General features: G+C 55.4%; 90 protein-coding genes and 1 pseudogene (1 of these 91 cut by a window edge). 60 read left to right on the top strand and 31 right to left on the bottom strand.

What is annotated here, in order from left to right:
- The first annotated feature begins 257 nt into the window (after positions 1-257).
- Positions 258-1,553: an MFS transporter gene (locus M2433_RS13135; protein WP_429053823.1), complete on the top strand. Its 1,296-nt coding sequence runs from the start codon at positions 258-260 to the stop codon at positions 1,551-1,553.
- Here the strand turns inward: M2433_RS13135 and M2433_RS13130 are convergent.
- The 5 genes from M2433_RS13130 to trxC form a co-directional block, all read right to left on the bottom strand.
- Positions 1,550-1,873, bottom strand: a complete 324-nt coding sequence (locus M2433_RS13130; RefSeq protein WP_134347624.1) for a YfiM family lipoprotein — start codon at positions 1,871-1,873, stop codon at positions 1,550-1,552. The two genes, M2433_RS13135 and M2433_RS13130, sit on opposite strands and share 4 nt — an antisense overlap.
- Positions 1,874-1,918: 45 nt before the next feature.
- Positions 1,919-3,274, bottom strand: coding sequence for a CDP-diacylglycerol--serine O-phosphatidyltransferase (gene pssA / locus M2433_RS13125; protein ID WP_429054659.1), 1,356 nt, complete (start codon positions 3,272-3,274; stop codon positions 1,919-1,921).
- A gap of 110 nt (positions 3,275-3,384) precedes the next feature.
- Complete coding sequence (locus M2433_RS13120; RefSeq protein WP_429053826.1) at positions 3,385-6,048, bottom strand: bifunctional acetate--CoA ligase family protein/GNAT family N-acetyltransferase; 2,664 nt, start codon at positions 6,046-6,048, stop codon at positions 3,385-3,387.
- Positions 6,049-6,083: 35 nt separating this feature from the next.
- Positions 6,084-6,782 (bottom strand): tRNA-uridine aminocarboxypropyltransferase, encoded by a 699-nt coding sequence (gene tapT, locus M2433_RS13115; RefSeq protein ID WP_429053829.1) that lies wholly within the window; start codon positions 6,780-6,782, stop codon positions 6,084-6,086.
- Positions 6,783-6,852: 70 nt separating this feature from the next.
- Positions 6,853-7,272, bottom strand: coding sequence for a thioredoxin TrxC (gene trxC, locus M2433_RS13110; RefSeq protein ID WP_047346793.1), 420 nt, complete (start codon positions 7,270-7,272; stop codon positions 6,853-6,855).
- A gap of 204 nt (positions 7,273-7,476) precedes the next feature.
- Here trxC and M2433_RS13105 point away from each other — a divergent pair, with 204 nt between their 5' ends.
- A complete protein-coding gene (locus M2433_RS13105) occupies positions 7,477-8,607 on the top strand; it encodes a tRNA/rRNA methyltransferase (protein WP_429053832.1) in 1,131 nt (376 codons plus the stop codon).
- 47 nt (positions 8,608-8,654) lie between these two features.
- Here the strand turns inward: M2433_RS13105 and ung are convergent, their stop codons facing one another.
- Positions 8,655-9,344, bottom strand: a complete 690-nt coding sequence (ung, locus tag M2433_RS13100) for a uracil-DNA glycosylase (RefSeq protein WP_047346791.1) — start codon at positions 9,342-9,344, stop codon at positions 8,655-8,657.
- Between the two features lie 314 nt (positions 9,345-9,658).
- Between ung and grcA the strand changes: the two genes are divergently transcribed.
- Complete coding sequence (grcA, locus tag M2433_RS13095; protein ID WP_008502190.1) at positions 9,659-10,042, top strand: autonomous glycyl radical cofactor GrcA; 384 nt, start codon at positions 9,659-9,661, stop codon at positions 10,040-10,042.
- A 49-nt stretch (positions 10,043-10,091) separates the two neighbouring features.
- Here grcA and srmB read toward each other — a convergent pair whose 3' ends face one another.
- Positions 10,092-11,420, bottom strand: coding sequence for an ATP-dependent RNA helicase SrmB (srmB, locus tag M2433_RS13090; RefSeq protein WP_047346790.1), 1,329 nt, complete (start codon positions 11,418-11,420; stop codon positions 10,092-10,094).
- Positions 11,421-11,552: 132 nt separating this feature from the next.
- Between srmB and trmN the strand changes: the two genes are divergently transcribed.
- Positions 11,553-12,290 (top strand): tRNA(1)(Val) (adenine(37)-N(6))-methyltransferase TrmN, encoded by a 738-nt coding sequence (trmN, locus tag M2433_RS13085; RefSeq protein ID WP_429053835.1) that lies wholly within the window; start codon positions 11,553-11,555, stop codon positions 12,288-12,290.
- Here trmN and nadB read toward each other — a convergent pair.
- Positions 12,275-13,894, bottom strand: coding sequence for an L-aspartate oxidase (nadB, locus tag M2433_RS13080; protein ID WP_429053837.1), 1,620 nt, complete (start codon positions 13,892-13,894; stop codon positions 12,275-12,277). The genes trmN and nadB overlap by 16 nt on opposite strands.
- Before the next feature lie 347 nt (positions 13,895-14,241).
- Between nadB and rseD the strand changes: the two genes are divergently transcribed.
- The 12 genes from rseD (at position 14,242) to acpS (ending at position 23,649) form a co-directional block, all read left to right on the top strand.
- The gene (gene rseD / locus M2433_RS13075) at positions 14,242-14,319 is read left to right on the top strand and encodes a rpoE leader peptide RseD (protein WP_429054660.1); all 78 of its coding nucleotides are present in this window, start codon (positions 14,242-14,244) and stop codon (positions 14,317-14,319) included.
- The gene (gene rpoE / locus M2433_RS13070) at positions 14,316-14,891 is read left to right on the top strand and encodes an RNA polymerase sigma factor RpoE (RefSeq protein WP_006176728.1); all 576 of its coding nucleotides are present in this window, start codon (positions 14,316-14,318) and stop codon (positions 14,889-14,891) included. The genes rseD and rpoE overlap by 4 nt, the downstream gene beginning before the upstream one ends.
- A 31-nt stretch (positions 14,892-14,922) precedes the next feature.
- Entirely contained in the window at positions 14,923-15,573 is a 651-nt protein-coding gene (gene rseA / locus M2433_RS13065) for an anti-sigma-E factor RseA (protein ID WP_047346787.1), read from the top strand.
- The gene (rseB, locus tag M2433_RS13060) at positions 15,573-16,526 is read left to right on the top strand and encodes a sigma-E factor regulatory protein RseB (RefSeq protein WP_429053843.1); all 954 of its coding nucleotides are present in this window, start codon (positions 15,573-15,575) and stop codon (positions 16,524-16,526) included. The genes rseA and rseB overlap by 1 nt, the downstream gene beginning before the upstream one ends.
- Positions 16,523-16,999: a SoxR-reducing system protein RseC gene (gene rseC, locus M2433_RS13055; protein WP_429053844.1), complete on the top strand. Its 477-nt coding sequence runs from the start codon at positions 16,523-16,525 to the stop codon at positions 16,997-16,999. Before rseB ends, rseC begins: the two co-directional genes overlap by 4 nt.
- Positions 17,000-17,184: 185 nt before the next feature.
- Positions 17,185-18,984, top strand: a complete 1,800-nt coding sequence (gene lepA / locus M2433_RS13050) for a translation elongation factor 4 (protein WP_023308849.1) — start codon at positions 17,185-17,187, stop codon at positions 18,982-18,984.
- 15 nt (positions 18,985-18,999) lie between these two features.
- Positions 19,000-19,974, top strand: a complete 975-nt coding sequence (lepB, locus tag M2433_RS13045) for a signal peptidase I (RefSeq protein ID WP_047346783.1) — start codon at positions 19,000-19,002, stop codon at positions 19,972-19,974.
- Positions 19,975-20,196: 222 nt separating this feature from the next.
- Positions 20,197-20,877, top strand: a complete 681-nt coding sequence (rnc, locus tag M2433_RS13040) for a ribonuclease III (RefSeq protein ID WP_003860711.1) — start codon at positions 20,197-20,199, stop codon at positions 20,875-20,877.
- Positions 20,874-21,779: a GTPase Era gene (gene era / locus M2433_RS13035; protein ID WP_042715851.1), complete on the top strand. Its 906-nt coding sequence runs from the start codon at positions 20,874-20,876 to the stop codon at positions 21,777-21,779. The genes rnc and era overlap by 4 nt, the downstream gene beginning before the upstream one ends.
- A gap of 17 nt (positions 21,780-21,796) precedes the next feature.
- Positions 21,797-22,504: a DNA repair protein RecO gene (gene recO / locus M2433_RS13030; protein WP_429053848.1), complete on the top strand. Its 708-nt coding sequence runs from the start codon at positions 21,797-21,799 to the stop codon at positions 22,502-22,504.
- Between the two features lie 33 nt (positions 22,505-22,537).
- Positions 22,538-23,269, top strand: a complete 732-nt coding sequence (pdxJ, locus tag M2433_RS13025; RefSeq protein WP_429053849.1) for a pyridoxine 5'-phosphate synthase — start codon at positions 22,538-22,540, stop codon at positions 23,267-23,269.
- Entirely contained in the window at positions 23,269-23,649 is a 381-nt protein-coding gene (gene acpS, locus M2433_RS13020; protein WP_047346780.1) for a holo-ACP synthase, read from the top strand. Before pdxJ ends, acpS begins: the two co-directional genes overlap by 1 nt.
- On the opposite strand, the gene M2433_RS13015 is transcribed toward acpS, so the two are convergent.
- Positions 23,646-23,906, bottom strand: coding sequence for a YfhL family 4Fe-4S dicluster ferredoxin (locus tag M2433_RS13015; protein ID WP_429053851.1), 261 nt, complete (start codon positions 23,904-23,906; stop codon positions 23,646-23,648). The two genes, acpS and M2433_RS13015, sit on opposite strands and share 4 nt — an antisense overlap.
- A 62-nt stretch (positions 23,907-23,968) precedes the next feature.
- Positions 23,969-24,817, bottom strand: a complete 849-nt coding sequence (locus M2433_RS13010) for a MurR/RpiR family transcriptional regulator (protein WP_429053853.1) — start codon at positions 24,815-24,817, stop codon at positions 23,969-23,971.
- Between the two features lie 119 nt (positions 24,818-24,936).
- On the opposite strand from M2433_RS13010, the gene murQ reads away from it, so the two are divergent.
- Genes murQ through tadA form a run of 4 tightly spaced genes read left to right on the top strand, consistent with a single transcriptional unit; the run spans position 24,937 to position 28,406 of the window.
- A complete protein-coding gene (gene murQ, locus M2433_RS13005; protein ID WP_429053855.1) occupies positions 24,937-25,830 on the top strand; it encodes an N-acetylmuramic acid 6-phosphate etherase in 894 nt (297 codons plus the stop codon).
- Positions 25,831-25,841: 11 nt separating this feature from the next.
- Positions 25,842-27,203 carry a PTS transporter subunit EIIC gene (locus M2433_RS13000; protein WP_429053856.1) on the top strand — a complete coding sequence of 454 codons (1,362 nt, stop codon included), beginning with the start codon at positions 25,842-25,844 and terminating at the stop codon, positions 27,201-27,203.
- Between the two features lie 3 nt (positions 27,204-27,206).
- Complete coding sequence (yfhb, locus tag M2433_RS12995; RefSeq protein WP_429053858.1) at positions 27,207-27,842, top strand: phosphatidylglycerophosphatase C; 636 nt, start codon at positions 27,207-27,209, stop codon at positions 27,840-27,842.
- Positions 27,843-27,866: 24 nt separating this feature from the next.
- Positions 27,867-28,406, top strand: a complete 540-nt coding sequence (gene tadA / locus M2433_RS12990) for a tRNA adenosine(34) deaminase TadA (RefSeq protein WP_429053860.1) — start codon at positions 27,867-27,869, stop codon at positions 28,404-28,406.
- Here the strand turns inward: tadA and mltF are convergent.
- Positions 28,294-29,844: a membrane-bound lytic murein transglycosylase MltF gene (mltF, locus tag M2433_RS12985; protein ID WP_429053862.1), complete on the bottom strand. Its 1,551-nt coding sequence runs from the start codon at positions 29,842-29,844 to the stop codon at positions 28,294-28,296. The two genes, tadA and mltF, sit on opposite strands and share 113 nt — an antisense overlap.
- A gap of 267 nt (positions 29,845-30,111) precedes the next feature.
- Between mltF and purL the strand changes: the two genes are divergently transcribed.
- The 5 genes from purL to glnB all read left to right on the top strand — a co-directional run bounded on the left by purL (position 30,112) and on the right by glnB (position 38,443).
- Complete coding sequence (gene purL, locus M2433_RS12980; RefSeq protein WP_059312342.1) at positions 30,112-33,999, top strand: phosphoribosylformylglycinamidine synthase; 3,888 nt, start codon at positions 30,112-30,114, stop codon at positions 33,997-33,999.
- Positions 34,000-34,533: 534 nt separating this feature from the next.
- On the top strand, positions 34,534-35,961 hold the full coding sequence (gene qseE / locus M2433_RS12975) for a two component system sensor histidine kinase QseE/GlrK (protein WP_429053864.1): 1,428 nt from the start codon (positions 34,534-34,536) through the stop codon (positions 35,959-35,961).
- Position 35,962: 1 nt separating this feature from the next.
- Positions 35,963-36,700, top strand: coding sequence for a two-component system QseEF-associated lipoprotein QseG (gene qseG, locus M2433_RS12970; RefSeq protein WP_429053866.1), 738 nt, complete (start codon positions 35,963-35,965; stop codon positions 36,698-36,700).
- Positions 36,687-38,024: a two-component system response regulator GlrR gene (gene glrR, locus M2433_RS12965; RefSeq protein WP_047346771.1), complete on the top strand. Its 1,338-nt coding sequence runs from the start codon at positions 36,687-36,689 to the stop codon at positions 38,022-38,024. Before qseG ends, glrR begins: the two co-directional genes overlap by 14 nt.
- 80 nt (positions 38,025-38,104) lie before the next feature.
- A complete protein-coding gene (gene glnB / locus M2433_RS12960) occupies positions 38,105-38,443 on the top strand; it encodes a nitrogen regulatory protein P-II (protein WP_003860685.1) in 339 nt (112 codons plus the stop codon).
- 83 nt (positions 38,444-38,526) lie between these two features.
- On the opposite strand, the gene hmpA is transcribed toward glnB, so the two are convergent.
- The gene (gene hmpA / locus M2433_RS12955; protein ID WP_429053870.1) at positions 38,527-39,717 is read right to left on the bottom strand and encodes an NO-inducible flavohemoprotein; all 1,191 of its coding nucleotides are present in this window, start codon (positions 39,715-39,717) and stop codon (positions 38,527-38,529) included.
- Positions 39,718-40,021: 304 nt separating this feature from the next.
- Between hmpA and glyA the strand changes: the two genes are divergently transcribed.
- Entirely contained in the window at positions 40,022-41,275 is a 1,254-nt protein-coding gene (glyA, locus tag M2433_RS12950) for a serine hydroxymethyltransferase (protein WP_008502165.1), read from the top strand.
- Positions 41,276-41,330: 55 nt separating this feature from the next.
- Here glyA and M2433_RS12945 read toward each other — a convergent pair whose 3' ends face one another.
- Positions 41,331-41,753, bottom strand: a complete 423-nt coding sequence (locus M2433_RS12945; protein ID WP_429053873.1) for a DoxX family protein — start codon at positions 41,751-41,753, stop codon at positions 41,331-41,333.
- A gap of 173 nt (positions 41,754-41,926) precedes the next feature.
- On the opposite strand from M2433_RS12945, the gene M2433_RS12940 reads away from it, so the two are divergent.
- Positions 41,927-43,072, top strand: coding sequence for a 3-phenylpropionate MFS transporter (locus M2433_RS12940; protein ID WP_429053875.1), 1,146 nt, complete (start codon positions 41,927-41,929; stop codon positions 43,070-43,072).
- Here the strand turns inward: M2433_RS12940 and csiE are convergent.
- Positions 43,067-44,344, bottom strand: a complete 1,278-nt coding sequence (gene csiE / locus M2433_RS12935) for a stationary phase inducible protein CsiE (protein WP_429053878.1) — start codon at positions 44,342-44,344, stop codon at positions 43,067-43,069. The two genes, M2433_RS12940 and csiE, sit on opposite strands and share 6 nt — an antisense overlap.
- A gap of 125 nt (positions 44,345-44,469) precedes the next feature.
- Between csiE and M2433_RS12930 the strand changes: the two genes are divergently transcribed.
- Together M2433_RS12930 and M2433_RS12925 are read left to right on the top strand one after the other, a co-directional pair.
- Complete coding sequence (locus tag M2433_RS12930; RefSeq protein ID WP_429053880.1) at positions 44,470-45,108, top strand: DUF1007 family protein; 639 nt, start codon at positions 44,470-44,472, stop codon at positions 45,106-45,108.
- Entirely contained in the window at positions 45,099-46,079 is a 981-nt protein-coding gene (locus M2433_RS12925) for a nickel/cobalt transporter (RefSeq protein WP_429053882.1), read from the top strand. Before M2433_RS12930 ends, M2433_RS12925 begins: the two co-directional genes overlap by 10 nt.
- A gap of 40 nt (positions 46,080-46,119) precedes the next feature.
- On the opposite strand, the gene suhB is transcribed toward M2433_RS12925, so the two are convergent.
- Positions 46,120-46,923 carry an inositol-1-monophosphatase gene (gene suhB / locus M2433_RS12920; protein WP_003860668.1) on the bottom strand — a complete coding sequence of 268 codons (804 nt, stop codon included), beginning with the start codon at positions 46,921-46,923 and terminating at the stop codon, positions 46,120-46,122.
- 131 nt (positions 46,924-47,054) lie between these two features.
- Between suhB and trmJ the strand changes: the two genes are divergently transcribed.
- The 11 genes from trmJ to sseB all read left to right on the top strand — a co-directional run bounded on the left by trmJ (position 47,055) and on the right by sseB (position 55,809).
- Positions 47,055-47,783 carry a tRNA (cytosine(32)/uridine(32)-2'-O)-methyltransferase TrmJ gene (trmJ, locus tag M2433_RS12915; protein ID WP_371182966.1) on the top strand — a complete coding sequence of 243 codons (729 nt, stop codon included), beginning with the start codon at positions 47,055-47,057 and terminating at the stop codon, positions 47,781-47,783.
- Between the two features lie 219 nt (positions 47,784-48,002).
- Positions 48,003-48,494 carry a Fe-S cluster assembly transcriptional regulator IscR gene (iscR, locus tag M2433_RS12910; RefSeq protein ID WP_024908641.1) on the top strand — a complete coding sequence of 164 codons (492 nt, stop codon included), beginning with the start codon at positions 48,003-48,005 and terminating at the stop codon, positions 48,492-48,494.
- 117 nt (positions 48,495-48,611) lie between these two features.
- Positions 48,612-49,826 carry a cysteine desulfurase gene (gene iscS, locus M2433_RS12905; RefSeq protein WP_008502157.1) on the top strand — a complete coding sequence of 405 codons (1,215 nt, stop codon included), beginning with the start codon at positions 48,612-48,614 and terminating at the stop codon, positions 49,824-49,826.
- A gap of 24 nt (positions 49,827-49,850) precedes the next feature.
- On the top strand, positions 49,851-50,237 hold the full coding sequence (iscU, locus tag M2433_RS12900) for a Fe-S cluster assembly scaffold IscU (protein WP_003860661.1): 387 nt from the start codon (positions 49,851-49,853) through the stop codon (positions 50,235-50,237).
- 13 nt (positions 50,238-50,250) lie between these two features.
- Complete coding sequence (gene iscA / locus M2433_RS12895; protein ID WP_003860659.1) at positions 50,251-50,574, top strand: iron-sulfur cluster assembly protein IscA; 324 nt, start codon at positions 50,251-50,253, stop codon at positions 50,572-50,574.
- Positions 50,575-50,653: 79 nt separating this feature from the next.
- A complete protein-coding gene (hscB, locus tag M2433_RS12890; RefSeq protein WP_429053891.1) occupies positions 50,654-51,169 on the top strand; it encodes a co-chaperone HscB in 516 nt (171 codons plus the stop codon).
- A gap of 14 nt (positions 51,170-51,183) precedes the next feature.
- The gene (gene hscA / locus M2433_RS12885) at positions 51,184-53,034 is read left to right on the top strand and encodes a Fe-S protein assembly chaperone HscA (protein ID WP_429053894.1); all 1,851 of its coding nucleotides are present in this window, start codon (positions 51,184-51,186) and stop codon (positions 53,032-53,034) included.
- A 1-nt stretch (position 53,035) separates the two neighbouring features.
- The gene (gene fdx, locus M2433_RS12880) at positions 53,036-53,371 is read left to right on the top strand and encodes an ISC system 2Fe-2S type ferredoxin (protein WP_003860652.1); all 336 of its coding nucleotides are present in this window, start codon (positions 53,036-53,038) and stop codon (positions 53,369-53,371) included.
- Position 53,372: 1 nt separating this feature from the next.
- A complete protein-coding gene (gene iscX / locus M2433_RS12875) occupies positions 53,373-53,573 on the top strand; it encodes a Fe-S cluster assembly protein IscX (RefSeq protein WP_003860650.1) in 201 nt (66 codons plus the stop codon).
- Positions 53,574-53,633: 60 nt separating this feature from the next.
- Entirely contained in the window at positions 53,634-54,920 is a 1,287-nt protein-coding gene (pepB, locus tag M2433_RS12870) for an aminopeptidase PepB (protein WP_429053900.1), read from the top strand.
- A gap of 112 nt (positions 54,921-55,032) precedes the next feature.
- Entirely contained in the window at positions 55,033-55,809 is a 777-nt protein-coding gene (gene sseB, locus M2433_RS12865; protein WP_429053901.1) for an enhanced serine sensitivity protein SseB, read from the top strand.
- 17 nt (positions 55,810-55,826) lie between these two features.
- Here sseB and M2433_RS12860 read toward each other — a convergent pair whose 3' ends face one another.
- From M2433_RS12860 to M2433_RS12845, 4 genes are all read right to left on the bottom strand, one after another.
- Positions 55,827-56,597, bottom strand: a complete 771-nt coding sequence (locus M2433_RS12860) for a MurR/RpiR family transcriptional regulator (protein WP_429053904.1) — start codon at positions 56,595-56,597, stop codon at positions 55,827-55,829.
- On the bottom strand, positions 56,597-57,442 hold the full coding sequence (sseA, locus tag M2433_RS12855) for a 3-mercaptopyruvate sulfurtransferase (protein WP_429053907.1): 846 nt from the start codon (positions 57,440-57,442) through the stop codon (positions 56,597-56,599). The genes M2433_RS12860 and sseA overlap by 1 nt, the downstream gene beginning before the upstream one ends.
- Before the next feature lie 90 nt (positions 57,443-57,532).
- A complete protein-coding gene (locus tag M2433_RS12850; protein WP_429053910.1) occupies positions 57,533-58,900 on the bottom strand; it encodes a 6-phospho-alpha-glucosidase in 1,368 nt (455 codons plus the stop codon).
- A 12-nt stretch (positions 58,901-58,912) separates the two neighbouring features.
- Positions 58,913-60,457 (bottom strand): PTS transporter subunit EIIC, encoded by a 1,545-nt coding sequence (locus M2433_RS12845; protein ID WP_429053913.1) that lies wholly within the window; start codon positions 60,455-60,457, stop codon positions 58,913-58,915.
- A gap of 286 nt (positions 60,458-60,743) precedes the next feature.
- On the opposite strand from M2433_RS12845, the gene M2433_RS12840 reads away from it, so the two are divergent.
- From M2433_RS12840 to der, 10 genes are all read left to right on the top strand, one after another.
- Positions 60,744-65,696, top strand: a complete 4,953-nt coding sequence (locus M2433_RS12840) for an alpha-2-macroglobulin family protein (RefSeq protein WP_429053916.1) — start codon at positions 60,744-60,746, stop codon at positions 65,694-65,696.
- A 1-nt stretch (position 65,697) separates the two neighbouring features.
- Entirely contained in the window at positions 65,698-68,022 is a 2,325-nt protein-coding gene (gene pbpC, locus M2433_RS12835) for a peptidoglycan glycosyltransferase PbpC (protein WP_429053919.1), read from the top strand.
- A gap of 156 nt (positions 68,023-68,178) precedes the next feature.
- A complete protein-coding gene (gene ndk, locus M2433_RS12830; protein WP_003860625.1) occupies positions 68,179-68,610 on the top strand; it encodes a nucleoside-diphosphate kinase in 432 nt (143 codons plus the stop codon).
- Positions 68,611-68,779: 169 nt separating this feature from the next.
- On the top strand, positions 68,780-69,946 hold the full coding sequence (locus M2433_RS12825) for a bifunctional tRNA (adenosine(37)-C2)-methyltransferase TrmG/ribosomal RNA large subunit methyltransferase RlmN (RefSeq protein WP_014171168.1): 1,167 nt from the start codon (positions 68,780-68,782) through the stop codon (positions 69,944-69,946).
- 292 nt (positions 69,947-70,238) lie between these two features.
- Positions 70,239-71,258 carry a cytoskeleton protein RodZ gene (gene rodZ, locus M2433_RS12820; protein WP_429053924.1) on the top strand — a complete coding sequence of 340 codons (1,020 nt, stop codon included), beginning with the start codon at positions 70,239-70,241 and terminating at the stop codon, positions 71,256-71,258.
- Between the two features lie 26 nt (positions 71,259-71,284).
- Positions 71,285-72,403: a flavodoxin-dependent (E)-4-hydroxy-3-methylbut-2-enyl-diphosphate synthase gene (gene ispG, locus M2433_RS12815; RefSeq protein ID WP_429053926.1), complete on the top strand. Its 1,119-nt coding sequence runs from the start codon at positions 71,285-71,287 to the stop codon at positions 72,401-72,403.
- Between the two features lie 80 nt (positions 72,404-72,483).
- Positions 72,484-73,758, top strand: coding sequence for a histidine--tRNA ligase (gene hisS / locus M2433_RS12810; RefSeq protein WP_059312113.1), 1,275 nt, complete (start codon positions 72,484-72,486; stop codon positions 73,756-73,758).
- Between the two features lie 13 nt (positions 73,759-73,771).
- Positions 73,772-74,392: a YfgM family protein gene (locus M2433_RS12805; protein ID WP_429053928.1), complete on the top strand. Its 621-nt coding sequence runs from the start codon at positions 73,772-73,774 to the stop codon at positions 74,390-74,392.
- Between the two features lie 10 nt (positions 74,393-74,402).
- The gene (gene bamB / locus M2433_RS12800; RefSeq protein WP_429053930.1) at positions 74,403-75,581 is read left to right on the top strand and encodes an outer membrane protein assembly factor BamB; all 1,179 of its coding nucleotides are present in this window, start codon (positions 74,403-74,405) and stop codon (positions 75,579-75,581) included.
- 112 nt (positions 75,582-75,693) lie between these two features.
- Positions 75,694-77,166 (top strand): ribosome biogenesis GTPase Der, encoded by a 1,473-nt coding sequence (gene der, locus M2433_RS12795; RefSeq protein ID WP_047346809.1) that lies wholly within the window; start codon positions 75,694-75,696, stop codon positions 77,164-77,166.
- 274 nt (positions 77,167-77,440) lie between these two features.
- Here the strand turns inward: der and M2433_RS12790 are convergent, their stop codons facing one another.
- The 3 genes from M2433_RS12790 to M2433_RS12780 form a co-directional block, all read right to left on the bottom strand.
- Entirely contained in the window at positions 77,441-77,824 is a 384-nt protein-coding gene (locus M2433_RS12790; RefSeq protein ID WP_063427852.1) for a Rid family hydrolase, read from the bottom strand.
- Positions 77,825-77,934: 110 nt separating this feature from the next.
- Entirely contained in the window at positions 77,935-79,392 is a 1,458-nt protein-coding gene (locus M2433_RS12785) for an MFS transporter (protein ID WP_429053933.1), read from the bottom strand.
- Positions 79,393-79,470: 78 nt separating this feature from the next.
- Positions 79,471-80,217 carry an SDR family NAD(P)-dependent oxidoreductase gene (locus M2433_RS12780; protein ID WP_063427858.1) on the bottom strand — a complete coding sequence of 249 codons (747 nt, stop codon included), beginning with the start codon at positions 80,215-80,217 and terminating at the stop codon, positions 79,471-79,473.
- Between the two features lie 130 nt (positions 80,218-80,347).
- Here M2433_RS12780 and M2433_RS12775 point away from each other — a divergent pair, with 130 nt between their 5' ends.
- Complete coding sequence (locus tag M2433_RS12775; RefSeq protein ID WP_429053935.1) at positions 80,348-81,217, top strand: LysR family transcriptional regulator; 870 nt, start codon at positions 80,348-80,350, stop codon at positions 81,215-81,217.
- Positions 81,218-81,219: 2 nt separating this feature from the next.
- Here the strand turns inward: M2433_RS12775 and M2433_RS12770 are convergent, their stop codons facing one another.
- The 4 genes from M2433_RS12770 to M2433_RS12755 form a co-directional block, all read right to left on the bottom strand.
- Positions 81,220-81,759, bottom strand: a complete 540-nt coding sequence (locus tag M2433_RS12770) for a cytochrome b (protein WP_429053936.1) — start codon at positions 81,757-81,759, stop codon at positions 81,220-81,222.
- Positions 81,756-82,811, bottom strand: a complete 1,056-nt coding sequence (locus M2433_RS12765; protein ID WP_429053938.1) for a catalase family peroxidase — start codon at positions 82,809-82,811, stop codon at positions 81,756-81,758. The genes M2433_RS12770 and M2433_RS12765 overlap by 4 nt, the downstream gene beginning before the upstream one ends.
- Positions 82,812-82,820: 9 nt before the next feature.
- Positions 82,821-83,123: a hypothetical protein gene (locus M2433_RS12760; RefSeq protein ID WP_429053940.1), complete on the bottom strand. Its 303-nt coding sequence runs from the start codon at positions 83,121-83,123 to the stop codon at positions 82,821-82,823.
- Positions 83,124-83,322: 199 nt separating this feature from the next.
- Positions 83,323-83,907 carry a TetR/AcrR family transcriptional regulator gene (locus M2433_RS12755; RefSeq protein ID WP_429053942.1) on the bottom strand — a complete coding sequence of 195 codons (585 nt, stop codon included), beginning with the start codon at positions 83,905-83,907 and terminating at the stop codon, positions 83,323-83,325.
- A gap of 207 nt (positions 83,908-84,114) precedes the next feature.
- On the opposite strand from M2433_RS12755, the gene M2433_RS12750 reads away from it, so the two are divergent.
- A complete protein-coding gene (locus tag M2433_RS12750) occupies positions 84,115-84,366 on the top strand; it encodes a hypothetical protein (RefSeq protein WP_429053945.1) in 252 nt (83 codons plus the stop codon).
- 190 nt (positions 84,367-84,556) lie between these two features.
- Here M2433_RS12750 and M2433_RS12745 read toward each other — a convergent pair.
- Positions 84,557-85,588 (bottom strand): annotated as a pseudogene (locus M2433_RS12745) (zinc-binding alcohol dehydrogenase family protein).
- 248 nt (positions 85,589-85,836) lie between these two features.
- On the opposite strand from M2433_RS12745, the gene M2433_RS12740 reads away from it, so the two are divergent.
- The 4 genes from M2433_RS12740 (at position 85,837) to M2433_RS12725 (ending at position 91,338) form a co-directional block, all read left to right on the top strand.
- A complete protein-coding gene (locus M2433_RS12740; RefSeq protein WP_429053948.1) occupies positions 85,837-86,727 on the top strand; it encodes a LysR family transcriptional regulator in 891 nt (296 codons plus the stop codon).
- Between the two features lie 420 nt (positions 86,728-87,147).
- Positions 87,148-89,016 (top strand): beta-glucoside-specific PTS transporter subunit IIABC, encoded by a 1,869-nt coding sequence (locus tag M2433_RS12735; RefSeq protein WP_429053950.1) that lies wholly within the window; start codon positions 87,148-87,150, stop codon positions 89,014-89,016.
- Between the two features lie 4 nt (positions 89,017-89,020).
- The gene (locus M2433_RS12730) at positions 89,021-90,481 is read left to right on the top strand and encodes a glycoside hydrolase family 1 protein (RefSeq protein WP_429053953.1); all 1,461 of its coding nucleotides are present in this window, start codon (positions 89,021-89,023) and stop codon (positions 90,479-90,481) included.
- Between the two features lie 23 nt (positions 90,482-90,504).
- The gene (locus M2433_RS12725) at positions 90,505-91,338 is read left to right on the top strand and encodes a PRD domain-containing protein (protein WP_429053956.1); all 834 of its coding nucleotides are present in this window, start codon (positions 90,505-90,507) and stop codon (positions 91,336-91,338) included.
- A gap of 210 nt (positions 91,339-91,548) precedes the next feature.
- On the opposite strand, the gene M2433_RS12720 is transcribed toward M2433_RS12725, so the two are convergent.
- Complete coding sequence (locus M2433_RS12720) at positions 91,549-92,448, bottom strand: LysR family transcriptional regulator (RefSeq protein WP_429053958.1); 900 nt, start codon at positions 92,446-92,448, stop codon at positions 91,549-91,551.
- A gap of 128 nt (positions 92,449-92,576) precedes the next feature.
- Between M2433_RS12720 and M2433_RS12715 the strand changes: the two genes are divergently transcribed.
- The 4 genes from M2433_RS12715 to M2433_RS12700 all read left to right on the top strand — a co-directional run bounded on the left by M2433_RS12715 (position 92,577) and on the right by M2433_RS12700 (position 96,613).
- Complete coding sequence (locus M2433_RS12715) at positions 92,577-93,149, top strand: flavin reductase family protein (RefSeq protein WP_429053960.1); 573 nt, start codon at positions 92,577-92,579, stop codon at positions 93,147-93,149.
- A gap of 554 nt (positions 93,150-93,703) precedes the next feature.
- A complete protein-coding gene (locus M2433_RS12710; protein ID WP_134347639.1) occupies positions 93,704-95,248 on the top strand; it encodes a peptide MFS transporter in 1,545 nt (514 codons plus the stop codon).
- Positions 95,249-95,306: 58 nt separating this feature from the next.
- The gene (locus M2433_RS12705) at positions 95,307-96,341 is read left to right on the top strand and encodes a Gfo/Idh/MocA family oxidoreductase (protein WP_429053963.1); all 1,035 of its coding nucleotides are present in this window, start codon (positions 95,307-95,309) and stop codon (positions 96,339-96,341) included.
- A 50-nt stretch (positions 96,342-96,391) separates the two neighbouring features.
- Positions 96,392-96,613 (top strand): zinc ribbon domain-containing protein, encoded by a 222-nt coding sequence (locus tag M2433_RS12700; protein WP_025912814.1) that lies wholly within the window; start codon positions 96,392-96,394, stop codon positions 96,611-96,613.
- On the opposite strand, the gene M2433_RS12695 is transcribed toward M2433_RS12700, so the two are convergent.
- From M2433_RS12695 to xseA, 3 genes are all read right to left on the bottom strand, one after another.
- The gene (locus M2433_RS12695; protein ID WP_429053966.1) at positions 96,610-96,960 is read right to left on the bottom strand and encodes a protealysin inhibitor emfourin; all 351 of its coding nucleotides are present in this window, start codon (positions 96,958-96,960) and stop codon (positions 96,610-96,612) included. The genes M2433_RS12700 and M2433_RS12695 overlap by 4 nt on opposite strands.
- Complete coding sequence (locus M2433_RS12690) at positions 96,961-97,980, bottom strand: M4 family metallopeptidase (protein WP_429053969.1); 1,020 nt, start codon at positions 97,978-97,980, stop codon at positions 96,961-96,963.
- 72 nt (positions 97,981-98,052) lie between these two features.
- Positions 98,053-99,294, bottom strand: partial view of an exodeoxyribonuclease VII large subunit gene (gene xseA / locus M2433_RS12685; RefSeq protein WP_429053971.1) — the 3' portion only. 132 nt of this gene lie beyond the right edge of the window; 1,242 of the gene's 1,374 nt are visible here — the last part of the coding sequence; its start codon lies beyond the right edge, outside the window — the gene reads right to left on this strand; it ends in the stop codon at positions 98,053-98,055.

The following is a 99,294-nucleotide window of genomic DNA, read 5'->3' as shown; positions in this document are numbered from 1 at the left end:
CGATGGTAGTGTGGGGTCTCCCCATGTGAGAGTAGGGAACTGCCAGGCATCAATTAGAAGAACCCCGTACCGTAAGGTGCGGGGTTTTTTGCTTTGCGCTTCCCCAATCTGGCCTTTCTCTTAATCCCTTATCCTGCTAATGGAATATGTGATCGCTGTCTCAATGTTGTTTATAACAAAATTATAACATTTCATTTACGAGGTAATTGAGTCTGCTGGCTAAATACGCCGCAGTTTATGGCAGGAGCATAATCACAATGACAGAAAGCATTACATCAAACGGGACGCTGGCTAACAGTGATACCCGAAGAAGGGTATGGGCAATCGTCAGCGCCTCTTCAGGGAATCTGGTTGAATGGTTCGACTTTTACGTCTACTCATTCTGTTCACTCTACTTCGCACATATCTTCTTTCCCTCAGGCAACACCACGACGCAACTTCTTCAAACGGCAGGGGTATTTGCTGCAGGATTCTTGATGCGACCCATCGGGGGTTGGTTGTTCGGCCGCATTGCGGATCGTCGCGGGCGTAAGGCCTCTATGCTGATCTCGGTTTGTATGATGTGCTTTGGCTCTCTGGTGATCGCCTGCTTGCCGGGATATGAATCGATTGGCACCTGGGCACCCGCGCTACTTTTACTTGCCCGCTTATTCCAGGGATTATCAGTGGGCGGGGAATACGGTACCAGCGCGACTTACATGAGTGAGATTGCGCTGGAAGGGCGTAAAGGCTTTTACGCCTCTTTCCAGTACGTCACGCTTATTGGTGGTCAGTTGATGGCCATTCTTGTGGTGGTGATCCTGCAGCAGATCCTGACAAATGAACAACTTCATGCCTGGGGATGGCGGATCCCTTTCGCGATGGGAGCTGTGCTGGCGATCGTCGCGCTTTGGCTACGCCGTCAGCTGGATGAAACCTCTCAGAAAGAGGTCCGGACGCTGAAGGAAGCGGGAACATTCAAAGGGTTATGGCGTAACCGTAAAGCTTTCCTGATGGTGCTGGGCTTCACTGCAGGTGGCTCTCTCAGTTTCTATACTTTCACTACCTATATGCAAAAGTACCTGGTGAACACCACCGGAATGCACGCCAACGTCGCCAGCGTTGTTATGACCGTGGCGCTATTTGTCTTTATGCTCATACAGCCGATCGTCGGTGCGCTCTCGGACAAAATTGGCCGACGTACCTCAATGCTTATTTTTGGCGGATTGTCTGCGCTCTGTACCGTGCCTATTTTGACTGCGCTTCAGCATGTCTCTTCACCGTATGCAGCATTTGCGCTGGTCATGCTGGCGATGGTGATTGTCAGTTTCTATACCTCGATTAGCGGGATACTGAAGGCCGAAATGTTTCCGGCGCAGGTACGTGCTTTAGGCGTCGGGCTCTCTTATGCGGTAGCCAACGCGTTGTTTGGCGGATCGGCGGAGTACGTTGCGTTGTCTCTTAAATCATGGGGAAGTGAAACGACATTCTTCTGGTACGTGACGGTAATGGGAGCCCTTGCTTTCATTGTCTCTCTGATGCTGCATCGCAAGGGTAAAGGTATTCGCCTTTAGTAATGTGCCATCTGCCACACGGCATAGCCGGTCGTTGCGCCGGCGACATCCCAGGCAAAATCTTTCCAGCTCCAGCCGCTCCCTGCGGGGCGGCTATCCCACAGTTCTTTTGATGCCCCGAGACCGACTGAGAACATCAACCCTATAGCCGCGCTACGGTCCCGGCTATACCCCTGATGCTGCGCATATTCATTACCGGCTGCGGACAACATCGCGGAGGCGAGGAAATGTTGTGCTTTATCCTGTCCGGACCAGCTGTCGTTGGCCATATGGCTACAGCCACTCAGAAAGAGGACGCTCAGTAATAAAGGAATGCGCATTAACGGGCTCCATAAAAAAGCCCTGCGGTTGACAGGGCCTGGATATTACAGAATACGGCTGATAAGTCGATCGATACGGATACGACGCAAGCGGCGAATAAGCTTGCGGACTTTCACCGGATAATCGGCAATGCTCTGCAATTCACGATAATGATTCACCACGGTTGTATGCGTGCGAATCAGTTCCAGCTCACGCTCACGCTGTGCGGCTAACTTATGCTGCGGGTCGTGGATCAGGATAGCGTTTTCCAGATCCAGTCGCCAGGCGCGTGGGTTGAGGTTGTTACCGGTCAATAACATCCACTCATCGTCGACCCACATGCCTTTCAGATGATAGGTGTTGTCTTCATCTTTCCAGAGACGCACAACCAGCTGGTCAGTGTTTACGTAATACTGTAAACGGCTCAGGAAACGACGCAGGTTAATCTCATAAAGATAAGGCAGCGCCCCGATGATTTTGAACGGCTGATCTTCAGGAATGTAGAAGTCGTTTGCCGTTTTATCACCGACGATGATTTCCACTTTTTTACCGTCGCGCAGTAGCTGGATGATATTACGCACCAGCACGGCCGGAAGGTTGAAGTACGGCGTACAGATGGTGAGTTTCTGCTCCGCGCACGGCATCAGATGGAAGATTGTTTTGTTCAGCTGGCTTGATTTGCCGAGCCCTACCAGCGGGGTAACGGATAACTCTTCGTTGTTCGCATCGCCCTGGAAATGATAGACCGCATCGCGCAGCTCCTGGCGAAAGGCGCGAACATCGTTTTTGATCTCCGGGCTTTTCGGACGCTCGGGATCGTCAAGGCGATTAACGCCACGGCCATGTACCAGATTTTTATCAACCCAGTTAAACATGATATCGGCCATCTGTGGATTACGGATCAGATGGTAACGGTCGTAGCGATATTTATCGAGCTGATGCAGGTAAACATCATTCAGACTTGCGCCGCTGTAAAGCACGCTGTCATCAATGATAAAGCCCTTGAAATGAAGGACACCGAGCGCTTCACGTGTATTAACAGGTACGCCATAAACAGGCACATCAACGCCAGGGTTTTCCTGCGCCGTGCGGCAATACCAGTCAGCATTGGTGTTTGAAGCGGCAGCGCCGATACGGCCACGCTGAGCGCGATGCCAGTCTACCAGCACGCGAACATCCAGTTCCGGACGCTGACGTTTGGCTTCATAGAGTGCGTTCAGGATCGCGCGCCCGCCTTCATCTTGTTCAAGATACAGAGCCACAATGCAAATGCGTCGCGTGGCGCTGGCAATCTTTTCCAGAAGCGTCTCCCGAAAATGAGCGGGAGCGTAAAAGAACTCTACATCATCAACTGACTGAGAAATCTTCGGTAGTTGAGCAAGGTGTTGTTGATGTTTATTACGCTTAAATTTTGACAACATCACAGTGCGTTTCTTCTCTGTTCATTGAAGGGTTGTCTGTACCATGCAAACAACATAAGCGGACAATGATACCACCAGTCCCGTCCAAAGTGGGTAACATTTCCAGTAGCTTACTTGTGTTTGTCTGCCGATGTCAGACTAAGAGACAAGGCAACAATACCTTCGTCCAGCTGAATATCAACCTCAAATCCAAGTTTTCGCGCCAGGGTCACCATACCGCGATTGTTAGGCATAGTAATGCCATTGAGACGTAACAATCCGTGATCTCGCGTATAACTGATGAGTTTTTCCAGCAGCCGTCTTCCCAGGCCCAAACCTTTAAGATCGGAGCGTACCAGTACGGCAAATTCCGCATCGACGTTATCCGGGTCAGAAATAGCACGCGTGACGCCCAGGATCTCATCCCCCTTATCGGAGCGACGAACGGCAACAAACGCCATTTCTCGATCGTAGTCGATCTGGGTCATATTAGCTAAATCATCGTGGGTAAATTCGTTGATTTCGCTAAAATAGCGATAATAGAGATCTTCTTTCGTGACCTGAGAGATAAAGGCCCGCAGCTGAGGTTCATCCTCCGGCAGAATAGGGCGGAACAAGGCGCGTTCCCCATTTTTCAACTCAACCCATTCTTCCAGCTGCAGAGGATATGGCCGGATCGCCAGACGGCTCTCTCTGTCACCTTCGAATGGCGCGATATCCAGCGTCACGTCCAGCGCCGTAAACTCGCTGCCGGAGGCGAGAAGCGGATGAATATCCAGCCGCTGGATCTCTGCACAATCCACAATCAGGTTAGACACCTGCACCAGAAACTGACTTAACCCGGCAATATCGAGCGGACGCAGCGCACTTCGGCCTCGGATCTTTTTGCTTTTAATCGCCTGAATGATCAGATAACGCGCCAGATTCATGTTCAGCGGCGGTAATGCTACCACGGCTTGTTCTTCAGGACGCCATTCCACACCGCCTTCTCCCAGCATGATGAGGGGGCCAAACACCGGATCGTGTTCGACCACAACCCGTAACTCCTGAGCCCCTGCGCGGTTAGCCATGCTTTGCACCAGCAGTCCGTGGATCCTTGCCTGCGGCCAGGCCATTTTGACGCGGTCGAAGATGGCATCTGCGGCCTGCTGAACCTCTGTCGCCGTGCGCAGATATAACATGACCCCCTGAACATCAGACTTATGCGGGATATCCGGTGAACGCAGCTTCAGGGCAACCGGGTAGCCAATTTGCTCGGCAATATGCACGGCCTCGGCGCTGTCGCTGGCGATCCAGGTCGGAAGAGTTTGCATTCCGTAGCTACCCAGAATGGGTTGAACTTCATGCGTATCAAGCGTCGTCGCGCCCTCTTCGATAGCCTGCTGCAACAGCCGGTGAACGTCGACGGTGTTCGCCGTGAGATTACCGGGCAACGCCGGCGTTTCACGTAGCTGTTTCTGGTTGCGGCGATATTCAACCATATGCATAAACGCGGTGATGGTGCCTTCCGGCGTGCGGTAGGTTGGTAGCCCGGCTTCGCTGAACAAGCGTCGCGCCTCCTGAGAGGAAAACTCACCGCACCAGTTGGTCAGCAGGGTGACGTATTTGCCTCGCGGATGATTACGCACGGCATCAATAAGCGCGCGCGCGCTTTCACTCCCGGGTGCTACCGCGCTGGGGGAGTGGATAATCATCAGCGCATCGAAATCCTGGCTATCCAGCAAAATGGAGATAGCACGGATATAGCGCTCGCTGCTGGCGTCATCGCGCAAATCAAGCGGATTACCGGGCGTAACGCTTGCCGGAAGCGCTTCTCTCAGACGCTGCAGCGTCTCTTCACTCAGCGTTGCCAGCTTGCCGAAGCGCCGCCACAGCTCGTCCAGCGCAAGTGCGGCAGGGGCGGCGCCATTGCTGACAATCATTAACTTCTCGCCGCGCAGCGGGCGCATATGGCTTAACGTCTCAACGGCGGAAAAAAGCTCGTGCGTATCCTGTACCCGCAGCAACCCCGCGCGCTGAATGGCAGCATCCCAGGCCGGATCCATACCGGAATGCGAATGCAGCAGACGCTGTGCCGCAGGGCTGCGCCCGCTTTTGATCACCAGGATCGGCTTATTGCGCGAAGCGCTTCGCGAAGCCGACACAAAACGGCGGGCGTCGCTGAGGTGCTCAAGATAAAGCAGGATCGCACTGGTTTTGCCATCACGCGCCAGAAAATCCAGCAGTTCATCAACGTCGATATCCAGGCTGTCGCCCAGGGCAATGAAGTAGGAGAATCCCATTTCACGCTGCTGCGCCCAGTCAAGAATGGTGTTTGATACCGCAGCCGACTGCGAAATAAAAGCGAGCTTGCCTTTGCGGATTGGGACCGGGGAGAAACTGGCATTCAGCCCCTGCCAGGGGGCGAGCAGGCCCAGACTGTTTGGTCCCAGGATGCGCATTTGATAGCGGCTGGCGCAGGCCAGAAGCTCGGCTTTCTGCTCAGGCGGAGAGGAAAGAATAATGCAGGTTTTACACCCTTTCTTGCCGAGTGACTCCAGCAGTTCCGGATTACGCTTCGCGTTAGTACAAAGTACGGCAAGATCCGGCACGAAAGGCAGGCTTTGTACATCAGGCCATGCAAGCACTCCCTGAACGGCCTTATAAGCCGGCGTGACGGGCATGACGGGGCCATTAAATCCTCCGGCCAGCAGGTTACGCATCATCAGATAGCCAGCGCGATCCGGTTTCATTGATGCGCCGATCACGGCAATGGATTTAGGACGAAGTAGCGCTTCTAACCCTCGCTGGCTCATGCAGGCCTCCTGTGAATGCAAGCGACCTGATGATTTTAAACGCTTTCTGGCTCTGTTGCTGTGACACCGCCCTTATGAACGGTTTTTCCTGCCAGATAGCGCTCGCGAAAACATGAGAAATGGTTGCCCAGAGCGGCTGCCGCAGCGGTATCTCCCGCCAGATCCAAAAGCGCAATGGCCACCTCGGCGGTGCAGTACTGCCCGTCAGCATGCGCTTCGCGCAGGCGGTAAGCGGAAACGCGGGAAAGGTCGACAGATATCACCGGCAGGGCGTCGAGGTAAGGGCTTTTGCGAAACATTTTGCGCGCTTCGGTCCAGGTGCCGTCCAGCATAATAAACAGCGGCGGTTTACCGGATGGCGGCGCCGAAAGCACCTGACGATCTGCGCCCGCATAAGAGGCCGGGAAAACGACCATTGGCTGATATTCCGGGCTTGCCACCAGGTCGAGCAGGGCCTGAGGCGGTTCGGTACGGGACCACTGAAACGCAACGGTATCCGGCAGAATATCGGCGATAAGACGCCCCGTATTGCTGGGCTTCATCGGTTCGGTATCGAACATGACCAGACAAAAACGGCTTTCTGCCGTACTTGGGACCAGCGTCTCGCACAGGCAAACCTTCAGCGGTAGCAGGCAGCGCTGACAGCGACGAATACGATTGCCGCGGGCAAGAAAGGGGCGAGTCGCGCGCGCAAGGCGTTCGGCGCGTAATTGAAGAACGGCGTTATCAGTCATGGGCGAAATGCAGGAAAAACGCTATTTTCGCAGAGGCGGGAGCGGGGCACAAGATGTGCCCCTGGGATTGTTACAGTGATTCGTTTAACCAGCTATCGAACGGGGCTTTCGGAACCGCACCGTTGAGCATGTCGACCATTTCACCGTTTTTGAAGATCATAATGGTCGGAATACTGCGGATCTGAAAACGCGCGCTGAGCTCGCGCTCCGCCTCGGTATTGACCTTCACGAAGCGCATCTTACCGCTGCGCTCTTCGGCCACATCCTCAAAGATCGGCGCGAAGTTTCGGCACGGGCCGCACCATGGCGCCCAGAAATCGATCACGACAGGAAGATCGTCCTTGAGGAGTTTGTCCAGCGTAGCACCCGTCGCGTTAATGACATCGCCATCAAACAATTCATGGCCACAACGTCCGCATTTCGCACCATCTTCAATCCGATCGTCCGGAATGCGATTAAGAGCCTGACAGTTGGCACATACGGTATTCATAACTAACCTCTGATAGAGCCGTGGGACAGCGGCAGTATGCCGATAATGTTTCTAATATGTTACACATTATCAATGAGCCTGTTTGAAACAACAATGCGTTTTATTCAATGAGAACAATAGTCACAGGCTTTTGTACGAAATTATGGCTATGCGCTGGCACATCGGGTAATCTGCGCGCTTCGCGCAGCGCTGGTGGAGAAAAGCATGAACGACGAAATGAAAAACAAAAGCGGCAAGGTCAAAGTGATGTATGTCCGCAGTGATGATGACTCTGATAAACGCACCCAAAATCCGCGTACCGGAAAAGGTGGCGGGCGTCCGGCGTCTTCTCGTGCAGACGGTGGCCGTCGCCCCGCCCGCGATGACAGAAACAACCGCAGTGATGACCGCAAACGTGACGATCGCAAACGCGATGACCGTCCGCGTTCCGACCGCCCGCGTAGTGACCGTCCACGCGACGATCGTCCGCGTGATGACTTCTCACGTGATAACGCTTCCCCGTGGCGCACCGTTTCTCGCGCGCCTGGTGATGAGACGCCGGAAAAAGCCGATCACGGCGGTATCAGCGGTAAAAGCTTTATCGACCCGGAAGTGCTGCGCCGTCAGCGCGCGGAAGAGACCCGCGTGTATGGCGAGAACGCCTGCCAGGCGCTGTTCCTGAGCCGTCCTGAGTGTATCGTCCGCGCCTGGTTTATCCAGAGCGTGACCCCGCGCTTTAAAGAAGCGCTGCGCTGGATGGCGGCAAACCGTAAAGCCTACCACGTGGTTGATGATGCCGAGCTGACCAAAGCGTCTGGCACCGAGCACCACGGCGGCGTTTGCTTCCTGATCAAAAAACGTAACGGCACGACCGTGCAGCAGTGGGTCAGCCAGGCGGATGCCGATGACTGCGTGCTGGCGCTGGAAGATGTGGGCAATCCGCATAACCTGGGCGCAATGATGCGCAGCTGCGCGCACTTTGGCGTGAAAGGCGTGCTGTTGCAGGATGCCGCGCTGCTGGAATCCGGCGCCGCGATCCGTACTGCGGAAGGTGGAGCCGAGCACGTACAGCCGATCACCGGCGACAGCGTTCTGGATGCCCTTGAGCAGTTCCGTAAAGCGGGCTATTCCATCGTGACCACTTCGAGCCACGCCGGTACGCCGCTGTTTAAAGCGACACTGCCGCGTAAAATGGTTCTGGTGCTGGGTCAGGAGCGCGATGGTCTGTCTGACGCGGCGCTCTCCAGTGCAGATCTGAGCGTCTCTATCGACGGGACGGGCAATGTGGAAAGTCTGAACGTTTCCGTTGCGACCGGCGTGCTGCTGGCCGAATGGTGGCGTCAGAACAAAGCGTAAGCCTTTATGCTTTTGTATGCCCGGCGAACCGGGCATACAAACTCAAACTACTCGCTCTCTGCCGGTAACACTGGCATCCAGTCAATTGGCGTTTCGCCACGTTTTTCCAGCCACTCATTCGCCAGAACAAAATGATTACTGCCAAAGAAACCGCGATGTGCAGACAGCGGCGACGGGTGCGGTGCTTTCAGGACATGATGACGCTGACGGTCGATGATCGCCCCTTTCTTCTGCGCATGCGACCCCCACAGTAAAAACACGACCCCTTCACGATGCTCATTAATAAGGCTGATGACTTTATCGGTAAACGTCTCCCAGCCCAGGCTGGCGTGCGAATGCGCCTGGCCTGCCCGTACGGTGAGCACCGTATTCAATAACAGCACGCCCTGGCGCGCCCAGCTTTCCAGATAGCCGTGAGTGGGGCGGGTAAACCCGGGTACGGTTCCCTCAAGCTCTTTATACATATTGAGCAGGGAAGGCGGGATAGCCACGCCCGGACGCACGGAAAAGGCCAGTCCATGTGCTTGCCCTGGGCCGTGATAGGGATCCTGACCCAGAATGACCACCTTTACGTCGCTCAGTTCGGTGTAGCGGAATGCGTTAAACACATCTTTCTGCGGCGGATAAATTGTCTGTCCGGACTGACGTTCAGCGGCAACGGTGCTGAGCGTATTGATGAAATAAGGCTGCTGCTTTTCTTCTGCCAGCACGTCATGCCAGGTTAAAGGTGTCGTCATCTCGCTCTCCTGCGAATCTCAATCTGTGACTAGCTTAACCGTTAAATTCCCGGGCGCAAAATTACAGGCGGAAAATGCGCGTAAGTCACTCAATTTATGTTGAAATTATGCAGGTTGAATTGAATTGGTTAGGTTTTGAAATTGATCTGGAACAATAAATTCAGACCACACACTTTGTGTGGTTGGTGTTTTTGTTGATTTAAATCAATAAATCGCGGTGGTGTGAATGATATATATACACACAAGAAAAAATGGTTTTACCAATTGGCCGCGAGAGGCCGACATCAGTTAATGTAGCCTAAGGGAGGCAACACATGATTACAGGTATCCAGATTACTAAAGCTGCAAATGACGATCTGCTCAACTCTTTCTGGCTGCTGGACAGCGAGAAAAACGAAGCGCGCTGCGTCGTAGCGAAAGCGGGTTTTGCGGAAGATGAAATCGTGCCGGTAAGCAAACTGGGCGAGATCGAGTACCGTGAAATTCCAATGGAAGTGAAACCGGAAGTGCGCGTGGAAGGTGGTCAGCACCTGAACGTTAACGTACTGCGCCGTGAAACGCTGATGGATGCGGTTGAGCACCCAGAGAAATATCCACAGCTGACCATTCGCGTGTCCGGCTATGCAGTTCGCTTCAACTCTCTCACCCCAGAGCAGCAGCGCGACGTTATTGCGCGTACCTTTACTGAAAGCCTGTAACGGCTTCAGACAGGGGGGAATAAAAAGCCGGGATTTTCCCGGCTTTTTTTTACTCTTCAGATTTCGTCTCTGGTGCGGCAGAGCTTGGCTTACGGCGCTTACCAATATTTTTGGTGTCGCGGTGGCGCTGCTTCACGCGCGGTTTCTCTTTTTCTTTCTCTTTTCTCTCAGCACGTTTCGCGAGCGCTTTCTTGGACGGTTTACCCGTCATTTTTTCGCTTGGCGCGCGCGTGGTCGGGCGGAGCTCGTCAATAACGCGCGCTTTCAGCGGCTCATCAACGTAGCGACCAATTTTCTGCAGCAGCAGGTAGTCATGCGCTTCGACCAGTGAAATCGCAATACCTTTACGGCCCGCGCGGCCGGTACGGCCAATACGGTGCAGATAGGTGTCTCCGCTACGCGGCATATCGAAGTTAATGACGTGGCTAACGTCCGGGATGTCGATCCCGCGCGCGGCTACGTCTGTCGCAACCAGTACGTTAACGCGGCCATCGGTCAGGCGCTTAATGCCTTCGGTACGCTTGATCTGCGCCATCTCGCCTTCAAGATAGCAGTTGTTTATTCCGGCGTTACGCAGCATCTCAGCCAGTTCGTGCACGCGCTCGCGCTTACGCACGAACACGATTGTACGCAGAGCATCTTCCTGCTTCAGCAGGTGCTTGAGCAATTCAACCTTGTGCTCAAGATTGTCCGCGCGGTAGTACCACTGGTGAATCTTCTTACGCTCGCGCGTGGACGGCGTGGCAGACACTTCAACCGGATCTTCCAGCAGACGCTCTGCGAAATCTTTAATCGCTTCCCCTTCGAGGGTGGCAGAGAACAGCATCGTCTGATTACGCCAGCGCGTTTCACCCGCAATATGCTCGATATCCTGTGCGAAGCCCATGTCCAGCATGCGGTCGGCTTCGTCAAGAATCAGGGTTTCAACCGCGCGGCAGTCAAAGTTCTCTTCTTTAATGTACTGCAGCAGACGGCCCGTCGTTGCAACGACGATGTCCTGGTTTTCGCTGAACACTTCGGCGTGGTTCATATACGCAACGCCGCCGGTGATGGTGGCGATATCAAGATGAGTATTCGCCGCGAGTTCACGCGCGTGATCGGCAACCTGCATTGCCAGTTCGCGCGTAGGCGTCAGGATTAAAATACGCGGCGGGCCAGATTTTTTGCGTGGGAAGTCGAGCAGATGCTGCAACACAGGCAGCAAATAGGCTGCTGTCTTCCCCGTGCCGGTTGGCGCAGAACCGAGCACATCGCGGCCCTCAAGCGCAGGCGGAATGGCCGCTGCCTGAATGGCGGTCGGGCGTGTAAAGCCTTTGCTCTCAAGTGCATTGAGCAGGCTTTCATCGAGTTCAAGTTCGGAAAAAGTCGTTACAGTCATGTTCTACCTCTGTGTGGGGCGCTGATTATAGACGTTACGGCTGTAATCTTCATCTGTTTGTATGGATATCGCTTTTCGGCCACTTCGCTTTCCCCTATGCTACTCCAGTTTCACTTAGAAGGTTGCCCTGACATGTCTCAACTCAAAGCGCAGCTGCGCCGCGATGGTTTTACGTTTAAACAGTTCTTTGTCGCTCACGATCGCTGTGCCATGAAGGTCGGTACAGACGGTATTTTACTGGGAGCATGGGCGCCTGTCGCAGGCGCTAAGCGTATTCTTGATATCGGTACCGGCAGCGGGCTGGTGGCGCTGATGCTGGCGCAGCGTACGGAAGAACATGTCACCATTGATGCCGTTGAACTGGATGCGCAGGCCGCGGAGCAGGCGAGTGAAAATGTGGTCGAATCTCCTTGGGCTGCCCGAATGAGAGTGGAATGCGCAGATGTACTGGCCTGGGCGCCTGAACAAACCGCGCGTTACGATCTGATCGTCAGCAACCCTCCCTACTACGAGCCCGGCGTTGAGTGCGGCTCACCTGAGCGGGAGCAGGCGCGTTATACCAGCTCTCTCGATCATAAAGCCTTGCTCACCAGTGCGGCAGAACTGATCTCCGAAGAGGGGTTTTTCTGCGTGGTTCTGCCGGAGAGTACGGGTAACACGTTCATCGGTTTCGCGCAGGAGATCGGCTGGACGTTACGTCTGCGTACCGATATTTCGGATACGGAAGGACGACTGCCGCACCGCGTGCTGCTGGCGCTCTCGCCAAAAGAGGGTGAATGCTTTAATGACCGAATGGTTATCCGTGGGCCAGACCAGCGTTATTCCGAAGATTACACAGCCCTGACCCAGGCGTTTTATCTGTTTATGTAAACCTGCGGAGCGAGTATCGACGGGCCGGACTCAGCAAGCTGATCCGGGTAGTCGAGGGTATAGTGCAACCCGCGGCTCTCTTTACGCATCATCGCGCAGCGAACAATCAGCTCGGCAACCTGCACCAGGTTGCGCAGCTCCAGCAGATTATTGGAAACCCGGAAGTTGGCGTAATATTCATCAATTTCCTGCTGCAGCATGGTGATGCGGCGCAATGCGCGTTCAAGACGTTTCGTGGTGCGCACAATCCCTACGTAATCCCACATAAACAGCCGTAGCTCATGCCAGTTGTGCTGGATCACGACCAGCTCGTCCGGGTTATCCACGCGGCTTTCATCCCATGCAGGCAGGCGCTCTGTCTCACGGGCGTAAGGCATGCGTTTCGCGATGTCTTCCGCTGCAGACCAGCCGTAGACCAGACATTCAAGCAGTGAGTTTGAGGCCATACGGTTCGCGCCGTGAAGCCCGGTATAGCTGACCTCACCAATAGCATACAGACCATCGACATCGGTACGCCCATTATCGTCAACCATTACGCCACCGCAGGTATAGTGGGCGGCTGGCACAATGGGCACCGGATCGCGGGTTAAATCGATGCCCAGATTGAGCAGCTTTTCGTAAATCATCGGGAAATGCTGGCGAATGAACGCTGCGGGCTTATGGCTGATATCGAGATACATGCAGTCCACGCCAAGGCGTTTCATTTCATGGTCGATGGCGCGAGCGACAATATCACGAGGGGCCAGTTCGCCCCGGGCGTCAAAGTCCGGCATAAAGCGAGAGCCATCAGGACGTTTCAGATAGGCGCCTTCACCGCGCAGGGCTTCCGTCAGCAGGAAGTTGCGCGCCTGAGGGTGGAACAAGGCGGTTGGGTGAAACTGATTAAATTCGAGATTCGCCACCCGGCAGCCGGCGCGCCAGGCCATCGCGATACCGTCTCCGGAGGCAATGTCCGGATTAGTGGTGTACTGATACACCTTGGAGGCTCCGCCTGTAGCCAGCACCACAGCCTTTGCCTGACAGGTTTCAACCTTCTCTTTATTCCGGTTCCAGACCCAGGCGCCCACCACGCGACGCGTGCCGGGCAGGCCAATCTTGTCGGAGATAATCAGGTCAACGGCATTACTTCGCTCGAGAACCCGAATGTTAGGATGGTTCAACGCTTTACTGACCAGTGTGGTTTCCACTTCTTTGCCGGTCGCATCCGCAGCGTGCAAAATGCGGCGGTGGCTGTGGCCGCCTTCGCGAGTCAGGTGGTAGCTCTCTTCACCGTTGGGTAGAACCTGCGTATCAAACAGTACGCCCTGGTCGATGAGCCACTGAACGCAATGACGAGCGTTGCTGGCGACAAACTCCGCAGCGTGCGGATCCACGATCCCGGCCCCGGCAATCAGCGTATCTTCAACGTGGGATGCAATACTGTCTGTCTCATCAAACACGGCGGCAATGCCGCCCTGAGCATAAAACGTAGAACCTTCACTTATCGGCCCTTTACTCAGAACGATAACGTTTTGATGTTCGGCCAGGCGCAACGCCAGAGAGAGACCGGCAGCGCCGCTGCCGATGATCAGTACATCACAATGGAGTTCAGGTGTTGTGTTCATGATTGTTGTTTAATTTACTAAACAGTGTTGAGGCAGAATAGCACCCGGATGCGATTTATCGCACGTTTTTTTTAAAGGTTGTTGCAATGGCTAAACGCGCAAGCGGAGGTAAACGGAGGGTAAATGAGTGAAATTATTTTGCGAAGCAGATCGTTAGCGTCAGATTTTGTGGTGAAATAAAAACGGGGTTGCGTTACTCTTCTGGCGGGAAAAAGATGTTTCTTGTCAGAAAGTGGTGCGTATCGTGAACAGACTTATAATGAGAGAAAATGAACGGTCTGCGGCGCGATGAACAAAAACAAAGGCGTTACGGAACTTATTGAAGATCAGACACTCTAACTCGGTGCTTGCTCAAGTGCGGTATTTTAGAGTGGCGTTTCGATAACGCGTGGAATTTAGGTTTGGGGAGACATTACCTCGGATGAGCGAGCAGTTAACGGACCAGGTCCTGGTTGAACGGGTCCAGAAGGGAGATCAGAAAGCCTTTAACTTACTGGTGGTGCGCTACCAGCATAAGGTGGCGAGCCTGGTTTCCCGCTATGTACCGTCAGGCGATGTGCCTGACGTAGTGCAAGAGTCTTTTATTAAGGCCTATCGCGCGCTGGATTCTTTCCGGGGAGATAGTGCTTTTTATACCTGGCTGTACCGTATTGCGGTCAATACGGCAAAGAATTATCTGGTCGCTCAGGGCCGTCGTCCACCGTCAAGTGATGTGGACGCAATTGACGCCGAAAACTTCGAAAGTGGCGGCGCATTGAAAGAAATTTCGAACCCTGAGAACTTAATGTTGTCAGAAGAACTGAGACAAATCGTTTTTCGCACGATCGAGTCGCTCCCGGAAGATTTACGCATGGCAATTACGTTACGGGAGCTGGATGGTCTGAGCTATGAAGAGATAGCCGCTATCATGGATTGTCCGGTCGGCACGGTACGTTCACGAATTTTCCGTGCGCGAGAAGCTATTGATAATAAAGTTCAACCGCTTATCAGGCGTTGACGATAGCGGGATACTGGAAAAGGTATTAGGCATGCAGAAAGAAAAACTTTCCGCTTTAATGGATGGTGAAACGCTGGACAGTGAGCTGCTCAACGAGCTGTCTCATTCTCCTGAAATGCAAGAAACGTGGGAGAGTTACCATCTCATCCGCGACACCCTCCGCGGCGATACCGGCGAGTTTCTCCATTTCGATATCTCAGCCCGCGTCATGGCGGCGATTGAGAACGAGCCTGTTCATCAGACCACTCCGCTGATTCCTGAAGCTCAACCCGCGCCTCACCAGTGGCAGAAAATGCCATTCTGGCAAAAGGTGCGTCCGTGGGCCAGCCAGCTTACCCAAATGGGTGTGGCTGCATGCGTATCGCTTGCAGTTATCGTTGGCGTCCAGCACTATAATACTCAGTCTGAAACTAATCAGCAGCCAGAAGCGCCAGTGTTTAACACACTGCCGATGATGGGCAAAGCCAGCCCGGTAAGTCTGGGTGTACCGGCTGATGCTTCCGCCAGCGGCGGTCAGCAACAGCAGGTTCAGGAGCAGCGCCGTCGCATTAATGCGATGTTGCAGGATTACGAGTTGCAGCGTCGTCTGCACTCTGAACAGCTTCAGTTTGAGCAGGCGCAAACACAGCAAGCAGCTGTGCAGGTGCCCGGAAACCAAACTTTAGGAACGCAATCGCAGTAATGAAGCAACTTTGGTTCGCCATGTCTCTGATGGCGGGTAGCCTGTTCTTCTCTGCCAACGCCTCGGCTGATGTTTCATCCGGGGCGTTGTTGCAGCAAATGAATCTGGCCAGCCAGTCACTCAATTACGAGTTGGCATTTATCAGCATCAATAAGCAGGGCGTCGAGTCGTTACGCTATCGTCATGCCCGTCTTGATAACCAGCCGCTCGCCCAACTTTTACAGATGGATGGCCCGCGTCGGGAAGTTGTCCAGCGTGGTAACGAAATCAGCTATTTCGAGCCAGGCCTGGAGCCTTTCACGCTGAATGGCGACTATATCGTTGATTCTCTGCCGTCACTTATTTACACCGACTTCAAACGGCTTGCCCCTTACTACGATTTTATTTCGGTGGGGCGCACGCGCATTGCGGACAGGCTGTGCGAGGTGATTCGCGTGGTTGCCCGGGACGGAACGCGCTACAGCTATATTGTCTGGATTGATGCGGAAACCAAACTTCCCATGCGTGTAGACCTGCTTGACCGCGACGGTGAAACGCTGGAACAGTTCCGCGTTATCTCCTTCAGTGTGAACAATCAGGTTGGCAACAGCATGCAGAATCTGGCTAAAGCCAGCCTGCCGCCGCTGCTTTCTGTTCCGGCAGGGGATTCCGTTAATTTCAACTGGGTACCGTCCTGGATCCCGCAAGGGTTTAGCGAAGTGTCCAGCAGCCGTCGTCAGCTGCCAACGATTGAAACGCCGGTGGAATCGCGCCTTTATTCCGACGGGTTATTCAGTTTCTCGGTGAATATCAACCGCGCAACGGCAAACAGCGCCGAACAAATGCTGCGTACCGGACGCCGGACGGTCAGCACCACGGTACGCGATAACGCAGAGATCACCATTGTGGGTGAACTCCCTCCGCAAACGGCGAAGCGTATCTCCGACAGCATTAAATTCAAGGCCGCACAATGATCAAAGAGTGGGCTACGGTGGTATCGTGGCAGAACGGCGTTGCGCTGGTGAGCTGCGACGTAAAAGCTTCATGTAATAGCTGCGCCTCCAGAGCCGGCTGCGGCAGTCGCGTGCTGAATAAGCTCGGGCCGCAAACATCGCACACGATTTCTGTGCCAAGTGAACAGCCGCTGATGGCGGGGCAGAAGGTAGAGTTAGGCATTGCCGAAGCTAGCCTGCTCGGTTCAGCCATGCTGGTTTATCTCTCTCCGCTGGTCGGGCTGTTTATCATGGGCGGCATATTCCAGATGCTGTTTGGCAGCGATGTGGCCGCCATGTGCGGTGCTGCATTGGGTGGCGTGGGTGGGTTCTGGCTTGCTAAAGGTCTTTCCCCGACGCTCGCTGCGCGCGAGGAGTGGCAGCCTGTCATTCTTAGCGTTGGGCTGGCGCCAGACCAGCTTCGCGTTGAGACGCTCTCTTCTGAGGCCCGGTGATCCATCGGGCTTTATCATTTTTTACACCCTAAAACAGAAAACGTCCTTTCTTCACGCTATACCTGTCTCTAAGTGCATTTCCAGGTTGCGAGGATGTAGTGTAGAATGCTGCGTTTTCGCACTGAAAAACGTCAGGCTAAGAACAGCGGCCTCCAGGAATTCGTAAGGCATAATTATTTAACTATATGAAGAACATACGTAACTTTTCGATCATTGCTCACATTGACCACGGTAAGTCGACGCTGTCTGACCGTATTATCCAGATTTGCGGTGGCCTGTCTGATCGTGAAATGGAAGCCCAGGTTCTGGACTCCATGGACCTGGAACGCGAACGCGGTATTACCATTAAAGCGCAGAGCGTCACGCTTGATTACAAAGCGGCTGATGGCGAAACCTATCAGCTGAACTTTATCGACACCCCAGGCCACGTTGACTTCTCCTATGAGGTTTCACGCTCGCTGGCGGCCTGTGAAGGCGCGCTGCTGGTGGTGGATGCCGGGCAGGGCGTTGAAGCCCAGACTCTGGCAAACTGCTACACCGCGATGGAAATGGATCTCGAGGTTGTGCCGGTTCTGAACAAGATCGACCTGCCAGCCGCCGATCCTGAGCGCGTAGCGGAAGAGATTGAAGATATTGTCGGCATTGACGCGACCGATGCCGTGCGCTGCTCCGCGAAAACCGGTGTGGGCGTAACCGACGTGCTGGAACGCCTGGTACGTGATATCCCGGCTCCGGAAGGCGATCCGGATGCGCCACTGCAGGCGCTGATTATCGACTCCTGGTTCGATAACTACCTGGGCGTTGTCTCCCTGGTGCGTATTAAAAACGGCACCATGCGTAAAGGCGACAAAATTAAGGTAATGAGTACCGGACAGGTCTATAACGCCGATCGTCTGGGTATCTTCACGCCAAAACAGGTTGACCGTACCGAGCTGACGTGCGGCGAGGTAGGCTGGCTGGTCTGCGCAATTAAAGACATCCTCGGCGCGCCGGTGGGCGATACCCTGACCGGTGCGCGTAACCCGGCAGATAAAGCGCTGCCAGGCTTTAAAAAGGTGAAACCGCAGGTTTACGCGGGTCTGTTCCCGGTCAGCTCTGACGACTACGAGAACTTCCGTGATGCGCTCGGTAAACTGAGCCTGAACGATGCTTCTCTGTTCTACGAACCAGAAAGCTCAACGGCGCTGGGCTTCGGCTTCCGCTGCGGCTTCCTCGGTCTGCTGCACATGGAGATCATTCAGGAGCGTCTGGAGCGTGAATACGATCTGGATCTGATCACCACTGCACCGACAGTAGTGTATGAAGTTGAAACCACCTCGAAAGAGGTTATCTACGTCGACAGTCCGTCCAAGCTGCCGCCGCTGAACAACATTCATGAACTGCGTGAGCCTATTGCCGAGTGTCATATGCTGCTGCCGCAGGAGTTCCTGGGTAACGTCATTACGCTGTGTATTGAGAAGCGTGGCGTGCAGACCAACATGGTTTACCACGGTAACCAGGTGGCGCTGACCTATGAAATCCCGATGGCGGAAGTGGTACTCGACTTCTTCGACCGTCTGAAGTCCACCTCCCGTGGCTATGCATCACTGGATTACAACTTCAAACGCTTCCAGGCCTCCAACATGGTGCGTGTGGACGTGCTGATCAACGGCGAGCGTGTGGATGCGCTGGCGCTGATCACCCACAACGACAATGCGCCATACCGCGGTCGTGAGCTGGTTGAGAAGATGAAAGATCTGATCCCGCGTCAGCAGTTCGATATCGCGATTCAGGCGGCCATCGGCAACCACATTATCGCGCGTTCTACCGTGAAACAGCTGCGTAAAAACGTTCTGGCGAAGTGCTATGGCGGTGACGTCAGCCGTAAGAAAAAGCTGCTGCAGAAGCAGAAAGAAGGTAAGAAGCGTATGAAGCAGGTCGGTAACGTCGAGCTGCCGCAGGAAGCATTCCTTGCCATTCTTCACGTTGGTAAAGACGGCAAATAACCCTAAGGAGTTGGCATGGCGAACATGTTTGCCCTGATCCTGGTCATTGCTACCCTGGTGACAGGTCTGCTGTGGTGCCTGGATAAGTTTATCTTCGCCCCAAAACGTCATGAACGCCAGGCTGCCGCACAGGCAGCCACTGGCGATGGGATTGACGCGAAAACACTGAAGAAAGTCGGCCCGAAACCGGGCTGGCTGGAAACGGGCGCCTCGGTATTTCCGGTGCTGGCCATTGTGCTGGTGGTACGTTCGTTTATTTACGAGCCGTTCCAGATCCCATCAGGGTCAATGATGCCAACGCTGCTGATTGGTGATTTTATTCTGGTAGAGAAGTTTGCCTACGGAATTAAAGATCCTATCTACCAGAAAACGCTGATCGAAACCGGCCATCCGAAACGCGGCGACATCGTGGTGTTCAAATATCCGGAAGATCCGCGCCTGGACTACATCAAGCGCGCGGTCGGTCTGCCGGGTGATAAAGTGACTTACGATCCGGTTGCGAAAGAAGTCACCGTTCAGCCGGGCTGCAGCTCCGGTACCGCATGTGAAAATGCGCTGCCGATCACCTACTCAAACGTTGAGCCAAGTGATTTTGTGCAGACCTTTGCGCGCCGTAACGGTGGGGAAGCGACCAGCGGGTTCTTCCAGGTACCGAAAGGCGAAACCAAAGAGAACGGTATTCGTCTGGTCGAGCGCAAAGAGACGCTGGGCGATGTGACCCACCGGATCCTCACCGTGCCTATCGCGCAGGATCAGCTGGGTATGTACTACCAGCAGCCGGGCCAGCAGCTTGCCAGCTGGATCGTACCGCCAGGCCATTACTTCATGATGGGTGATAACCGCGACAACTCTGCCGATAGCCGCTACTGGGGCTTTGTGCCGGAAGCGAATCTGGTGGGTAAAGCGACCGCAATCTGGATGAGTTTTGAGAAGCAGGAAGGCGAATGGCCGACCGGTGTACGCCTGAATCGTATTGGCGGAATCCATTAATTCTCAATAAATGAACGCGTAGCCGCTTTAATTAGCGGTTACGCGAATTATTTCCACGATAAATCTCTTCGAACTAACGACATCCCCTGTCGTTGTGTATAGAATATTCCCCCGAAGTTTAAGGTTGGCCCTGCAAGGGTGCCACGGCACACGAAACCGCGTTGGTTTTCTCAGGTCGGTTTCGTGTGCTGCATTTTTGACGCATTCATTTATTGGTATCGCATGAACCCCATCGTAATTAATCGGCTTCAACGGAAGCTGGGCTACACTTTTCATCATCAGGAGTTGTTGCAACAGGCATTAACCCATCGCAGTGCCAGCAGCAAACATAATGAGCGACTCGAGTTTCTAGGCGACTCTATTTTAAGTTTCGTGATTGCGAATGCGCTTTATCATCGTTTCCCGCGCGTGGATGAAGGTGATATGAGCCGCATGCGTGCCACGCTGGTTCGGGGTAATACCCTTGCGGAAATCGCGCGCGAATTTGAACTGGGCGAATGTCTGCGTCTTGGGCCGGGTGAACTGAAAAGCGGCGGCTTCCGTCGTGAATCTATTCTTGCCGATACGGTCGAAGCATTAATTGGTGGTGTGTTCCTGGACAGCGATATCCAGACCGTAGAAAAGCTGATCCTCAACTGGTATCAGACCCGTCTGGACGAAATCAGCCCGGGCGATAAACAAAAAGATCCGAAAACGCGTCTGCAGGAATATTTGCAGGGTCGTCATCTGCCGCTGCCATCTTATCTGGTGGTGCAGGTACGTGGCGAAGCGCACGATCAGGAATTTACCATCCATTGCCAGGTCAGTGGCCTGAGTGAACCGGTGGTAGGCACAGGTTCAAGCCGTCGTAAGGCTGAACAGGCTGCCGCCGAACAGGCGTTAAAAATGCTGGAGCTGGAATGAGCATCGACAAAACCTATTGCGGATTTATTGCCATCGTCGGACGTCCGAACGTTGGCAAATCCACCCTGTTGAATAATCTGCTTGGGCAGAAGATTTCTATCACCTCGCGTAAGGCGCAGACCACGCGTCACCGCATTGTCGGCATCCATACTGAAGGCGCGTATCAGGCAATCTACGTCGATACCCCGGGCCTGCACATGGAAGAGAAGCGCGCCATTAACCGCCTGATGAACAAGGCGGCGAGCAGCTCGATTGGCGACGTAGAGCTGGTGATTTTCGTTGTTGAAGGCACCCGCTGGACGCCGGACGACGAGATGGTGCTGAACAAGCTGCGTGACGGCAAAACGCCGGTCATCCTCGCGGTCAACAAAGTTGACAACGTGCAGGAAAAGGCCGACCTGCTGCCGCATCTGCAGTGGCTGGGTAGCCAGATGAACTTCCTCGACATCGTGCCGCTGTCTGCTGAGACCGGCCTGAACGTTGATACCATCGCGGGCATCGTGCGTAAGCATCTCCCGGAAGCGATTCATCACTTCCCGGAAGACTACATCACCGATCGTTCTCAGCGCTTTATGGCGTCTGAAATCATCCGTGAAAAGCTGATGCGTTTCCTGGGCGCTGAGCTGCCGTACTCTGTGACGGTGGAGATCGAGCGTTTCCAGACCAACGAGCGCGGTGGCTACGACATCAACGGCCTGATCCTCGTTGAGCGCGAAGGGCAGAAGAAGATGGTGATCGGCAACAAAGGTGCCAAGATCAAAACCATCGGCATTGAAGCCCGTAAAGACATGATGGAAATGTTCGAAGCACCCGTTCACCTTGAACTGTGGGTGAAAGTGAAATCTGGCTGGGCCGATGATGAGCGTGCTCTGCGCAGCCTCGGTTACGGCGAAGACCAGTAAACCAAGACGACGCGCATATGGATGGATGGCAGCGTGCCTTTGTCCTGCATAGTCGTCCCTGGAGCGAAACCAGCCTCATGCTGGACGTCTTCACGGAAGAGTCGGGCCGCGTGCGCCTTGTTGCGAAAGGCGCACGTTCCAAACGTTCTAACCTGAAAGGTGCCTTACAGCCCTTCACGCCGCTGCTGGTTCGCTTTGGCGGGCGTGGGGACGTCAAAACCCTGCGCAGTGCTGAAGCCGTCTCCCTGGCGCTCCCCCTTTCCGGTATCACGCTCTACAGCGGTCTGTACGTCAATGAACTCATCTCACGGGTTCTTGAACATGAGACTCGCTTCTCTGAACTTTTCTTCGATTATCTGCACTGTATCCAGGCGCTGGCTGGCGCAGCCGGCACGCCCGAACCCGCCCTGCGACGTTTTGAACTGGCGCTGCTGGGTCACCTGGGCTACGGCGTCGATTTTCTGCATTGTGCGGGAAGTGGAGACGAGGTTGAAGACGGGATGACCTACCGGTATCGGGAAGAAAAAGGTTTTATCGCCAGCGTCGTGATAGATAACAGCACGTTCACCGGGCGCCAGCTTCGGGCGCTGTATGAGCGCGAGTTTCCCGACCAGGACACCCTGCGCGCGGCAAAACGCTTTACCCGGATTGCCCTCAAGCCGTATCTTGGCGGCAAGCCCTTAAAGAGCCGCGAATTATTCAGGCAGTTTGTGCCGAAACGTTAGACCCCAGAATCGAAAAGAAAACCGAGGATTGTCATGGCTGAATTACTGTTAGGCGTCAACATTGATCACATCGCCACGCTGCGTAATGCGCGCGGCACGGCTTATCCCGATCCGGTTCAGGCGGCGTTTATCGCCGAGCAGGCTGGCGCCGACGGTATTACCGTTCACCTGCGCGAAGACCGTCGCCATATCACCGACCGCGACGTGCGCATTCTGCGCCAGACGCTGGACACCCGTATGAATCTGGAGATGGCGGTCACCGAAGAGATGCTCGCCATTGCCTGCGAGACCCAACCGCATTTCTGCTGCCTGGTGCCGGAAAAGCGTCAGGAAGTGACGACCGAAGGTGGTCTGGATGTTGCCGGGCAGATCGACAAAATGCGCGATGCCTGCAAACGCCTGGTGGATGCCGGTATTCTGGTTTCGCTGTTTATTGACGCGGATTTCGCCCAGATTAAAGCGGCCGCCGACGTGGGCGCGCCGTATATCGAAATCCACACCGGCTGCTATGCCGATGCCAAAAACGATACCGAACAGGCCAAAGAGCTGGATCGCATTGCCAAAGCGGCCACGTATGCCTCAGGCCTGGGCCTGAAGGTCAATGCCGGACACGGCCTGACCTACCATAACGTTAAAGCCATCGCCGCCCTGCCGGAAATGCACGAGCTGAATATCGGCCACGCCATTATTGGCCGCGCGGTGATGAGCGGCCTGAAAGAGGCGGTCTCAGAAATGAAACGCCTGATGCAGGAAGCGCGTCAGTAATGGCCATTCTGGGCTTAGGCACCGATATCGTTGAAATAGCCCGCATTGAAGCGGTGATCGCCCGTAGCGGCGATCGCCTCGCAAGGCGCGTGCTGAGCGATAACGAATGGGCTATCTGGGAAGCGCATCAGCAGCCGGTGCGTTTCCTGGCGAAGCGCTTTGCGGTAAAAGAGGCTGCCGCCAAAGCCTTCGGGACCGGCATTCGTAATGGCCTGGCGTTTAACCAGTTTGAAGTATTTAACGATGAGCTGGGTAAGCCACGCCTGCGTTTGTGGGGCGAGGCGCAAAAGCTGGCGGAGAAGCTGGGCGTGAATCACATGCACGTGACGCTCGCCGATGAACGCCACTACGCCTGCGCGACGGTGATTATTGAAAGCTAGAGTTTGTCGGCGTGATGCATCAGGACAAACTTATCCCACAATTGCTCTTCGCTCTCGACGTGTGTCGGATCCTTCAGGATGGTATTCGGGATCGGGCACACTTTCTGGCAGGTCGGCGTTTCATAGTGGCCGATGCATTCGGTGCAGCGGTCGCTGTTAATCTCATAAATGCTGTCGCCCATCGAAATGGCCTGGTTCGGGCATTCGGGTTCGCACATATCGCAATTGATGCATTTTTTGGTGATTAACAGCGCCATCAGGAAATTCTCAGAAACAACACAAACAGGGCGGGCATTATACGCTCATTACGTGCTCATGCTCAAACCAGTTTCTTAACCAGCTCCTCGCTGTGGCGAATGCGCTCGGGCGCACGCTCCAGATCCTGTTGCACCAGCGCCATAAACAGCAGGTCCGTCAGCATCATTTGCGCACTGGTGGACGAAATAGCCGCGCTGCGCGTGGCCTGCTCTTCGGCAATGGTATATAAACAGCGCGTTGCCCGCTGCTGCAGTGCATTCGGCGTAAAACCGGTGATCGCCAGAATTTTCCCGCCGACGCGCAGGGCTTCATCGGTGGCCATGTTGATTTCACGGCGCTCGCCGGAATAGGAGATCGCCAGCAGCAGATCGTCAGGATCCATCGCCTGCACGGTCGCCAGCAGGGCGTGCATATCCTGCTCGACGATGGCGTTAAGCCCAATTTTTGTCAGCTTCCAGCCGAAGTTACGCGCCACCAGACCGGACGCGCCGATGCCGGTCAGAATGATACGCCGCGCGCCGCGCAGCATCGTCACGCTTTCCAGCAGCTTCTCTTCCGTATTCACATCGAGCGTCGCATGCATGGCGGCCACGTTCTCTTTGATCAGCTTTTCGCCGACCAGACGCATCGGGTCATCGCCGCGGATCTGATTATGCACCGGCATTGACTGCGGATTGGGGTTACTCACCAGCGCTTCGCTGATCGCCAGCTTGAGGGCGGGGAACCCCTTAAAGCCAATCTTCTGGGCAAATTTCACCACGCTGGACTGGCTCACGCCGGCTTCACTCGCCAGCTGCTGCGAGCTGAGATGGCGCGCGCGATCGGGTTGAGAAAGCAGAAAATCCGCCAGCTTTTTGTCGCTTTGAGCAAAGCCTGCATAACGCTGGCGAATGCGAATTAAACAGTTCATACGGTCTCCTGGCGAAAATGTGATTGTCTGCGCAAATACGAATTTTGCTCGCCTGAATGAATTTTATATTCCATTATAGTGTGATTATTATGAATTAAAAATTCTTGAGGTACATAAAGATGAATCTTGGCTCACTTGTTTCAGAAACGCGTAACCCGCAAACCATGGATCTGGACGCGCTCTCCACCCTGGAGCTGGTTAACCGCTTTAATCAACAGGATACGCTGGTCGCGCAGGCAGTGAAAGAGACATTACCCGAGGTGGCGAAAGCGGTCGATGCGGCGGCGCAAGCGCTCAAGGCCGGCGGCCGTATTATCTACATGGGGGCCGGAACCAGCGGGCGTCTTGGGGTTCTGGATGCGTCTGAATGTCCGCCGACCTTTGGAGTGCCGCACGGTCTGGTGGTCGGGTTGATTGCGGGTGGGCCCGGCGCGCTGTTGAAAGCCGTTGAAGGCGCGGAAGATAACAAACAGCTCGGTGAGGATGACCTGAAGGCGCTGAACCTGACGGCGAAGGATCTGGTGGTCGGGCTGGCGGCATCCGGGCGCACCCCGTACGTCATCGGCGGCCTGGAATACGCCAATCAGACCGGCTGCACGACGGTGGCCATCTCCTGTAATCCGGGCTCACCGATTGCGCAGGTGGCCGCTATCGCTATCTCGCCGGTTGTCGGGCCGGAAGCGCTCACCGGCTCCACGCGCCTCAAATCCGGGACCGCGCAAAAGCTGGTGCTCAATATGATCTCCACCGGTGCGATGGTGAAGTTCGGCAAGGTGTATCAGAACCTGATGGTGGATATGCAGGCCACTAACGTCAAGCTGGTGGACAGAGCCTGCCGCATGGTGATGGAAGCGACAGGCGCAGGCCGCGAAGAGGCGGAAGCCGTACTCAAACAAACCGATCACGATGTTAAACCGGCCATTCTGATGATCCTGAGCGGGCTGGATGCGACTGCCGCGAGAGCCAAACTCGCCGCGCATAATGGCTTCTTACGGGCGGCATTAGAAAACTAACAGAGGCGTGTATGGACAAAACAGCAGCGCTCGCCAGCGATATCCTGCAGGGGATCGGTGGGGAAAAGAATATTCAGCGTCTCGAAAACTGCATGACGCGCGTGCGCGTCGAGGTGCATAGCGACGACCAGCTCGACGTACCGCGTCTGAAGCAGCTTTCCGGCGTCAGCGGCTATGTGAAACAGGGGCAGCAGCACCAGCTGATCGTCGGGCCGGGGAAAGCGGCGCAGGTGGTGGATGCCATGCGCGCGTTGATGGGCGGCGGCGCGAGCGCGTCGATTGACGATGCTGAACGCACCAAAGCGCAGGCGAAGGCCAAATACAAAGCCCCCATGAGCGATGCGCTGCGCCAGCTGGCAAACGTCTTTATTCCGCTGATCCCGGCGTTTATTGCCTCGGGCCTGATCACCGGGATCATCAATATCCTCAAGCGGCCGGATATTGTGGGCGATTTTGCCACTCAGTATCCGAACCTGTTGGGTATCCTGGGGATCTTCGGCAGCGCGGTATTTGCCATCATGAACATTCTGGTCGGGGTGAATACCGCAAAGGTGTTTGGCGGATCGCTGGCCATGGGCGGGGTGATGGCGGGGATCTTGTCCAGCCCGCAGCTGGCGCAGATCACGCTGTTTGGTGAGGCGCTTCAGCCGGGCCGTGGCGGGGTGATTGCGGTGCTGCTGGTGGTCATTCTGATGTGCTGGATTGAGAAAAGGCTGCGCACGATCCTGCCTGGTTCGATCGAGCTTATCCTGAACCCGCTGCTCACCACGCTCATTACCGGTAGCGTCGCGGTGGTGGCCCTCCAGCCGTTAGGCGGCTGGATCTCAGAAGCCATCGCCCACGGTGCGTCTCTGGCGATTGACCGCGGAGGCCTGTTAGTGGGGGCTGTGCTGTCGGGAACCTTCCTGCCGCTGGTACTGACCGGCCTGCATCAGGGGCTGGTGCCGATACACGTCGAGCTGGTGCAGGCGCACGGCTCTAACGCGCTGCTGCCTATCCTGTCGATGGCGGGCGTGGGGCAGGTCGGCGCGGCGATAGCCGTACTGATGAAAACCCGCAACGCGCGTCTGAAAAAAGTGATTAAAGGCGCGCTCCCGGTCGGGCTGCTCGGCATTGGCGAACCGCTAATTTTCGGCGTCACGCTGCCGCTGGGTAAACCGTTCCTCGCGGCGTGTCTGGGCGGTGCGGTAGGCGGGGCGCTGATCAGCTACTGGAAAGTCGCTACCGTGATTACTTTTGGTCTTTCCGGTTTACCGCTGGCATTAACCATCGTGACCGGAAAAGTCATGCTCTATCTGTTAGGCTATTTAGTGGCGGTGATCGCCGGGTTCCTGTTTACCTGGCTGTTAGGATTCAACGACCCAGAGGAGTAAGGTTTGGCAAATCACGCGCGTCGCATTGTCTTTTTTGACCTCGATGGAACGCTGCATCAGCAGGATATGTTTGGTACGTTTATGCGCTACCTGCTGCGGCGTCAGCCTTTGAATGCGCTGCTCGTGCTGCCGCTGTTACCGGCGATCGGTATCGCGCTGCTGGTGAAAGGCCGGGCGGCGCGATGGCCGATGAGCCTGCTGCTCTGGGGATGCACGTTTGGACACAGCGAAGCGCGGCTCAAACAGCGTGAACAGGATTTTGCGCACTGGTTTCGCGGCCACGTCGCCGCCTTTCCGGTGGTGCAGGCGCGCCTTACTGCCTATCTCGACGCCAACGATGCCGACATCTGGCTGATTACCGGCTCGCCGCAGACGCTGGTGGAGCAGGTCTATTTTGATACCCCCTGGCTTCCGCGCGTGAATCTTATCGCCACGCAAATCGCCCGCGGTTACGGCGGCTGGGTGCTGACCCTGCGCTGTCTGGGGCATGAAAAAGTGGTGCAGCTGGAGAAACGCATCGGTACGCCGCTGCGCCTTTACAGCGGCTACAGCGACAGCAAGCAGGACAACCCGCTGCTCTATTTTTGCCAGCATCGCTGGCGCGTCACGCCGTCAGGTGAACTTCAGCAACTCGAATAGTCTTCTCTAAAACGGGCGTGTATAATGCCGCCCGCTTTTCGACTGGAGTATCAACCGTTGTCCAACCCTGAATTCTCACACGAATACTGGATGCGCCATGCGCTAACGCTTGCTCAGCGCGCCTGGGACGAGGGCGAAGTGCCCGTGGGCGCCGTGCTGGTTTATAACAACCAGGTGATTGGCGAAGGGTGGAACCGTCCCATTGGCCGCCACGATCCTACCGCGCATGCTGAAATCATGGCGCTTCGCCAGGGCGGTCTGGTGCTGCAAAACTATCGCCTGCTTGAGACCACGCTGTATGTGACGCTTGAGCCGTGCGTGATGTGCTCCGGCGCGATGGTGCACGGCCGGATCGGTACGTTAGTCTTCGGCGCGCGGGATGAAAAAACCGGCGCGGCCGGCTCACTGATGGACGTGCTGGGTCATCCTGGAATGAATCACCAGGTGAAGACTATCGGTGGGGTACTTGCACCAGAGTGTTCGGGGCTATTAAGCGATTTCTTTCGAATGCGCCGTCTGCAGAAAAAGCAGCAAAAGGCAGAATTGAAGCTGTCGGACGATTAAGTTCGTCCGGCGCCACGACCGGGTAACTTTGCGCCAGCTGTTTTGCTTCTGTCGCCTCCTTCTCTTTCTCCAGCAGATACCCGACAAGGCTAATCTGATATTTACGGATATTTTCCACGTAGGCGTAGGCTTCGTGACCGCGCGCGTAGCCGTATGTCAGCTTGTTATACCATGGCTTCTGGCTCAGCAGCGGCAGGCGCTGTTTTACATCTGACCAGCTGTCCGGGTTACCTTTCGTTTTCGCCGTCAGCGCGCGGGCATCAAGCATATGCGCGTAGCCCATATTGTAGGCCGCCAGCGCGAACCAGATCCGCTCTTCTTCCGGCACCGTTTCCGGTACTTTGGCCATCATATCCTGCAGGTAGCGCGCGCCGCCGCTGATGCTCTGTTCGGCATCGGTTCGGTCATTCACGCCCAGGCTCAGCGCGGTATTTTTGGTTAGCATCATCAAACCACGTACGCCCGTGGGAGAGGTGGCCTGAGTATCCCAGTGGGATTCCTGATATGAGATAGCCGCCAGCAGTTTCCAGTCAATCTCCTGGGCGTATTTTTCGAATAACGGCTGCAGGTCCGGCAGGACGCTGTCTACCGCGCGCAGGAAGCTGCGGGTGTCAACGTAGTCAAAGTCGTCACCGTGGCCGAGGTACTTCTCCTCCAGACGCGCCAGGGTACCGTCTTCATTGATGGTGTTGAAGAAATCGAGCATCGCGGCAGAGAGGGTCTGATCGTCGTCGAGCTGGGTAAACCAGGTCACGGGCTGCTCGTCGGTGACGTCCAGCGCCACGGCGATTTCAGGGTGCACGCGCTGGAACAGGCTGATCGCGACCGAATCGGCGATGGTGTACGGCACTTTCTGGTCTTTTACCTGCTCCAGCAGCTCGGTCGTGCCGAGCTTAGGATCCACCGTCCAGCTCAGGTCCGGGTATTTCTTCTCCTTGAGCTCGCGCAGATCGTCAATCACCACATGGCCGGGGGCAATCGTCAGCTGCCGATCGTTAATTGACGCCAGCGAGCGTGGACGCAGGCTCCCGACGCGGTAAACCAGCTGCTGCGAAACGGAGTAGTAGGTCGGGCCAGGCTGGTAGTTCTTGCTGCGCTCGCTGTTATAGACCAGCCCGGCGGCCAGCATATCGGCATTGTCGTTATCGAGGTCATCAAAAAGCTGGTTGATATTCTGGCGGACGGTGATTTTAAGCTTCACGCCGAGATAATCAGCGAACTGCTGCGCCAGTTCATAATCCAGACCAATGATTTTGCCGTTGATGTCGCTGTAAATCAGCGGGGAGTTGAGGGTACTGACGCGCAACTCCCCCCGCTCCTGAATGGCGGCGATGCGGTTTTCGGCTTTGCCGAACCAGGGGATGGAAGGCCAGAGGGCCACTGCCAGCAGCAACGTTACAATGCCGATGAGCAGATAATTAATCTTTAATTTTTTCAATTAGTTAATTCTCTGCGACGCCGGTTGCCTCAGTCTGCTGTAGCCATGTTAACATTAAGGTTTGCCATTGAATGAGCGGCATTTTGCGTAAACTTGCGCCACTTGGCAACCAATTAGAGATACAGGTCACATCTATTGTTAAACGTCTGTGCAGATTTTATTTCGACGCAAACGGTTTCGTCGGCGCTCAGGATTCTTTATAATGACGCCCGTTTTCCCCCCTTGCGCACACTGTAAGCGCCCCGGCGCTTCGAAGACGAGAGACTTATGATGGAAATTCTGCGTGGTTCGCCTGCACTGTCTGCCTTCCGTATTAACAAACTGCTGGCACGTTTTCAGGCGGCCGACCTTCCGGTAAGCAATATTTACGCTGAGTATGTCCATTTTGCTGACCTGAATGCCCCCCTGAATGCAGAGGAGCGCGTACAGCTGGAACGCCTGCTCAAGTATGGCCCAAGCCTGAGCAGCCATACGCCAACCGGCAAACTTATCCTTGCGACGCCTCGTCCGGGCACCATCTCCCCCTGGTCTTCCAAAGCTACCGACATCGCCCACAACTGCGGCCTGAGCCAGATTAACCGTCTGGAACGCGGCGTAGCGTACTACGTGGAAGCGTCGACCCTGAGCGAAGCCCAGTGGCAGGCGGTTGCGGCGGAGCTGCACGATCGCATGATGGAGAGCGTATTTGCCTCTCTCGATGACGCGCAGAAGCTTTTCTCCCACCATCAGCCTGCGCCTGTACAGAGCGTGGACCTGCTGGGGCAGGGCCGTCAGGCGCTGATTGACGCCAACCTGCGTCTCGGCCTGGCGCTGGCAGAAGACGAAATCGACTACCTGCAGGACGCGTTCGTTAAGCTCAACCGTAACCCGAACGACATCGAACTCTACATGTTCGCTCAGGCGAACTCTGAGCACTGTCGCCATAAGATTTTCAATGCCGACTGGGTCATCGACGGCGAACAGCAGCCGAAGTCGTTGTTCAAAATGATTAAAAACACCATGGAGAAAACTCCGGACCACGTGCTGTCTGCCTACAAAGACAACGCCGCGGTGATGGAAGGTTCCGAGGTGGGCCGCTTCTTCGCCGATCGCGAAGCAGGGCGCTATGACTTCCATCAGGAGCCTGCGCATATCCTGATGAAGGTCGAAACCCATAACCACCCGACGGCCATCTCCCCGTGGCCGGGTGCGGCGACCGGCTCCGGCGGTGAAATCCGTGATGAAGGTGCGACCGGTCGCGGGGCTAAACCAAAAGCAGGTCTGGTCGGTTTCTCCGTCTCCAACCTGCGTATCCCGGGCTTCGAGCAGCCGTGGGAAGAAGATTTCGGCAAGCCGGAACGCATCGTGACCGCGCTGGATATCATGACCGACGGCCCGCTGGGCGGCGCGGCGTTCAACAACGAGTTTGGCCGTCCGGCGCTGAACGGTTACTTCCGTACCTATGAAGAGAAAGTGGAGAGCCACAACGGCGAAGAGCTGCGCGGCTACCACAAACCGATCATGCTGGCGGGCGGGATCGGCAATATCCGTGCCGATCACGTGCAGAAAGGCGAGATCGTCGTTGGCGCGAAGCTGATCGTACTGGGTGGCCCGGCGATGAACATCGGTCTGGGCGGCGGAGCGGCTTCTTCTATGACCTCCGGTCAGTCTGATGCGGACCTCGACTTTGCGTCCGTGCAGCGCGATAACCCGGAAATGGAGCGTCGCTGTCAGGAAGTGATCGACCGCTGCTGGCAGCTGGGCGACGCGAACCCGATCCTCTTTATTCATGACGTTGGCGCGGGCGGTCTGTCTAACGCCATGCCGGAGCTGGTCAGCGACGGCGGTCGCGGTGGCCGTTTCAACCTGCGCGATATCCTGAGCGATGAGCCAGGCATGAGCCCGCTGGAAATCTGGTGTAACGAATCTCAGGAACGCTATGTTCTGGCGGTTGCCGCGGATCAGCTGCCGCTGTTTGACGAGCTGTGCCGCCGCGAGCGCGCGCCGTATGCCGTAATCGGTGAAGCGACCGAAGAGAAACACCTGTCCTTGAGCGATACCCATTTCGACAACCAGCCTATCGATCTGCCGCTGGACGTTCTGCTCGGCAAGACGCCGAAGATGACCCGCGACGTGCAGACCCGTAAAGCGGCGGGCAAAGCGCTGGATCGCCAGGGCATCACCGTGGCGGAAGCGGTTAATCGCGTGCTGCACCTGCCGGCTGTTGCTGAGAAAACCTTCCTGGTAACCATCGGCGACCGTACCGTGACCGGTATGGTATCGCGCGATCAGATGGTGGGCCCGTGGCAGATCCCGGTGGCGAACTGCGCCGTGACCACCGCGAGCCTTGACAGCTACTACGGTGAAGCGATGGCGCTGGGTGAACGTACGCCGGTCGCGCTGCTGGACTTCGCCGCGTCTGCCCGTCTGGCCGTGGGTGAAGCACTGACCAACATCGCCGCAACGCAGATTGGCGATATCAAACGCATCAAACTTTCCGCGAACTGGATGGCCGCAGCCGGTCACCCGGGTGAAGACGCCGGCCTCTACGAAGCCGTAAAAGCGGTGGGTGAAGAGCTCTGTCCTGCGCTGGGTCTGACCATTCCGGTCGGTAAAGACTCCATGTCGATGAAGACCCGCTGGCAGGAAGGCAGCGAGCAGCGCGAGATCACCTCTCCGCTGTCGCTGATCATCTCCGCGTTTGCGCGCGTGGAAGACGTGCGTCATACCGTTACGCCACAGCTCGTGACCGAAGACAACGCCCTGCTGCTGATTGACCTGGGCAAAGGGCATAACGCGCTGGGTGCCACGGCGCTGGCGCAGGTTTACCGTCAGCTGGGTGATAAGCCTGCCGACGTGCGCGACGTGGCGCAGTTAAAAGGCTTCTACGATGCGATTCAGGCGCTGGTTGCGCAGCGTAAGCTGCTGGCCTACCACGACCGTTCCGACGGTGGGCTGCTGGTAACCTTGGCAGAGATGGCCTTCACCGGCCACTGTGGCGTGGAAGCGAACATTGCAACGCTTGGCGAAGACCGTCTGGCGGCGCTGTTCAACGAAGAGCTGGGCGCGGTGATTCAGGTACGTGCGGCAGATCGCGACGCGGTTGAAGCCATCCTTGCGAAGCACGGTCTGGCAGACTGCGTGCATTATCTGGGTAAAGCCGTTCAGGGCGACCGCTTCGTCATTGAAGCAGACGGCCATGCGGTATTCAGCGAAAGCCGCACCACGCTGCGCATGTGGTGGGCAGAAACCACCTGGCAGATGCAGCGCCTGCGTGATAATCCGGAATGTGCCGATCAGGAGCATAACGCGAAGGCGAATGACCAGGATCCAGGCCTGAACGTGAAGCTCTCCTTCGACATCAACGAAGACATCGCCGCGCCGTACATTGCGACGGGCGCGCGTCCGAAAGTGGCCGTGCTGCGCGAGCAGGGCGTCAACTCCCACGTTGAGATGGCGGCTGCCTTCCACCGCGCGGGCTTTGATGCTATCGACGTTCATATGAGCGACCTGCTGGCGGGCCGTACCGGTCTGGAAGATTTCCAGGCGCTGGTGGCGTGCGGCGGCTTCTCTTACGGCGACGTGCTGGGCGCGGGTGAAGGCTGGGCGAAGTCCATCCTGTTCAACAGCCGCGTGCGTGACGAGTTCGAAACCTTCTTCCACCGCCCGCAAACGCTGGCGCTGGGCGTGTGTAACGGCTGTCAGATGATGTCAAACCTGCGCGAGCTGATCCCGGGCAGTGAAGCCTGGCCGCGCTTTGTGCGCAACCAGTCTGACCGCTTCGAAGCGCGCTTCAGCCTGGTCGAAGTGACCCAAAGCCCGTCTCTGCTGCTGCAGGGGATGGTCGGTTCGCAGATGCCAATCGCCGTTTCCCACGGTGAAGGTCAGGTGGAAGTGCGTGATGCTGCGCATCTGGCTCAGCTTGAGAGCAAAGGCCTGGTGGCGCTGCGCTTCGTTGATAACTTCGGCAAGGTGACTGAAACCTACCCGGCTAACCCGAACGGTTCCGCGAACGGTATTACGGCGGTGACCAGCGAAAGCGGCCGTGCGACCATCATGATGCCGCACCCGGAGCGCGTGTTCCGCACGGTGAGCAACTCCTGGCATCCGGAGAACTGGGGCGAGGACAGCCCGTGGATGCGTATCTTCCGCAACGCGCGTAAGCAGCTGGGTTAAGATGTAAAGCTGGTAGCTTGTAGGCCCGGTAAGCGTAGCGCCACCGGGCTTTTTTATGCGTGTCGCAAAATTGCGACAAAGAAGGTTAGCCAGTGTCTCCAAAAGGAGACATTTAACCCATTGATTTTTATATGGCAGTACGGGTTCACGTTAAGGTGTTGCTTAATAGCGACACTTAGCCTGGAAATCACTCAACCGTTAATTAACGGGTTAAATGACTAAAAGTCATATATATCAAAGCGTTAATTTTTTGTTTTGCATTGTGGCACGGGTGTTGCATAATATTAACCAGTGGCTCATTCACCTTCTTATGTCAGCCCCTTCGGGACGTGCTACATAAACTTCGAATGACGCACAAAAAGGTGCCTGCCGTCCAACTACTGATCATAGCGATGCTTTATCAGGCCAGGGCGAAACGTCGAGTTAGGCACCGCCTCATTCCATGACAAAGCCGGGTTTTTACCCGGCTTTGTTGTATCTGAAGGGCAGACTCAGTTACGCTCTGCGTAAACCCCCCATTAAGAGAGTAATGCGTTGAAACGCTGGCCCGTTTTCCCCCGCTCCCTGCGACAGCTCGTCATGATGGCCTTCCTGCTGATCCTGCTGCCATTACTGATCCTTGCCTGGCAGGCGTGGCAAAGCTTGAACGCGCTGAGTGCTCAGGCGGCATTGACCAACCGCACGACGCTTATAGATGCCAGACGCAGTGAGGCGATGACCAACGCCGCGCTGGAGATGGAGCGAAGCTATCGCCAGTATTGCGTGCTTGACGATCGGACGCTGGAAAAGGTTTATCAGAGCCAGCGTAAACGCTACAGCGAAATGCTGGACGCGCACGCGGGGGTACTGCCTGACGACAAACTGTATCAGGCGTTACGTCAGGATTTAAACGATCTCGCGCAGCTGCAGTGCCACAATAGCGGGCCGGATGCCGCTGCCGCCGCGCGCCTTGAGGCCTTTGCCAGCGCCAACACCGAGATGGTGCAGTCAACGCGCACGGTGATTTTCTCTCGCGGCCAGCAGCTCCAGCAGGAAATTGCCGAGCGCGGCCAGTTCTTCGGCTGGCAGGCGCTGGTGCTGTTTCTGGTGAGCCTTGGGCTGGTCGTGCTCTTTACCCGCATGATCATCGGCCCGGTGAAGGGTATCCAGCGGATGATCAACCGCCTGGGGGAAGGGAAATCGCTCGGCGATACGGTCGCCTTTAAAGGACCGCGCGAGCTGCGCTCCGTCGGCCAGCGTATTATCTGGCTGTCCGAGCGCCTGGCGTGGCTCGAATCCCAGCGCCATCAGTTCCTGCGCCATATCTCTCATGAGCTAAAAACGCCGCTGGCCAGCATGCGTGAGGGGACGGAGCTGCTGGCGGACGAAGTGGCAGGCCCGCTTACGTCAGAACAGAAAGAAATCGTCGAGATCCTGGATAACAGCAGCCGCAATTTGCAAAAGCTGATTGAGCAACTGCTGGATTACAACCGCAAGCTGGCTGACGGGGCGGTTGTACTGGAGGACGTCGAGATTGAACCGCTGGTGGATATGGTGATCTCCGCCCATAGCTTGCCGGCAAGAGCTAAAATGATGCATACCGGTGTTGAACTGAATGCGCCCGCGTGCCTGGCTGAACCCATGCTGCTGATGAGCGTTCTGGATAATCTTTACTCCAATGCGGTGCACTATGGTACTGAATCCGGTAACATTTATATCCGAAGCTATACGAATGGTTCACGGGTGTTTATTGACGTCGCAAACACCGGCACCCCGATCCCCGATGACGAAAAAGCGATGATCTTCGAACCCTTTTTCCAGGGCAGTCATCAGCGGAAAGGTGCGGTTAAAGGAAGCGGTCTTGGCTTAAGCATCGCCCGGGACTGTATTCGACGCATGCAGGGCGAGCTAAACATTGCCAAGGACGAACGTTCAGACGTTTGCTTCCGTATCGAACTGCCCCTGAGCCGGAAAAACCAATAAAATGAATCTATATCTGGTGAGTATGTCACACGTCTTTTTCCGCGCCGTACGCGCGGTGTTTTCCTGCAACACGTTTCGCCTGGGTCTGCCGTGTTTATTCCTGGCAGGCTGTGTTTCCCACGTGCCGCAAAGTGCGATCGGCGGCAAACAAGAAGATAAATGGCCCGATAATCAACTGGCAGATTTCCTGTCAACCCGCTGTGACGATATCTGGAACCTGTCAGGGCATGATGTCGAAAGCAACCCGCTGTTCTGGCTGCGCGGAATAGACTGCGCTCAGCGTCTTGCGCCAGTAGACGCCCGCTCGAAAGCGGCGATGCTGAATGATGACACCTGGCAGGACGCTTTCAAGCGCGGCATTTTGCTGGCAGATGCAAAAATTACCCCCGTTGAACGCCGCGCCAGCGTGACCCGACTGGACACGTTTGTGGTCAATCTACCGGTACAGGTTCGCCCGTTATACCAGCTCTGGCGCGATGGGCAGACATTACAGCTTCAGCTGTCCGAAGAGCGCTCTCGCTATAGCAAGCTGCAGCAGTCCACCGACAGCGAGCTTGATACGCTGCGTCAACAGCAACAGCATTTGCGTACGCAGCTGGATACCACGACGCGCAAGCTGGAAAACCTGACCGATATCGAAAGACAGCTCTCGTCGCGTAAATATCAACCGGGGAGCTCATCCGCTGCACCGGACAGCGATACGCCGAAACAAGAGGATGTGAAGCATGACGAGCCGTAAACCTGCCCATCTCTTACTGGTGGATGACGATCCCGGGCTGTTAAAGCTGCTGGGGATGCGTCTGGTGAGTGAAGGCTACAGCGTCGTAACCGCTGAAAGCGGCCTGGAAGGGTTGAAGATCCTCAGCCGCGAGAAAATCGATCTGGTGATAAGCGACCTGCGGATGGACGAAATGGATGGCCTGCAGCTGTTCGCGGAGATCCAAAAGCAGCAGCCGGGTATGCCCGTGATTATCCTCACGGCGCACGGGTCGATTCCGGACGCGGTTGCGGCGACCCAGCAGGGGGTATTTAGCTTCCTGACCAAGCCGGTGGACAAAGACGCGCTTTATAAGGCGATCGACAGCGCGCTGGAACATGCCGCCCCGGCGGGGGATGAAGCGTGGCGGGAGTCTATCGTCACCCGCAGCCCCATTATGCTGCGTTTGCTCGAACAGGCCCGGATGGTGGCACAGTCTGACGTCAGCGTGCTCATCAACGGCCAGAGCGGAACCGGGAAAGAGATCCTGGCGCAGGCTATTCACAACGCCAGCCCGCGCAGCAAAAACGCCTTTATTGCCATTAACTGCGGCGCGCTGCCGGAACAGCTGCTCGAATCTGAACTGTTTGGACATGCCCGCGGCGCCTTCACCGGCGCGGTAAGCAGCCGGGAAGGGCTGTTCCAGGCCGCGGAAGGTGGCACGCTGTTCCTCGACGAGATTGGCGACATGCCTGCGCCGCTGCAGGTTAAACTGCTGCGCGTGTTGCAGGAGCGAAAAGTCCGCCCGCTGGGCAGTAACCGCGACATCGATATTAACGTGCGTATTATTTCGGCAACGCACCGCGACCTGCCAAAAGTGATGGCCCGCAACGAGTTTCGCGAAGATCTCTACTACCGTCTGAACGTCGTGAACCTGAAGATCCCGGCGCTGGCCGAGCGTGCGGAAGACATTCCGCTGCTGGCGAACCATCTTTTGCGCCAGGCGGCCGATCGTCATAAACCGTTCGTGCGCGCGTTTTCCACTGATGCGATGAAACGACTGATGACGGCAAGCTGGCCGGGTAACGTGCGTCAGCTGGTCAACGTGATTGAGCAGTGCGTGGCGCTGACCTCCTCACCGGTGATCAGCGACGCGCTGGTGGAGCAGGCGCTGGAAGGGGAAAACACGGCGCTGCCGACGTTTGCCGAAGCGAGGAATCAGTTCGAGCTTAACTATCTGCGCAAGCTATTGCAGATAACCAAAGGCAACGTGACCCACGCGGCGCGCATGGCCGGACGTAACCGCACCGAGTTCTACAAGCTGCTGTCGCGTCACGAGCTTGAAGCCAACGATTTTAAAGAGTAGTACCGCAAAATTCGATTGAATATGATACTGTGAGCAATCGATTACGAGGCAGCTTACAGGCAAGAGTTTAAGGACCCACCATGAAAAAGATTGATGCGATTATTAAACCTTTCAAACTGGATGACGTGCGTGAAGCGCTGGCGGAAGTCGGCATCACCGGGATGACCGTGACGGAAGTGAAAGGTTTTGGTCGTCAGAAAGGCCACACCGAGCTTTACCGTGGCGCAGAGTACATGGTGGACTTTCTGCCGAAAGTAAAAATTGAAATCGTGGTGAGCGACGATATCGTGGACACCTGTGTGGATACCATTATCCGCACGGCGCAGACGGGCAAAATTGGCGACGGTAAAATCTTCGTCTTTGACGTGGCGCGCGTGATCCGTATCCGTACCGGCGAAGAAGACGACGCCGCGATTTAACATTGCCAACGGTTTTGTAGGCCGGGTAAGGCGCAGCCGCCATCCGGCAAAAAAAAAGCCCCTCGAACGAGGGGCTTTTTGCATTACAGCACTTTATGCGGGCCGAAGCATTCGTAATGAATGTTGTCCTTGTCCACACCCAGGTCTACCAGCTGCTTCGCGGCATACTGCATAAACGCCACCGGCCCACAGACGTAAAACTGCATGTCCGGTGCGCTAAACGCCCCTTCATGCTGGCTTAAATTCATCAGACCTTCGCTGTCGAAGCGTGAGGCCTGGCGGTCTGCGTCCGTCGGCAGGCGATACCAAGTATGCGCGGTGAAGCGCGGCAGGGACGCCCCGAGCGTTTTCACTTCATCCGCAAAGGCGTGAACGTCGCCGTTCTCTGCGGCGTGGAACCAGTTTACCTGCGCGTCGTGGTTTGCATTTGCCAGCGTATCGAGCATCGCCAGCATTGGCGTTTGACCAACACCCGCAGAGATCAGCGTCACTGGCGTATTGCCGTCAACGGCCATAAAGAAATCACCCGCAGGCGCGGCCAGATGAACCACGTCGCCCACGCTGGCTTCGTTGTGCAGCCAGGTTGAAACCTGACCGCCATCTTCGCGTTTCACCGCAATGCGGTAGCCTTTGCCGTTTGGCTTTCGGGTAAGAGAATATTGGCGGATCTCCTGGTGCGGGAAGCCTTCAGGCTTCAGCCACACGCCCAGATACTGGCCCGGTTGATATTCGGCAACAGGTTTACCGTCCACCGGCTCAAATTCAAAGCTGGTAATCAATGCACTGCGTGGGGTTTTCTCGACGATGCGGAACGCGCGCGTGCCTTCCCAGCCACCTTTCTTGCCGGCGTTTTCGCTGTAGATCTGTGCTTCACGGTTGATAAATACGTTTGCCAGCACGCCGTAGGCTTTGCCCCACGCGTCCAGAACCTCCTGACCCGGGCTAAACATTTCGTCCAGCGTTGCCAGCAGGTGAGCGCCCACAATGTTGTACTGCTCGGGTTTGATCTGGAAGCTGGTATGTTTCTGCGCAATTTTCTCCACCGCAGGCAGCAGCGCTGCCAGGTTCTCAATATTGCTGGCGTAGGCCGCGATAGCATTGAACAGGGCTTCGCGCTGATCGCCGTTACGCTGGTTGCTCATGTTGAAAATCTCTTTGAGCTCCGGGTTGTGCGTGAACATGCGATCGTAGAAATGGGCGGTGAGTTTAGGACCGGTTTCCACCAGCAGGGGAATAGTGGCTTTAACGGTAGCGATGGTTTGAGCGTCGAGCATAGCAGCTTCCTTACGATGTGATCTTAATGATGTATTTTATATGCATCTTATAAAAAATAACCCTGCTTTGTAAATGGATCTTTGCAAGATGAAAAATGTGCATCACAAACCTGAAAAGAAATCCGCTGAAATGGGCGAGGGCTTTATTCCTCAAACCCTTGCGTGGCGCGAAGGAAAACGTTTGCGTAAAATCGTTTGTCAAGACCTGTTATCACAGAACTAATCAGTTATACTGTTGCCCGTCGTCCAACAGGACTGCCTTTTCAGGCCAAAATTTACTTGTTAGCTGAGTCAGGAGATGCGGATGTTAAAGCGTGAAATGAACATTGCCGATTATGATGCCGAACTGTGGCAGGCTATGGAGCAGGAAAAAGTACGTCAGGAAGAGCACATCGAACTGATCGCCTCCGAAAACTACACCAGCCCGCGCGTTATGCAGGCGCAGGGTTCTCAGCTGACCAACAAATATGCTGAAGGTTACCCGGGCAAACGCTACTACGGCGGTTGCGAGTACGTTGATATCGTTGAGCAGCTGGCTATCGACCGTGCGAAAGAACTCTTTGGCGCTGACTATGCGAACGTCCAGCCGCACTCTGGCTCTCAGGCTAACTTCGCGGTCTACACCGCGCTGCTGCAGCCGGGCGATACCGTTCTGGGTATGAACCTGGCGCAGGGCGGCCACCTGACTCACGGCTCCCCGGTTAACTTCTCCGGCAAACTGTACAACATCATCCCTTACGGTATTGATGAGTCCGGTAAAATTGACTACGAAGACATGGCTAAGCAGGCCAAAGAGCACAAGCCGAAGATGATCATCGGTGGTTTCTCTGCTTATTCCGGTATCGTGGACTGGGCAAAAATGCGTGAAATCGCAGACAGCATCGGCGCTTACCTGTTCGTCGACATGGCGCACGTTGCCGGTCTGATTGCCGCAGGCGTTTACCCGAACCCGGTTCCACACGCTCACGTTGTGACCACCACCACCCACAAAACCCTGGCGGGACCACGCGGTGGCCTGATCCTGGCGAAAGGCGGTGACGAAGAGCTGTACAAAAAACTGAACTCCGCCGTGTTCCCAAGCGCGCAGGGCGGCCCGCTGATGCACGTTATCGCGGCAAAAGCGGTAGCACTGAAAGAAGCGATGGAGCCAGAGTTCAAGGTTTACCAGCAGCAGGTTGCCAAAAACGCCAAAGCGATGGTGGAAGTGTTCCTGAACCGTGGCTACAAAGTGGTGTCCGGCGGCACTGAAAACCACCTGTTCCTGCTGGATCTGGTTGATAAGAACCTGACCGGTAAAGAAGCTGACGCTGCCCTGGGCCGCGCCAACATCACCGTGAACAAAAACAGCGTGCCAAACGATCCGAAGAGCCCGTTCGTGACCTCCGGTATCCGTATCGGTTCTCCGGCCGTGACTCGCCGCGGCTTTAAAGAAGCGGAAGTGAAAGAGTTGGCTGGCTGGATGTGTGACGTTCTGGACAATATTAATGACGAAGCGGTTATCGAGCGCGTTAAAGGTAAAGTTCTGGATATCTGCGCACGCTTCCCGGTTTACGCGTAATTCCTCTGCTGTACAGAAATATAAAAAGGCCGCACTTGCGGCCTTTTTTTATGGCTTAACGCCTGTCCAGGGAGATGGCGCCGGGGCCCACTATTGCCAGTAAAATAAAGGCACCCGCAATACTGATATTCTTGTAGAAGTTGATCATATTCGGTACGACCGCATCACCGGTCATATCCCAGTAGTGATGACCAATTACCGCGGTGCCCAGCGTGTAGAACACAAACAGTACCGCGAGAGGACGGGTGAAAAAGCCCAGTACGATCAGGATGGCGGCAGGCACTTCCATCACTACCGCAATAATGGCCGCCAGCACGGGCATCGGCGTGCCCAGCGACGTCATATATTGTACGGTGCCGCTAAACCCCGTCAGTTTTGGATAACCAAAAATAATAAACAGCACGACAAGCGCGATGCGGCCGATCAACAGCAGCAGGTGACGCGACTGACCAAAATCGAGATAACGAAGTGAGTTCATGGCAGAAATACCTCTGCAAGTGGAGTAATTTAAACGTAATACACATTTCCATTCCCTGCCATAAGCCAGACGACTGCACAACATGTTAATTTTTCGTTAATTTATAGCAGGCTATCGACTTGCTTAATTTTTATATTCTCGCCAGACTATGGCCTCGATTTCGGGAGGGATTCATGGTCTTGCATTCCACGCGCTGGCTGGCGCTCAGTTATTTCACCTATTTCTTTAGCTACGGTATTTTTCTGCCTTTCTGGAGCGTCTGGCTCAAGGGTATCGGCCTGACTCCTGAGACCATCGGTGTCCTTTTGGGGGCCGGGCTGGTGGCGCGTTTCCTCGGCAGCCTGCTGATTGCCCCGCGCGTGAGCGATCCCTCCTTACTGATCAAGGCTGTGCGCATTCTTGCGCTGCTGACGCTGGTCTTTGTGGCCTGCTTCTGGGTCAGTCACCAGTTTGCCTGGCTAATGGTGGTGATGGTTGGCTTTAACCTCTTCTTCTCACCGCTAGTGCCGCTGACGGATGCCCTGGCGAACACCTGGCAAAAGCAGATCACCATGGACTACGGTCGTGTGCGCCTGTGGGGATCCATTGCGTTTGTGATTGGCTCTGCGCTGGTGGGCAAACTGGTCAGCCTTTACGATTACCGCGCCATTCTTGCCCTGTTGAGCATCGGTATTGCCTCTATGCTGCTGGGCATGCTGCTGCGGCCGTCGATAATGCCGCAAGGGGAAAGCCGTCATCAGGAGAGCGCAGGCTGGCCTGCCTGGCGAAGCCTGGTTACACAAAGCTGGCGTTTTCTGGCCTGTGTTTGTCTGCTTCAGGGGGCACACGCGGCGTACTATGGGTTCAGCGCCATCTACTGGCAGGGGGCGGGATATTCTGCTTCTGCCGTTGGCTACCTGTGGTCCCTGGGCGTGGTGGCCGAAGTGGTTATATTCGCGCTGAGCAAAAAGCTGTTCCGTCGCTTTGGCGCGCGTGACCTGCTGCTCCTTTCCGCCGTGTGCGGCGTGGCGCGCTGGGGCATCATGGGCTGGACGACCGATCTGCCGTGGCTGATCGTGGCGCAAATTCTTCACTGCGGCACGTTTACCGTGTGTCATCTGGCGGCGATGCGCTATATCGCTGCGCGCGAAGGCGGGGACGTTATTCGTCTGCAGGCGGTGTATTCGGCAGTTGCGATGGGAGGCAGTATTGCGATCATGACGGTCTTTGCGGGGTTCCTCTATCAGCACCTGGGGCATGGCGTCTTCTGGGTGATGGCGCTAGTCGCCTTACCCGCAATCGTTGTGCGCCCTAAAGTGGCCGCTCGCGCATCGCTATGATTCCAGCATGGCGCGAATATGTTCTTGCTGCTGCGCGTTCAGTGTCTCAACGGCGTGAATCAACGGCGGCGAGAACAGCGGCAGGGCAGTAGGGTAGGGGGTGATAACCAGCGCGGCCTCGCGCGGTGCCCCCTCTTTCTGGAAAGCCTGCAGCGTCAGGTAGCGAATGTTGAGCGGCAGCAGCGTCAGCTCGCGAAGCTGCTGTTCAATCAGATCCTCACTGGCTTTATCGTCTCCCGTCAGCAGGATCACCTGCTTTTCGTGCAGATCGGTCTCCTGCATCAGCCAGGCGCCGAAAATCACCGCGACAAGGCTCATCTCCTCATCGGAAAAGCGCAGCCCAAACTCCGCTTCCAGCTCAAACAATGCTTCCTTCGTGGTGCGTAACAGCCGGGGATAGAGACGATGGATCTCCTCCGGCAGGCTATTGTCGATGCCGATCTCAAACAGCGAGCGGTCCAACGCCTGAGCAAGATGGATATAGAGCTGATCGGTCAGCCCTTGCTCATCGCTGAAGTTCATCCCGGTCTGCGAGCGAAAACGCGCCACCATGCGCACGATGGCCCGGCGCAAGCGTTGGTCCTGCTGGTGTTTATCGAGCACCGGATCGGGCGTGCGGAGCATCATAAACAGCAGCGCCAGAAACAGCTGTTCATCCCCGTGAGCACCCTGCGGGACGCGCCGTTTCCAGTGGCGCACAATCTCCTGCGCCGTAAAATACTCCCCTCTTGACTGAGTCCAGCTGCGCTGAGTGTGGGAAAACTGCGGGGTATTCCCCATCTGGTGCTGAATAAGACAGTATTGCAGATAGAGCTGTAAAAACTGGACGTCGCGGCATTCAAACTGGCGCTGGAGCTTGCGCGAACAAAAGTTGATCAGCGCCCGCAGGTTCGCATCGTCGTAAAGCGGCCGTGCGATGCCGTGCTGTTTAAGCGCGGTTTTTAATGCGGGAGTAAACTGGAGTGAGACGAACTGCGGGCACAGCCGCAGCGCCCGGCGCAGCCAGTGCAGCAGGCATAAACGCTGATTCAGGGCGGTGCCTTCAATCCGGTAGCTGCCGTCGAGGTGCGTGACGATATCAAGCCGATGATAGCGCTGGATTTCATCGCGCGTCTCGGCTATATCTTGCCGTGCCATCGCGTCGTCCACGCCGTTGGCAGCGATTATGCTCTGTGCGGTGACGGCAGCATCGGGCAGGTAAAGCATTAAAAGCACCTGGCAGCGGCGCTGCGAACTGGAAAGCACAGATGGAATTTCAAGCGTCGTCATCATCTGTCGGGTATCCAGTGTGAATGTTTGATAAGAATAGCTAAAGGATGGGCGCTGAAAAGCGCGCCGGCAGGCCTTTCATTCAGGATTGCTGGGGAACATCACAGAATTTTTGACGTGAGGAATTGATGCAAACAGTTAAACAAAGCGCGATGGCGTTATTTTTGGCGGTTATCACCTTTGCCGTCAGCGCACATCCTCACAGTTTTATTGGCCTCAAAACCGAGCTGGTCACCGACGGCACGCAGCTGAGCGGCCTGAAAATGCGCTGGACGATGGATGAAATCACCTCGGCGGATCTGCTCTATGATGCGGGAAACGCAAAGCCTGGCGATGAGATCTGGAAAAAACTGGCGGCAGAAGTGATGGCCAACGTGCTCGGTCAGCACTATTTCACCGAGTTCTGGCATAACGGACAAAAGGTCAAATTTCTTAACCGGCCCACGGAATACGGTATGACGCGAGACGGGCATCAGGCGGTGCTGACATTTATTCTCCCGCTGGCACATCCTCAGCCGCTGGCAGGGCAAAAGTATCGTTTCTCCACCTTTGACCCCACCTACTATGTCGATATGAGCTACGCCGAGGACAGCGACGTGCAGCTTCCGGCATCGCTACAAAAGAAATGCAAGCTTACCGTCCACACGCCAAAGCCCAGCGAAGAGACGCTGAACTTTGCGGTCTCTCTCGATAAGGAAGATGCACCGCCTGAGGACATGGAGTTGGGTAAACAGTTTGCGCAGGAGGTAACGCTACAATGTCAGTGATCGCTTCACCAGTTCGAAAACCGCGCCGCTGGCTGCACCTCTGGCCGCTGGCGCTCTTTTTGCTGTTCGCGGTTTGCGGCGTGCTATGGCTGTGGCAAGCCTGGCCGCAGGTGATGATGAAAAGCATCATCTGGCAGCGTGAGGTCAACCAGCAGATGAGCGGGCTGCTGAAGGCGGTGGCGGAGAACCCGACAAAAGCGGGCGGTTCCCTGCTGGCGTTCAGTTTTATCTATGGCGTTCTGCACGCGCTGGGGCCGGGACACGGCAAAATCGTCATCACTACCTGGCTTGCCACTCACCCGTCAAAGCTGAAATCGAGTATCGGCCTGACGCTGGCCTCTTCGCTGCTTCAGGGGGGCGTGGCGATTGCGCTGGTTGTTGTTGTGCTGTCACTTTTGCAGCTTCCCGCGCGCCAGCTGCACATGAGCAGCTTCTGGCTGGAGAAGGGAAGTTACGCGCTGGTAGGCGTGCTGGGGCTGATTCTCTGCTGGCGGGCGCTTAAAAAGCTGCGCATGCTGCTGCAAAAGCCGAAATTCAAGACCTTTACGCCGCACCACGTGCATGATGAAAAATGCGGCTGCGGGCATCAGCATCTGCCCACGCAGGAACAATTACAGAACGGCGACGACTGGCGCGCGCGGCTGATGATTGTTCTCTCGATGGGGATGCGCCCGTGCTCGGGGGCGATCATGGTGCTGCTGTTCAGTAAGGTAATCGGCGTGTTTGGCTGGGGAATGTTGTCCGCGCTGGCGATGGCGGCAGGAACGTCTCTCACCATTTCGTCTTTAGCGCTGCTGGTACACAGCTTTCGTCAGCTGGCGGTTAAACTCAGCGGCAATAAAACGCCGGTGCTATGGCGGCAGGTTGGCTGGACAACGCTCGCGCTGGCGGGCGGCGTGATTCTGCTGGTGGCGGCGGTGACGATGTGGATGAGCGCGGTGCCGGTGGGGAGGGGATTGCGGTCGTTTTAGTGGGGATCCCCTCTCCCACAGGGAGAGGGGATGACCGGGATTAACGCTTCAGCGCATCACTCAGTTCATCACGCATGTTTGCCAGCATGGCTTTAACAACGCGTGGGTTACCCGCAACGATGTTGCCGGTAGACATGTAGTTATGGCCGCCGGTGAAATCGCATACGATCGCACCTGCTTCACGTGCGATCAGCTCGCCCGCTGCAAAATCCCACGGCTTCAGTGACAGCTCGAAGTAACCATCAACGCGGCCGGTCGCAACGTAGGCCAGATCCAGCGCAGCAGAACCGGTGCGGCGGAAGTCGGCGCATTCGGTAAACAGTTTGCCCAGGATATTCATATAGGTGGTCGCGTGCTGTTTCGCCTTGAACGGGAAGCCGGTCGCCAGGATGGTACCGTCCAGATCGCGTGCATTGCTGCAGCGCAGACGGTAGCCGTTCAGCTGTGCGCCCTGACCGCGGGTGGCGGTGAACAGTTCGTTACGCATTGGATCGTAAACAACAGCGACTTCAGTACGGCCTTTGATGCGTACTGCGATAGACACAGAGAAGTGTGGCAGGCGTTTGACGAAGTTGGTGGTGCCATCCAGTGGATCGATAACCCATTGAACATCCTGATCGGTACCTTCATGTTCACCGCTTTCTTCGGTGATGATGGTGTGCTGCGGGTAAGATTTGCGGATCGTTTCGATAATAATCGCTTCTGCGGCTTTATCGACGTTAGTCACGAAATCATTGCTGCCTTTCTGGCTGGTTTCTACGGAGTCTGGCGTTTCGTAGTGTTTGGCAATTACATTACCCGCCTTGCGCGCTGCGCGCACGGCGATGGTCAGCATCGGATGCATCGGTCTCTCTCACTGGATGTTAAAGAACAGGAAAATCGGCGCAGAGTATAGCAGCGGGATCGGATTATGTCTCCCGTTTATGATAATATGCCGGAATATTCTTCAGACACTGAATTCATACATTAAAAATTATGCTGCAAAACATTCGAATCGTGCTGGTCGAAACATCGCACACCGGCAACATGGGCTCCGTGGCCCGCGCTATGAAAACCATGGGCTTAACGAATCTCTGGCTGGTTAACCCGCTGGTAAAACCCGACTCGCAGGCTATTGCTCTGGCGGCCGGTGCCAGCGACGTGATCGGCAATGCGCAGATCGTCGACACCCTTGACGAAGCCCTGGCCGGTTGCAGCCTGGTGGTGGGAACCAGCGCGCGCTCGCGTACGCTGCCGTGGCCAATGCTCGATCCGCGTGAATGCGGCCTGAAAAGTGTCTCAGAAGCCGAACAAGCACCGGTTGCGCTGGTGTTCGGCCGCGAGCGCGTTGGCCTGACCAACGACGAACTGCAGAAGTGCCATTACCACGTGGCGATTGCGGCGAACCCGGAGTACAGCTCGCTGAACCTGGCGATGGCGGTGCAGGTTATCGCCTATGAAGTGCGTATGGCGTGGCTGGCAACCCAGGAGAAAGGCAGCGCGGAGCCGCAGGAAGAAACTGCCTACCCGCTGGTGGACGACCTTGAGCGTTTCTATGGCCACCTGGAGCAGACGCTGCTCTCAACCGGTTTTATCCGTGAAGGTCACCCGGGACAGGTGATGAACAAGCTGCGCCGTCTGTTCACCCGCGCCCGCCCGGAAAGCCAGGAGCTGAACATCCTGCGCGGGATTCTGGCGTCGATTGAGCAGAAGAATAAAGAATAGTGCCGGTTTTTTTTCTCCCTCTCCCCGTGGGAGAGGGCCGGGGTGAGGGCATCAGGCCGCACCCAGGTAAAACGGCACAGAAGGTTAAATACCTGACTAAAACAGTCAAGTAAATAGTTGACCATTTTAGTCAGGAATGTCAGACTTGGCCCTGCTATGCAATACCCCATTTTACTATAAAAAACCCCGGGCAGGGGCGAGTTTGAGGTTAAGTAAGACATGAGACTGACATCTAAAGGGCGTTATGCCGTGACCGCGATGCTGGACGTTGCGCTCAACTCCGAAGCGGGCCCGGTTCCGTTGGCTGATATTTCTGAACGACAAGGGATCTCCCTCTCTTATCTGGAACAGCTGTTCTCCAGACTGCGTAAAAATGGACTGGTTTCCAGCGTTCGTGGCCCAGGCGGCGGTTATCTGCTGGGTAAAGACGCGGGCAGTATTGCAGTTGGCGAAGTGATTAGCGCAGTTGACGAATCCGTTGACGCGACCCGTTGCCAGGGTAAAGGCGGCTGCCAGGGCGGGGATAAGTGCCTGACCCACGCGCTGTGGCGCGATCTGAGCGACCGTCTGACCGGCTTCCTGAACAACATCACCCTCGGTGAGCTGGTGAATAACCAGGAAGTTCTGGACGTATCAGGCCGTCAGCACAGCCAGGATTCCCAACGCAGCACCCGCGCGCAGGACGCTATCGACGTCAAACTGCGCGCGTAATAAAAAGATAAGTATTTCAGAATCAGGCCGGGGCGAAGCTGCCCCGCGTACTCGGTCGTACATCCAGCCGGTTGCCTGATTCCTTGCATTGAAGCGATGTACGGAGTTTATAGAGCAATGAAATTACCGATTTATCTCGACTACTCCGCAACCACGCCGGTGGACCCGCGTGTTGCCGAGAAAATGATGCAGTGTCTGACCCTGGACGGAAACTTTGGTAACCCAGCTTCCCGTTCACACCGTTTTGGCTGGCATGCTGAAGAGGCAGTTGATATCGCCCGTAATCAGATTGCCGACCTGGTGGGCGCCGACCCGCGTGAGATTGTTTTCACCTCCGGTGCGACCGAATCCGACAACCTGGCGATCAAAGGTGCAGCCAACTTTTATCAGAAAAAAGGCAAGCACATCATCACCAGCAAAACCGAACACAAAGCCGTGCTGGACACCTGCCGTCAGCTGGAGCGTGAAGGGTACGAAGTGACTTACCTGGCACCACAGAGCAACGGTATTATTGACCTGAAAGAGCTCGAAGCGGCCATGCGTGATGACACCATTCTGGTTTCCATCATGCACGTCAACAACGAAATCGGCGTGGTACAAGACATCGCGACCATCGGCGAAATGTGCCGCGCGCGCGGTATCATCTACCACGTTGACGCGACCCAGAGCGTGGGCAAACTGCCTATCGACCTGAGTCAGCTGAAAGTGGATCTGATGTCCTTCTCCGGCCACAAAATCTATGGCCCGAAAGGCATCGGCGCGCTGTACGTTCGTCGTAAACCGCGTATCCGCATCGAAGCACAGATGCACGGTGGCGGTCACGAGCGCGGCATGCGTTCCGGTACGCTGCCTGTTCACCAGATCGTGGGCATGGGCGAAGCTTACCGCATTGCAAAAGAAGAGATGGAAACCGAGATGGCACGCCTGCGCACGCTGCGTAACCGTCTGTGGGACGGCGTGAAGGATATGGAAGAAGTGTATCTGAACGGCGATCTCGAGCAGGGCGCTCCGAACATCCTCAACGTCAGCTTCAACTATGTTGAAGGCGAATCGCTGATTATGGCCCTGAAAGACCTGGCGGTTTCTTCCGGTTCTGCCTGTACGTCTGCAAGCCTTGAGCCATCCTACGTGCTGCGCGCGCTGGGTATGACTGACGAGCTGGCACACAGCTCTATCCGTTTCTCTTTAGGTCGTTTCACTACCGAAGAAGAGATTGACTACACCATCAAGCTGGTTCGCAACTCCATTGGCCGTCTGCGCGACCTTTCTCCACTGTGGGAAATGTTCAAGCAGGGCGTGGATCTGAACAGCATTGAATGGTCACATCACTAATCGGTACATAAGGAGAATTCAATCATGGCATACAGCGAAAAAGTCATCGATCATTACGAAAACCCGCGCAACGTTGGCTCTTTTGACAACAGCGACGAATCTGTCGGTAGCGGCATGGTTGGCGCACCGGCGTGTGGCGACGTGATGAAGTTGCAGATTAAAGTCAACAATGAAGGTATCATTGAAGACGCGCGCTTCAAGACCTACGGCTGCGGTTCTGCTATTGCGTCCAGCTCCCTGGTGACCGAATGGGTGAAGGGCAAGTCTCTGGACGAAGCACAGGCAATCAAGAACACGGATATTGCTGAAGAACTCGAACTGCCACCGGTGAAAATTCACTGTTCTATTCTGGCAGAAGACGCGATCAAAGCCGCCATTGCGGATTACAAAAGCAAACGTGAAGCAAAATAATTGAGGTTTGAGTATGTCGATTACCCTTAGCGACAGCGCTGCCGCGCGAGTAAGCTCTTTTCTGGCGAACCGTGGTAAAGGCTTTGGCCTGCGACTGGGCGTACGTACCTCCGGCTGTTCTGGTATGGCTTACGTACTGGAGTTTGTTGATGAGCCGGCGTCTGACGACACCGTGTTTGAAGACAAAGGCGTGAAGGTGGTGGTCGATGGCAAAAGCCTGCAATTCCTCAACGGCACTCAGCTGGACTTCGTCAAAGAAGGCCTGAATGAAGGGTTCAAATTCACGAACCCGAACGTCAAAGACGAGTGTGGTTGCGGCGAAAGCTTCCACGTTTAACCGCGCGTCATCCGAAACCCCACCGTGGCTTACCTGCTACGCGTGGGGTTTGTTCTAACAGGCTACCCCTGAGATTGTTATGGATTACTTCACTCTCTTCGGACTACCCGCTCAATACCCGATCGATCTCCAGACGCTGACGATCCGTTTTCAGGATCTGCAACGTCAGTATCATCCGGATAAATTCGCCAGTGGTACGCAGTCAGAGCAACTGGCTGCGGTCTCGCACTCTGCGACCATCAACCAGGCCTGGCAGACGCTGCGCCATCCGCTGGCGCGTGCAGAATATCTGCTTTCGCTCCACGGCTTTGATCTCGCGAGCGAACAGCACACCGTGCGCGACACCGCGTTTCTGATGGAACAGCTGGAGCTTCGCGAAGAGCTCGATGAGATTGAACAGGCCAAAGACGAAGCGCGTCTGGAAAGCTTTATCACGCGCGTGAAGGGCATGTTCGATACCCGCCATCAGCAGATGGTGGAGCAACTGAACAACGAGACCTGGGACGTGGCGGCAGATACTGTGCGCAAACTCCGTTTTCTCGATAAACTGCGAAGCAGTGCTGAACAACTCGAAGAAAAGCTGCTCGATTTTTAATTTCGGAAGCAATTATGGCCTTATTACAAATTAGTGAGCCTGGCTTAAGTGCCACACCGCACCAGCGTCGTCTGGCGGTGGGTATCGATCTGGGCACCACCAATTCCCTCGTGGCGACCGTGCGTAGCGGCCAGGCGGAAACCCTGGCTGACGAGCAGGGCCGCCATCTGCTGCCTTCCGTGGTCCACTACCAGCAGCAGGGTCACGCGGTAGGCTATGACGCCCGCGCCAACGCCGCGCGCGATCCGGCCAACACCATCAGCTCCGTGAAGCGCATGATGGGCCGCTCGCTGGCCGATATCCAGACCCGCTACCCGCATCTGCCTTATCAGCTGCAGGCCAGTGAAAACGGCCTGCCGATGATCGCGACGGCGGCAGGCCTTCTGAACCCGATTCGTGTTTCTGCTGATATCCTCAAAGCGCTGGCGGCCCGCGCGACGGCGACGCTTGGCGGCGATCTGGACGGCGTGGTCATTACCGTTCCGGCCTACTTTGACGACGCACAGCGTCAGGGCACCAAAGACGCCGCGCGTCTGGCGGGCCTGCACGTGCTGCGCCTGCTGAATGAACCGACGGCGGCGGCGATTGCCTACGGCCTCGACTCCGGTCAGGAAGGTGTGATTGCGGTTTACGACCTCGGCGGCGGCACCTTTGATATTTCGATCCTGCGCTTAAGCCGCGGGGTATTTGAAGTGCTGGCGACCGGTGGGGATTCCGCGCTGGGCGGCGATGACTTCGACCATCTGCTGGCGGATTACATCCGCCAGCAGGCTGGCATCAGCGATCGCAGCGATGCTCGCGTTCAGCGTGAACTGCTGGATGCGGCTATCGACGCCAAAATCGCCCTGAGCGATGCGCAGACGGTATCTGTTAACGTTGCGGGCTGGCAGGGCGACATCACCCGCGACCAGTTCAGCGATCTGATTGCCCCGCTGGTGAAACGCACCTTGCTGGCCTGCCGTCGCGCATTGAAGGATGCGGGCGTTGAGGCGAACGAGGTGCTGGAAGTGGTCATGGTGGGCGGCTCCACCCGCGTACCGCTGGTACGTGAACGCGTGGGCGAGTTCTTTGGCCGCACGCCGCTGACCTCCATCGACCCGGACAAAGTGGTCGCCGTGGGCGCCGCAATCCAGGCCGATATCCTGGTCGGCAACAAGCCGGACAGCGAAATGCTGCTGCTGGACGTCATCCCGCTGTCGCTGGGGTTAGAAACCATGGGCGGCCTGGTGGAGAAAGTGATCCCGCGTAATACCACCATCCCGGTGGCGCGCGCGCAGGAGTTCACCACCTTTAAAGACGGCCAGACCGCGATGTCCATCCACGTGATGCAGGGCGAGCGCGAGCTGGTGCAGGACTGCCGCTCGCTGGCGCGCTTTGCGCTGCGCGGAATTCCGGCGCTGCCTGCGGGCGGGGCGCATATTCGCGTTACCTTCCAGGTGGATGCGGACGGCCTGCTGAGCGTCACGGCGATGGAAAAATCGACCGGCGTTGAATCGTCCATCCAGGTGAAGCCGTCCTACGGCCTGACCGATGGCGAAATCGCCTCTATGATTCAGGATTCAATGAGCTACGCCGAGCAGGATGTGAAGGCGCGTATGCTGGCGGAACAGAAAGTGGAAGCCGCACGCGTGCTGGAGAGCCTGAACGGCGCGCTCGCTGCCGATGCCGCGCTGTTAAGCGCCGCTGAGCGCCAGGTGATTGACGACGCTGCCGCGCGCTTAAGCGCAGTAGCAGATGGCAATGACGCTGACGCAATAGAAGAAGCCATTAAAAACGTTGATAAACAAACCCAGGACTTTGCTGCTCGCCGCATGGACAAATCTGTCCGCGTCGCGCTGAAAGGCCAGTCCGTGGACGAGGTTTAATATGCCAAAGATTGTAATTTTGCCTCATGCGGACCTCTGTCCGGATGGCGCTGTTCTGGAAGCGAAGACCGGTGAGACCATTCTCGATGTTGCCCTGCGTGCAGGTATCGAAGTGGAACACGCCTGTGAAAAATCCTGTGCCTGCACAACGTGCCACTGCATCGTGCGTGAAGGTTTTGACTCTCTCGCCGAGAGCACCGAAGACGAAGACGACATGCTGGATAAAGCATGGGGTCTGGAGCCAGACAGCCGCTTAAGCTGCCAGGCCGCGGTGACCGATGAAGATCTGGTCGTGGAATTCCCACGCTACACCATCAACCACGCACGCGAGCATTAATATGGGACTGAAGTGGACAGACAGCCGCGAAATCGGCGAAGCGCTCTACGACGCGAACCCGGATCTCGATCCGAAGACCGTACGATTCACCGACATGCACCAGTGGATCTGCGATTTAGAGGATTTCGACGACGATCCAAACGCATCCAATGAAAAAATTCTGGAGGCAATTCTGTTAGTCTGGTTAGATGAAGCAGAATAAATAACATAACGGGCTGCCTTCAGGCGGCCCGTTTGCTAGTTGCTAATAAGGAAAAATAAAATGACCGAAGCGATGAAGATTACGCTCTCGAATCAGCCTGCTGATGCGCGCTGGGGCGAGAAAGCCACCTGGAGCATTACTAACGACGGCATTACCCTGCACCTGACGGGCAACGATGATTTGGGCCTGATCCAGCGCGCCGCGCGTAAAATTGACGGGCTGGGCATTAAACACGTCTCTCTGGAAGGCGAAGGCTGGGACACCGACCGCAGCTGGGCATTCTGGGCAGGCTACAAAGGCCCGAAAGGCACCCGCAAAATTGAGTGGGCTAACCTTGATGAAGCCGGTCAGAAAGAGCTGGAAAGCCGCCTGAACATCATCGACTGGGTGCGCGACACCATTAACGCACCGGCGGAAGAGCTGGGACCGGAACAGCTGGCGCAGCGCGCGGTTGACCTGCTGTGCGGCGTGGCGGGCGAAAAAATGTCCTACCGCATCACCAAAGGTGAAGATCTGCGCGAGCAGAACTATATGGGCATCCACACCGTGGGGCGCGGTTCCGAGCGTCCTCCTGTACTGCTGGCGCTGGATTACAACCCAACCGGCGATAAAGCCGCGCCGGTCTTTGCCTGCCTGGTCGGTAAAGGCATCACCTTCGACACCGGCGGCTACAGCCTGAAGCAGAGCGCGTTCATGGACTCCATGAAGTCCGACATGGGCGGCGCGGCAACCATCACCGGCGCGCTGGCGTTTGCGATTACCCGCGGTCTGAACAAGCGCGTGAAGCTCTACCTGTGCTGCGCCGACAACATGGTCAGCGGTAACGCCTTCAAGCTGGGCGACATCATTCGCTACCGCAACGGCAAAAACGTTGAGGTGATGAACACCGACGCGGAAGGCCGCCTGGTGCTGGCCGATGGCCTGATCGACGCCTCTGTCCAGAAGCCAGAGCTGATTATCGACATGGCGACCCTGACCGGTGCGGCGAAAACCGCCCTGGGCAACGACTACCATGCGCTGTTCAGCTTCGACGACAAGCTGGCCGCGCGCCTGCTGGCAAGCGCTGCCGCAGAGAACGAGCCGTTCTGGCGCCTGCCGCTGGCCGAGTTCCACCGCAGCCAGCTGCCGTCTAACTTTGCCGAGCTGAACAACACCGCGAGCGCGGCGTACCCGGCGGGTGCAAGCACCGCAGCAGGCTTCCTGTCTCACTTCGTTGAGAACTACCATGAGGGCTGGCTGCACATTGACTGCTCCGCGACGTACCGTAAAGCGGCGGTTGAGCAGTGGTCCGCGGGCGCGACCGGTCTGGGCGTGCGTACCGTGGCGAACCTGCTGACGGCTGAGTAATCGTTGCCCCCTCATCCCAGCCCTCTCCCCAAAGGGGAGAGGGTGTTCAAATTCCCTCTCCCCTTTGGGGAGAGGGTTAGGGTGAGGGGGAAATGCATCATCTGGAATTGTTATGTCAGAAACCAAAAACGAATTAGAATCCCTGCTGGAGCAGGCGGCGACCGAGCCCGCCCACCGTCCGGCATTTTTCCGCAAGCTGCTGGAATCCACCGTCTGGGTGCCGGGCACCGCGGCGGAAGGTGAGCAGGTCGTAGAAGACAGCGCGCTGGATCTCCTGCACTGGGAGAAGGACGACGGCACCTCGGTGATCCCGTTCTTCACCTCGCTGGAAGCGCTGCAGAAAGCGGTAGAAGACGAACAGGCGTTTGTGGTGATGCCGGTGCGCACCCTGTTTGAAATGACGCTGGGCCAGACGCTGTTCCTCAACGCGAAGCTGCCGACCGGAAAAGAGTTCACGCCGCGTGAAATCAGCCATCTGATTGGCGAAGAGGGCAACCCGCTCAGCACTCAGGAAGTGCTGGAAGGGGGCGAAACGCTGCTGCTGTCTGAAGTGGCCGAGCCGCCCGCGCAGATGATCGACTCTCTGACCACGCTGTTCAAAACGCTCAAGCCCGTCAGGCGCGCGTTCCTCTGTTCTATTAAAGAGCGCGCGGACGAACAGCCCGTGCTGCTGATCGGTATTGAAGCCGATGGCGATATTGAGGATATCATTCAGGCGGCGGGAAGCGTGGCGACCGACACGCTGCCGGGCGATGAGCCGATTGATATCTGTCAGGTCAAGAACGGTGAGAAGGGCATCAGCCACTTTATTACCGAGCACATCACGCCGTTCTACGAGCGTCGCTGGGGCGGCTTCCTGCGCGATCTCAAAACCAACCGCATCATCTGATTACGGCGGGGTGAATATCACCCCGTTGCTTCCAGCAGCAGTAAATCCATCAGCAGCACCAGATTCGACTCAAACGACGTCACCCCCGCGGCTTCGGCGGCGAAGTGTACCGCTTCGTCATAGAGGGCAAAGTGCACGTCCGCCATTCCCGCCAGCGTATTGGCCGAGGCGCGGGTAAAGGCGACGATCGTCATGCCGACGTTTTTGGCTATCCGCGCTTTATCCAGCACCTGTTCCGTTTCACCGCTGCGCGAGACGGCAATAAATACCTGATAGCGTGCGGCGTTGCTGAGAAAAATATTCCGGCTGTCGCCCGGCCCGGAGATAAACGCCGTTTTGCCCAGCACCTGCAGTTTCTTGGTCAGATACTCGGCAAAGAGATAGGAAAAACCGGCGCCGTAGAGAAAGAAGCTCTCTTTCTGGCGCAGCAGGTCGGCAAACTGCTGGCGCTTCTCCTGCGTGACCCACCGGAAGGTGTGCTGATAGTTGGCGATAAACTGATTAAACAGCGCCGGGAGTTCTGGAAGGGAGGGCGCCTGAGCGGCAATATGCGGCGTGTCGGAAAGCAACTGCTTGCAGTGCCAGATAAACTCGCTAAAGCCGCTGAACCCCAGCTTTTGGCACAGCCGCATGATGGTGGCAGTTGATACGAACGTCGCCTGTGCCAGCTCGCGAACCGTAATCTTGCCCACCAGCAGTGGGTGCTCAGTGAGGTGGGCGAGGACGCGATACTCCGCGCGGGTCAGGGACGCCCCGCGCGTTAACAGCGTGGCCAGGCGGTTATCCATTACTTCGCCGGTTCAACCGGCAGGTCGTCGCGCGCGCCCCATTCGCTCCAGGCACCGTCGTAGAGCGTGACGTCGTTCGCACCGAGCGTGGCGAGCGCCAGAATCACCACGCAGGCCGTTACGCCGGAGCCGCAGCTGGCAATAACTGGACGGCGTAAATCCACGCCCGCACGGTCAAAAATAGCGCGCAGCTCGTCGGTGGTTTTCAGTTCGCCCTCAAACACCAGATCGCCCCACGGCACGTTCAGCGCGCCCGGAATATGGCCGCGCTTCAGCCCCGGACGCGGTTCGTCCGCTTCTGCATTAAAGCGTGGCGCAGGGCGGGCATCGACGATTTGCGCCGTTTTTTCATGGCTAACGACCAGCACGTCGGTCAGGCGTTTCACCACGTGCGCGTCGAAGGAGGCATCGAATTCGCCTTCCGGCAGCGTCACGTCGCCCTGCTGGAGCGGCAGCTCGTCGCGCTTCCAGCCTGCGAGGCCGCCCGCCAGAATCGAGACCTTTTCCACGCCGAAGTTTTTCAGCATCCACCACGCGCGCGGCGCCGAGAAGAGGTTACCTTCGTCATAAACAACGAGGTGTTTGTCTTTGCTGACGCCCAGCTCACGCATCGCCACGGAAAACGCTTCCGGGCGCGGCAGCATATGCGGCAGGGGAGAGGTGTGATCGGAGAGGGCTTCAATATCAAAAAATACCGCGCCAGGCAGGTGACCTGCGCGGTATTCAGCGGGAACGTCGCGATGCTCCTGGCCAGGAGGAGCCATACGCGCGTCAATAATCTGAACTTCCGGATCGTCGCCGTGCTCAATCAGCCAGTCGGCGGCGACAAAATATGAGGTGGACATGGGGTGCCTCCATTCTTTTCCGTAAAAAAGGATTGTCGGTGTTTTTTCTGACACCGACAAGCAAACCACGTTCAACTCGCGAGCAAGCCCCTATTTTTTCACCGTTTCGCCGTCCTGCCAGGCTTTTTGCAGCGCAGGCCAGTAGTCGCGGTTGGCCTCGATCATTTCGTCGAGAATTGTCTTCGCGTGTTCCATGGTCGGCACGGTGCGGTTAAGGGTAAATGCCTGAAGGGCTTTCTCGTAGCTTCCTTCGATAGTCGCCTCTACCAGAAGCTGTTCAGAGGCGAGCTGCTGTTGCAAAAGGGTCTGATGGAACAGCGGCACCTGGCCGACGCGAATCGGTTCCGGACCTTCGGAGGTGATATAAGCGGGCACTTCCACCACGGCATCGTAAGGCAGGTTGGTAATTGCACCGCGGTTTTCCACCATCACCAAATGGCGGCTCCGCAGGTTAAAGGCCAGCGAGCAGGCGACGTCAACGATGAATTCACCGTGCACGCCCACGTGGAAGGCATCCGGCAGGATCCCGGTGCGCTTATACTCTTCGGCGGCGGCGAACAGCTTTTTCTCGCGCCCGTCCATCACCTCATTGGCGCGGGTATAGTCCGGGTTCTGATGCTCCACAATCTGGTTCGGCATCAGGTAATACTGCAGGTACGGGTTCGGCAGATACTCCGGGAAGTTGTCCATAATCGGCTTGATATTGCGCCAGGTCTTCACCCATGAAGGATCGGAATGCTGCGGATCGGTTTTGGCCGCGTCTTCCGTCAGCAGGCCAAACTTCGCGATATGCTTACGCAGCTCCGGCAGCTTGTCCTCGCCGTCCACCAGCACGCGGGTAAACCAGCCGAAGTGGTTCAGGCCGAAGTAGTCGACCTCCAGCTTGCGGCGATCGACGCCCAGAATCGCCCCCATATTACGCATGGCAGCCACCGGCATATCGCAGATGTTCAGCACCCGTGCATTTGGCCGCAGGCGACGCACGCCCTCCGCGACGATCGCCGCCGGGTTGGAGTAGTTCACGATCCAGGCTTTCTCGTGCGCGTAGCGATCCACCAGATCGATAAGCTCGACCATCGGCAGGATCGTGCGCAGACCGTACGCCAGCCCGCCGGGTCCGCAGGTCTCCTGGCCTACCACGCCGTGGCGCAGCGGGATCTTTTCATCCTGCTCGCGCATCTTGTACTGGCCGACGCGCATCTGGGCGAAGACAAAATGCGCGCCGCTAAAGGCCACTTCCGGGTCGCTGGTGACGGTGAATTTGATGCTCTGACTGTGGTCGCGAATGACCTTCTCGACAACCGGCGCAATGGTGTTCTGACGCGCGTCGTCAATGTCGTAGAGGCGAATTTCGGCCAGCGGGAAATCCTGCAGACGCACCATCAGGCTTTTCACAATACCCGGCGTGTAGGTGCTGCCGCCGCCGGCAATCGACAGAATGAATGGGGGTGTAAACATCTTTAGCTCCTTTCAGAGAAACGTCTCAACGGCTTCTCGCATTTTTTTGACGTGCAGCCCGTAGACCACCTGAACGTTGTTACCTTGTTTGATAATCCCTTTCGCGCCAGTCGCCTTCAGGCGCGGCTCGTCGATGATGGCGACATCCTTCACCGTGACGCGCAGGCGGGTGTAGCAGTTATCCACCACTTCAATGTTTTCCCGGCCGCCCAGCCCCACCACGATGGACTCGCCCAGCCCGTCGTTATTGCCTTTGGCCTGGTACTCCTGCTTGCTGTAGAGGCGCGTCTCCTTATCGTCATCCTCACGGCCGGGCGTCTTCATGTTGAAGCGCAGGATCAGGAAGCGGAACACCACAAAGTAGAGGGCGAACATGATCAGCCCGACCAGGAGGTACATCGGCCAGTTGGACTTCTCCGTGCCGAGCGGCAGGTTATAAAGGATGAAGTCGATAATCCCATTGGCGCCGATGGCGTGAACGCCCAGCAGCGAGAACAGCATCATGCCGATGCCGGTCAGCACCGCGTGCACCACGAAGAGCAGCGGGGCGACGAACAGGAAGGAGAACTCAATGGGTTCGGTCACGCCGACCAGCAGAGAGGTGAGCGCTGCCGGGATCAAAATGGCTTTCGCAATGGCTTTCCGCTCCGGCTTCGCGGTCATGTACATCGCCAGCGCGGCGGCAGGCAGGCCGAACATTTTGCTGATGCCGCGCGCATCCCACACCACGGTGCTGCTGAGCTGCTTCACGTCCGGGCAGGCCATCTCGGCGAAGTAGATATTGCGCGCGCCCTGATAGGTTGCGCCGCATACTTCCTGCGTGCCGCCCAGCTCGGTATAGAGGAACGGCGTGTAGACCAAATGGTGCAGGCCGGTAGGCACCAGAATGCGTTCCAGGAAACCGTAGATTGCTACGCCAAAAGGCCCGGAGCCTTTGATGGCCAGCGCCAGGGCGCTAATGCCGTGCTGGGCAAACGGCCACAGCTCACTCATCACCACGCCGAGCAGCATGGAGACGGGGAGCATGACGATGGCGACAAAACAGTGGCCGGAGTAAATCGCCATCGCGCCGTTAAACTGTACGCCGGAGTATTTGTTGTACAGGTAGCCGGAGAGCGCCCCGGTCAGTATCCCGGCGAAAACGCCCATCTCCAGCACCTGCACGCCCAGCACCATGGTCTGTCCGGCCGCTTTCATCTGCTCGGCAGGCGCCAGTGCGCCCTGAAGCTGTAGCGTGACGTTCATGGCGTTGATGAACACCACAAAGGTCACCAGGCCAATCAGCGCGGCATAGCCTTTATCGCGGGTCGCCAGGCCAATCGGAATGCCGACGGCAAACACCAGCGCCAGGTTGACCAGCACCGACACGGCAGACTTCGCGATAAGCTGACCAAGGTGCTGAATCAGCGGATGGCCAAGAAACGGCAGATATTCCGCGAGATTACCGTTACCCAGCACGTTACCAAAGGCGATAAACAGACCGACGATCGGTAAGATCAGCACCGGTCCGTACAACGATTTTCCGAAATTTTGTAGGGCGTTCACGGCTCGTTTCATGGCTTTCTCTCTTATTGAACCGCGCACTCGGGGTGCGTCATGGTTATAAAACTAGCAGCCTTCAGGCACGTTTATCCATCTATCTTATTGTTTTAAAAACAAATGACCTCAAAGGTAACATGTAACGTTTGGTGCTGTGATCGGTGTAGCATTGCCGGGTGACAGCAGGGGAGCGTTCTGCGAGGCGCTTTCAGGATTCTAAAATTGGACTTTTTGAATTAATGAAACTTGCGGATAATACTTATCCGGACGACGACCAACAGGCCCCATAGGCCAGGGACAAAGGATGAAACCGTTTCGCCTAGCCGCGATTTCTCTCGCGCTGCTTACCACGTTTACGCTTGTCGGCTGTGATAACAGCGACGATAAGCCTCAGTCTGCGGCACCCGCCGCCTCCACCCCATCGACACCGAAAGCCGCGGAAAAGCCCGACGCTGACAAGTTGGCAAAACTGGCGGCGCAGAGTCAGGGCAAAGCGTTAACCCTGCTGGATGCCTCTGAAGTGCAGCTGGACGGCGCTTCAACGCTGGTGCTGACATTCTCCGTTCCGCTCAATCCCGATCAGGATTTCGCGAAAACCGTGCATGTCGTGGACAAGAAAAGCGGCAAGGTTGATGGGGCGTGGGAACTTGCGCCTAACCTGAAAGAGCTTCGCCTGCGCCACCTTGAGCCCAACCGCAGCCTGGTCGTCACCGTTGAACGTGACCTGCAGGCGCTGAACAAGGCGACGTTCGGCATTGATTATGAAAAAGCCCTGACCACCCGGGACGTTGAACCCACTGTTGGTTTTGCCAGCCGCGGCTCGCTGCTGCCGGGCAAGGTGGTGGAAGGCCTGCCGGTGATGGCGCTCAACGTCAATAACGTGGACGTGAATTTCTACCGCGTGAAGCCTGAATCGCTGGCCTCTTTTGTCAGCCAGTGGGAATACCGCAACTCGCTGACCAACTGGGAATCCGACAACCTGCTGAAGATGGCGGAGCTGGTTTACACCGGTCGTTTCGATCTCAATCCGGCGCGCAACACGCGTGAGAAATTGCTGCTGCCCCTGAAGGATATTAAACCGCTCCAGCAGTCTGGGGTTTATATCGCGGTCATGAACCAGGCCGGGCATTACAACTACAGCAACGCCGCAACGCTCTTTACCTTAAGCGATATTGGCCTGTCCGCTCACCGTTATCATAACCGTCTGGACATTTTCACCCAGAGCCTGGAGAACGGCGCGGCGCAATCCGGCGTCACCGTTACCCTGCTAAACGATAAAGGGCAGACGCTTGCCGAAGCGAACAGCGACGGCGATGGCCACGCAAAGCTTGAGACCGACAAAGAAGCCGCGCTGATCCTGGCCAGCAAAGACGGCCAGACCACCCTCCTTGACCTCAAGCTGCCTGCGCTCGACCTGGCGGAGTTCGACATCGCAGGTAGCCCTGGCTACAGCAAGCAATTCTTTATGTTTGGCCCACGCGATCTCTACCGCCCGGGCGAAACGGTGATCCTTAACGGTCTGCTGCGCGACAGCGACGGTAAGCCACTTCCCGACCAGCCCGTGAAGCTTGACGTGCTGCGTCCGGACGGACAGGTCGCGCGCACGATTGTCGTCAAGCCAGAGAACGGCCTCTACCGTTTTAACTATCCGCTGGACAGCGGGGCGCAGACCGGCATGTGGCACATCCGCGCCAACACGGGCGATAACCTGCAGCGTCTGTGGGACTTCCACGTCGAAGATTTTATGCCTGAGCGTATGGCGCTTAACCTGAGCGGGCAAAAAACGCCGGTTTCACCTCAGGATAACGTCGATTTTAACGTGGTGGGTTATTACCTCTATGGCGCGCCGGCCAACGGAAATTCTCTGCAGGGCCAGCTTTTCCTGCGTCCGCTGCGTGATGCGGTGGCTGCGCTGCCGGGCTTCCAGTTTGGCGATATCGCCGAGGACAACCTGAGCCGCAGTCTGGATGAAGTTCAGCTTACGCTCGACGAACAGGGGCGTGGGCAGGTTTCTACCGAAAGCCAGTGGAAAGAGGTGCACTCTCCTCTGCAGCTGATCCTGCAGGCCAGTCTGCTGGAGTCGGGCGGTCGTCCGGTGACGCGCCGTGCCGAGCAGGCCATCTGGCCGGCGGCGGAGCTGCCGGGTATCCGGCCTCAGTTTGCCAGTAAAGCCGTTTACGACTACCGCACCGACACCACCGTTAACCAGCCGATTGTCGACGAGAACGGCAACGCCAGCTTCGATATCGTGTATGCCGATGCCAGCGGGGCGAAAAAAGCCGTTTCAGGGTTACAGGTTCGTCTGATCCGCGAGCGCCGGGACTATTACTGGAACTGGTCCGAAAGCGAAGGCTGGCAGTCGCAGTTTGATCAAAAAGATCTCATTGAAGGCGAACAGGAGCTGACCCTTAAGGCCGATGAAACCGGCAAAGTCACCTTCCCGGTTGAGTGGGGCTCTTATCGTCTGGAGGTTAAAGCGCCGGATGAGATGGTCAGCAGCGTGCGCTTCTGGGCGGGCTACAGCTGGCAGGATAACAGCGACGGCACCGGGGCTGCGCGCCCCGATCGCGTGACGCTGAAGCTGGATAAGCCAGCGTATCAGCCTGGCGATACCATCAATCTGCACATTGCAGCGCCGGCCGCAGGCAAGGGCTATGCAATGATTGAATCCAGCGAAGGGCCGCTGTGGTGGAAAGAGATCGACGTCCCGGCAAACGGGCTTGATCTCGCTATCCCGGTCGACAAAGCCTGGAAACGTCACGATCTCTACCTCAGCACGCTGGTGGTTCGACCTGGGGATAAATCCAAATCCGCCACGCCGAAACGTGCGGTCGGGCTGCTGCATCTGCCGATGGGCGACGAAAATCGCCGCCTGAATATTGCGCTGGATAACCCGCAAAAAATGCGTCCAAACCAGACGCTCTCTGTGAAGGTGAAAGCCAGCGTGAAAGAGGGCGCTGTGCCGCAGAAGGTGAACGTGCTGGTCTCGGCGGTGGACAGCGGCGTGCTGAATATTACCGATTACGTTACGCCGGATCCGTGGCAGGCGTTCTTTGGTCAGAAGCGCTACGGCGCGGATATCTACGATATCTATGGCCAGGTCATTGAAGGTCAGGGCCGCATGGCCGCGCTGCGTTTTGGTGGCGATGGGGACGAGCTGAAGCGCGGCGGTAAACCGCCGGTGAACCACGTTACCATTATCGCCCAGCAGGCGCAGCCGGTTACGCTTGATGCCAACGGGGAAGGTACCGTTACGCTGCCGATTGGCGACTTCAACGGCGAGCTGCGCCTGATGGCGCAGGCCTGGACGGAAGACGATTTCGGCAGCAGCGAAAGCAAGGTTGTGGTGGCCGCGCCGGTCATTACCGAGCTGAATACCCCGCGTTTCCTGGCAAGCGGTGATACCTCGCGGCTGACGCTGGATCTCACCAACCTGACCGACAGGCCGCAAACGCTGAACGTTGCTCTGACCACAGCCGGCAAGCTGTCGCTTGAAGGTGCACAGCCGCAGCCGGTGCAACTGCCGCCAGGTGCACGAACCACCCTGTTTATTCCGGTGCGCGCGCTGGACGGCTATGGGGATGGTGAAGTGACCGCGCAGGTGACCGGCCTGCAGCTGCCGGGGGAGACCTTCGCTCCGCAGCAGAAGAGCTGGAAAATCGGCGTGCGTCCGGCGTTCCCGGCACAGACGGTGAATACCGGGGCTATGCTGAACCCAGGTGAGTCCTGGACCGCACCGACGCAGCATAGCAACGGTTTCTCGCCTGCCACGCTGCAGGGGCAACTGCTGCTGAGCGGCAAACCGCCGCTCAACCTGGCGCGCTATATTCGCGAACTGCAGGCGTATCCGTATGGCTGTCTGGAGCAGACCACCAGCGGCCTGTTCCCGTCGCTCTACACTAACGCGGCGCAGCTTGCCGCGCTTGGCATCAAGGGAGACACCGATGACAAGCGCCGTGCGGCCATTGATATTGGCATCTCGCGACTGCTGCAAATGCAGCGTGAAGACGGTGGTTTTGCGCTGTGGGATAAAAACGGTCCGGAAGAGTACTGGCTGACGGCCTACGTGACCGACTTCCTGGTGCGCGCGGGCGAGCAGGGCTACAGCGTGCCCGCCGACGCGGTCAATAACGCGAACGGCCGTTTGCTGCGCTACCTGCAGGATCCGGGCATGATGTCCATTCGCTACAGCGACGATACGCAGGCCAGCAAATTCGCCGTGCAGGCCTATGCTTCGCTGGTACTGGCGCGTCAGCAAAAAGCACCGCTCGGCGCGCTGCGTGAAATCTGGGATCGTCACGGGCAGGCGGCTTCCGGGCTGCCGCTGATGCAGCTGGGCATGGCGCTTAAGCTGATGGGCGATGCCCCGCGCAGCCAGCAGGCGCTGGATCTGGCACTCAAAACGCCGCGTAACGACAGCAAAACCTGGATGGCCGATTACGGCAGCCAGCTTCGCGATAACGCGCTGATGCTCTCTCTTCTGGAAGAGTACAAGCTGCTGCCGGACGCGCAAAATACGCTACTGAATGTGCTGTCCGAACAGGCCTTCAGCCAGCGCTGGCTGTCAACCCAGGAGAGTAACGCGCTGTTCCTGGCCGGACGTTCGTTGCAAACCCTGTCGGGTACGTGGCAGGCGAACACTACGCTTTCTGATACTGCGTCAGGCGGGGATAAGGCGCTGGTACAAAACGTGAACGGTGACCAGCTTGGCGCACTGCAGGTGACCAATACCGGAACGACTCCGCTGTGGGTCCGCCTGGACAGCACCGGCTATCCAGAAAATGCGCCTCAGCCGAGCTCGAACGTGCTGCAGGTCGAACGTCATATTCTGGCAACCGACGGCAGCACGAAATCGCTCTCTTCGCTGAAGAGCGGTGAGCTGGTGCTGGTGTGGCTGGAAGTGAAAGCCAGCCAGAACGTACCGGACGCGCTGGTGGTCGATCTCCTTCCTGCGGGTCTGGAGCTGGAAAACCAGAACCTGGCAAGCAGCAGCGCCAGCCTGCAGGACAGCGGCAGCGACGTGCAGAACCTGCTCAGCCAGATGCAGCAGGCGGATATCCAGCATATGGAATTCCGCGACGACCGCTTTGTGGCGGCCGTGCCGGTAAATGAAGGTCAGCCGGTCACGCTGGTTTATCTGGCGCGCGCCGTGACGCCGGGAACTTACCAGGTGCCGGTTCCGATGGTGGAGTCAATGTACGTGCCGCAGTGGCGGGCGACGGGTGCGGCCAGTGGACCGCTGATTGTTGTTCCGTAATATGCTGATAGCACGTTTGATACGCTCCCGCTGGCTGTGGCTGGCGGGAGCGCTTCTCATTTTATGGGGGCTGATCCTGGCCGCTGACCGCCTGTGGCCGTTGCCTCTGAAAGAGGTTAACCCCGCGCGGGTGGTGGTGGATGAGAAGGGAACGCCGCTCTGGCGTTTTGCCGACAACGACGGGATCTGGCGCTATCCGGTTACGATTGAAGAGGTTTCTCCCCGCTATCTTGAGGCGCTGATCCAGTACGAAGATCGCTGGTTCTGGGATCATCCCGGCGTAAACCCGCTATCAGTCCTGCGCGCCGCCTGGCAGGATCTCAATTCCGGGAAAGTCGTCTCTGGCGGCAGTACGCTCACTATGCAGGTGGCGCGGCTGCTGGATCCGCATCCTCGCACCTTTGGCGGCAAAATTCGTCAGCTCTGGCGGGCGATGCAGCTGGAGTGGCATCTTTCCAAACGCGAGATCCTCACCCTCTATCTCAACCGCGCCCCCTTTGGCGGTACGCTGCAGGGCGTCGGGGCGGCAAGCTGGACCTATCTCGGCAAACCGCCGTCGCAGCTCAGCTATTCCGACGCGGCGCTGTTAGCAGTGCTTCCGCAGGCACCGAGTCGTTTACGCCCGGACCGCTGGCCTGAACGGGCCGAAGCGGCGCGCAATAAAGTGCTCGAGCGCATGGCGACGCAGGGGGTCTGGTCCGCAAAGCAGGTCAAAGAATCCCGTGAAGAATCGGTATGGCTGGCGCCCCGACAGATGCCGCAGCTGGCTCCGCTCTTTGCACGCATGATGCTCAGTAAAAGTCGCGACACTAAAATTGTCACCACGCTTGATGCCGGGCTGCAGCGGCAGCTGGAAGAGCTGGCAATGAACTGGAAATCCCGCCTGCCGGCACGCAGCTCGCTGGCGATGATCGTCGTGGATCATACCGATATGAAAGTAAGGGGCTGGGTTGGTTCGGTGGATATCAACGATGACACGCGTTTTAGCCACGTCGATATGGTCAATGCGATCCGATCGCCGGGATCGGTGCTGAAACCGTTTATCTACGGCATGGCGCTGGACGACGGTCTGATCCATCCCGCCTCGTTGCTGCAGGACGTTCCAAGAAAAACCGGTGATTATCGCCCCGGGAATTTTGACAGCGGGTTCCACGGACCGGTCAGCATGAGTGAAGCGCTGGTGCGCTCCCTCAACCTGCCGGCCGTCCAGGTGCTGGAAGCCTACGGGCCAAAACGTTTTGCCGGGATGCTGAGTAACGCAGGCCTGCCGCTGATCCTGCCTGCGGGGGCTCAGCCGAATCTGTCTCTGATCCTGGGCGGGGCCGGCGCGCGGCTGGCAGATATCGCTGCGGCCTACAGCGCCTTTGCCCGACACGGTAAAGCGGGAAGGTTGCGGCTACAGCCAGGCGATCCGCTGAGTGAACGACCGTTACTGTCGCAAGGCTCGGCGTGGATTATCCGCCGTATTCTGGCGAATGAGGCGCAGCCGCTACCGGATAACGCGCTGCCGCAGGTTGCGCCGCTGGCCTGGAAAACCGGCACCAGCTACGGCTACCGGGATGCCTGGGCCATTGGTCTGAATGCCCGCTACGTGATAGGCATCTGGACCGGGCGACCGGACGGCACTCCCGTGGCGGGGCAGTTTGGTTTTGCCAGCGCGGTTCCGCTACTGAACCAGGTCAATAACCTGCTTCAGTCACGCTCAACGGTAGACGAAGCCCGTTTGCCGCGCGATCCGCGCCCGTCAAGCGTCGGGCGGGGCGCGATCTGCTGGCCTGGCGGTCAGTCGCTGCCGCAGGGCAGTGAAAACTGCCGACGCCGTCTGTCGACCTGGCTGCTTGAAGGGAGTGAACCTCCTACGCTGCTGTTGCCGGAGCAGGAAGGTATTCGCGGCATTCGTTTCCCGGTCTGGCTGGATAAAACGGGCAAACGGGTGGCAGCGGATTGCCCGGATGCAACCGAGAAGGTTCTTGACGTCTGGCCGCTGCCGCTGGAGCCGTGGCTGCCTGCCAATGAGCGTCGTGCGGTACGGGTTCCTCCTTCATCAGCAACCTGTCCTCCGCTCTCGCAGGACGCGCCTGCGCCACTCATCCTGACTGGCGTGCGCGAAGGGGCCGTCATTAAACGTCTGCCGGGGGAATCCCGCGTTTCGCTGCCGCTTCAGGCGACCGGCAATAGCGGCGAGCGCTGGTGGTTTTTGAACGGAGAGCCTCTCGACGTGAAAGAAAGAGTTTACACATTACAGCTTGATAAATCGGGCGATTATCAGTTACTGGTTATGGATGAGGCCGGGCAGGTTGCGACGGTGAATTTTACGCTGCAGTGATCTTAAAACAGCATTCAGCTGTGAGCTGTTGCTAAAACTCGTCTTATTTTAAAAAAATGTTACCTGAATCCATAGGCAATGGCGCTATTGCTCATTATAATCCGCGCCACACCATACTCAGGTATGCAAAACAACAGAACATTGACAGAGGTTATCATGGCTATTGAACGTACTTTTTCCATCATCAAACCAAACGCGGTGGCAAAAAACGTTATTGGCAGCATCTTCGCTCGCTTTGAATCAGCAGGGTTCAAAATTGTTGGCACCAAAATGCTGCACCTGACCGTTGAGCAGGCTCGTGGTTTCTACGCCGAGCACGAAGGTCGCCCATTCTTTGACGGCCTGGTTGAGTTCATGACCTCCGGTCCAATCGTTGTATCCGTGCTGGAAGGCGAAAACGCAGTACAGCGTCACCGCGATCTGCTGGGTGCAACCAACCCGGACAATGCGCTGGCAGGTACCCTGCGCGCTGACTACGCAGACAGCTTCACCGAGAACGGTACTCACGGTTCTGACTCCGTTGAATCTGCTGCGCGCGAAATCGCTTTCTTCTTCGCAGAAGGCGAAGTGTGTCCACGTACCCGTTAATTTAACGGTTTCGTTTACACATTATTTTCGTAAATGCCGCGTCCAGACGTGGCATCCCTGCGCCAGACTTTGTACAATGCAACGCCCCGGACGAGCAGACCGCTTTCCGGGGCGTTTCTATTCAACCCTCCATGGGCCATAACGTGTAACAACGAGGCCGGTAAATATTATGTCTGAATTAGTGAATACCTCCGAAGTCGCCATTCCTGCGGTTCCCAATAAAAATGGAAAAATCAACCTGCTGGATCTGAACCGTCAGCAGATGCGCGAGTTCTTTAAAGAGATGGGCGAAAAGCCGTTTCGTGCCGATCAGGTCATGAAGTGGATGTACCATTATTGCAGCGACAATTTTGATGACATGACTGATATCAACAAGGTCCTGCGCAATAAGCTCAAAGAAGTGGCTGAAATCCGCGCACCGGAAGTGGTGGAAGAGCAGCGCTCGGCCGATGGCACCATCAAATGGGCGATTGCGGTCGGCGATCAGCGCGTTGAAACCGTCTACATTCCGGAAGAAGATCGTGCCACGCTCTGCGTCTCTTCTCAGGTGGGCTGTGCGCTGGAGTGCAAATTCTGCTCAACCGCGCAGCAAGGCTTTAACCGTAACCTGCGCGTGTCAGAAATTATCGGCCAGGTGTGGCGTGCCGCGAAAATCGTGGGTGCGGCTAAAGTGACCGGTACTCGTCCCATTACCAACGTGGTCATGATGGGGATGGGTGAGCCGCTGCTGAACCTGACCAACGTGGTTCCGGCGATGGAAATCATGCTGGATGACTTCGGTTTTGGTCTGTCCAAGCGCCGCGTGACGCTGTCTACCTCAGGCGTTGTGCCTGCGCTGGACAAGCTCGGCGATATGATTGACGTTGCGCTGGCGATCTCCCTGCACGCGCCAAACGATGAAATTCGTGACGAAATTGTACCGATCAACAAAAAGTACAATATCGAAACCTTCCTCGCTGCCGTGCGTCGCTATCTGGAAAAATCCAACGCTAACCAGGGCCGCGTAACCATTGAGTACGTGATGCTCGATCACGTCAACGACGGTACCGAGCATGCGCATCAGCTGGCTGAATTGCTGAAAGATACGCCATGCAAAATCAACCTGATTCCGTGGAACCCGTTCCCGGGCGCGCCGTATGGCCGCAGCTCGAACAGCCGCATCGATCGCTTCTCCAAGGTGCTGATGGAGTATGGTTTCACCACCATCGTGCGTAAAACCCGTGGTGATGACATTGATGCAGCATGCGGACAGCTGGCCGGTGACGTGATTGACCGTACTAAGCGTACCCTGCGTAAACGCATGCAGGGCGAGACGATCGCGGTTAAAGCTGTTTGATTATTATGCACTCACGGCGCATTATCTGCGCCGTGAAGCATAATCTTACTGAATAACCAGTCAGATTCGTGATGACTGCTCAATAATTACGGTGCGTTTCATCCGACTTTCGGGCAGTATGTAACGACGTAACAACAGTTTAGCCGTACGGGCAGGGCTGTGCTGTCATCTCCGGGCTGACAGTCTTATACTGTCTGTTCAAGGTTAACTGACCAGAAGTTTCGCGGTGCGGGTGGCATTGTGACTCACCGGCACCTGAACCCTTTTTTTCACGTACCAGTAGTTGTAGCGAATGAATACTGAAGCCACTCACGACCAACATGAAGCACTCTCCACTGGCGTTCGTCTTCGCAACGCCCGTGAACAACTCGGACTCAGCCAGCAAGCCGTTGCGGAACGCTTGTGCCTGAAGGTTTCCACGGTTCGCGATATTGAAGAAGATAAGGCACCTGCCGATCTGGCTTCAACTTTCCTGCGCGGTTATATCCGCTCTTACGCAAAACTGGTGCACATCCCCGAAAACGAATTACTGCCAATGATGGAGAAGCAGGCCCCGGTCCGTGCAGCAAAAGTTGCGCCGATGCAGACCTTCTCCCTGGGGAAACGTCGTAAAAAACGTGATGGCTGGCTGATGAGCTTTACCTGGCTGGTGCTGTTTGTGGTGATCGGTCTGACCGGCGCATGGTGGTGGCAAAACCACAAGGCGCAGCAGGAAGAGATCACCACCATGGCCGATCAATCCTCCGCCGAACTCAACCAGGCCGGAAGCGATAACGCTCAGAGCGTGCCGCTGAATACCGACGGCGCGGCCACCTCCAGCGAGCCACAGACGGCTGCGACAGAGGCGCCAGCAACCAATGGTGCGCAGGCTCCGGCAGCAACGGCTAACACCGCTGCGCCACAGGCTCAGCCTCAGGATCAAAACGCGGTGGTTTCCCCTTCTCAGGCAAATGTTGACACTGCGGCGAACGCGCCTGCGGCCACTCAGCCTGCAGACAATACCGCAGCGTCTCTGCCAACCAGCCCGGCGGGTACGGCCACAGCAGCCGATCCAAACGCGCTGGTGATGAACTTCAGCGCCGACTGCTGGCTGGAAGTGACTGACGCGACAGGTAAAAAGTTGTTCAGCGGCCTGCAGCGTAAAGATGGCACGTTAAACCTAACCGGCCAGGCTCCTTATAAACTTAAAATCGGCGCTCCGGCAGCGGTACAGATCCAGTATCAAGGAAAACCTGTCGACCTGAGCCGCTTTATCAGAACTAACCAGGTTGCACGTCTTACCGTTAATGCCGAACAATCAGCAGCACAGTAACAGACGGGCAACGCGGGAGATTTTTCATGCATAACCAGGCTCCGATTCAACGTAGAAAATCGAAACGGATTTACGTTGGGAATGTGCCAGTCGGCGATGGGGCACCTATCGCCGTTCAGTCGATGACCAACACGCGCACCACGGACGTGGAAGCGACGGTCAATCAAATCAAAGCATTAGAGCGAGTAGGCGCGGACATCGTTCGCGTCTCCGTCCCGACCATGGACGCCGCTGAGGCGTTTAAGCTGATCAAACAGCAGGTCAGCGTTCCTCTGGTCGCGGATATCCACTTCGACTACCGCATTGCACTGAAAGTGGCCGAATACGGCGTCGACTGCCTGCGTATTAACCCGGGCAACATCGGAAACGAAGAGCGTATCCGCATGGTCGTGGACTGCGCGCGCGATAAAAACATTCCTATCCGCATCGGCGTCAACGCCGGTTCCCTGGAAAAAGATCTGCAGGAAAAATACGGTGAACCTACGCCGCAGGCGCTGCTTGAATCCGCGATGCGCCACGTTGATCATCTCGATCGTCTCAACTTCGATCAGTTCAAAGTCAGCGTAAAAGCGTCCGATGTTTTCCTTGCGGTGGAGTCTTACCGTCTGCTGGCAAAACAGATCGACCAGCCTCTGCACCTCGGGATCACTGAAGCGGGCGGCCTGCGGAGCGGTTCTGTAAAATCCGCGATCGGTCTGGGGCTGCTGCTCTCCGAAGGGATCGGTGACACCCTGCGCGTCTCGCTGGCGGCCGAACCGGTCGAAGAGATCAAAGTCGGTTTCGATATCCTGAAATCACTGCGTATCCGCGCGCGTGGGATCAACTTCATTGCCTGCCCAACCTGCTCGCGTCAGGAGTTTGATGTGATCGGTACGGTGAACGCGCTGGAACAGCGCCTGGAAGATATTATCACCCCGATGGACGTCTCCATCATCGGCTGTGTGGTAAACGGTCCGGGTGAAGCACTGGTGTCAACCCTGGGCGTGACCGGCGGTAACAAGAAAAGTGGTCTCTATGAAGATGGCGTTCGCAAAGATCGTCTGGATAATAGCGACATGATCGATCAGCTTGAAGCCCGCATCCGTGCCAAAGCCGCCATGATGGACGAGACACAGCGTATCAGCGTTCAGCAGGTTGAAAAATAACGTGATGGGAAGCGGCGAGCTTCCCATGTATGATTGAACCCATTCTTTGGGTTTTTTTTGTATATAGAAAGAGAATAAACGTGGCAAAAAACATTCAAGCCATCCGCGGCATGAACGATTATCTGCCTGGCGAAACCGCCATCTGGCAGCGCATTGAAGGCACGCTGAAGCAGGTGCTCGGCAGCTACGGTTACAGCGAAATTCGTTTGCCGATTGTAGAGCAGACCCCGTTATTCAAACGCGCGATCGGTGAAGTGACCGACGTGGTTGAAAAAGAGATGTACACCTTTGAGGACCGCAACGGCGACAGCCTGACCCTGCGTCCGGAAGGTACGGCGGGCTGCGTTCGCGCCGGCATCGAACATGGTCTTCTGTACAATCAGGAGCAGCGCCTGTGGTATATCGGCCCAATGTTCCGCCACGAACGTCCTCAGAAAGGTCGTTATCGCCAGTTCAATCAGCTGGGGGTGGAAGTTTTCGGCCTGCAGGGCCCGGACATCGACGCCGAACTGATTATGCTGACGGCACGCTGGTGGCGCGCGCTCGGTATCGCCGATCACGTTTCCCTCGAGCTGAACTCTATCGGTTCTCTGGAAGCCCGCGCTAACTACCGCGATGCGCTGGTGGCGTTCCTGGAACAGCATAAAGAGAAGCTGGACGAAGACTGCAAACGTCGCATGTACAGTAACCCGCTGCGCGTTCTGGACTCTAAAAACGCAGACGTTCAGGCACTGTTGAACGATGCGCCAGCGCTGGGCGATTACCTTGACGACGAATCTCGCGAACACTTCGCGGGCCTGTGCAAGCTGCTTGAAGCGGCGGGCATTGCCTATACCGTGAACCAGCGTCTGGTACGCGGTCTGGACTACTACAACCGTACCGTGTTTGAGTGGGTGACCACCAGCCTCGGTTCTCAGGGCACCGTCTGTGCCGGTGGCCGTTATGACGGCCTGGTTGAACAGCTTGGCGGTCGTGCGGCTCCTGGCGTTGGCTTCGCGATGGGTCTTGAGCGACTTGTTTTGCTGGTTCAGGCAGTTAATCCGGAATTTAAAGCAGATTCCGTTGTCGATATATACCTGGTGGCCTCAGGCGCGGAAACGCAGTCTGCGGCGATGCAGCTTGCCGAACGCGTGCGCGACGCGCTGCCGGAGGTGAAGCTGATGACCAACCATGGCGGCGGCAACTTCAAAAAACAGTTTGCTCGTGCCGATAAGTGGGGCGCAAGTATTGCACTGGTGCTGGGTGAGTCCGAAGTGGCTAACGGCGAAGTGGTGGTCAAGGACCTGCGCTCTGGTGAGCAGACAACGGTAACGCAGGACGGCGTTGCGGCGCACTTGCGCACTCTATTGGGCTAAGGAGAAGGACTGCGTGGAAATTTACGAGAACGAACACGATCAGGTCGACGCGATTAAGCGCTTCTTTGTCGAAAACGGCAAAGCGCTGGCTGTTGGGGTTATTTTAGGTATTGGTGCGCTGTTGGGCTGGCGCTACTGGAACAGTCATCAGGCGGATTCCGCGCGCGGCGCGTCTCTGTCTTATGAAAATACCATTAGCGCAATTCATGCCGATCAGCCGCAAACGCTGACTGCGGCAGAGAAATTTGCGGCTGACAACAAAAACACCTACGGTGCACTGGCTGCGCTGGAAGTGGCTCAACAGTACGTCGATAAAAACGAACTGGATAAAGCCGCCGCCCAGCTGTCTCAGGGCCTTGCTGCGGCCAGCGATGAAAACCTGAAAGCGGTGATCAATCTGCGCCTGGCACGTATTCAGGTTCAGCAGAAGAAAGCTGACGATGCGCTGAAAACGCTCGATACCATCAAAGGCGAAGGTTTTGCTGCCATCGTTGCCGATTTGCGCGGTGAAGCACTGCTGAGCAAAGGTGACAAAGCGGGCGCGCGTAAAGCGTGGCAAGCTGGCGTGGAGAGCAAAGCATCACCTGCGCTGAGCGAAATGATGCAGATGAAAATAAATAATTTGTCCGTCTGAGAGGGACCCGATGCAATTGCGTAAATTACTTCTGCCAGGACTGCTTTCTGTTACGTTATTGAGTGGTTGTTCACTGTTCAGTGGCGAAGAAGACGTTGTAAAAATGTCCCCACTGCCGACGGTTGAAAACCAGTTTACTCCCTCCACCGCATGGAGTACCTCCGTGGGTGATGGGATTGGTGATTTCTATTCCAACCTTCATCCGGCCTTTGCCGATAGCGTAATCTATGCGGCTGACCGCAAAGGTATCGTGAAAGCGGTCAACGCCGATGACGGAAAAGAAGTATGGTCTGTTAACCTGGCGGAAAAAGACGGCTGGTTCTCCCGTAAACCTGCACTGCTCTCCGGTGGCCTGACCGTTGCCGGCGGCCACGTCTACGTGGGCAGCGAAAAAGCACAGGTTTATGCGCTGAACAGCAGCGACGGTTCTATCGCCTGGCAAACGACCGTGGCGGGTGAATCCCTGTCTCGTCCGGTGGTGAGCGACGGCCTGGTGCTGATTCATACCAGCAACGGCCAGCTGCAGGCGCTGAACGAAGCGGACGGCCTGGTGAAATGGACCGTTAACCTGGATATGCCTGCGCTCTCTCTGCGCGGTGAATCCGCGCCGGCTACCGCATTTGGTGCTGCCATTGTGGGCGGTGACAACGGTCGCGTGAGCGCCGTGCTGATGCAGCAGGGCCAGATGATCTGGCAGCAGCGTATCTCCCAGGCCACTGGCTCAACGGAAATTGACCGTCTGAGCGACGTGGATACAACACCGGTTATCGTTAACGGTGTGGTTTACACGCTGGCCTATAACGGCAACCTGACCGCGCTGGATCTGCGCAGCGGCCAGATCATGTGGAAACGTGAACTGGGCTCTGTGAATGATTTCATCGTTGATGGTAACCGCATCTATATGGTTGACCAGAATGACCGTCTGCTGGCGCTGAGCACCGAAGGCGGCGTGACGCTGTGGACGCAAAGCGATCTGCTGCACCGTCTGCTGACCGCACCGGCACTGTACAACGGCAGCCTGGTGGTTGGTGACAGCGAAGGGTATATGCACTGGGTCGATCCGGATAACGGCCGCTTTGTTGCACAGCAAAAAGTCGACAGCTCCGGTTTCCTCACCGACCCGGTTGTGGCCGACGGCAAACTGCTGATTCAGGCAAAAGACGGCACGCTGTACGCGATCACGCGTTAATTACCCGGCGGTTGTAGTATACTAAACGGCTCCTGTTCACTCAGGAGCCGTTTTGACATTTTTAAAAACGCCGCAAAAGCGACGTTATTTTGAATTTTATGAGGCTTCAAACATGGTACCTGTGGTCGCGCTTGTCGGGCGCCCTAACGTTGGAAAATCCACTCTTTTTAACCGTTTAACACGCACCCGTGATGCGCTGGTTGCGGATTTCCCGGGGCTGACGCGTGACCGTAAGTACGGTCGTGCAGAAGTAGAAGGACGCGAGTTCATCTGTATTGATACCGGTGGTATTGACGGCACGGAAGATGGCGTTGAAACCCGCATGGCGGAACAGTCGCTGCTGGCGATTGAAGAAGCCGACGTGGTGTTGTTCATGGTGGATGCGCGCGCTGGCCTGATGCCTGCGGACTCCGCTATCGCTAAACACCTGCGTTCGCGTGAAAAACCGACCTTCCTGGTGGCGAACAAAACTGACGGTATCGATGCCGATCAGGCCGTTGCCGACTTCTGGTCTTTAGGTCTGGGTGAAATCTACCCGATTGCGGCATCGCACGGTCGCGGCGTGACCAGCCTGCTGGAAACCGTTCTGCTGCCGTGGGTTGACGAAGTTAACCCGCCGGAAGAAGTCGATGAAGACGCTGAATACTGGGCGCAGTTCGAAGAAGGTGAAGAGGGCGAAGAAGAGCCTGAAGACGACTTCAACCCGCAGGACTTGCCGATCAAGCTGGCCATCGTGGGTCGTCCAAACGTAGGTAAGTCTACACTTACTAACCGTATTCTGGGTGAAGAGCGCGTGGTCGTTTACGACATGCCGGGCACCACCCGCGACAGCATCTACATTCCAATGCAGCGCGATGAGCGTGAGTATGTTCTCATCGACACCGCCGGGGTGCGTAAGCGCGGGAAAATCACCGATGTGGTGGAAAAATTCTCCGTTATCAAAACCCTGCAGGCGATTGAAGATGCCAACGTGGTGCTGCTGGTCATTGATGCGCGTGAAGGCATTTCCGATCAGGACCTCTCTCTGCTCGGCTTTATCCTCAATAGTGGGCGCTCACTGGTTATCGTGGTCAACAAATGGGATGGCCTGAGCAACGAGGTGCGTGAGCAGGTGAAAGAGACCCTCGACTTCCGTCTGGGCTTCATCGACTTCGCTCGGGTACACTTTATCTCTGCGCTGCACGGCAGCGGTGTCGGCAACCTGTTCGAATCCGTGCGTGAAGCATACGACAGCTCCACCCGTCGTCAGAGTACCGCCATGCTGACCCGTATCATGAATATGGCTGCGGAAGACCATCAGCCGCCGCTGGTGCGCGGCCGTCGCGTGAAGCTGAAATATGCCCACGCCGGTGGTTATAACCCGCCAATCGTGGTGATTCACGGCAACCAGGTGAAAGACCTGCCGGATTCCTACAAGCGCTATCTGATGAACTACTTCCGTAAATCGCTGGACGTGATGGGCACGCCTATCCGCATCCAGTTCAAGGAAGGGGAAAACCCGTTCGCCAACAAGCGTAACACCCTGACGCCAAATCAGATGCGTAAGCGTAAGCGCTTGATTAAACACATTAAGAAAAGCAAATGACGATTCAGTAAAAATCACCTGCTTTTAGAAAACCCCAAAGCCCGCATTATGCCGGGCTTTTTGTTATCAGGAGCTATCATAACGAAGCATCAAAACTCACTATTGTCATGTACCCAAGGGTGTACTCAGTGATTTGACACGATGCTTATGGGTACAAATGGAGGCCCGTGATGCTGAAGCTAACTGACATGCAGATGCAGCGGGCCTGACTGTCTGCAGGGCCGCTCTTTATCGGTAGGGGACGTTATAATCCTGTTGATACATGTGGCAAAGACTACCTTTTGGCCACAACCCGCATCTCCACAAGGGCATTTTCCGGGATGAATGCCGATACGCCTATGGCAGACCATGCCGGGTAGGGCGCCTTGATATACATATCTTTGACCTGAGAAAAAACGTCAATATGTGTTTTAAGGTCAATATGAAACGTGGTCATCTCAAGAATATTGTCATAGCCTAAGCCTGCGGCATTCAGGTACACACCCAGCTTATAAAACGCATCGTGAAACTGTTCTTCAGGATCCTTGCTGATGGGTTTGTCCTTCCGGGCTGCGGTAACGCCCGAAAGATAGACGGTGCCATCGGCATCGATGACAGGAGAGAAGTGCCAGTCATCGTAATAATGCTGAAAGGCTTCTGGAACGATCGATTTTTTCATATTTTTTTCTCAAATGGATGAGCACGGGAAAAAGGCAACGGCCACATCTCATACCCGGGGAAGCACATGAGCCATGTCGTGCAGACCACGTCGGCCAGCCGCCCGTTACGTTACTTGATGGAAAGGCGGGCCGCAGCAGAAATTATTCCGGAGGCGCGCCGGATAAGCCGGATACTCAGTCCGGCACCTGCCGCGAGGCATACCGCCATTGTCAGCAGAGAGACAATAAAGGCATGCGTGATCGTTGCGCCGCTTTTATCGCCCCCCAGCATGCTGTAAAAAATGCCGCCGATGACGGCGACGCTCAGCGCAGTGCTGATTTGCAGCGTCGAGCTGGTCACGCCGGCAATCATGCCTGAAAAAGCGGGCGCTACGCTGCCGGTCACCATCCTCACCAGCGTTGGCATCGCCAGCCCCTGACCCAGACCGGTGATAAAAAGGAGTGCCGCGAGCGGCAGCGTGGCCGGAGGAGTGCCCGTCAGCGTGCTGGCAATCAGCCCGGCAAGGCCCGCCAGACCCGCCGTCTCACATCCCATTCCGATTGCGCTCAGGTAATTTCCGACAAACCGCCTGAAGTAGGGGGTCAGCAACGGCCCAACCAGGAAGCCGATGCCAAAGGGCAGAAAAATCAGGCCTGCGGTCAGGGCGTTTAAATGCAACGCATCCTGAAGATAAACAGAAAACAACAGAAAAAAGGCACCGATGGAATAAAACAGCAGTACGATCGCCAGACCCTGACACAGTCCCGGCGCGCGTAAGACGGTCGGATCGAGCAGCGGCGAACCACCGTTCTGGCTGAGGCGACGTTCATAACGCCATAGCCCCAGTACCAGCAGCGGGAACGCAAGAAATGATCCCCATGTCCACCAGGGCCATCCCGCTTCACGGCCTTCAATTAATGGCACAATCAGCGCGCTAAGGGTGACGGTGGCCAGCAGCATGCCGCCGGGATCCAGTCGCTGTGCCGACTGCGCCCGCGTCTCTTTCAGCAGCGGCAGACCGAAGAGAATGACCAGCAGCGCCACTGGCAGGTTAACGATAAAAATCGCACGCCAGCCCAGATGAAACAGATCCGCAGAAATCAGAATACCACCCAGTATCTGCCCGATAACGGAGGCCAGACCAAAGACGGCGCCATAGAGGCTCAGCGCCAGAGGTTTTTCCGCTTCCGGAAAAATCGCCTGTACGGAGGCCAGTGCCTGGGGTGCCATAATGGCTGCGGTGGCACCCTGTAACACGCGCCCGGCAATCAGCACCCACGGTGACCAGGCCACGCCGCACAACAGCGATGCTGCAGCAAAACCGATAAGTCCAAGAAAGAACATCTTCCCCCGGCCGTAAATATCACCCAGTCGACCGCCGGTGATTAACGTGACCGCGTAGACGGCAGCATAGGATGAAATGACAAGCTGTTGCGCGGAGGACGAGGCACTCAGCTCGCCCTGAATGGCAGGCAGCGCCACATTAACGATAAAAAAATCGAGCGGGGGCAAAAACGCGCCCACCAGCAGGATGATAAACATCGCCCAGCGACGGGGCTCGGCGCGCGTGTGATGTTGTGTCGACATAGAACACTCCAGATAACGGTTCAGTCCCGGGTAAGGAACGTATTCGGTCAGTTTGGGCAGAGGGTCATGCAGAGAATGTCAGCGCATGCCGCCAGCGGCCACAATCACCTCGCCGGTGATCCACCCCGCGTCCTCGGAGGCGAGAAAGGCAACGATCGGCGCAATATCCTGCACCTGCCCGATGCGGCCGAGTGGCGTCTGCTTTTCATTCCATGTCTGGAAGTCCGAGTTCATCGCGCCCGCACTGTGACTCCCTTCCGTTTCGATTAGGCCCGGGTTGACGGCGTTAACGCGAATGCCCCGGGGCCCGAGCTCGCGCGCGAGCACGCCAGTGATGGCGTCCATCGCGCCTTTGGTGCCGCTGTAGATGGCGCTCTCGGGGATAAAGACGCGGGTGACGAACGAACTGATGTTAATGATGCTGCTGCCTTTCGTCAGATGCGGCGCGGCGGCGCCAGCCACCAGCAGTGGGCCCAGGACATTGATGTCAAACTGCCTGCGGTAGCGCGCTTCGGTGCTTTCTTCTATCGGGGCGAACTCGTAGACACCGGCGTTGTTCACCACAATGTCCAGGTGTCCGTAGTGGTCGATGGCAAAGGCGATCAGTTCCCTGACGTCCGCCTGGTGAGTGACATCCGCCGCAAACGCCACGGCATGCCCGCCAGCGGCCTCTATGTCGGCGACAACCTTACCGGCACGGGTGTTGCCGGAGGTGTAATTGACAATAACTTTTGCGCCGTCAGCCGCCAGCTGTCGGGCAATGGCGGCTCCGATACCGCTGGATCCACCGGTTACGATGGCAACTTTGTCGTGTAATTTTTTCATGGCGCAGGCCTCCTGAAATCCCCGCCGGGGGCGGATTGGGTTGAGAACGCTATAGTGAAGACGACAAAGTTGTTTGGGAACTGACACTTTTGTATATTGGATGTTCATTTTTGTACGGCGAGGCGACAGCATGGAATGGGGCGACGTGCGGGTATTTCTGGCAGTGATGCGTAAGGGGTCTTTCGGGGAGGCGGCCCGCAGTCTCGGCGTGAGCCATCCGACGGTCGGACGCCGGATAAAGGCGCTGGAGGATGAGGCGCAGCAAGCCCTGTTTCGCCGGACAAAGGAGGGGCTGGTGCTCACCGACGCTGGCGACAGGGTGCTGAAGCTGGCAGAGGCCGTGGAAAACTCCGCGCTGGCGATGGAGCGTCGTCTTGCCGGGAATCACGACCGCCTTGAAGGGTTATTGCGGATCTCTTCCGCAGAGTGGTTTGCAAACTACGTTCTGGCGCCTGTTCTGAGCGAACTGACGCGACGTCATCCCGCGATTGTCCCGGAAATCATCGCGAGCTACCGCTTGCTCAATCTGTCGCGCCGCGATGCCGATATCGCGTTTCGTATTGTTCCTTTTACCGAACCGGATATTGTCCAGCGTCGTCTGATGCGCATTCCCTATGCGCTGTACGGCGTACCGGAAATCGCCGATGTCGCGCAGCGCGACCCGGCCACCGTGGGGCTGATTCTGATGAACACTGCGCAGTCCCACTTTTCTGACGTCGCCTGGCTGCTCGACAGGTTTCCGCAGTCACGACGGGTGTTCACCAGTACCAGCCGCGCCGTCCAGGCGCAAATGTGTCAGCGGGGCATGGGCATTGCCGTGCTGCCACGCCCGCTTGGCGATGCCATCCCCGGATTGCAGCCCATCAGCATGCCGGAACCCCCACCGTCCAAAGATATCTGGGTGGGGTATCACTCCGACCTCCGGCACATGGACAGACTCCGGGTCATGCTGGATATCGCCGATACGATGTTTGCCGATCCGGCGACGGCCGCGACGTAAATCTATTTTTTGCGGATGCCTGCCATACTGCTGAACACGCCGTCGCGCAGCACAAAAGCATGGAGCAGCGCGGCTGCAAGATGAAGCATCACGGTCGCGAACAGCGCCAGCGCAACCCAGGTGTGAAGCGGCCGCAGTATCGCATACCAGTCATTATTCATGCCCATGATGGGGGGCAGGACGATCCCGTAACCCAGTGTGACGGGATACCCGGCAGCTGAGAGCATGGCCCAGCCCGTCAGCGGCTGTGCCAGCATCATCAGATAGAGCGCCCAGTGCGAAAGATGGGCCATCCCGCGCTGCCAGGCCGGTAGTGAGGCGGGTAAAGCGGGGACCGGTGTGGTGAAGCGTACCCACACGCGAACGACGACCAGGAGCAGGATCATCACCCCCAGTGGCTTGTGGATCGACACCAGCAGGCTGTGCAGGGAGGAAACGGTTGATACCATCGCCACACCGATAAACAACATGATGAAGATCGCGGTGGCCATCAGCCAGTGCAGGACGCGCAGGACCGGATGAAAATAATCGACCTTTTTCATAGATGTTCTCCTGACTGTTGCGCCTGTTCATGGGTGCGCAGATTGTAGGATTTGGCATAAGCCGATGAGCGCGCGTTAAGTATCGGATCATCAGATGCCGCGATGCCGTCGGGCAAAATTAACGGGTCGTAATTGATGTCATTGCAGGGCCCCTGCTGCTGAGGGACAGCACTGGTCAGGACTAACGTGCCGGCCGTCATCGTCTTCCGGTCGGCTGGCCAGGCTTTTGAGGCGTCGTTACCGTTATCCGTCGCCTGAGCCAGCGTGAACACCAGATCCCATTTCAGCGGGCCCTGCGCCAGACGACGCTGAAGATCCTGTTGCAGAAAATCCTTGTTCTGTTTATCGGGATCGGTAACAGGCGTAAACGCTGCATGCGGCACCATACTCCACCGTACCAGGTGTGCATTGCCGGCCTTATCAATCAGGCGAAACGCATTCAGACTGTTAAAGCGATCGCTGGCCCAGCTGGAAGAGGGAACGGTTTGTTTGGCCCAGGCAAAAAACGGTTTTATCTCCGGATGCTTCATGACAAAGGCCCCCATTTTCTCCGGATTCGGTTTTCCGGTGGCCGTATCCGGTAGGGTGGCCTTCTGGAGCTCATAGAAACCTTCAACGGAGCTGACGGGGAAAAAGGGCATGGCGTTCATGCCGGTACGCCACTGCTCACCATTAGCCTGCTGAAAGGACAGCGCCATGCTCCGGACGGGAACGGCATAATCCGGCGCCCCCGGGTTACCGCCGGCAATCGCAAACCGGCCTGTTACGGCGGTTTCACCTTTGCTGAACAGTAAAGCTCGCGACAGCGTGCTGGCATTGCCGTTCGAGACAAAGGTGCCCAGCACGCACATGCCCTTCGCGTGATTTCGGCGATAGCCTTCATGAATTCCGCCCGACTGTTCCAACACGTTGACGAGCTTATCCGACGTCAGCCGTTCGGGCGTAAGCCAGCCGCCAGTCCACAGAAATAATAAACACAGTATCAGGGGGACCAGGCCTGGCAGTGCGAGGCGCACCAGCGTCTTTCTGTTTATCTGCGATATGATTTTCATTGTGTGAGCTCATTTTGTTTTCGAACACATGCTGTCTATGTTCACCATCACGGCCAGTGTGGTGAGGATACTGACGATAACATTGACGGTCTGCATCCGGCTGCGGCCGAATCCACCGCTTTTAAGGGCATCCACATAATTAGCCATTGCATCCCAGGCGGGGTAAAGAATGAGCAGTATCGACGTCCAGACAAGTGAAGACTGGCCCGCGGAAAACACGGCAACCACCCATAAAACGGAGAAGGCGGTGCGGATAAAATAATAGTGCTGGAGCCAGTGCTGCTGGTGCACATGGTAATGATTATCGGACATGTTAACCCTCTCAACCCGGCAGGCTGAACAAACGAAGCATCGGCGTGAGCTTCTCTTTGTTAGAAAACCTACTAGTAGGTAGTTAAAAGATCAACCTGTTTTCGTGCGAGGCTGTGAATTTGTAAAAGGATCGTCCGGGGACGGAAGAGGAGGGGACGAGTTGAAGTAAAAGCGGCCCGGCAGGTAAGCCGGGCTACCGTCAGGCGACGTTGACCACCTTGTTAATTAGCGGCGAGGCAATCTGATCAAACACCGCCGGATTATTGAACGCGCGTGCGGCCAGCATGGCGCCATGAATGCCCGCCATCAGCGTCCGGGCTTCGGCTTCCGCCGTTTCATTTAGCAGGAAAATGCCGCGGGCTTCGCCGGCCCTCAGTAAGGTGGCGAGCCAGTCAGAGAGATCGCTGAAATGGCCGGTGACTTCGGCGGCTATTTCAGCAGGCAAGGTGGGAAGCTCAACGGCAAGCATTACACAGATGCAAAATGGCGAAGTGCCATCCTTAATACACGCATACCAGAAGTCGGCATATCCTTTCACTTTGGCCAGGGGATCGTCGATTTGCCGATCCATGGCCGCCATTCCCGCCAGGGCTTCTGCGCGGTACTCCTGCACAACCGCCTTCACTAAATCTTCCTTGCCGGGAAAATGGTGGTGGATACTGGCTTTGCGGATACCGACACGCTCAGCAAGATCGGCATAGCTGAAGCTTTTATACCCTCCGGCTGTCAGCAGTTGCCGGGTGTATGCCATAATTTCTCGCGCTTTCGGCGAACGTTCGCTCATTTCAGTCTCCAGTCTTTAACCCTGTGAAACAGGGGGGCAGTGTCTGATTGCATCCTGTCGGGATGCAATCAGACAGGACGCTAGATGGTCAAATCACAGGTCCGGAGGACGACGATCCCGATAAGGGCGGCTGGCAGGATTGACATGCACCCATCCTACTACTAGGATGGGTGAAATTCAAAGTCTATTCCTGCATGGAGAGTGTGCATGGTGGTGATTCCGTTTCCTGACAGGGTTAAGCCGGCGGTACCAGAGGACAACAGCCAAACGCTTCCCGGCTTACGGGATGCGCATCAAGACTACAGCCGCACACCGTGCAGCAAAAACAACGATGCCGTTCGCCATTTTGCACTAAGGGTCGCCGGGAAGCTTTTAAGCGATCCGGAGCTGAATCAGGCGATGCCTTTTCTGGTGGACAAAATCGTCAGAGTGCTGATGACTGAATCCAGAGACAGCTGATGTCGGTTCGGGCGGGCAGTTAAGAAAAAGAAGGTGGTTCTCGTTTGCCCTCGTCCTATTCCGTTCATCCGTACCTGTCAACGCTTAGTTTAGATTACTGGAGTGCACGTGTCTGCTCTGTGCCAGGAGCCGACATTCAGAATTTACCAGCTACTCATTTATAAAATGATCTAGCTGGTATCATTCAAATTTAATTCTTCGTATTCGCGGGAGAGTTAGCTACCACGACCTTACCTGTTATCCCGCCATTTTCAACAAGCCGATGTGCCTCTCGCAGACGAGCCGCGTCGAGTGGATGGAGCACGCAGTTCACTGTCGATCGCAGCACACCATCATCCACCAGAGTGGCTATCTTCTCGAGAATATGATGTTGTTCAACCATGTCTGGCGTTTCAAAAAGCGGGCGGGTGAAAACCATCTCCCAGTGCAGAGAGACACTTTTGGCTTTGAATGGCACAGAATCCAGCGAATCGTGGTCGGTGATAACCGCGACTTTTCCTTGCGGAGCAATTAATTCCGAAAGCTGTATCCAGTGCTCCGCTGTGTTCGATAGCGCAGCTATGTACGTGACAGGCGGTATGGGTAACGAACTGATTTGCTGATTTAATGACAGGCGGTGATTAATGACGTGATGCGCACCGAGGGCCAGACACCAGTCACGACTTTGAGCCCGGGAGGCTGTGCCAATGACGGTCAGATCTGTCAGGCGACGCGCAAGTTGGATCATCATTGAGCCCACTCCGCCCCCGGCACCTAAAATTAGCTAGCTGCCTGTAGCCGACTTTTTGTCCTGCAGAACGCAAAGTCGCTCAAAAAGGAGCTGCCAGGCGGTCAGGGAGGTTAATGGCAGCGCTGCGGCGGCGGCGAAGTTCAGGCTTTTGGGCATATGTCCTGCGATGCGCTCGTCAACAAGATGAAACTGCGCGTTGCTGCCGCTGCGATGGAAAGAACCCGCGTAATACACTTTGTCACCGGGACTGAACAACGTCACTTTTTCTCCCACTGAATCAACAATGCCAGAGGCATCCCAACCTAAGTAATTAACACTATCGGGTGCATCAACGAGGCCTGCCCGTATTTTGGTGTCTACAGGGTTAACCGAAACGGCGTGTATGGCGACACATAAATCATAGGGTCCGGGTACAGGGCGTTCTGTGGTTACGTCAGTCAGGCAATCCTCTTCACTCAGAACGGAGTTTTTTCGATAAGCAATGGCTTTCATGACCGGGCGTTCACGCATAACCCTCTCCGGAAGTTAACTGTGATTCATCGTTCAAAATGCCGAATGACCTTCCACCGCCGGGGCAATCGGCCTGGCCACGCTCGTCTATAGAATTCAGTACATACAAAAACACCATATTCATCTTCCAAGGTGATAAAGAGTTTTTACCTTAGCCGCTTTGGTATCAGGAAAAAACTGGTGTATATTTCCTGTCTTTACGGACTCTGATGTCCGCAATGAGGGATATTATGGACAGCCTCAATAGTTTCCTGGTTTTTGTGCGTGTCGCGGAAGCAGGCAGTTTTGTCGCTGCCGGACGTGCTATGGGTATTTCTGCTTCAGCCGTCGGCAAGAGCGTGGCGCGGCTGGAAGCGAAGTTAAACGTGCGTCTTTTCCACCGTACAACGCGCAGCATAACCCTTACGGCAGAAGGTGAGCGCTTACTGGAGCGAAGCCGACGGATTCTGGCCGAGATAGAGGCAGTGCAAGCAGAGTTGGTAGGTTCCACTAAAGAACCTCGTGGCCGTTTACGTATAAGTTTACCGGTAATGAGTACTCCCTTGCTTCCAGTGCTCGGTGATTTTATGCGGAAATACCCCAAAATTGAGCTGGATTTAGACTTTACCGACAGGCTTGTTGATGTTGTTGGTGAAGGGTTTGATGCAGTTATCAGAGCTGGCGAACCGGCAGACTCGCGCCTCCAGGCGAGGAAACTGGGATCTTTTCATTCAGTGCTTGTGGCATCTTCCGAGTACCTTGCTCAAAAAGGCACTCCCCTGTTACCAGCCGATCTTCTCAGTCACACCTGTCTGCATTATCGTTTTCCACACAGTGGCAAACTCGAACCATGGGAATTCAATAGTGATGACAGCATGTCCGAACTGACGCTGCCGGTTTCTATGATCTGCAATAATATCGAATCGCGGATAAGCTTCGCCCGGCAGGGATTGGGGTTAGCTTATTTGCCAGAGTTTGCCATCAAAGAACATTTATCTGATGGCTCGCTAAGACCTGTTTTAACCGGCTACACAAAACGTACAGGCGTTTTTTATGTTCTCTGGCCTTCCGGCAAACACCTGACATTAAAAGTACGCGTTCTCATTGATTTTCTTCGGAAGAGAGTATTTTTAGAAACATGATGCGCCCCCAGGTACCGTCGACATCAGTAGTGCGAGGGCTATAGCCAACAGCCTTTAATGCCCGCTTTTCGCTCTCAGCGGACCTTCAGCGCAGCTAGATCGTCCGCTCTGTGCCAGGAGCGGACGTTGCTAAGTCGATAGTCGTTTACATACCACGCTATGCCTATAAAAAATCAATCAATTCAACATTTTAATCTCACAATTATATGCATTGTAGCAAGCGTTGCAATTTGCAATGTGTGTCACATTTTTAATAAATTTCAGAATAAGCTATTGTAAAATCCTCCTACTAAATATTTAAATACACAGGCAGAATGACAGGCGTGTAACTGGTAATGCAGGCAAGACCTGAGATGAGCGATGAATTTAGACCTATTCATTGCTCATCTCAGGTCTTTTTTTTTGCTCATGAGGCAATATATGGATCATCTAAATACTGGACGTACAATTCTTAAATTAGTCGGTGGAGCAGGTAACATCGAACACATTGAACATTGCTCAACCAGATTACGATTAAGCTTGTATGACAATGCTAAAGTTGAAGTGTCTGACCTCAAAAAATTACCAGAGGTAATGGGTGTTGTGACAAATGTGCAGTGTCAGATAGTCATTGGAAAAGACGTTATCAAAGTGTTTGATGCTATTAGATCATTAATGGGTAATGATGCTGACGCGAAACTGAAACCAGTGATGAAGAAAAAATGGAACGCATGCTTGATTGATTTTGTTATCAGTATTTTTCAACCACTCATACCTGCAATCGCTGGTGGCGGCGTACTGAAATCCATTTTAATTATTATGAATATGGCTGGATGGCTGACTAAAGACAGTTCGACTTATCAAATTTTGGACTGCATTGGAACCGCGCCTATTTATTTTTTACCCTTACTTATCGCAATCACTACCGCGAATAAGCTCAAAGTTAATCCACTAGTTGCCTTGACTGCTGTCTCAGTCTTGTTGTTGCCCACATTTACTACACTGGCAAAACAAGGTGCAACGTTAATGACTTTCGACATTACGAACGTTTCCTATGCAGCGCAGGTTTTTCCCGCAATCCTTTGTGTTATTTTTTATGCACAAACAGAATCTCTTTTTAATCGTTACACGCCTAATGCATTACGTGGTTTCTTATCGCCCATGCTATCGCTGGTCACGACGGTCCCCGTAACATTGCTTATCCTTGGACCATTAGGTTTTGAAATGGGTTCTCTGTTAACACATCTGATCCTTTGGATGCATGGTAAGTTTGGATTCATCGCAACAGGCTTACTGGCGGGCGGGCTACCATTTATTGTAGCGGCTGGAATGCATAAACCTTTCCTCCCTTACGCCATAATGTCAATGGGGCAAACGGGTAAAGAATCTTTGTATAATCCAGCTTCCTTAGCTCACAATATAGCTGAAGCAGGTGCCTGTCTTGCCGTTTCTCTAAAAAGTAAAGATAAAATGTTTAAAGGTACTGCCCTTTCCTCAGGAATATCAGCTCTGTTTGGCATTACTGAACCTGCACTTTACGGCATTACTTTACTGCATAGGCCAGTACTGATCTCTGTAATGTTAGGTGCAATGATCGGTGGATCCTTCATGGGATTTATGATGGTCTCAGCTTATGCAATAGTAGCGCCGAGCCTTGCCAGTATCTCAATATTTGCTTCCCCCGATAATCCAACCAGTTTGATATATGCAATTATCGGTGCGCTTGTTTCATTCTGCCTGGCATTTTTATCAACGTTATTCTTTTGGAAAGAAAAAACGGCATCCACCCATCCAGAGGAAGAAAAAACCAAATCTGAGGAGACTGAAGCCACAGCTAATCCAGTTTTAATGAGTGGCTTTACATTTGCCAGTCCGGTTGAAGGTAAAATCATCCCCCTGACAGATGTTAACGACGATGTATTTTCTTCAAAAATCATGGGAGATGGTATCGCTATCATTCCATCTGTGGGAGCACTATATGCACCTGCCGATGGCGTTATAGAGCATGTGTTCGAAAGTGGCCATGCAGCAAGCATGATGACTAGCCATGGAGTAGAGATTATCTTTCATATTGGAATTGATACGATACAAATGAACGGCAAAGGCTTTCATCCGAAAATTACAGATGGCCAACGCGTTAAAGCTGGTGAACTATTAATCGAGTTTGAAATTGATGAAATAGCCAAAATGGGTTATGACCCAGTTGTAATAATGGTTATTACCAATAGCGATCGTTTTATGATGAAGCCGTCAAAAGATCATACCAATACACTCCAGCAATTTAATATTTTTTCATTGAAAGAGGCTTAATATTATGTCGGAATCTATTCTTCCCAAGAGTTTTTTATGGGGTGCAGCCATTGCAGCAAATCAGGCAGAGGGAGCATGGAACGTTGACGGTAAAGGGCCTTCCGTTGCAGATGCTGTAGCCTATAAGGCGCATTTAAGCACAAGTGATTATGCTGGCCATATGGCCGTATCTGATGAGAACGTTAGTGATGCGCTTAAAGGGCAGAATGATAAAAATTATCCTAAACGCAGAGGAATAGATTTTTATCATCGCTACAAAGAAGACTTAGCCCTTTTTGCAGAAATGGGGATAAAAGTACTGCGCGTATCAATCGCATGGTCACGAATCTTCCCAACAGGTGAAGATGATCAACCGAATGAAATGGGATTGCAGTTTTATGAAAATATGTTCACTGAAATGCGTAGACTTGGCATTGAACCACTAGTTACGCTATCACATTACGAAATGCCATTAGTATTGAGTGAGAAATATAATGGCTGGGTCCACCGAAACGTTGTTGATGCGTTTGTGCGCTATTCAAATGTGTGCTTTGACCGTTACAAGAATTTGGTGCGTTACTGGTTAACATTCAATGAAATTGATAGCATTCATAGACATCCTTTTACGACGGCAGGTGTCCGCGAAGAAAAAAGTTTACCAGAAGAAAGCACACAGGATATTTATCAGGCATTGCATCATCAGTTTGTTGCTTCGGCGTTAGCAACAAGAGACTGCCACGAAAAGATACCCGGCAGCCAGGTAGGATGTATGCTTACCAAGTTAACAACTTACCCACTGACCTGTCATCCTGATGACGTGGAAGCCACTCTGAAAAAAAATCTAGAAAACTATTTTTATTCAGATGTTCAGATTAAAGGTGAATATCCACCATTAATTAAGCGGAACCTGGAGTTGCGGAAAATCAAAATAAAAATGCAACCGGATGATTTGGCAATATTACGTCGCTATACTGTAGATTTTCTTTCATTCAGTTATTATATGTCCATCACGGAATCCGTTCAGTCCGATGCGGAGCGCACAGCAGGAAACACTATCATGGGTGTAAAAAACCCACATCTACCGGCTTCTGAGTGGGGATGGCAAATAGATCCTGTAGGGCTTAAAATATCGCTACTGGAGCTTTACGACCGCTATCAAATCCCCTTATTTATTGTTGAGAATGGATTTGGTGCAAAAGATACAGTGGTTGGTGGGAAGATTCATGATGATTACCGTATTAATTATTTTCGTGCGCACTTTGAGCAGATGATTGAAGCTGTCAAAGAAGGTGTCGATTTAATAGGGTATACTAGCTGGGGAACAATTGATATTATTAGTGCTGGAACTTCGCAAATGACCAAGCGCTATGGTTTTATTTATGTAGATCAAGATGACCAGGGGAACGGTTCATTGAATCGGTTACGCAAGGACTCCTTCTATTGGTATCGAAAGGTCATAGCGACTAACGGGACTGATTTAAGTTAATCATTGCTACCGCGGGAACTGAGATGAAAGTTAAAAAGTCCTTAAACAATAGCATGCTGCTTGCTGAAAATGACGGAAAAGAGATTATACTCTTTGGCAAAGGTATAGGTTTTAACACTAAACCAGGAACAATTATTGACTTGCAAAATGTAGAGCAGGTCTTTATGCCTCTGGATACCCTCAAGTCGCGACACTATCTGTCACTAACGGACACAATTCCCGCGGTTTTTTTTGAAATCACACATGAAATAGTCAAGCTGGCTCAGGCACGTTACCACGAAAAGCTTAATTCGGTTTTATTATTTACCCTGGCAGAACACTTATATTTTGCTGTTGAGCGCTGTAAGACAAATACGAACATTGCGAATAAACTGGCTTGGGAAATAAAGCGTTACTATCAGAAAGAGTATAGTATTGGTGAGCTGGCAAGAGATTTGGTATCAGCTAATTTTGCGGTGAAACTTCCTGATGATGAGGCCGTACACATTGCTTTCCATATCATCAATGCAAGTTTTGAATTTGATGAGACTAATGCACATAAGCAAGTGGAGCTAGTGAATAGAATTACTGGAATTGTTCGCTATAAGCTTAATCAAAATATTGATATTAATTCAACCCACTATGCAAGATTTATTACGCATTTAAGATATTTCGCTGAAAGAGTATTAAATAATAGTCTTGCAATAGAAGACACTGACGACTTCTACAATGAATTAATTCGTTTTCATCCAAAAGCGATGGTGGTCGCTGAGGCAATTCGTGACTTTATAAAAAACAATTACGCCATTGTTATTCCTAATGATGAACTTACCTGGTTAGGCATACATATCAGTAAACTCAGTAAGTATTCAAAGTGAAATTTTATTTTGGGAATAGGAGTGAGGTTAGAGGTTGATACCATAGCTGTTAGCATTTTTATGGTCTTCACTCTGGAGTTGACCTGCTTCCTGTCGATCCGTATACCGTGATGGTAGTATTTTTTGCCAACTTCCGCTTTTCGCTCTAAGCAGAACTTAATCCCTACACGACGGTCCGCTTCGTGTCAGGAGCAGACGTTGAGGAAAAGATTATTTTGATGCGAAATATTTGCGTAATATTTTTTCTAATAGCGAGAAAACGACAGTCACCCTTTTTGGAGTAATCAGCTGGTAAGGCCGATATAAATAAAATTGCCATTTTTCCTGTCGCAGTTCAGGCAGCGGGGGAACAAGTTGGCCGCTTGCTAAGTACTCCCTACAGATAAAATCGCTGGATTGTACAACCGTTTTCCCAGCCAATGCAGCCTGAATTTCGGCGTATGGGTCTGTGGTATAAAACTCTATATGACGAGGGACAAAAGTATTCACTACGTCACTCATAAACTCAAATATTTTCCCCGTTTCAGGATTAATTAAACCACTGAATGGATAACGCTGTCGAAGATCTTCTAAATCAGTTGGTGTTCCCAGACGCGCAATGAGTTCAGGGGACGCAACCAAAATATGCTCAACTTGCCCGATTTTTTTAATTATAAAATTTGGATTAGGTTCTCGCCCTACACGTATACCTATATCGATACGATGCTCGATAGTATCAAGTTTCATCATATCTAAACGCCAGTCGATAAATAACTCACGATATGGACGTAGTGCAGTCAATAGTTCATACAAGATTTGTTCATGATTTGGAAATCGAAGTGATGTGATACGAACAACACCCTTCATTTCATTATCATCTTTCGCTGTCTGAAATAGTTTTTCAGAATCTTCCAGCAGTCGCTTCGCTTGGGGTAAAAATAACTCACCGAAACTGGTGAGAAAGATCGACCGAGTATTGCGTTTGAAAAGAGGCTCACCAAGCTGTTTCTCCAACTCAGCGACTGTTCGGGTTACTACTGATGGTGAAACCGACAGCTTAGTTGCTGCTTCGCGGAAGTTCAGAGTTTCAGAGGCAATGATAAAAAACTTTAGAGCATCAAGTTTGTTCATGATTGTTGTGAAAATTGCAATAATGTATTTTGATAATAGCAATTAATTTGCAACTATTCCAGTTATATAATCGAACAATCAAATAAGTAACCTGTCTTAATTTTTATCAGAACTCAAAAGAGTAAATTATGTCAATTCAACCAGTAGAGTTAAACAAAGCCTATCGTTTATTGCAGGTCGGGCCAACGACGATGATATCGGCTAAAAATGATGGAATTGAAAATGTCATGGCAGCAGCCTGGGTGGGGTTAGTAGGAAATAACAAAGTGATGGCTTTTATAGGTCCACAGGCATTTACTCGCAGACTTGTAGAAAAAAGTGGATATTACGTTGTCCAGATCCCCGTAGTAAAACAGATGGAAATAGTTTTATATGCTGGAGGCCACAGTTATTCTGACACACCCGATAAAAACAGTAAAATTCCACTATTTTATCAGGAAGAGTTCGATCTTCCTTTAGTTGAAGGTTGCGCTGGCTGGCTAGTCTGTAAGGTCATACCCAATGTAGAAAATGAAAAGCAGCACAACTTGTTCATGGGGGAAATTGTCGGAGCATGGAGTGATGACCGCGTTTTCAGAAATGGGCACTGGATTTTTGATGATGCACCTGATGAATTACGTACTGTCCATTACGTAGCTGGCGGACAGTTTTACTCCATTGGTAAAGGTACAAAATTCAATTATGGTCCAGGAAAAGACTAATCCTTACTTCTGTATAAATGTAGCCATATAACATGGCTACATAGAGGTAATAGTATAAAAAAAAACCGACTTAAGATGTCCGCTTTTCGCTCTTAACGGACTGACGGTGTCATCGGTCAACCAGACCTCTAAAAGTTATCGATGGTCCTTTTTTGTGTACCCAAGGGTGTACACATCCATGTGATAAGAATTTAAAAATGCATTAAAAACAATCTATTGTTGTTTTGATGGTTTTCACATTAAGAGAAGCAAATAAGCTTTGCCGCTCTCACGAAAGCCCGCGTTATCGCGGTTTTTTTTTGCCCAATCATACCGCCGGTTTTCTCTGTGTGAAGTCAATCACTATTCACTTTTAACCATGTTTAAATCTAAGAAAGTAGACAATCGTCGAATTTTCATCTTAAAGTCCAGGGTCCGGTACTAGACAAAACTAGCGCCTGGTTATCAAATGGTTAACTAACTTTTCGCCGCATGTAAAAAATCGGCCAGATACGTAACTGGCCGGCGTACATGATGGTGTTTACAAGCACGACGACATACCTTTCGGGAGAATTATGCAATCCTCTGTTAATCAAAAAGAGAGCCGAACGTTCTTCGGCCATCCGTATCCGCTCGGTTCACTGTTCTTCACCGAGATGTGGGAGCGTTTCTCGTTTTACGGCATTCGTCCGTTACTGATCCTGTTTATGGCCGCCACCGTCTATGACGGCGGGATGGGGCTGGCGCGTGAAAACGCCTCAGCGATTGTCGGTATCTTTGCCGGTACCATGTACCTGGCCGCGCTGCCGGGTGGCTGGCTGGCCGATAACTGGCTCGGCCAGCAGAGAGCCGTCTGGTACGGTTCAATCCTGATTGCTCTCGGTCATCTGTCGATTGCGCTCTCCGCGGTGATGGGGAACAACCTGTTCTTTATCGGCCTGATGTTCATCGTGCTCGGCTCCGGGCTGTTCAAGACCTGTATTTCGGTGATGGTCGGCACCCTGTACAAAAAAGGCGATGCGCGTCGCGACGGCGGTTTCTCGCTGTTCTACATGGGCATCAACATGGGGTCGTTCATCGCGCCGCTGATTTCCGGCTGGCTGATTAAAACCCACGGCTGGCACTGGGGCTTTGGTATTGGCGGTATCGGGATGCTGGTGGCGCTGATTATCTTCCGCGTGTTTGCCGTTCCGGCGATGAAACGCTATGACGGTGAAGTCGGCCTCGACTCCACCTGGAACAGCCCGATCGTTAAGCGTAACGGCGTGGGCGTTTGGCTGCTGGCGCTGGCGGCAGGCGTGGCAACGATCGTGACGCTGATTGCGCAGGGCGTGATTGTCATTAACCCGGTTGCGGTAGCCAGCGTGCTGGTCTACGTGATTGCGGCATCCGTTGCCCTCTACTTTATTTATCTGTTTGTTTTTGCAGGTCTGAACCGCAAAGAACGCGCCAGGCTGCTGGTCTGCTTTATTCTGCTGATCTCCGCGGCCTTCTTCTGGTCCGCGTTTGAGCAGAAGCCAACCTCGTTCAACCTGTTTGCCAACGACTACACTAACCGCACGATCGGTGATTTCGAAATCCCGGCTGTGTGGTTCCAGTCAATCAACGCCCTGTTCATCATTCTGCTGGCACCGGTGTTCAGCTGGGCATGGCCGAAGCTTGCGAGCAAAAACATTCGTCCGAGCAGCATCACCAAGTTCGTTATCGGTATTCTGTGTGCCGCAGCGGGCTTTGGCCTGATGATGCTGGCGGCGCAGAACGTGCTGAGCAACGGTGGTGCGGGCGTGTCGCCATTCTGGCTGGTGGGCAGCATTCTGATGCTGACGCTGGGTGAGCTGTGCCTGAGCCCGATTGGTCTGGCGACCATGACGCTGCTGGCGCCGGAGAGAATGCGCGGCCAGATGATGGGGCTGTGGTTCTGCGCGAGTGCGCTGGGTAACCTGGCGGCGGGCCTGATTGGCGGCCACGTGAAGGCCGATCAGCTGGATATGCTGCCAGATCTCTTCGCGCGCTGCTCCATCGCGCTGCTGATTTGTGCCGCGGTACTGATCGTTCTCATTGTTCCGGTGCGCCGCATGCTGGAAAATGCGCAAACTAAGCCGGCTGCTAACGCCTCATAAACCTCGATTTTGCCGGGGCGGCGTTATGCCCCGGCAATTTACTCAACGAGGTAAAAACATGCTGTTAGGGTTTGTTGGTCTTGGCGCAGTCGTTGAAACAGCTTACCTGCCCGCAATACGAAAACTTTTTGATACTCCCCCTCACTGTTTAGGCTTTGATATCCAGCCCGTCAAACAGCCGGAGGGTATAACGCGCTGCTCCACGCTGTCTGACCTTCTCTCCCAGCCGCTTGATACCCTGTTCATCACCACCGCATCGCTGCACCATCTTGAGGTGCTGGAGAAGGCCATAGCCTCGCCCGTGCCGCGCATTGTGGTTGAAAAACCGATTGTCGCCACGCTTTCTCAAATCGAAAAGCTCAACGCGCTGCTGGCCATGCCCGGCGTGGCGCCCCGCGTGCTGGCGCTCGACCACTGGATGGCGCGCATCGATACGGTGAAGCGGTCGCTGGTTGGCAATATCTCTGACATCGTCAAAATCGACGGCTTTTTGCAGGAGCCGAGCGGATATAACGCCGCAGGAGAACCCATCGCGCTTAACTTTGCCACCGGCGAGCCGGATACCCGAACGCTTCGCCACCCTGATGGCGTAATTCTTGATATCGGTACGCACGTGCTGGCGATGCTGCGCGAAACGGTGCGTTATCTGGACGGGAATGATGAGATGACGTTGCAGGTGGTCACGGCTAAAGACCACCTGGGCCACGCTATCGCAATAGGCGACCTGACCACGGCGGAAGGTGAGGCGCATCTTCAGGGACATATCAGCGGCGTGCCGGTGGATATCTGGCTTAACAAATACGCGGGACCCACGGGCGGGCAAAAGGGTTTACGCCTCTGCCTGCGTGACGGGCGCATCATCAGCCACGACCGGCGCGGCGCTGAAGATGTACTGGAGCTGACAGATGGCGACACGCGCCAATGCTGGACCATTCCCGGCACGATCTACGCGCACTGTCTTGCAGAGCAGATTCTGGGCGCCAACAGCCTGTTTGAACGGGATCCGCACGAGGTGAGCCGCACGACGCGCCGCAGGATAGCGGAGGTGGAACTGCTGCTGGCGTTACAGCAACAGCTGCGTGGCCCTCACTGACCGCGACGTGGTAAAATTATCGCAGACCTGAACCCTTTAAAGGAGTCACCATGACGATTACCTGCCCGGATTGCCAGGCACCGCTTGAGCCTCAGAATGGGGTAGCGCACTGCGAAAGCTGTAATAAGGATATTGCGCTCGAAGCCCGCTGCCCGGAGTGTCATCAGCCACTCCAGGTATTAAAAGCCTGCGGGGCGGTGGACTATTTCTGCCAGAACGGCCACGGTCTTATCTCTAAAAAACGCGTGGAGTTTGTTCGGGCCGAAGGTTAATCACACACGCAGCCTTCGCCCTTCTTCCACAGCTCGACCAGCGACTCGGGCGCTTCCTGCTCCGGTACCAGGACGATGATATCGGTGTAGTGCGCCTGATTTTGCCCGGTCCAGATAATCTGGATGCGGAAATAGCGCTGGTCGCCGCTGCCGGGTGACGAGGCCTGTCCCGGCGGCTGGCCGCGCGGAAAGGCCTGTTCGAGGATGCTCACCAGACGCTGGCGCTGGGCCGCATTGAGCGAGGACAACGCGATGGTGCGCTGGCCGCTCAGCTTAGGAATAAAAGCGACGCCGCCTTCCCGGGCCAGCTCAACCACGGCGTCATCCGTCAGTTCCGGAACCTGCATTTACAGCACTCCCACCTGTTCCCAGGCTTGTTTTATGGCCGCCCCAACGCCGCTGCCGGAGCGTTTCTCTCCGTGCGCGATCGTCAGTTTTGCGAAGGCCTCAAAATCCGCATCCTGCGCCAGATTGCGATCGCAAACCGTGTCGTACCATGCATAACCCGCTTTTTCCCAGGCGTAGCCGCCGATCGCCGTCGCGGCCAGATAAAACGCCCGGTTGGGGATGCCGGAGTTCAGGTGCACGCCGCCGTTATCCTCGCGCGTTTGAATGAAATCTTTCATGTGCGCGGGCTGCGGGTCTTTGCCGAGCAGCGGATCGTCATAGGCGGTGCCCGGCTCAGACATCGAGCGTAGCCCTTTGCCGTTGATCCCTTTCGCCAGCAGCCCTTCGCCAATGAGCCAGTCTGCTTTATCGGCGGTTTGCTTCAGATGGTATTGTTTGACTAGCGAGCCAAACACGTCTGACAGCGACTCGTTCAGCGCGCCCGACTGTTCAAAATAGATTAGCCCGGCTTCGGTCTCGGTAACGCCGTGGCTCAGCTCGTGCCCCACGACGTCAATGGCGATGGTAAAGCGGTTAAAGATTTCCCCGTCCCCGTCGCCAAAAACCATCTGCTGGCCGTTCCAGAAGGCGTTCTGATATTCCCGGCCATAATGCACGGTGCCGGTCAGAATCAGGCCCTTGTTGTCGAGTGAATCGCGGCGATACGCTTTCCAGAAGAAATCATGGGTGATACCCAGATAATCGTAGGCTTCATCCACCGCCACGTCGCCGTTCGACGGCTGGCCTTCATAACGCACTTGCGTACCCGGTAGCTCCTGGGTCTGCTTCGCATCGTAGATATCACGCTCCAGCTGTCCGGCCTTGCTCACGTGCGGCGCGGCGGGCTTGCCGGGCATGTGGGCCATCAGAGTCTGGACATGGGTCAAGGTCTGGCGGGCACAGCGCTGCTGCGGCTCGGAACCGCTTTCGATAATGCGACGAAGGATGTAGGGGGGAATGACACTGTAAAGATGGGACATGCTGCTCTCCTTAGTTCTGGCAATGCCGAATAAAAGGGAATAGCAGCAGTATAGTTTCTAACCGGCGAAGAATTATCCGGTTTTTCGCTGACGCGGCTTTTTCGCCGGTTTAATTGATTTCACTTCGCTTTCTACCCAGCCGTCCGACAGGCGGGTTGTCAGCACATCGCCGGCGTTCACCTGTTTGGTCTGCTTGAGCACTTTGCCGTCCATCGCCGTCGTCACGCTGTAGCCGCGCGCCAGCGTGGAGAGGGGGCTGACCGCTTCAAGATGGGTCACCGCATTGCCGAAACGCTCGCGGGTGGTGCTCAGACGCGCGCGGATAGTTTCCGCCAGACGATACTCCAACTGCTGAATCCGCGTTTGCGCGCGATAAATTTTCGGCTGCGGGTTCTGCTGGTTCAGGCGCTGCGTAGCGCGCTGCTGGCGCGAGACCGCGCGCTTAAGCTGCGCATCCACCGCAAAACTCATGCGCTGGCGCAGACGTTCCAGCACGGTCTGCTGACGCGCCAGACGCAGCTGCGGGTGCTGCTGCTGAAGACGGTGATGGATCTGGGTAAAGCGGCGGGTACGGCTGGCGAGGAAGTAGTCCATCGCCATCTCCAGGCGCTGCTGGCCGTTCTGAAGCTGACGCAGCAGTTCCAGCTGGTTGCGGCTCACCACTTCCGCCGCCGCGGACGGCGTAGGCGCACGTAGATCCGCGACAAAATCCGCAATCGTTACGTCCGTTTCGTGGCCGACGGCGCTCACAACAGGGATTTGGCTTGCGAAAATCGCCCGCGCCACGCGCTCGTCGTTAAAGCTCCACAGGTCTTCCAGCGAGCCGCCGCCGCGCCCAACGATTAATACGTCGCACTCCTGACGGGCGTTCGCCAGCTCAATGGCGCGCACAATCTGTCCCGGCGCATCGTCACCCTGTACCGCGGTCGGGTAGATAATGACGGGCAGGGAAGGGTCGCGACGCTTGAGCACGTGCAAAATATCGTGCAGTGCCGCACCGGTTTTTGAGGTGATGACCCCCACGCAGTGGGCCGGTGAGGGTAGGGGCTTTTTAAACTGCTGATCGAACAGCCCCTCGGCAGAGAGCCTGGCTTTTAACTGCTCATACTTCTGCTGCAGCAGGCCTTCACCCGCGGGCTGCATGCTTTCGACGATAATTTGATAATCACCGCGCGGCTCGTACAGGGTGATACTGGCGCGCACCAGAACCTGCTGGCCGTGCTGAGGGCGAAACGTGACGCGACGGTTGCTGTTGCGGAACATCGCGCAGCGCACCTGGGCGGTATCGTCTTTTAGCGTAAAGTACCAGTGGCC

Source organism: Enterobacter sp. AC1 (genome assembly GCF_050434705.1).
GTDB lineage: Bacteria > Pseudomonadota > Gammaproteobacteria > Enterobacterales > Enterobacteriaceae > Enterobacter > Enterobacter cloacae_L.
This window is presented reverse-complemented; position numbering and strand designations above follow the sequence as displayed.

Coding starts and splice junctions, on each gene's coding strand:
- glnB (WP_003860685.1), top strand. CDS start 38,105: ATGAAAAAGATTGATGCGATTATTAAACCTTTCAAACTGGATGACGTG.
- M2433_RS12725 (WP_429053956.1), top strand. CDS start 90,505: ATGAAAGTTAAAAAGTCCTTAAACAATAGCATGCTGCTTGCTGAAAAT.
- M2433_RS12930 (WP_429053880.1), top strand. CDS start 44,470: ATGCAAACAGTTAAACAAAGCGCGATGGCGTTATTTTTGGCGGTTATC.
- trmJ (WP_371182966.1), top strand. CDS start 47,055: ATGCTGCAAAACATTCGAATCGTGCTGGTCGAAACATCGCACACCGGC.
- M2433_RS12825 (WP_014171168.1), top strand. CDS start 68,780: ATGTCTGAATTAGTGAATACCTCCGAAGTCGCCATTCCTGCGGTTCCC.
- M2433_RS12775 (WP_429053935.1), top strand. CDS start 80,348: ATGGAATGGGGCGACGTGCGGGTATTTCTGGCAGTGATGCGTAAGGGG.
- iscR (WP_024908641.1), top strand. CDS start 48,003: ATGAGACTGACATCTAAAGGGCGTTATGCCGTGACCGCGATGCTGGAC.
- murQ (WP_429053855.1), top strand. CDS start 24,937: ATGAATCTTGGCTCACTTGTTTCAGAAACGCGTAACCCGCAAACCATG.
- M2433_RS13010 (WP_429053853.1), bottom strand. CDS start 24,817: ATGAACTGTTTAATTCGCATTCGCCAGCGTTATGCAGGCTTTGCTCAA.
- recO (WP_429053848.1), top strand. CDS start 21,797: ATGGATGGATGGCAGCGTGCCTTTGTCCTGCATAGTCGTCCCTGGAGC.
- era (WP_042715851.1), top strand. CDS start 20,874: ATGAGCATCGACAAAACCTATTGCGGATTTATTGCCATCGTCGGACGT.
- tadA (WP_429053860.1), top strand. CDS start 27,867: ATGCCGCCCGCTTTTCGACTGGAGTATCAACCGTTGTCCAACCCTGAA.
- iscA (WP_003860659.1), top strand. CDS start 50,251: ATGTCGATTACCCTTAGCGACAGCGCTGCCGCGCGAGTAAGCTCTTTT.
- M2433_RS12740 (WP_429053948.1), top strand. CDS start 85,837: ATGGACAGCCTCAATAGTTTCCTGGTTTTTGTGCGTGTCGCGGAAGCA.
- M2433_RS12710 (WP_134347639.1), top strand. CDS start 93,704: ATGCAATCCTCTGTTAATCAAAAAGAGAGCCGAACGTTCTTCGGCCAT.
- rseC (WP_429053844.1), top strand. CDS start 16,523: ATGATCAAAGAGTGGGCTACGGTGGTATCGTGGCAGAACGGCGTTGCG.
- pepB (WP_429053900.1), top strand. CDS start 53,634: ATGACCGAAGCGATGAAGATTACGCTCTCGAATCAGCCTGCTGATGCG.
- M2433_RS12690 (WP_429053969.1), bottom strand. CDS start 97,980: ATGTCCCATCTTTACAGTGTCATTCCCCCCTACATCCTTCGTCGCATT.
- fdx (WP_003860652.1), top strand. CDS start 53,036: ATGCCAAAGATTGTAATTTTGCCTCATGCGGACCTCTGTCCGGATGGC.
- M2433_RS12845 (WP_429053913.1), bottom strand. CDS start 60,457: ATGAAACGAGCCGTGAACGCCCTACAAAATTTCGGAAAATCGTTGTAC.
- M2433_RS12695 (WP_429053966.1), bottom strand. CDS start 96,960: ATGCAGGTTCCGGAACTGACGGATGACGCCGTGGTTGAGCTGGCCCGG.
- trxC (WP_047346793.1), bottom strand. CDS start 7,272: ATGAATACCGTATGTGCCAACTGTCAGGCTCTTAATCGCATTCCGGAC.
- bamB (WP_429053930.1), top strand. CDS start 74,403: ATGCAATTGCGTAAATTACTTCTGCCAGGACTGCTTTCTGTTACGTTA.
- M2433_RS13130 (WP_134347624.1), bottom strand. CDS start 1,873: ATGCGCATTCCTTTATTACTGAGCGTCCTCTTTCTGAGTGGCTGTAGC.
- M2433_RS12760 (WP_429053940.1), bottom strand. CDS start 83,123: ATGTCCGATAATCATTACCATGTGCACCAGCAGCACTGGCTCCAGCAC.
- glrR (WP_047346771.1), top strand. CDS start 36,687: ATGACGAGCCGTAAACCTGCCCATCTCTTACTGGTGGATGACGATCCC.
- M2433_RS12925 (WP_429053882.1), top strand. CDS start 45,099: ATGTCAGTGATCGCTTCACCAGTTCGAAAACCGCGCCGCTGGCTGCAC.
- tapT (WP_429053829.1), bottom strand. CDS start 6,782: ATGACTGATAACGCCGTTCTTCAATTACGCGCCGAACGCCTTGCGCGC.
- M2433_RS12735 (WP_429053950.1), top strand. CDS start 87,148: ATGGATCATCTAAATACTGGACGTACAATTCTTAAATTAGTCGGTGGA.
- rseA (WP_047346787.1), top strand. CDS start 14,923: ATGCAGAAAGAAAAACTTTCCGCTTTAATGGATGGTGAAACGCTGGAC.
- iscX (WP_003860650.1), top strand. CDS start 53,373: ATGGGACTGAAGTGGACAGACAGCCGCGAAATCGGCGAAGCGCTCTAC.
- M2433_RS12785 (WP_429053933.1), bottom strand. CDS start 79,392: ATGTCGACACAACATCACACGCGCGCCGAGCCCCGTCGCTGGGCGATG.
- hscA (WP_429053894.1), top strand. CDS start 51,184: ATGGCCTTATTACAAATTAGTGAGCCTGGCTTAAGTGCCACACCGCAC.
- grcA (WP_008502190.1), top strand. CDS start 9,659: ATGATTACAGGTATCCAGATTACTAAAGCTGCAAATGACGATCTGCTC.
- pdxJ (WP_429053849.1), top strand. CDS start 22,538: ATGGCTGAATTACTGTTAGGCGTCAACATTGATCACATCGCCACGCTG.
- suhB (WP_003860668.1), bottom strand. CDS start 46,923: ATGCATCCGATGCTGACCATCGCCGTGCGCGCAGCGCGCAAGGCGGGT.
- rodZ (WP_429053924.1), top strand. CDS start 70,239: ATGAATACTGAAGCCACTCACGACCAACATGAAGCACTCTCCACTGGC.
- der (WP_047346809.1), top strand. CDS start 75,694: ATGGTACCTGTGGTCGCGCTTGTCGGGCGCCCTAACGTTGGAAAATCC.
- M2433_RS12765 (WP_429053938.1), bottom strand. CDS start 82,811: ATGAAAATCATATCGCAGATAAACAGAAAGACGCTGGTGCGCCTCGCA.
- M2433_RS12700 (WP_025912814.1), top strand. CDS start 96,392: ATGACGATTACCTGCCCGGATTGCCAGGCACCGCTTGAGCCTCAGAAT.
- M2433_RS13120 (WP_429053826.1), bottom strand. CDS start 6,048: ATGAGCCAGCGAGGGTTAGAAGCGCTACTTCGTCCTAAATCCATTGCC.
- rnc (WP_003860711.1), top strand. CDS start 20,197: ATGAACCCCATCGTAATTAATCGGCTTCAACGGAAGCTGGGCTACACT.
- pssA (WP_429054659.1), bottom strand. CDS start 3,274: ATGTTGTCAAAATTTAAGCGTAATAAACATCAACAACACCTTGCTCAA.
- M2433_RS12940 (WP_429053875.1), top strand. CDS start 41,927: ATGGTCTTGCATTCCACGCGCTGGCTGGCGCTCAGTTATTTCACCTAT.
- csiE (WP_429053878.1), bottom strand. CDS start 44,344: ATGATGACGACGCTTGAAATTCCATCTGTGCTTTCCAGTTCGCAGCGC.
- srmB (WP_047346790.1), bottom strand. CDS start 11,420: ATGACTGTAACGACTTTTTCCGAACTTGAACTCGATGAAAGCCTGCTC.
- lepA (WP_023308849.1), top strand. CDS start 17,185: ATGAAGAACATACGTAACTTTTCGATCATTGCTCACATTGACCACGGT.
- M2433_RS12850 (WP_429053910.1), bottom strand. CDS start 58,900: ATGTTTACACCCCCATTCATTCTGTCGATTGCCGGCGGCGGCAGCACC.
- M2433_RS12860 (WP_429053904.1), bottom strand. CDS start 56,597: ATGGATAACCGCCTGGCCACGCTGTTAACGCGCGGGGCGTCCCTGACC.
- purL (WP_059312342.1), top strand. CDS start 30,112: ATGATGGAAATTCTGCGTGGTTCGCCTGCACTGTCTGCCTTCCGTATT.
- M2433_RS12720 (WP_429053958.1), bottom strand. CDS start 92,448: ATGAACAAACTTGATGCTCTAAAGTTTTTTATCATTGCCTCTGAAACT.
- M2433_RS12945 (WP_429053873.1), bottom strand. CDS start 41,753: ATGAACTCACTTCGTTATCTCGATTTTGGTCAGTCGCGTCACCTGCTG.
- iscS (WP_008502157.1), top strand. CDS start 48,612: ATGAAATTACCGATTTATCTCGACTACTCCGCAACCACGCCGGTGGAC.
- M2433_RS13015 (WP_429053851.1), bottom strand. CDS start 23,906: ATGGCGCTGTTAATCACCAAAAAATGCATCAATTGCGATATGTGCGAA.
- qseG (WP_429053866.1), top strand. CDS start 35,963: ATGAATCTATATCTGGTGAGTATGTCACACGTCTTTTTCCGCGCCGTA.
- sseA (WP_429053907.1), bottom strand. CDS start 57,442: ATGTCCACCTCATATTTTGTCGCCGCCGACTGGCTGATTGAGCACGGC.
- nadB (WP_429053837.1), bottom strand. CDS start 13,894: ATGAACACAACACCTGAACTCCATTGTGATGTACTGATCATCGGCAGC.
- pbpC (WP_429053919.1), top strand. CDS start 65,698: ATGCTGATAGCACGTTTGATACGCTCCCGCTGGCTGTGGCTGGCGGGA.
- M2433_RS13000 (WP_429053856.1), top strand. CDS start 25,842: ATGGACAAAACAGCAGCGCTCGCCAGCGATATCCTGCAGGGGATCGGT.
- M2433_RS12750 (WP_429053945.1), top strand. CDS start 84,115: ATGGTGGTGATTCCGTTTCCTGACAGGGTTAAGCCGGCGGTACCAGAG.
- ung (WP_047346791.1), bottom strand. CDS start 9,344: ATGACGACACCTTTAACCTGGCATGACGTGCTGGCAGAAGAAAAGCAG.
- trmN (WP_429053835.1), top strand. CDS start 11,553: ATGTCTCAACTCAAAGCGCAGCTGCGCCGCGATGGTTTTACGTTTAAA.
- glyA (WP_008502165.1), top strand. CDS start 40,022: ATGTTAAAGCGTGAAATGAACATTGCCGATTATGATGCCGAACTGTGG.
- M2433_RS12730 (WP_429053953.1), top strand. CDS start 89,021: ATGTCGGAATCTATTCTTCCCAAGAGTTTTTTATGGGGTGCAGCCATT.
- hscB (WP_429053891.1), top strand. CDS start 50,654: ATGGATTACTTCACTCTCTTCGGACTACCCGCTCAATACCCGATCGAT.
- M2433_RS12780 (WP_063427858.1), bottom strand. CDS start 80,217: ATGAAAAAATTACACGACAAAGTTGCCATCGTAACCGGTGGATCCAGC.
- ispG (WP_429053926.1), top strand. CDS start 71,285: ATGCATAACCAGGCTCCGATTCAACGTAGAAAATCGAAACGGATTTAC.
- iscU (WP_003860661.1), top strand. CDS start 49,851: ATGGCATACAGCGAAAAAGTCATCGATCATTACGAAAACCCGCGCAAC.
- M2433_RS12705 (WP_429053963.1), top strand. CDS start 95,307: ATGCTGTTAGGGTTTGTTGGTCTTGGCGCAGTCGTTGAAACAGCTTAC.
- M2433_RS12840 (WP_429053916.1), top strand. CDS start 60,744: ATGAAACCGTTTCGCCTAGCCGCGATTTCTCTCGCGCTGCTTACCACG.
- rpoE (WP_006176728.1), top strand. CDS start 14,316: ATGAGCGAGCAGTTAACGGACCAGGTCCTGGTTGAACGGGTCCAGAAG.
- M2433_RS13105 (WP_429053832.1), top strand. CDS start 7,477: ATGAACGACGAAATGAAAAACAAAAGCGGCAAGGTCAAAGTGATGTAT.
- hmpA (WP_429053870.1), bottom strand. CDS start 39,717: ATGCTCGACGCTCAAACCATCGCTACCGTTAAAGCCACTATTCCCCTG.
- ndk (WP_003860625.1), top strand. CDS start 68,179: ATGGCTATTGAACGTACTTTTTCCATCATCAAACCAAACGCGGTGGCA.
- M2433_RS12770 (WP_429053936.1), bottom strand. CDS start 81,759: ATGAAAAAGGTCGATTATTTTCATCCGGTCCTGCGCGTCCTGCACTGG.
- M2433_RS12755 (WP_429053942.1), bottom strand. CDS start 83,907: ATGAGCGAACGTTCGCCGAAAGCGCGAGAAATTATGGCATACACCCGG.
- lepB (WP_047346783.1), top strand. CDS start 19,000: ATGGCGAACATGTTTGCCCTGATCCTGGTCATTGCTACCCTGGTGACA.
- rseB (WP_429053843.1), top strand. CDS start 15,573: ATGAAGCAACTTTGGTTCGCCATGTCTCTGATGGCGGGTAGCCTGTTC.
- acpS (WP_047346780.1), top strand. CDS start 23,269: ATGGCCATTCTGGGCTTAGGCACCGATATCGTTGAAATAGCCCGCATT.
- M2433_RS12790 (WP_063427852.1), bottom strand. CDS start 77,824: ATGAAAAAATCGATCGTTCCAGAAGCCTTTCAGCATTATTACGATGAC.
- M2433_RS13135 (WP_429053823.1), top strand. CDS start 258: ATGACAGAAAGCATTACATCAAACGGGACGCTGGCTAACAGTGATACC.
- sseB (WP_429053901.1), top strand. CDS start 55,033: ATGTCAGAAACCAAAAACGAATTAGAATCCCTGCTGGAGCAGGCGGCG.
- M2433_RS12715 (WP_429053960.1), top strand. CDS start 92,577: ATGTCAATTCAACCAGTAGAGTTAAACAAAGCCTATCGTTTATTGCAG.